Source organism: Cellulosimicrobium sp. E-16, assembly GCF_049913115.1.
Classification (GTDB): Bacteria; Actinomycetota; Actinomycetes; order Actinomycetales; family Cellulomonadaceae; genus Cellulosimicrobium.
Map to the genome: position 1 here is coordinate 622873 of NZ_CP183974.1, position 114096 is coordinate 736968.

Genomic DNA, 114096 nt, shown 5'->3' on the forward strand with positions numbered 1-114096 from the left:
TGGGGCATGAGCAACCAGGTGTCGCACCACATCCCGTGGCTGTACGACGCCGCGGGCGCGCCCTCGAAGGCCCAGGAGAAGGTCCGTGAGGTCACCCGCCGCCTGTTCGTCGGCAGCGAGATCGGCCAGGGCTACCCGGGCGACGAGGACAACGGCGAGATGTCGTCGTGGTGGATCTTCGCCTCGCTCGGCTTCTACCCGCTCCAGGTCGGCTCCGACCAGTACGCGGTCGGCTCGCCGCTCTTCGACAAGGCGACCGTGCACCTGCCGGACGGCGACCTCGTGGTCAACGCCGAGAACAACTCGGTGGACAACGTCTACGTGCAGTCCCTCGCGGTGGACGGCGAGGCCCGCACCTCGACGTCGCTCTCGCAGGCCGACCTCTCGGGCGGCGCGACGCTGGACTTCGTCATGGGTCCGGAGCCGTCTGCCTGGGGCACCGGCGAGGACGACGCCCCGCCGTCGCTCACGGAGGGCGACGAGCCCCCGGCGCCGGTCCAGGACGCGACGACGTCGGGCCTCGGCACGACGACCGTCGCGGACGGCGACGCGACCACGAGCGCCGCGGCGCTGACGGACAACACGTCCGGCACGCGCACGACGTTCGCCACGGCGACCCCGTCGATCACGTGGGCGGGCAACGGCATCCGGCCGACGGTCGGGTCGTACACGCTGACCTCCGGGGCGAGCGGGACGGCGTCGCCGTCCGCGTGGACCCTCGAGGGCTCGGACGACGGCGAGACCTGGACGACGCTCGACGAGCGGTCCGGCGAGCAGTTCCGCTGGGCGCTCCAGACGCGGCCGTTCACGGTCGCGGAGCCGACGGCGTTCGCGCGGTACCGCGTGACCGTCACCGCGACCGCCGGTTCGGGCGCGCTGTCGCTCGCCGAGGTCGAGCTCCTGGCCGACCCGAAGGCCTCGGGCGCCGAGGAGCTCACGCTCTCGGCGGCCCCGGACCGCGACACGGTCACCGGGCGCGAGGTCTCGGGCTCGTTCGCGACCCTCACCGGGGTCGAGGGCGACGCGTCGGCGCTCGACGTGCAGGTCGCGTTCGGCGACGGCTCCGAGCCGGTCGCGGGCTCGCTCCAGGCGGGCGCGTTCGGCGGGTACGCGGTGAACGCCGCGCACTCGTGGACCGACCCGGGCGTCTACCCGGTGACCGTCACGGTCTCGGGCGAGGGGATCGAGCCCGTCTCGACCTCCTCGTACGTCACGGTCTCGCTCCTGCGCGAGGGCTCGCTGCTCGGTGCGTACGACAACGTCTGCATCGGCGACCTCGGCACGACCGTCGGCTCGTGCGACGGCCAGGGCGTGTTCTTCGACCGGGCCCAGCTCGCGGCGAAGGGCTTCGTCCAGGGCGAGCGGGGGACGGTGCCCGGCACCGACCTCGCGTTCGACGTCCCGGCCGTCCCCGTCGGCCAGCCGGACAACGCGACCGGCGACGGCCAGACCATCGAGCTCGAGGTCCCCGCGGACGCCGAGCAGCTCTCGGTGATCGGTACGGGCACGGAGAAGAACCAGCAGGCCCAGGGCGTGCTGACCTTCGACGACGGCTCGTCGCAGCCCATCGACCTGAGCTTCGGCGACTGGTCGGGCGCGGCGCGCAACCCGGTGTTCGGGAACATCGCGGTCGCGGTGACGGACAACCGCCTGCGCGGCGGGAGCCCGCAGACCGGTACCCCCGCCGCGTTCTTCGCGACGGCGCCGATCACGCTCCCCGAGGGCAAGCGGGCCGTGAGCCTCACGCTCCCGGACCAGCCGGGCACGCTCGCGAGCGACGGCCGCATCCACGTGGTCGCGGTCGCGCACGACGGCACGTTCGCCGAGCACCCCGCGCTCGAGGTCACTGCCGCGGACGGCGTGACCCTCGCCGCGGGCCAGTCCACGGACGCGGCGCTCGCCCAGGTGACCGGCGGCCGTGAGGGCGCCGAGCTCCGCGCGGCGGTCACGTGGGGCGACGGGTCCGACGTCGCGGAGGGTACGGTGACCGACGGCTCGGTGACGGGCGCCCACGCCTACGCGGCCGCCGGCACCTACACGGCGTACGTCGTGGTCGACGACGGCTGGACCAGCCAGGTGGTCGAGGTCCCCGTGACCGTGACCGAGGGCCAGCCGACGCTCGCGATCGACGTCACGGTGAGCACGCGGTGCCTCGCCGGCAAGGCGTACGTCGCGGTCCGTGCGGAGAACGGCGAGGACGCGCCGGTCGCGATCCGGCTCGTCACGCCGTTCGGCACCAAGGAGTTCCCGGCCGTCGCGCCGGGGGCCAACGCCTACCAGTCGTTCGCGACGCGGGCGACGTCGGTCGAGGCCGGCACGGTCACCGTCGAGGCGACCCGAGGAGACCAGGGGGTGACGGCGTCGATCACGGCGGACTACGCGGCCGTGACCTGCGGCTGAACCCTGAGCCCACCTCGCGCCCCGGCCTCCGGGGCGTGAGGTGAGCATGCACCACCGGCGGTGCCCCGGGATGATCGTCCCGGGGCACCGCGCCGTACCGGCACCGCGCCCGGTGCGGCACCACGTTTCCCAGCACGAGAAGGACCGAGACATGACCGAGCACCCGTCCGAGCAGCCCTCGCCCGCAGCAGCCCCCCGGGTCGACCCCACGGCCGACCTCACGGCATGGCGGCGCGACCAGCTCGCCGACCTCCTGTACTTCGGCGCGGCCTCGCTGCGGTCGGACGGCGCCGCGCAGTGGCTCGACGACGACGACGTCCCCGACCTCGCGCGGCCGGTGCACACGTGGATCACGTCGCGCATGGCGCACGTCTACGCCTTCTCGTCCTTGCTGGGCGTCCCGGGCGCGGGCGAGCTCGCGGACAAGGCGCTGCAGGGCCTGCGGGGCGTGCTCGTCGACGCCGAGTACGGCGGCTGGGTGTCCTCGCGCGGTCCGGGCCCTCGTCCCGGCGACCTCGCCGCGACGGAGGAGGGGTCGGTCGACGGCACCAAGAGCGCGTACGCGCACGCGTTCGTGGTGCTCGCCGCGGCGTCGGGGACGATCGCGGGCCGCGACGGCGCGCGCGAGCTGCTCGACGCGGCGCTCGCCGTGCTCGACGAGCGGTTCTGGGAGCCCGGGCCCCGGATGCACGCGGACGAGTGGTCGCGAGACTGGACCACGCTCGACGAGTACCGCGGGGTCAACGCCAACATGCACTCCGTCGAGGCGCTGCTCGCGGCCCACGACGCGACGGGCGACGCCGAGTGGCTCGGCCGCGCCGCGTCGATCGCGGACCGCGTGATCGGCTGGGCGAGCGAGAACGACTGGCGCATCCCCGAGCACTTCGACGCGGACTGGAACCCGCTGCCCGACTACAACGCCGACCGCCCGCGCGACCCGTTCAAGCCGTACGGGTCGACGCCGGGGCACGGGCTCGAGTGGGCGCGTCTCCTCCTCCAGGTCGACATCGCGTCCGGCACGCCCGGCGCGCGCACCGAGGCCGCGGTCGCGCTGTTCGACCGCGCCGTCGCCGACGGCTGGGACGGCGAGCACGGCGGCGGGTTCGTGTACACCGTCGACTGGTCCGGCGTGCCCGTCGAACCGCGCCGCTACCACTGGGTCGCGGCCGAGGCCGTGGCCGCGGCCGACGTGCTCGGCCGGGTCACGGGGGAGTCGCGCTTCGCGGAGTCCGCCGCGGGCTGGTGGGCGTGGATCGACCGGTTCCTCGTCGACCCCGAGCGCGGCTCGTGGCACCACGAGCTCGACACGGCCAACCGGCCCGACGGCGTCACGTGGGTCGGCAAGCCCGACGTCTACCACGCCGCCCAGGCCGTGATCCTCCCGGACCTGCCTCTCACCGGCTCGCTCGCCGCATCGGCCAAGGCCGCGGGCAGCATCCTGGGCTGACGCCCACCCAGACCGCCGAGCCCGGGGTCGTTCCCCACGTCACCGTCGCCGTGAGGAGCGACCCCGGGCTCGGCGCTGTTCAGCGACACCCCCACGATCTTTACCGTTCTTCGTGGGGGTTCACCCTCGACCCGGATTCGGGTGAGACGGCGACGACACCCATCAGGCTGGATCGTGCTCGTCGCGGCCCGCTGTTCGGCGATGGCGACAGGTGACGGCGTCCAACGTGCGGATCTCCCCGACCGGCAGACCGTCCTCTGGACCTGCGGCATCGGTGTCAGACGTTGTCGACAGCCTGCTCGGACGTTGGTACATGACGCACCTTGATCGACCGGATCGTCGATCCCGTGCTGCGGAGCAGTATCGCCATGGAGGTCGCGGAGCTCGAGGCACGGCGGGCGTTCGGGCTGGTCGACGAGGAGCATCTGCCGGGTGCGGTCGGTCTCCCGCACGCCGTCGTCAGGCGGGGCTCGACGGTGATGTTCCGGGATACGGCCAGTGCCCACGTCTGGACGGTCCCCGAAGGCGGGATCGGCGAGCAGCTCGGGACGATCGCCCAGACGGGTGGTGGAGAGTCGGAGGTTCGAGCCTGTTTTCGCAGACCGGGTCTCACTTCTCTGAGCAGACGGGACTCCAGTACTCGCCTGACGTCAACACGCGTGCCGATCCGCAGGGACACAGTCGACCGGCGCGTGTTCATGCATGTACCGGTATGCTCGGTCCATGAGCACCGCAGGGACGATCAAGGCGTGCCGCGAGCGGGCCGGGATGAGCCAGTCCGAGCTCGCGGCACGGGCGGGCACGTCGCAGCCGGCGGTCTCCCGGTATGAGTCAGGGGCTAGCTCGCCGTCGGTCAAGACGCTGGAACGACTTCTTGCTGCTGCCGGAGCGCGCCTCGAGCTCGCTGCGGTGCCCGTCAAGCGTCGGTTCGACGCCCGCACGCCGCGCATGGCGCACCTCCGTGCGCACAGGCAGGAGATCCTCGCCGCGGCACGACGGTACGGGGCGACCGACGTCCGGATCTTCGGTTCGGTGGCGCGGGGTGAGGACGGTCCGGACTCCGACGTCGATGTCCTCGTGGACCTCGACGTCCGTCGCCTGGGGCTCCTGCCTGTCGCTCATCTCGCCGACGAGCTGTCCGACCTCCTCGACGAGCAGGTCGACGTCGTCCCTGTCGACGCGCTGGCGCCCCACGTGGCGGAGTCCGCGCTCGCTCAGGCGGTGTCGTTGTGAGTCGGGGGGATGCGGAAGGGCTCGACGACGTGCTCGCCGCCGTATCAGCGATCCGGCGGGCAGAACGGCTCGCGAAGGACGTCGGTTCCGACGCGTGCGACGAGGTGGTGGTCGCCGCTATCCAGTACTGGGTCTTCGTCATCGGCGAGGCCGTCAAGGCGCTCTCCACGGAGACGACGGCTCGGCAGCCCCAGGTACCGTGGTCAGACATCGCGCGAATGCGTGACCTGATCGGCCACCACTACTACAAGCTGGACGCGCAGATCGTCCGGGCCACGATCGGGGCACCACTCGCCCAGCTCGAGGCGGCGTGCGTCGAACTTCGCGAGGAGAACGGCGGAGGATCGCGCGCGTGAGCCGTCGTCGCGTGTCGGAAGACTCCTGGCACCGACGACGAGAGCCCCGCACCTGTTCGGTGCGGGGCTCTCGAGCGCTGAGCGGGTGACGGGAATCGAACCCGCGCTATCAGCTTGGGAAGCTGAAGTTCTACCATTGAACTACACCCGCGCGGCGCTGGTGGCGTCCGCCCCGGGCCCTCTGGGAGGATCCTCGGCGAACCAGCGCGCGCCCCGATCATAGCGGACGTCGCCGGTGATGCCAGAACCCGACCGCACGACGACCCGATCCGCGCCCGTGCGCGGCGCGCACCGAGGAGCAGCCTTGTCCGAGAACCCGTACCAGCAGCAGCCCGACCCCGCGCAGGGGAGCCCGGCCCCGGGCGACCCGGTCTACGGGGGCGGGGCGACGCCGTCGGGCGCGGCTCCCGCGGGTCAGCCCGAGCCGGGCCGGCAGACGTACGGCGAGCAGGGCTACGGCCAGCCGCAGGGCTACGGCGACGCCTACGGCCAGCAGCCGTACGGGACGCCCGGCGCGCAGGCGGGGTACGGCCAGCCGCAGGGGCAGGCCTACGGCGCCGACCCGCAGCAGGGCTACCCCCAGGGCTACCCGCAGCAGGGCTACGGCCAGCAGCCGGGGTACGCGCAGCCCGGCCCGTACGGACAGCCGGGCTTCGACCCTGCGTACGACCCCCAGGCCAAGTCCCGGCTCGCGGCGGGCCTGCTCGGCATCCTCGTCGGGAGCCTCGGCATCCACCGGTTCTACCTGGGCTACACGGGCATCGGCCTGACGATGCTGCTCGTGTCGGTGCTGTCGTTCGGCTTCGCCGCGCCGGTCATCGCGATCTGGGGCCTCGTCGAGGGCATCCTCTACCTGACGTCGAAGACGGGCTACTACTCGGTCGACTCGACCGGCCGCCCGCTGCGCGCCTGACACCTCGCCGAACCCTGGACCGCTCCCCACGGCGCACCGTGCCCGGGGAGCGATCCAGGGTTCGGCGCCCGGTCCGGGCACGCGCCGTCGTCGGCTAGCGTGGGCCCGTGCTGCTCTCCGACCGCGACATCCGGGCCGAGCTCGACGCCGGGCGCGTCCAGCTCGAGCCGTACGACCCGTCGATGCTCCAGCCGTCGAGCATCGACGTGCGCCTCGACCGGTTCTTCCGACTGTTCGACAACCACAAGTACCCGTTCATCGACCCGTCGCAGGACCAGCCGGACCTCACGCGCCTGGTCGAGGTCGACCCGGCCGAGCCGTTCGTGCTGCACCCGGGGGAGTTCGTGCTCGGGTCGACGTTCGAGACGGTGACGCTGCCCGACGACGTCGCGGCGCGCCTCGAGGGCAAGTCGAGCCTCGGGCGGCTGGGCCTCCTCACGCACTCGACGGCCGGCTTCATCGACCCAGGGTTCTCCGGGCACGTGACGCTCGAGCTGAGCAACGTCGCGACGCTGCCGATCACGCTGTGGCCGGGCATGAAGATCGGGCAGCTCTGCTTCTTCCGCCTGTCGTCGCCCGCCGAGAACCCGTACGGGTCGAGCGTCTACGGCTCCCGCTACCAGGGCCAGCGCGGCCCGACGGCCTCCCGCTCGTGGCAGAGCTTCCACCGCACCGACGTCTGAGCGCGGCACGCCGCGTCGGACGCCGTTCGACCCCGCAGGACCCGAGGACCGGAGGACCGCACCGCATGAGCCCGCTCCCGCCGCTTCCGCACCCCGACGGGCCCGGCGCCGCGCAGTCGTACCAGGCGCGGCACCTGCTCGGGCTCCCGGCCGACGTCGTCGTCGACGAGGTCGAGACGCTCGCGCTGTCGCGGTTCGCGGGCGCGCGCTGGGACGTCGCGCCGGAGGGCACCGAGCCGCTCGTGCCGCCCGCCCGCACGGCGGCGCCGGGGGCGCCGGGCGTGCTGCGCACGTCCCGCCACACGACGGTCACGGGCCCGTACGCGGGCCCCGGCTCCGGCCTGCCGCCGGGCACGACGCTCGTGTTCGACGTCGTGTGCCCGCGCGAGCGCGGCGACGTCCCCTACCCGGGCGGCGGGGACCGCGACGGGATCGGCCGCGCGTTCCCCGGCGGGCTGCCGGTGCGCGAGGAGGAACGGGTCGTGGCGTTCCTCGTCGCCGCGGCGCGCCGGCTCGGCGGGTCGGTGCGGACGGACGTCGGCAACCCGGCGGGCCCGGGCGTCGTCCTCACGCCCGACCCGGGCGTCGCGATCGACATGACGCTGTACTCGGACGTCTGGCTGGACCCCAACGCCGCGCTCGCGCTCGTCGCGCGGCTCAACCCGCGCACGCGGCTCGCGACCGAGGGCAAGTCGTACGAGGGCCCCCCGAAGGGCATCGCCGACCTGCCGCTGTACCCGGGCGAGAAGATGGACCCCGCGCTGCGCCGCGCGATCCACGCGGCGGCGGACGACGTCGACATCGAGGCGCTGACGACGCGCGCGGTCCTCGACGGGTACGGACTGATCGTCGACCTCGGCATGGACGGCCTCGTCGCGGTGGAGGTGGGCGGCGAGGAAGCGCTGCCGCTGCTGCTGCGCGGCCTGCCGTGGACGGCGGACGGCGCCGTGAGCTACCGCGTGCGGTGGGAGCCGCGGGACCTGGTCGAGTCGCAGCAGGAGCAGCCGTCGCTCGACCACCAGGTCGCACGCAAGCGGGCAGCAGAGGTCGTCGCGCAGGTCACGCGGACGCTGCACGACGCCGTCGGGGGCGAGATCGCGGACGAGGCGGAGTTCCTCGTGGACCCCGAGGATCTCTGACGGGAGACTGAGGAATCGGTCACGGTCGGGGCTGCGGGGACCGTGCAGGGCTGACGAGTCGGTAAAATGGTTCGCGGCACGGCATCGCCGTCGCCGTGAACTGTCGTGCCCTGCGACTCCCTTCCGCGGGTGCGACGATGACAAGTCCAGCAAGACCCCCGGCTCTGCCTGCCCACCCCGCCCCCGACCCGGACGGAGCGGCCCGTGCTCTACGTGCTCGTTGCCCATCTCGTGATGGCACTGGGCGCGCCCGCACTCGTCTCGCTCCTCGGCCGCCGGGCGTTCCTCGTCATGGCGCTCGCGCCGGCATCGGCGGCCGTCTACGCGCTCGCGTGGACCGACCGCGTGATGTCGGGCGAGCACCCGACGCAGGTCGTCGAGTGGGTCCCCGGCCTGGGCCTCGAGCTGGCCTTCCGCATGGACACGCTGTCGTGGCTCATGCTGCTGCTCGTCGGCGGGGTCGGCGCGCTCGTCCTCGTCTACTGCTCGGCCTACTTCTCGCCCACCGCGCAGGGCCTGCGGCGGTTCGGCGGCGTGCTCACGGCGTTCGCCGGAGCCATGGTCGGGCTCGTCACCGCGGACGACATGCTGCTCCTCTTCGTCTTCTGGGAGCTCACGACCGTCTTCTCCTACCTGCTCATCGGGCACTACGCCGACCGCAAGGCGAGCCGCCGGGCCGCGATGCAGGCGATCGTCGTGACGACGGCGGGCGGCCTCGCGATGCTCGTGGGCGTCGTGATCCTCGGCGTGCAGGGCGGGACCTTCCGGATGTCGGAGATCATCGCCGACCCGCCGACGGGCGGTGCGGTGACGGCCGCGATCGTGTGCCTCCTGATCGGCGCGGCGAGCAAGTCCGCGCTCATCCCGCTGCACTTCTGGCTGCCCGCGGCGATGGCCGCGCCGACCCCGGTGAGCGCCTACCTGCACGCCGCGGCGATGGTCAAGGCAGGCGTCTACCTCGTCGCGCGGTTCGCGCCCGCGTACTCCGACACGACCGTGTGGCGGTCGATGGTCATCGCGCTCGGCGCGGGCACGCTGCTCGTCGGCGGCTACCGCGCGCTGCGCCAGTACGACCTCAAGCTCGTCCTCGCGTTCGGCACGGTGAGCCAGCTCGGCCTCATCATCCTGCTCGTCGGCCTCGGCGCGCGCGGCGCCGCGCTCGCCGGGCTCGCGATGATCGGCGCGCACGCGATGTTCAAGGCGTCGCTGTTCCTGGTCGTCGGCGTGGTCGACGCCGCGACCGGGACGCGCGACCTGCGCCGCCTCACGGGCGTGGGCAAGGCCCTGCCCTGGACGGCGGTCGCGGGCGGGCTCGCGACCGCGTCGATGATCGGCCTGCCGCCGTTCGCGGGGTACGTCGCGAAGGAGGCGGCGCTCGAGTCGCTCCTGCACGGCGACGGGCCCGTCTGGGTCGACACGGTGGTCCTGTGGGCGGTCGTCGTCGGGTCGATGTTCACCGTCGCGTACGGGATCCGGTTCTGGTGGGGCGCGTTCGCGTCCAAGCCGCACCTCGGCACGTCTCCGTCCCGCGCGAACGAGCACGTGGGCCTGCGTCGGAGCGCCGCGCGCGGCCCCGCCGTCGCGGCGGACGAGCCGCCGATCGACCCCGCGCGCATCCATCGCCAGCCGTTCCTGCTCGTGAGCCCGGCCGTCGTGCTCGCGGTCCTCGGCCTCGCGACGGCGCTCGTGCCCCACTTCGGCGAGGATCTCCTCGCGCCCTACGCGGACACCTACCCCGTGGGCGAGCCCGGGCACCTCGTCCTGTGGGCGGGCTTCACCCCCGCGCTCGCGCTCACCGTCCTCGTCCTCGCGGTCGGCGTCGTGCTGTTCTGGCAGCGGGCGCGCGTCGAGCGCTTCCAGGCGTCGCTGTGGACCGGCCCCGAGGCCGACGTCACCTACCGCAAGGTCATGCGCAAGCTCGACGACCTCGCGGCGGACGTCACCGCCGTCACCCAGCGCGGCTCGCTGCCTTTCTACCTCGGCGCGATCCTCGTGGTCCTCGTCCTGGGGCCCGGGATCGTCATGGTCGCGCAGACGGCGTGGCCCGAGCAGCTCAAGGCGTGGGACCGTCCCGCGCAGCTCGTCGCGGTCGCCGCGATCTGCATCGCCTCGGTCCTCGCCGCCCGCTCGCGCCGCCGGCTCAAGGCCGTGATCCTCGTCGGCATCGCGGGGTACGGCAACGCCGTCCTCTTCCTCCTGCACGGCGCGCCCGACCTCGCGCTCACGCAGGTCCTCGTCGAGACGATCACGCTCGTCGTCATGGTGCTCGTGCTGCGCCGCCTGCCCGCGTACTTCTCGAACCGGCCGCTCGCCGCGAGCCGGTGGGTGCGCCTGGGCATCGGCCTGGCCGTCGCCGTCGTCATGATGGGCTTCGCGGTCGTGGCGCCGCTCGCGCGGGTCGCGACGCCGATCTCCGTCGACTTCCCGGCCGAGGCGTACGAGTTCGGGCACGGCAAGAACATCGTCAACGTGACGCTCGTCGACATCCGCGCGTGGGACACGATGGGCGAGATCTCGGTCCTCCTGGCCGCGGCGACGGGCGTCGCGTCCCTCGTCTTCCTGCGCACGCGCAGCGGCGAGATCCTGCGGGCGTCGGGGGCCCGGCCCGCCACGACCTCCTCGGGGTCGGGATCGGGCGTGTGGAGCGAGGGCGACGACCCCGGTGCCGCGCTCCGCCGGCGCGGGGTCACGGAGAAGGACCAGCCGCGCATGCTCGTGTGGCTCAGCGCGGGCCGCACGCTCGCGCCCCAGAGACGCTCGGTGATCTTCGAGGTCGTCACGCGCGTGCTGTTCCACGCGATGATCGTGTTCGCGCTCTTCCTGCTGTTCTCCGGGCACAACGCGCCGGGCGGCGGGTTCGCGGCCGGCCTCGTGGTCGGGATCGCGCTCATCGTGCGCTACCTCGCGGGCGGCCGGTACGAGCTCGGGGAGGCCGCGCCGGTGCACCCCGGTCTGCTGCTCGGCACGGGACTGTTCCTGTCCGCGGGCGTGGGGCTCGTCGCGTTCCTGCTCACCGGGAACGTGCTCGGCAGCGACGCGTACGACATCGCGCTGCCGCTCGTCGGTGAGATCCACCTCGTCACGTCGCTGTTCTTCGACGTCGGCGTGTTCCTCGTCGTCGTGGGCCTCGTCCTCGACATCCTGCGCACCCTGGGGGCGGAGATCGACCGCCACGCCGAGCGCGCCGCCGCCGGGCGCGAGCCCGGCGAGGACACCGGGCCGTTCGAGGCCATGGAGCCCGACTCGATCGGGGGTGGCCGGCGGTGAACGTCATCGACATGACCCCGAGCGTCGTCCTCGTGCTCGCGATCGGCGTGCTCTTCGCAGCGGGCGTCTACCTGCTCCTGGAGCGCAGCCTGACGCGCGTCCTGCTCGGCTTCATCCTCATGGGCAACGGCGCGAACCTGCTGTTCCTCGTCGCGGGCGGGCGCGCCGGCGGAGCGCCCCTCATCGGCACGACGCCCGAGGACGAGATGAGCGACCCGCTCGTCCAGGCGATGGTGCTCACCGCGATCGTCATCACGCTCGGCATCACGGCCTTCGTGCTCGCGATGGCCTACCGGTCGTGGCAGCTCCACGGCCACGACGAGGTGCAGGACGACCTCGAGGACCGCCGCGTCGCACGGCACGCCGCGCGCAACGCCCCCGCGTTCGAGGACGCGGACACGGAGGAGAGCGGCGCGAGCCTGGACGACGAGGCCGCCGAGGTCCGCGACGAGACCGACGGCGACGGCGACGGCATCACCGACGGTCAGGAACCGCCGTCGTCCCCGGCGCCGCCGGCCGCGGGGAGCGACGACACCCGGCACGACCGCCCGGACGACCCACGACCTGACGACCGCAGCGACGACAGGAAGGAGCCGCGATGAGCCTCACCGCCGCGGCGCTCGTGCCGCTGCCCGTCGTCCTCCCGCTCGTCGCGGCCGGCGCCGCGCTCGCGCTGTGGCGCCACCCGCGCGCGCAGCGGCTCATCACGGTCGCCGCCCTCGCGCTCGTCCTCGCCGCGTCGGTGGGGCTGCTCGTCGCGGCCGACTCCGGGCCGATCGTCGTCGACGTCGGCGGCTGGGCCGCCCCGGTCGGGATCGACCTCGTCGCGGACCGGCTCTCCTCGCTCATGCTCGTCGTGTCGAGCTTCGTCATGCTGTGCGTCCTGCTCTACTCGCTCGCGCAGGGCGTGGCGGACGGCGACGAGGAGGCGCCGGTCGCGATCTACCACCCGACGTTCATGGTGCTCGCGGCGGGCGTGTTCAACGCGTTCCTCTCGGGCGACCTGTTCAACCTCTACGTCGGGTTCGAGATCTTCCTCGCCGCGAGCTACGTGCTCCTCACGCTCGGCGGCACGGGCGAGCGCATCCGGGCGGGGTCGATCTACGTCGTCGTGGCGCTGCTGTCGTCGATCGTCTTCCTCGTCGCGATCGCGCTGACGTACGCGGCGACGGGAACGGTGAACCTCGCCCAGCTCTCCGAGCGCTACGCCGAGATCGACCCGGGCATGGCGCTGGCCATCCAGCTCCTCCTGCTGCTCGCGTTCGGCATCAAGGCCGCCATCTTCCCGCTCTCGGCGTGGCTGCCCGACTCCTACCCGACGGCGCCCGCGCCCGTCACGGCGGTGTTCGCCGGCCTGCTCACCAAGGTGGGCGTCTACGCGATCATCCGCACGCAGACGCTGCTGTTCCCCGAGGACAGCGTCGTCGACGACGTGCTCATGTGGCTCGCGCTGCTCACGATGGTCGTCGGGATCCTCGGCGCCGTCGCGCAGAACGACATCAAGCGACTCCTGTCGTTCACGCTCGTGAGCCACATCGGCTACATGATCTTCGGCATCGCGCTCGCGTCCGAGCCGGGCATGGCCGCCGCGATCTTCTACGTCGTGCACCACATCACCGTCCAGACGACGCTGTTCCTCGTCGTCGGGCTCGTGGAACGCCGCGGCGGGTCGACGTCGCTCGACCGGCTCGGCGGCCTGGCCAAGCTCGCGCCCGGCCTGGCCATCCTGTTCTTCATCCCCGCGATGAACCTGGCCGGGATCCCGCCCCTGTCGGGCTTCCTCGGCAAGGTCGGCCTGCTCGAGGAGGGCGTCGCGCAGGGCACGCCGCTCGCGTGGGCGCTCGTCGTCGGGTCGGTCGTCACGTCGCTGCTCACGCTCTACGCGATCGTCAAGGCGTGGAACAAGGCGTTCTGGCAGACGGCGCCCGTCGAGATCCCCGCGGACGCACGCCTCCCGCGCGGCATGGTCGGGCCCGCGACGGCGCTCGTCGCCTTCGGCCTCGCGCTCACCGTGGTGGCCGGACCGCTCTACTCGTACACCGAGCGCGCGGCCGCGACGCTGCTCGACGGCCACACGTACGTCGACGCCGTGTTCCCGGGCGACTCCGACCGCGGACAGGGCGAGTCGAACGAGGTCGCGACCGGCGAGACGGACGGCACGGAGCCGGCCACGACGACCGGGGGTGGGGACGGATGAGCCTGCACCGCCGTCGTCGCGCGCTCGCGTCCGGCTGGTTCGCGCGCGTCACCACGCAGTGGCGCACGATCCTGTGGCTGACGATCGTCTGGGTCATGCTCTGGGGCGACCTGTCGTGGGGCAACGTCCTCGCCGGCGTCATCCTCGGCTTCGCCGTCATCACGTTCTTCCCGCTGCCGTCGATCGCTGCGCGCGGGAAGCTCCGGCCGTGGCCGTTCACCGTGCTCGTCGCGCGCTTCGTCGCCGACCTCGTCGTCGCGTCGTTCCAGGTGAGCCTGCTCGCGCTCACGCCGCGGCACACGCCGCGCGGCGCCGTCGTCGGCGTGCGGCTGCGCAACCCGTCGGACATCTACCTGACGATCACGGCCGAGCTCTCCTCGCTCGTGCCCGGCTCGATCGTCGTCGAGGCGCACCGCCTCACCGGGATGCTCTACCTGCACGTGCTCGACGTCGAGGCGGCGGGCGGCGTGGAGAAGGTCCGCGCGGACACGCTCGCGCTGGAGGCGCGCGTGCTGCACGCGCTCGCGTCCAACGACGAGCTGCGCGCCGCGGGCCTGTACCGCGACCCGTCGACGCGAGAGGTGGCCGAGGCATGAGCGACACCGTCTACCTCGTCGTCGTGATCGCGAGCGCCGCGCTGCTCGCCGTCGGGGCGAGCCTCGCGATCGTCCGCGCCGAGCGTGGCCCGTCGATGCTCGACCGCACCATCGCGCTCGACGTCTTCACGACCACGCTCGTCGGGGCGATCGCGCTCGAGGCCGCGTTCTCGCGGCGCACGGACACCATCCCGATCCTCGTCGTGCTCTCGCTCGTCGGGTTCGTGGGCTCGGTGACGATCGCGCGGTTCGCGTCGGTCGAGCCCGAGGACGAGGGCCGCATCCGCACGGCCGACGAGGTCGCGGCGGAGGACGCCGCCCGCCGCGAGGCCGAGGATGCCGACCGCGAGGCCGCCGTCGATCCCGAGCACCATGGCGGGGCGCCCGAGGGGGAGGTGCGGTGATGGACCCGACGACCGCGTTCTGGGACACCGTGGCCGACGTCCTCTCGGCCGTCTTCCTGCTGTGCGGCGCGTTCCTCGCGTTCGCCGCCGGCGTCGGCGTCGTGCGCTTCCCCGACCTGCTCGCGCGCATGCACGCGGCCACGAAGCCGCAGGTGCTCGGGCTCATCCTCGTGCTCGCGGGGCTGAGCCTGCGGCTGCGCTCGTGGGGCGCCGTCGCGACGCTCTTCCTCGTCGTGATCTTCCAGCTCCTCACGTCGCCCGTCGCGGCGCACATGGTCGGCCGCGCCGGGTACCGGACCGGCAAGGTGCGTACCGACCTGCTCGTCGTCGACGAGCTCACGCGCGACCAGGACGCGGCCGAGCGCGAGGACGTCGGCGAGCACGAGGACGCCGGGGGTGCCGACCGGCCTGCGCCGCGCGAGGGCGCCGCGCCGGCGGTCCCGGGCGACGTGGACCTCGCCGACACCGCCGACACGGCCGCCGGCGACGTCGGTCCCTCGGGTTCCGAGACCTCGGAGCGCTGACGCGCCCGTCGGCGCGTGCCGCGCCGACGGCGAGCGGCTCCGAGGAGGAGACCGCCGCTCCGCGCGCGGGCCGTGAGCACGGCTGGTAGACCGGCAGCATGGCCGACGCCCCCACGCCCGCCCCGCCGCAGCCGGAGTCGCGCAACCCCCGGGTCGCCCGGCCGGAGGACGGGGGCGAGAGCACCGTCACCGTGATCGTCGCGTTCCTCGCCAACGCGCTCGTCGCCGGGGCGAAGACCGTCGCCGCGACGATCACGGGGTCGGCGTCGATGCTCGCCGAGGCCGTGCACTCGTGGGCGGACACCGGCAACGAGGTCTTCCTGCTCGTCGCCGACAAGCGCTCGCGGCGCCCCGCCGACGCCGAGCACCCGCTCGGGTTCGGCCGCGAGGCCTACGTGTGGTCGATGTTCGCCGCGATCGGGCTCTTCGCCGTGGGCGCCGGGGTCTCCATCACGCACGGCATCCAGGAGCTCGTGCACCCCGAGCCGGCGGACAACTACGTCGTGGCGTACGCCGTGCTGGCGCTCGCGTTCGTCCTCGAGGGCGTGTCGTTCCTCCGCGCCCGACGCCAGGCGCGGGACGAGGCGCGCGCCGCGGACCGGGACACGCTGCACCACGTCCTCGTGACCTCCGACCCCACGCTGCGCGCCGTGTACGCGGAGGACGCCGCCGCGCTGGTCGGCCTCGTCGTCGCGTTCGGCGGAGTGCTCGCGCACCAGCTCACCGGCTCTCCCGTCCCGGACGCGATCGGGTCGATCGTCGTCGGTCTCGTGCTCGCGGTGGTGTCCGTCGTGCTCATCGACCGCAACCGCCGTTTCCTCGTGGGCGAGGCCGCGATGCCCGCGACGCGCGCGGCCGTCCTGGAGGGCATCCGGGACCTGCCCGAGGTCGAGCGCGTGACCTACCTGCGCCTCGAGTACGTGGGCCCGCGCGCGCTGTACCTCGTGGCGAGCGTGGACCTGCGCGGCGACGAGTCGGAGACGTCGGTCGCGCGCCGCCTCGACGACCTCGAGCGCCGCGTGACGTCCGTGCCGCTCATCGCGGGCGCGGTGTTCACGGTCTCGGCGCCCGAGGAGCCGTCGATCGCCTGACCCCGACGGTGCCGAACCCGGGGTTGTTCCCCGGTTCGACGTCGAACCGGGGAACAACCCCGGGTTCGGCAGCGGGGGAGCAGCGGGCAGAACGGACGAAGCGGTACACATCCACGGCCGGGGTGGGTAGGGTCGAGCGATGGCCACCCAGCGCACGCCCCGGCACCGGGCCGGAGCGCCCGCGGAGCTGCCCCGCTCGCGACCGGCACCCGGGACCTCGCGGGCCGGGCGTCCGTCGTCCGCGGCTCCGGCGTCCGGGGCGGTCCGACGGCGGGGCGGCCCGTTCGCGCGCCACCTGCGGTCCGGTCCGCGGGTCGCCGTGACGTCGGGGGTCGCCGCGGCGCTGCTGCTCGGCCCGCCGCTGGGCGTCACGGTCGCGACGGCGACCGGCGAGCTCCGTCCGGAGCACGTCGGCCCCCTCGGTCCGGTGGTCGCGGCGCTGCCGTGGCAGGGGACCGGCCCGGAGTCCTGGCTCGACGGCCGGGACCCGCGCGACGACCGCTCGTCGCGGACGCTGGCAGACGGCCGCACGGCGGACGACCTGGACGACTCCTCGGACACCCCCGCGGTGCCAGGCGCGTCCGGTTCGGCCGGCGCGCCGGACACCCCGCCGGAGGGCGCCGAGCAGGCCGAGCCGGGCGGGGCCGACGCCGACGAGGAGCCGGCCCCGGCGCCGCCGGACCCGGCGGCGGGCGACGCCGAGGCCGGCTCGGCGCCGGGCGAGGTCACGGACCCCGCGCCGGGCGTGACGCCCGCCCCCGCCCCGGCGTCCGCTGCGGCGGTCCCGGCCGGGCCGGGCGTGATCACCGCGGAGGGCGCCGCCGTCGTCGAGCGGACCAACGCGGAGCGTGCCGCGGCGGGATGCGGCCCGCTCGTCGTCGACGAGCGGCTCACGGCCGCGGCGCAGCTCCACAGCGAGGACATGCTCGCCCAGGGCTACTTCGACCACACGAGCCTCGACGGCCGGTCCCCCTGGGACCGCGCGAAGGCCCAGGGTTACGCGAACCCGGGTGCGGAGAACATCGCGAAGGGACAGGCGACGGCCGAGGACGTGGTGCGCGCGTGGATGGATTCGCCCGGGCACCGGGCGAACATCCTCAACTGCGACCTGCGTGAGATCGGCGTCGGGCACGCCGACCGGGTGTGGACCCAGCTCTTCGGCTGGGGCTGAGGCCGCGGCGCGGCCGACCCGCCCTGCTCAGAGGAGAGACGGCGCCCCGGTCGCGCGTGCCTCCCGGTCGAGCAGGCTGCGCTTGACCTCGAGGCCGTAGCGGAACCCGCCGAGGCTGCCGTCCGTGCGCAGCACGCGGTGGCACGGCACGAACAGCGCGGCCGCGTTCATCGCGCACGCGCCCGCGGCGGCGCGCACGGCGGCGGGCCGTCCCGACAGCTCGGCGTACCGCGTGTAGGTGACGGGGTCGCCCGGCTCGACCGTGCGCAGCACGTCCCACGCGTGCGCGCGGTAGGGGCCCGAGACCTGGCGCACGGGGACGGCGTCGATCGCGTGCACGTCGCCCGCGTAGTACGCCCGGACGGCGGCGACGGCCGGGACGACGGCGGGTGCGTCGTCGGGCACGAGCGAGACGTCCGCGGGGCGCAGGTCGGGGTGGACGAGCGCGACGAGCGCCGCGGGCTCGGACGTCCAGCCGGAGGCGAGGACCGTGCCGTCGGGGTCGACGACGACCGTGAACGGGCCGTCGGGCGTGGCGACCGTCGTGGTGACGGCCGTTCCGGTGGTGGTCGTCGCGGGGGCGGTGGCTGCGGTGGTCACGGGGTCTCCTTCGTGGGGGCGGACGAGGGTCGGGGGGCCGCGGCGCGCCAGAGGTGCATCGCGGCGTACGAGCGCCACGGCGCCCAGCGCTCCGCGTGCGCGGTGAGCGTGCGCCGGTCGTCGGGCAGACCGAGCGCCGCAGCGCCCGCGCGGAGGGCGAGGTCGCCGTCGAGCAGGACGTCAGGGTCGTGCAGGACGCGCATCGCGACGTACCCGGACGTCCAGGGGCCGACGCCGGGCATCGCCTCGAGCGCCGCGCGCTGGGCGGCCGGGTCGTCGGCAGAGGAGAGCGCGAGCGACCCGTCGGCGAGGGCCCGGGCGACGCCGAGGATCGCGGCCGTCCGGCGCGCGGGCCCGCGCACGTGGTCGGCTCCGCCCTCGGCGAGCTGCGCGGGCGTCGGGAAGAGCAGGGTCGGCCCGAACCGGGACGCGAACGGCCTGCCGAGCGCGACGGCGAGCCGCGACAGGTGCGTCCGCGCGGCGGCGACGGAGATCTGCTGTCCCACGAGTGCGCGGACGAGGATCTCCGTCGCGTCCACCGCGCCCGGGACGCGGATACCGGGATCGGCGCGCACCGACGCGGCGAGCGCCGGGTCGGCCGCGAGGGCCGCGTCCACGGCCGTGGGGTCGGCGTCGAGGTCGAACAGGCGGCGGACCCGGGCGATCGCCGCGGGCAGGTCGGCCACGGACGTGAGCTCGAGCTCGACGTGGAACCGCGCCGTGCCGTGGGCGCGCCCCGGCGGCGGGCCGTACGTCGCGCGGAACGCTCCCGGGCCGTGCGGGAGCGCGAGCGTGCGCGCGTACGACAGGACGGGCCCGGCGAGGTCCGCGACCTCGACGCCGTCGACGGCGCGCGCCGCGAGGAACGCGAACACGCCGCGTGCGTCGAAGGGCTCGCGCAGGGGGAGCGTGAGGTCGAGCACGGCGGTGGTGCCGCCGTCGTCCCCGACGACGCCCGGGCCGTCGGGAACATGCCCGCCCGAGCCCCTGAGGGGAAGAGCCGGGCGGTCGCGCCGCGCCCGACGGCGCAGCTCGCCCGGCGTCGTGTCGAAGACCTCGGTGATCGTGTCGTTGAACTGCCGGACGCTGCCGAAGCCTGCGGCGAACGCGACGTCGGCGAGGCGGAGGTCGGTGCCCGTGAGCAGGGCGCGCGCGGTCTGGGCGCGCAGCGCGCGGGCGAGCGCGACCGGGCCGGCGCCCAGCTCCGCGACGAGCACGCGGTGCACGTGCCGGGGCGAGTACCCGAGGTGGGCGGCGAGGCCGTCGACGCCCTCGCGGTCCACGACGCCGTCGGCGACGAGACGCATCGCACGGGCGGAGAGGTCGTGCCCGAGGTCCCAGCTCGGCGTGCCGGGCACGGCCTCGGGGAGGCAGCGCTTGCACGCGCGGTAGCCGGCCTCGTGCGCGGCCGCGGAGGTCAGGTAGAACGTGACGTTCTCCGGCTTGGGCGTGCGCGCAGGGCACGACGGGCGGCAGTAGATGCCCGTGCTGCTCACCGCGGTGATGAACTGCCCGTCGAACCGCCGGTCGCGCGACGCGATGGCGCGGTAGCGCTCCGCGAACACGGGGTCCGTCGTCGCGCGGGGAGTCGCGAGGGTCGTCGTCATGACTCGATCCTCACCCGCGGGGCGACCCCTTGGCTAGCGGGATTCGGACACGACGGTGGCGCTCCCCGGCGCGAACCCGGGATCCCTCCTCAGCCTGGTCGGGTCCTGGGGGCGACCCCGGGTTCGGCAGTCGAGGGCGTGCGGTCGGGGCCGTCAGACCCGGGCGTCGAGCCAGTCGAGGACCTCTCGCAGGTAGGTCGACCGGGCGGGCTCGGGGGAGAGGGCGAGGTCGTGCGCGCCGCCCTCGACCGCGACGATCGTGACGTCGTCGCCCAGCCGCTCGGCGCGCGTCGTGATCTGCCCGACGTCGAGCACGCTGTCGGTCGTGAGCAGAGCGTCGTGCCAGCCCGACGCGGGGCCGCTGCGTGCGGACGCCAGCACGAGGACCGGGCAGTCGACGTGCAGGCCCCGCGCGACGCGCGCGTGCCCGCGCCGCACCGCCCGCAGGAACCCCGCTCGTACCGGGAAGCCCTCGATCGGCTTCCAGGCGAGGTCGAAGTCCCACTCGCCGCCCGTGCTCGCGTGCAGGGCCTCCGCCCAGTGCGGGTCGAGCCCGCCCACGACGAGCCGCGGCGCGACCCGGCCGACGACGTCGACCACCCACGTCACCGGCCCGCGGAACACCCACGGCCGGTTGAGGTCGAACCACGGGCTGTTGAGCACGAGCGCCGCGAGCCGCCCGGGACGCGCGTCGGCCCACAGGCTCGCGACGAGACCGCCCGTCGAGTGGCCCAGCACGACGAGCCGCTCGTGCCCCTCCGCGCGGATCGCGCGCGCGGCCGCGTCGAGGTCGTGGGCGTAGACGGCGAGGTCGGTGACGAAGTTCGGGTCGTCGTCGGGCCGCGACGGCGCCCCCGTGCCGCGGCCGATCGAGCGCCCGTAGCCCCGCAGGTCGAGCGCGTAGAACCGGTACCCGCGCGCCTCGACCGCCTCGGCGACGTGGGTCTGGAAGAAGTAGTCGATGAACCCGTGCACGTACAGCACCGCGGGCCGGTCGCCCGAGGGCGTCGGGGCGTCGCGCCGCACCAAGGTCGCGACCGCGCCGTCCGGCAGGTCGAGGTCGCGCGCGACCCAGTCCCCGCCCAGCACGTCCGTGCGCCACTCCGGCGTCTGCGTCTCGGCCATCCGCGTCTCCCGTCCTCGCCCCACCACCTGTCAGCAGATTCTCGCGCCTCGGCGCGATCGCTCGGCGACAACGCGCGGGTGCGGGGTAGCGTGGCGCGGATGACGAGCGAGATCATCGCCCGCGTCGACGACGGCGTCGGGCACCTCACCCTGGACCGTCCCCGCGCGCTCAACGCCCTCGGCTACGCCATGCTCGGCGAGATCGCCGACGTGCTGGAGGAGTGGCGCGTCGACCCGACCGTGCGCCTCGTGCTGCTCGACGGTGCGGGCGACCGCGGCCTGTGCGCGGGCGGCGACGTCCGGGAGCTGCGCGCGTCGATCGTGGCCGGGAAGCAGGCCGAGGCGCGCCGCTACTTCCGGCGCGAGTACGCGGTCGACGCCGCGCTCGCGGAGCTGCCCGTGCCCGTCGTGACGATCATGGACGGCATCACCATGGGCGGTGGGGTCGGGCTCGGCGCGCACGCGCCGGTCCGCGTCGTGACCGAGCGGTCGCGCGTCGCCATGCCGGAGACGCGGATCGGCTTCACGCCCGACGTCGGCGGCTCCTGGCTCCTGGCCCGCGCGCCCGGGCGGCTCGGGGAGCTGCTCGCGCTCGGCGCCGTGACGATGGACGCCGCCGACGCGATCTTCGCCGGGCTCGCCGACCACTACGTGCCGAGCGAGCGGCTGCCCGTGCTCGCCGCCGACCTCGCCGCGCTCGCGACCGCGGGGGTCGACCCGCTCGACGTCGAGGACGTGCGGGAGGTCGTGCGCCGCCACGCCCTGCCCGCACCCGTCTCGCGGCTCGTGGCGCGCCAGGCGGCGGTCGACGCCGCCTACGCGGCGGACACCGTGCCCGAGATCGTGGCGCGGCTGCGCGCTGGCGCCCGGGACGGGGACGAGCAGGCGGGCTCCGAGGCCGACGAGCTCGAGCGGCTCTCGCCCACCGCGGTCACCGTGGCGCTCGCGGCGGTGCGCAGCGCGCGCGGGCTCCCGGACCTGCGTGCCGCGCTGGAGCAGGAGTACGGGCTCGTCTCGTGGTTCGTCGACACGCAGCCGGACCTCGTCGAGGGTGTCCGCGCGCAGGTGGTCGACAAGGACCGCGACCCGTCGTGGCGCCCGGCGACGCTCGCCGAGGTCGACCCGGGCGTCGGGGCGGAGGCGCTGGCGTACGTGCCCGCGGAGGCGCTGTGGGACGACGCGCTGAGCCCGCGCCTGGCGCGCCGCGCGGTCGAGGCCGTGGTCCGGCGGTTCGGCGAGGACGTGCCGACGCCGGACGAGCTGGCGGAGGCGCGCGACGACCTCGTGGTCGAGCTCGTCGAGCGGCACGACGACGGCGGCACGGTCGTGCACCTCGCGGACTCGTGCGGGGAGCACTTCCTCGACGGGTACTGGCCCGCGGTGCGGTTCGACGCCGTGGGCGACGTCGTCGAGGTCACCGTCGAGTCCTGACGCGACCACGCCGTACGAGCCGACGACGCACGACGGCCCGCCCCGGGCTCCCGGGGCGGGCCGTCGATGCGTGGTGCTGCGAGTCACCCGCTTCGCACGGCGAGTGCCGCACGAGGCGTCGCTCGCGTCACTCGGGCGGCGGGCGGAGGCGCGTCGCGTCGTCGATCTCGTCGTCGGGCCCACCCGGGGCCGGGGGCCCGTCGGGTCCGGCGCCGGGCTGCGGCGGGAGCGGCTGGGTCGGGGCCGGCTGCTGGTACGGCGGCAGCGGCTGGGTCGCCCCCGGGGGGACGGGCGGCTGCGCGGGGAGCGGCGTCGTCGGCGACGACTGCGGGTGCGGCGCGCCGGGAGGGGCGTACGGGGCCGCGCCGGGGTAGCCGCCCTGCGGCTGCGGCGGGGCCGGCGGCTGGGCGCCGTACTGGCCCGGGGCCGGGGGCTGCGCCCCGTAGCCCTGCGGCGCGCCCGGCTGGCCGGGGTAGGCGCCCGGCTGCTGGCCCGGGTACGCGCCCGGCTGCTGGCCCGGGTACGCGCCCGGCTGCTGGCCCGGGTACGCGCCCGGCTGCTGGCCGGGGTAGCCGCCCTGCTGGCCCGGGTAGGCACCGGGCTGGCCGGGGTAGGCGCCCTGCTGACCCGGCTGCTGTCCCGGGTAGCCGCCCTGCTGACCCGGGTACTGGCCCTGGGGCTGGCCGGCGAACTGACCGGGCTGGCCCGGGTAGCCGCCCTGCTGGAAGCCGGCGGCCTGACCGTCCTGCGCGCCCGGCTTGGAGCGGAGCACGAGCCACAGCACGAGGCCGATGATGCCGAGCAGCACGAGGCCGCCGATGACGAACCAGAGCCAGGCCAGGGACCCGGAGTCCGAGGCGTCGGCCGCGCTGTCGCCGCCGTCGGGCGCGGTGGCACCGTCGGAGTCGGTCGCCTCGTCCGAGCCCTCGTCGCCGGTTCCCGCCGCGCCGCCCGCGACGGCCGAGCCGCGCGCCGTCATCTCGTTGACCTCGCCGACGACGGGCGTCCAGGTCACCGTGTTCCCGTCGATCTCGCCGTTGGACTCGGCGACCTCACCGGGGAACGTGATGGAGATCTTGATGTCGAGGCTGTCCATCATCTGCTGCGTCAGCTCGTCGCTCGTCGCGTCACCCGTGTCGGGGTTGAACTCCTCGCCGGTCATGTCCATCGACCCGCTCACGACGTACTCGTCACCCTCGCGCGTGACGGAGATCGAGTCGGCCCCGGCGGACGAGAGCTGCGAGATGGGCTGGTCCGCGTACGTGATCTTGGTGCCCGTGTACCCGTCCTGGGCGTACGGCTCCTGGGTCGCGCCCTCCGGGAGCTCGGACTCCATCTCGGAGCCCATCTGGTCCCACAGCTCCTGCGGGTCCGACCCCATGGACGTGGCGAGCTCGTCGCTGAACGCCATGACGACGCTGCCGTCGAACGTGTCGTCCTCGTTGAGGGTGAGGGCCATGTCCATCCTCATGCACCCCGCGAGGAACAGTGCGAGGGTGGCGAAGAGGGCGCCGAGGCCGAGTCGTCTGCGCAAGGGTGAGGAGTTCACCCGCCCAGCATGTCGCGGATCGTCGCCAGGGGCGAGGGTCGATGCCGATTTGAGACGGAATGCGGCCGGAGTTCATCCGCTCCGCAGGGACGCGCCACGGGGAGGTCGGTTGCGAGGGTGACGAACGAAGTTGAGCGGAATACACTCAACTTCGGAGTCGTTCCACTGGTCAGACCATCTTTTCGAGCACCACACCGGAGCACCTATGGAAACGAAGTTCACCACGATGTCGCAGCAGGCGATCGGCGAGGCGATCCAGACCGCGTCGGCCGCCGGCAACCCGCAGCTCGAGCCCACCCACCTCCTCGCCGCGCTGCTCACGCAGGAGGGCGGGGTCGCCGTCGGGCTGCTCGACGCCGTCGGCGCGGACAAGCAGGCCGTCGGCCAGAAGGTCCGTGCCGCGCTCGTCGCGCTGCCCACCGCGAGCGGTTCCGCCGTCGCGCAGCCGACGCCGTCGCGCGCGACGTCCACGGCGCTCGACAACGCCGCGAAGGAGGCGCAGGCCCTCGGCGACGAGTACGTCTCCACCGAGCACCTGCTGCTCGGCATCGCCGCGGGTTCGTCGCAGGCCGCGACGATCCTCCAGCAGGCCGGCGCGACCGCCGACGCGCTGCGCTCGGCGCTGCCCGCCGTGCGCGGGAGCGCGCGCGTGACGAGCCCCAACCCGGAGGGCACCTACAAGGCGCTCGAGCAGTACGGGACCGACCTCACGGCCGCGGCCGCCGAGGGCAAGCTCGACCCCGTGATCGGGCGCGACTCCGAGATCCGGCGCGTCGTGCAGGTGCTGAGCCGCCGCACCAAGAACAACCCCGTGCTCATCGGGGAGCCCGGCGTCGGCAAGACGGCCGTCGTCGAGGGCCTCGCGCAGCGCATCGTCGCGGGCGACGTCCCGACGTCGCTCCAGGGCAAGCGCCTCGTGTCGCTCGACCTCGCGAGCATGGTCGCGGGCGCGAAGTACCGCGGCGAGTTCGAGGAGCGGCTCAAGGCCGTCCTGGAGGAGATCCGGTCCTCCGACGGCGAGGTCGTCACGTTCATCGACGAGCTGCACACGGTCGTCGGGGCGGGCGCGGGCGGCGAGGGCGCCATGGATGCCGGCAACATGCTCAAGCCCATGCTCGCCCGCGGCGAGCTGCGCCTCGTGGGCGCGACCACGCTCGACGAGTACCGCGAGTACATCGAGAAGGACCCGGCGCTGGAGCGCCGGTTCCAGCAGGTGTTCGTCGGCGAGCCCTCGGTGGAGGACACGGTCGCGATCCTGCGCGGGCTCAAGGAGCGGTACGAGGCGCACCACAAGGTGACGATCGCCGACTCCGCGCTCGTCGCGGCGGCGTCGCTCTCCGACCGGTACATCACCGGGCGCCAGCTCCCGGACAAGGCGATCGACCTCGTCGACGAGGCGGCGTCGCGCCTGCGCATGGAGCTCGACTCCTCGCCGATCGAGATCGACGAGCTCCAGCGCGCGGTCACGCGCCTCGAGATGGAGGAGGTCGTGCTGTCCGAGTCGACCGACCCCGCGTCGCTCGAAAGGCTCGAGAAGCTGCGTGCCGACCTCGCGGACCGTCGCGAAGAGCTCGCCGCCCTCACCGCGCGGTGGGAGGCCGAGAAGGCGGGCCACAACCGCGTCGGCGACCTGCGCGCGAAGCTCGACGAACTGCGCGTCCAGGTCGAGCGCGCGATCCGCGAGGGCGACCTCGAGACCGCGGGCCGGCTCCAGTACGGCGAGATCCCGCAGGTGCAGCGCGAGCTCGACGAGGCCGAGGCGGCCGAGCAGGCCGACGACGCGTTCGCCGCGTCCGGCCCCGAGGCCGCGCCGATGATCGCGGACAAGGTGGGCGCCGACGAGATCGCGGAGGTCGTGTCCGCGTGGACGGGCATCCCCGCCGGCCGCATGCTCCAGGGCGAGAGCGAGAAGCTCCTGCACATGGAGGAGGTCATCGGGGAGCGCCTCATCGGCCAGCAGGCCGCCGTCCGCTCGGTGTCCGACGCCGTCCGTCGCTCGCGCGCGGGCGTCGCCGACCCGGACCGGCCCACGGGCTCGTTCCTCTTCCTGGGCCCGACGGGCGTCGGCAAGACTGAGCTCGCGAAGTCGCTCGCGGACTTCCTGTTCGACGACGAGCGCGCCATGGTGCGCATCGACATGTCCGAGTACTCCGAGAAGCACTCGGTGGCCCGCCTCGTCGGCGCGCCCCCGGGGTACGTCGGCTACGAGGAGGGCGGCCAGCTCACCGAGGCCGTGCGGCGCCGGCCGTACTCGGTCGTGCTGCTCGACGAGGTCGAGAAGGCGCACCCGGAGGTCTTCGACATCCTGCTCCAGGTGCTCGACGACGGCCGCCTCACCGACGGCCAGGGCCGCACGGTCGACTTCCGCAACGTGATCCTCGTGCTCACGTCGAACCTCGGCTCGCAGTTCCTTGTGGACCCGATGCTCGACGACGCGGCGAAGCGCGAGGCCGTGATGAGCACGGTGCGGGCGAGCTTCAAGCCGGAGTTCCTCAACCGCCTCGACGACGTCATCGTGTTCGAGCCGCTGACGATCGAGGAGCTGGGCCGGATCGTCGACATCCAGGTCGCCGCGCTCGGTCGGCGCCTCGCGGACCGGCGCATCACGCTCGACGTGACGACCGCCGCCCGTGAGTGGCTCGCGCTCGAGGGCTTCGATCCCGCCTACGGCGCGCGCCCGCTGCGCCGCCTCGTGCAGCGCGAGATCGGCGACAGCCTCGCGCGGATGCTGCTCTCGGGCGACGTCGCAGACGGCGACGTGGTGCGCGTCGACCGCGACCCCGAGGGCGAGGGGCTGACCCTCACGACGGAGATCCTCACGGCCTGACGTCCTGCCCGACGGACCCCGGGTCCTCTGCCGTCGTCGTGACCGACCGGCGCAGAGGACTCGGGGTCCCCGTGTCCGCGCGGACGGGGAGTGCCCCCGTACCGCGCGTCCTCACGGCCTCCGGGACATACTCGGTCCGTGCCGACCGACGAGACGACCGAGACCCAGAACACCGCTCCGCAACGCCCCGACGTCGGGCCCCACCGCTCGGCCGTGATCGTCAACCCGAACCGGGTCGAGGGGCTGGACGCGCTGCGCGACCTCATCGTCACGCGGCTCACCGAGGCGGGGTGGCCGGAGCCCGCGTGGCTCGAGACGACGGCCGAGGACCCGGGCACGGGCCAGGCGCGTCAGGCCGTGGCGGACGGCGCGGAGGTCGTCTTCGTGAGCGGTGGCGACGGGACGGTCCGCGCCGTCGTCGAGGGGCTGGCCGGGACGGACGCGGCGCTCGCCATCCTGCCGGGCGGCACGGGCAACCTGCTCGCCGCCAACCTGGGGGTCCCGACGGATGCGGAGGAGGGCATCCGGCTCGTGCTGCGGGGTGGGCGGCGCACGATCGACGTCGGGGTGGCCGACGGACAGACGTTCGCGATCATGGCGGGCATGGGGCTCGACGCCGCGATGATGCGGGACGCCCCGGCGGCGCTCAAGGCGCGGGCCGGCTCGGTCGCGTACGTCGTCTCCGCGCTCAAGCACCTCGCCGACGACGAGATGAACCTCGAGGTGACCGTCGACGGGCAGACGCGGCGACGCCGGGCGATGACCGTCCTGGTGGGGAACGTCGGACGCCTGCAGGCGGGGACCGACATCCTCCCTGACGCCGAGCCGGACAACGGGCAGCTGGAGGTCGCGATCATCGCGCCCCGCAACCTCAAGCACTGGGTCCAGCTCCTGTGGGGCGTGCTGCGGCGCCGCAGCCGCGTCCCGAGCCGCGAGATCGTGCGGGGCCGCGAGGTCTCGGTCGTGTCCGACCGGCTGCAGCCCCGCCAGCTCGACGGCGACGTCATCGACCCGGGCGAGCGCCTCGACGTCCGTGTGCGGCCGGACTCCCTGCACGTGTGCGTCTACCACCCTGAGGACTCCGAGGACGTCACGCGGGGCGCCCCCAGACGCCCGTGAGCCCGGCGCCGACCGTCGCAGCGCGCGGACGTCCCTGTCGCCGGACCCGGCGCTTCGGCAGGATGGACGCATGAGCGCTCCCCAGCCCGACCCCGAGACCTGGTCCGCACCCGCCCCGTCCCCCTACGGCTCGAGCTCGCCGGCCCTGGCGCCCGGTGCGCGACGCTCGACGCTCGCCGTCGTGGCCTTCGTCCTCGGGATCGCGACCGTCCTGGTCGGTGCGGTCGTCACGCTGGCCTTCCCGTTCGTGCTCTCGTCGTCGGACTACTCGCCGTCGTCGATCGGCGTGCTCCAGCTCGCCAACGGCATCCTCACGGGCGTGCTCGCGCTGGTCGCGACGGTCGCCGGCGCGGTCGCGCTCGTGCGCCGGATGCCGGGCACGGCGCTCGCTTCAGCCGGCACGGCCCTCGGCGCGGCGGCGCTCCTGGGGGTCGTCCTCAGCGTCGTGCAGGGTGCGCTCTACCAGGTCCTCTGACCTCCTCCGACCGCGACCCGCACCCGGCGACCGGGCTCGTGCGTCGCGGGTGCGAGCCGGCGCGCGGTGCTGCACCGTGGGCCCATGAGTCCCCGACATCCCCGGCTCCCGAGGATCGTCGTGACCGCGCAGCGCTGGGAGGCGCTGACGTTCCTCCACTGGCGCGCCGACCCTGCGGTCGTGCAGGGCTGGCTCCCGCCCGGCCTCACCGTGCAGGAGGTCGGCGGGGCGACGTGGCTCGGCGTGGTCCCGTTCGTCATGGCGGACGTCCGGGTCCCGCCCCTGCCCGCCCTCGGCGCGTGGTCGACGTTCCCCGAGCTCAACGTCCGCGTGTACGTGCGCGACCGCGCGGGCACCGAGGGCGTGTGGTTCCTCGGGCTGTGGGCCACGTCGCGCGCGTTCGTCGCCGCGACGCGCGCGGCGGGCGTCCCGTACCACCCGTCCGGCGCGGTGGTGCACGCGCGCGGCGACCGCGCCGGCCCGCCGTCGGCGGTGCGCTACCGGTTCCGCTCGGCGGGTCGAGGACCCCTGCACGTCCCGCACGAGCACCCAGGGCTGCGCGACCTCACCTTCTGCGCCGAGGTGCGGGCGCACGAGGAGGTCGACGCGTCGTCGGGCCTCGTGCAGTGGCTCACGGCACGGTGGAACGCGTACGGCGCGCGGGCCGGGCGGCTGTGGCGGTTCCCGGTCGTGCACGAGCCGTGGACGCTGCGGCGCGGCACGCTCGACGCGCTCGACACGGACGTGCTCGACCGCCTCGGGCTGCCGCCCGCCGACCCGGAGCTCGTGCACGTGGCCGCGCCGGTGCACGCACGGTTCGCGGTACCGCGCCCCGTCCGCTGAGCTCAGGGGGCCGGGTCGACGACCCCGTGCCGGAACGCCCAGACGACGAGCTGCACGCGGTCGCGCGCCCCGGTCTTGGTCATGGCGCGGCTCAGGTGCGACTTCACGGTGCTCGGCTCGAGGAACAGAGCCGTCGCGATCTCCGCGTTGGACGACCCGCGGCACAGCAGGTCGACGATGTCGAGCTCGCGCGGGGTGAGGAGCGCGGCCGCGTCGTCGTCCCGGGAGACGGGTGCGCGGCGGCGCGCGAACTCGCCGATGACCCGACGCGTGAGGGACTGGTCGACCAGGCCGTCGCCCGCCGCCACGCGGCGCACGGCGTCGACGAGCACGTCCGGCTCGGCGTCCTTGAGCAGGAACCCGCTCGCCCCGGCCTCCAGCGCCCCGAACACGTAGTCGTCGAGGTCGAACGTGCTCACCACGAGCACGGGCACCGGGTCGACGACGTCCGGCCCGGCGAGCGCTCGCGTCGCCGTGATCCCGTCGCCACCGGGCATGCGCACGTCCATGCACACGATGTCGGGTCGCTCGCGGCGCGCGACGCGCACGGCGTCGGCGCCGTTCGAGGCCTCGCCGACGACCTCGATCCCCTCGCTCTCGAGGATGACGGTGAACCCGGCGCGGACGACGGCCTGGTCGTCCACGAGCACGACGCGTGTCACGAGACCTCCTGGTCGGCGGTGCGGGAGTCGCGCGCGGGTGCGCGCGGCACGGCGAGGCGCACGAGCCACGCCCCGTCCGGGGCGCGCCGCGCGTCGAGCGTGCCGCCGAGCACGGCCGCCCGCTCGCGCATGCCGACGAGCCCGTGCCCGGTCTGCGGGTCGGCGACCCGCACCGTTCCCGCCGCCGGGTTGCGCACGGTGAGGACGAGGTCCGCGGCCGACCACGCGAACCGCACGGCCACGGGCCGTCCCGGCGCGTGCCGGCGGGCGTTGGCGAGCGCCTCCTGGAGCACGCGGTAGACGGCGAGCTGGGTGCTCGGCGTCGGCTCCCACGGGCGGCCGTCGGTCTCGACCGTGACGACGGCGCCCGCGGAGCGTGCCGTGTCGAGGAGGGCGGGGACCTCGGCGAGCGTCGGCTGCGGCGCCTCGCGCTCCGCGCCGTCCTCGTCGTCGCGGCCGCGCAGGATGCCGACCACGAGGCGGAGGTCGTCGAGCGTCTCGCGGCCCTGCACGCGGATCCACCGCACCGACTCCTTGGCGCGCTCCGGGTCGGCGTCGACGAGGCGCTCGGCCGCAGACGCCTGGACCACGATGCCCGAGAGGTGGTGGGCCGCGACGTCGTGCAGCTCGCGCGCCATGCGCGCCCGCTCCTCGAGGACCGCCTGGGCGGCCAGCGCCTCGCGCTCGCGCTCGGCACGGAGCACCCGGTCGCGCAGCTCGGTCACGAGCTCGCGGCGCGTCGCGACGTACGACCCGACGAGCGCCGCTCCGACGAACGTGAGCAGCGCCGAGAGCAGCGCGCCGCCCACCTGGAGCGCGTGCTGCGCGGGCCCCGCCCCGGCGGGGACGGCGAACCCCCCGAGCGCGAAGACGAGCACGACCTGCGCGACCGCCGCCGCCGCGGGTGCGGCCAGGCGCGTGCGACGCGGCGCGTACGCCCCGGCGGAGTAGGCGGCGACGAGGGTCGCCGGGGCCTGGAAGCCGACGTACGGGGGCAGGAGCACGGTGATGGCGACCTGGGCCGCCACGGCGAGCGCGAGGCAGGCGAGCGGCGCCCGACGGCGGACCGTGAGGGTCGCCGCCTGGAGCACGACGAGCGCGAGCACGGTCGCTCGCGCCCCCGGGGTGACGAGCGCGGCGCCCGGCCCCGCGCCGAACGTCGCGCCGACGTCCGTCGCGAGCACGCGCTCGATGCCGAGGAACAGCACGACGGTGGCTGCGGCGACGAACCCGGCGAGCACGGCGTCGCGGCCGGTGTCGGTGCGCACGCCGACCCGGTCGAGCGCACGGCGCAGGGCCTCGGTCACGATCTCCTCCAGACGGGACGACGGGTACGGTGCGGCGGGCACGAGCAACGGGTACGGACGGTCGGGCAACGGGCCTGCCCACCCTACGGGGGCGCATCGACCCGACCGCGAGGTAGAGGCGTGGTCCACCGAGGGAGAGGCGTGGTCTCCGGAACGGGTGACCACGCCTCTGCTCGCGATACCGGACCACTCCCTCGGCGGTCGTCAGACCAGGTCGCGGCGCTGCAGGGTCACGGCACCGCTCCCGAGGAGCACGGCGACCCACGCGACGAGCCCCGCGAGCGCGGCGAGCGTCCCCAGCGGTGCGGCACCGCCCAGGAGCGCCGCGCCGGACTGCCCCGTCGAGGCGAGCGCGCCCAGGCCCAGGGGCAGCCACTCCGCCGCGGCGGACTCGCCGCCCGACAGCAGGGTGACCGCACCACGCACGATGGGTTCGGCGAGCGCGAGCGCCGCGACGGTCACGACGGCGGCCACCTGGCCGCGCACGAGCGTCCCGATCCCCAGCCCGAACCAGGTGAGGAGGACGAGGACCGCGAGGCCGCGCGCCCACACGCCGAGGACCTCGCCGGGGCCGAGCGCGAGGGTCGCGCCCGGGGTCGTGACGATCGCGACGGTGAGGCCCAGGGCGCCGACCACGGCGAGCACGACGCCCACCGCGAGGGCGACGGTCGCGGTCGCGCCCGCCTTGGCCGCGAGGATGCGCAGCCGCGACGGCTGGACGAGCGCCGTCGGCACGATGCCGCCCGTGCGGAAGTCCGTCGTCACGGCGAGCACGCCGAGCAGGAGCATGCACATCGTCGCGACGCCGACCGAACCCGAGCCGTTCAGCCCGTTGCCGAGCAGGTCGAGCATGCCGCGCTGGAACGACGGCTGGGCGGCGTCGGTGAGCGCGCCGAGGTCGGGCGCCAGGTCCTCGAGCATCTCGGGCGACGCCTGGAACCCGACGGTCGAGCCGCCACCGAGCGCCTCGGTGCCCCGCAGGATCGTGGGCAGCAGGAGGGTGAAGGCCTGGACGACGAGCATCCCGGCGACGGCGACGGCCGCGACGACCCACGTCGCGCGGGTCGTGCGGAGCTTGAGCATCTCGGCGCGGTACATCAGCGCACCCCTTCGGTCGTGGCGGTCAGGTCGAGGTAGAAGTCCTCCAGGGACTCCCCGCGGAGCAGGTCGTCGAGGGGCCCGTCGGCGACGACGCGGCCCTGCCCGATGACGACGAGGTCGTCCGCGACCTGCCGCACCTCGGACAGCACGTGGCTCGCGAGGAGCACGGTGCCGCCGTCGTCGGCGAACGCGCGCACGAGGTCGCGCAGCCAGCGCATGCCCGCCGGGTCGAGGCCGTTGGCGGGCTCGTCGAGCACGAGCACCTCCGGGTCGCCGAGCAGCGCGGCGGCGATGCCGATGCGCTGCCGCATCCCGAGCGAGTAGGTGCGCACGCGACGGTCGGCGGCGGGCGTCATGCCGACGAGCGCGAGCACGTCGTCGACGCGCCCCGGCGGGATCCGGCCCGCGGCGGCGAGCACGCGCAGGTGGTCGCGGCCCGTGCGGCCGGGATGGAGCCCGCCGGCGTCGAGCAGGGCGCCGACGGTGCGGGCGGGGTGCGCCAGGTCCGCGAACGCGCGCCCGTCGAACGTCGCGCTCCCCGCGGTCGCCGCGGCCAGCCCCAGCAGGACGTGCAGCGTCGTCGACTTCCCCGCGCCGTTCGGCCCGAGCAGCCCGACGACGCGACCCGGCGCGGCCGTGAACGTCACGTCGTGCACGGCGTCGAACGCCCCGTAGGTCTTGCGCAGCCCGGAGACGTGGATGGTGGTCATGCCGGTCCCTTCCTCGATGCGTCCCGCACGGGCTCCCGTGCGGTGCCCCACCAGGCTGTCGCGCGGGCGGTACGCGGGTCTTGCGGCGCAGGGGGGAACCTGTGTTGCGACCTTCGTCGCAACCCGGTCGGTCGGGGCGTGGACCCGCGCCGTCGGGCGCGGCGTCGTCGCAGGTGAGGGCGCCGGGCGTGACATCCGGCCGGGCCATGGGGCAGGGTGGACGTCCACCCGACCGTTCTGGCGGGCAGCGCCACGCGTCGTCCGCCGGTCCTCGACCGCCCTGGAAGGAGGCGACGTGCGCCGACGTCAAGGCTCGACCGGCTCCCCGGAGGACGGCCGCGTCGCCCCGACGACGCCCGTCGAGCGCCGCGCGGCCACGCCGTGGGTCACGGTCGCCGCGGGCGCCGGCGCGGTGACCCTCGTCGTGGCAGTGGCCGGGATGGTGGGCGCCGCGACGGGAGGTGGCGAGGCCCTCGTCGTCGGCGCCTCGGCCGACGGCGGGACCACGGTCGAGGACGGCGTCCCGGCCGTCACGCCGCGCCCCGACGTCCCCCGCCCCGAGGTGACGCGCATCCCGCCGCCCGCCGCGGACCCGGCGGACGGCGCCGGCCCCGCGACGACGCCGGCGCCCCGGCCGTCGACCGGCGGGACGGACACGCCGCCCGCGTCGGCCGACCCCGCGCCGGCCACCGAGCCCTCCGCCGCCGCGCCGAGCGGCACCGCGCCGGAGCCCGCGCCGACGACCCCGGCACCCACGACCGAGCCCGACGCGGCGTCCGTCTCCTGGGTCCAGGAACGCCTCCGCGTGCACGGCGCGGACGTCGCGGTCACCGGCACGCTGGACGAGGCCACCCGGGCCGCGCTGCGCGCCTTCCAGGAGGCGAACGGCCTTCCCGGCGACGGTGCCGTGACCGCCGCGACGGCCGAGGCGCTCGCGGCCGCCCCGGGGGGCGGTGACGAGGAGTCCACGGACCCGGGCGGGACCGCTCCGACCGAGCCCGCGCCGCCGTCGTCCACGGACCGGCCGTCGGGCGCCGTGCCGGGGCCGACCCCGAGCACCGGGGACCAGGCCGAGGCCACGCTCGCGCCGGCGTCCTGAGCGCTGCGGGCCGGGCCGGGCGGGTGAAAGCCGGCGGACGGGCACCGGGGACCTGCCGCGGTCGGTAGGGTTTTCCCTCTCGGACGACGGACGGAGCAGGACCCATGACGAGCGCGGCCCTCGGAGCCGGCCACGACCGTGGCGCTCCCCGTCGTACCGCGAGCCCCGACCCCGGGCGCGGGTACGCGAAGGGCCGCGCCAAGCGCGAGGAGATCCTCCAGGCCGCCGTCGTGCTCTTCGGCGAGGTCGGCTTCCACGCCGCCTCGCTGCGCGAGCTGGCGTCGCGTGTGGGCATGTCCCACCCCGGCCTCCTCCACCACTTCCCGACGAAGGTCGCCCTCCTCGAGGCGGTGCTCGACTACCGCGACACCGTCGACGTGGCGGACCTGGACGAGGACCTCGCGCGCGGGACCGACTACTTCGACGCCCTCGTGCGCCTGGTCGAGCGCAACGCCCTCCGGCGGCACATCGTCGAGCTGTTCACGGCGCTCGCGGCGGAGGCGACGTCCCCGGACCACCCGGCGCACGAGTACTTCGTCCGGCGGTACGAGTGGGCGGTCGCTCGGGCGGTCGAGCAGCTCTCCCGCCGGGCGCGCGCGGGCGGTCTGCGGGCCGGGGTGGACCCGCACACCGCGGCGCGGCAGATCGTCGCGCTCATGGACGGGCTCCAGGTCCAGTGGCTGCTGTCGCTCGACCGGCCGCGCCCCGAGCGCGTCGACATGGCGGCCGACCTGCGCGCCTACCTCGACCTCATCCTCGCCGAGGAGGTCCCCTCGCGCTGAGCGCGAGGACCTCCTCGGCGCGCTCAGCCGAGCAGGTCGGCGGGGAGCGGGTCGGCCCCGGCGGCCAGGCACAGCCCCGTGCGGTCGCCGTCGCGCCAGGACGCCTCGGTCGGCGACCACACGACGAGCTCGACGTCCTCGGGCGCGTCGGCGCCCAGCACGTCGGGCGTGCACACGCGCGCGACGCGGCGGTCCACGGCCTGCTGACCGGGCCACACCTCGTCCGCGCCCAGGTCGGTCCGGGCGACGACCTGCGCCCGGTGCTCGTCCGCGCACGGCACGGCCCGCACCTGCGACACCTCGCCGTCCGGCGGCAGCTCGTCGAGGCAGGTTCCCAGCACGAGCTGGATCGCGTTGACCGTCTGCGGGGCGTCGACGTCGCCCGCGAGCGGCGTGCGCGCCTGCTCGCCCTGCCACCAGACGAGCGCGCCCGCGGTCCACGCGACCGTGACGACAGCGCCCACCACCATGCCGGCGACGGCGAGCCCGCGACCGCGCGTGCCCCGGGACCGCACGCGGGAGAGCCCCGCGGCACCGAGCCCGATCCCGACGGGCCCGAGCACGACGCCCGCGGGCACGCTCGCCACGGCGAGCGGCTCGACGCGCGGCGGCGCGGGCTGCCACCCGGTCGCGTAGTACGTCTCCGGTGCGAAGCCCGGTCCGACCGTGGCGGCCGAGGGCGGCACCGGGGCGCTCGGCGGCACCGAGGTGCCCGACGGCGCCGGGGCGCTCGGCCGGTCCGGGGTCGCCGCCGGCGGGACTGGGGCCGGGGGCCGGGGCGGGCCGGTCGGGCCGCCGGGCGGGGCGAAGAGGTCGTCGTCGGCCACGGCTACGAGTCGCTCAGGGTCGCGGCGAGCACGATGAGCATCGCGAACGCCGTGCAGACGGCGCCCACGACGATGCCGGTGACGGCGAACCCGCGCCCGCGCGTCCCGTCCCGCATCACCTGGTTGAGCGCGACGATCCCGAGGACGAGGCCGATGATGCCGGGGAAGCCCGCGCAGACCACGAGGCTCGCGATCGAGACGATCATCGACGCGAGCGCCAGCCCGTTCGTCCGCGGCGGCGCCGTGTACACGGACCCGTAGGGGGGCGGGTAGGCGCCGTAGCCGGCAGACCCGGGGTAGGCGGACGGGTCCGACGGCGGGTACCCGCCGCTCGGTGCGGAGCCGTAGGCAGAGGCGGTGCCCGGGCCGTAGGGCGACCCCTGCCCGACCGGAGCGGCGGGCGTGCCGTAGGGGGTTCCCGTCCCGGGCGCCGGTGCGCCCGGATACCCGCCGCCCGCCCCGGACGGTGCGACGAAGCCGCCCTGCTCCGGCGCCGGGGCGCCGGCGGTGGCGTCGGTCGGCGGGTTGTACGGGGTGAGCGGCGGCTGGTGCGGGCGCGGGGCGGCGTACGGGTCGACGGGGTCGTCGGGCGACCCGTACGGCGGGACGGGGGGCGTGGTCATGGACACACCGTAGCGACGGGCGCGGGACGGCGTCCGCCGTATGAACAGGCTCTTGTAAGCAACCGCAAATGTTGCTACATCTTGCAGCAACGGTACAGCCAGGGTGCGTCCTCCACGACGGCGGCACGCGGACCGGCGGCCGACGTCCCGGCACCGACGCCGGGACACGACACGGAGGATCACCGATGCGAACAACGAGGCTCGCAGGGTCACGGGCACGCCTGGCGGGGGCGCTGGCCCTCGCCGTCGCCCTGCCGGGGGCGGCCGGCCTGAGCGCCGTCGCGGCGCCGAGCGCGACGACGACCGCGACGACGGCCACCACGGCCACGACGACCGTCTACTACCCCGACCGCCCGGGCTGGACGGTGACGAACGTCCACCACGGCGTCGACGGCGCCGCGTGGACGGCGGTCCCCGGCGTCCCGATGGCGGACGCCTGCACCGGCTGGCTCACGGCCGAGATCGACCTCGGCGCGGCGTCGGGGGTGCAGCTCACGTTCAACGACGGCGCCGGGACCTGGGACAACAACCGAGGCGCCAACTACCGCGCGGGCGCGGGGACGGTCGTCGTGCGGGACGGCGTGCTCACCACGGGCACGTCGCCGTGCGGCGCCGGTCCCACGGACCCCACGGACCCCACCGACCCGACCGACCCGACCGACCCCGCGGACCCGACCGCGACGATCTACTACGCGACGTCGTGGGCCGCGCCGAAGATCCACTACCAGGTGGGTTCGGGCGCGTGGACGAGCGTCCCGGGCACGGCGATGACCGCCGCGTGCGCCGGCTGGTTCGCGCACACGATCGACCTGGGCGACGCGAGCGGCGGCCAGGTCGTCTTCAACGACGGCTCCGGGCGGTGGGACAACAACGGCGGAGCCAACTACCGCTACGCCGCGGGACTGCAGACGGTCTCGGGCGGCGTCGTGGCGCCCGTCGCGCAGAGCCCGTGCGGTCCCGACGTCCCCGAGGAGCCAGACACGCAGCCACCGAGCGTCCCTGCGGGGCTCGTCGCGACGGCCGACGGCGTCCGGGTCACGGTCTCGTGGGACGCCGCGACGGACGACACGGGCGTCACCGGGTACACCCTGACCCGCGCCGGGGGAGCGGGCACCGTGACGCGGGACGTCACGACCGCGTCGGCGACGGACGTCGGGCTGCTCGAGAGGACCGCGTACACCTACAGCGTGTCGGCCGTCGACGCCGCCGGGAACCGCTCGGCGGCGAGCGCGCCCGTCGTCGTCACGACGGGGACGAAGCCCGTCGTCGAGCCGGGCACGACGGGCGAGCCGCTCGGCGGGGACCCGCGCGAGGACGCGATCTACTTCGTCATGACCGCGCGCTTCAACGACGGCGTGAGCCAGAACAACCGCGGCGGGTCGCAGCACGTGAAGTCGGGCAACGCGGCGAACGACGACCCGATGTTCCGCGGCGACTTCCAGGGCCTCGTCGACAAGCTGGACTACGTCAAGGGCCTCGGCTTCTCGGCGATCTGGATCACGCCCGTCGTGCTCAACCGCTCCGACTACGACTTCCACGGCTACCACGGCTGGGACTTCTTCCGGGTGGACCCGCGGCTCGAGACGCCGGGTGCCTCGTACCAGGACCTCATCGACGCGGCGCACGCGAAGGGCATCAAGATCTACCAGGACGTCGTGTACAACCACTCGTCGCGCTGGGGCGCCAAGGGACTGTTCGTGCCGACCGTGTGGGGCGCGCGCGACGGCCAGTGGGACTGGATGTACTCGGCGAAGGAGGAGGGCCGCGAGTACGACCCCCTGGAGGAGAACGACGGGAACGACCCCACCCTCACCGCCGCGCAGAACGCGCTCGCCAAGGGCCGCACGTACAACGGCGACCTGTGGTCGACGACCGCCCCGGCGGGGAGCACGTGCTCCGGGTTCGGCACGCCCACGCAGCACAAGAGCCCGGAGGGCTTCCAGATCTACCACTGCCAGTGGCCGTCGCCGACGTCGGGCATGTTCCCGAAGAGCACGTACCACCAGTGCTGGATCGGGAACTGGGAGGGCAAGGACGCGCAGGACTGCTGGCTCCACGACGACCTGGCGGACTTCAACACCGAGAACGCCGAGGTGCAGCGGTACCTGATCGACGCCTACAACCGGTACATCGACATGGGTGTCGACGGCTTCCGCGTCGACACCGCCGTGCACGTCCCGCGCGTCCTGTGGAACCGGCACTTCCTGCCCGCGATCCAGGAGCACGCCGTCGCGACGCACGGCGAGAAGGGCAAGGACTTCTACGTCTTCGGCGAGGTCGCGGCGTTCGTCAACGACAAGTGGAACCGCGGCTCCGTGAACCACTCCGCGCAGTTCTACACGTGGAAGGAGCGCAAGGAGTACGCCCTGGACGACGTCGTGGCCGCCGCCGAGCAGTTCCAGTACGAGAACCTCCTGGGCACGGGCAACCAGCCGACGTCGGACAACGCGTTCCTCGGCGGCGCCGACGGCAACACCTACCATGCGCCCGACCACGCGAAGTTCTCGGGCATGAGCGTCATCGACATGCGCATGCACATGAACTTCGGGGACGCGGGCAACGCGTACCACAACGGCAAGGACTCGGACGACTCGTACAACGACGCGACGTACAACGTCGTGTACGTCGACTCGCACGACTACGGGCCCAACAAGTCGACCGTGCGCTACGCCGGCGGCACCGACGCGTGGGCGGAGAACATGAGCCTCATGTGGACGTTCCGGGGCATCCCGACGCTCTACTACGGCTCGGAGATCGAGTTCCAGGCGGGCAAGCCGATCGACTGCGGGCCGACGTGCCCCCTCGCGACCACCGGTCGCGCGTACTACGGCGACCACCTCGCGGGCGACGTCGTGGCGAGCGACTTCGGCGTCGTGGAGTCCGCGACGGGCGCGGTCGCGCAGACGCTCCAGAAGCCGCTCGTCCAGCACGTGCAGCGGCTCAACCAGATCCGTCGCTCCGTGCCGGCGCTCCAGAAGGGGCAGTACTCGACGGTCGGCGTGCAAGGGAACATGGCGTACAAGCGCCGGTTCACCGAGGGCGCCGTGGACAGCTTCGTGCTCGTCACGGTGACCGACGCCGCGACCTTCTCCCGCGTCCCGAACGGCACCTACGTGGACGCCGTGACGGGCGACCGGAAGGTCGTGACAACCGGGACCCTGACGGTCCCCGCACCGGGCAAGGGCAACCTGCGCGCCTACGTCCTCGACCTCCCGGGCAACCCCGCGCCGGGCAAGGTCGGGCAGGCGGGCCCGTACCTGAAGTAGCTCCGGAGAGCCTCGACCGTCCCGCCCGCGGCCGTGCGCCGCGGGCGGGACGGTCGCTCAGCCGTCGAGGTCGACGACGACCGGCACGTGGTCCGACGCGCCCTTGCCCTTGCGCTCGTCGCGGTCGATCGACACGCTCGTCACGCGAGCACGGGCGGCGGGGGAGAGGTAGGCGAAGTCGATCCGCATGCCCTCGTTCCGCGGGAAGCGGAGCCGCTGATAGTCCCAGTACGTGTAGGTGTGCTCGGCGGGGATCGCCTCGCGCGTGACCTCGGTGTACCCGGCGGCGCCGAACGCGGCGAACGCGTCCCGCTCCGCCGGCGTCACGTGCGTCTTGCCCGCGAAATACGCGACGTCCCACACGTCGGTGTCGAGCGGCGCGACGTTCCAGTCGCCCACCAGCGCGACCTGCGTCGCGGGGTCGTCCGCGAGCCATCCCTCGGCCCGGCCGCGCAGCTCGTCGAGCCAGCGCAGCTTGTACGCGTAGTGCGGGTCGCCGACCTCGCGGCCGTGCGGGACGTACAGGCTCCACACGCGCACGCCGCCGCACGTCGCGCCCAGCGCGCGCGCCTCGACCTTCTCGCCGAAGGCGGGCTGTCCCGGGAAGGAGGTCTCGACGTCGTCCAGGCCGACGCGCGAGACGACCGCGACGCCGTTCCACTGGTGCACGCCCACGTGCGCGACCTCGTACCCCGCCGCCTCGAACGGCGCGACGGGGAACTGGGCGTCGGCGCACTTGGTCTCCTGGAGCGCGAGGACGTCGGTCCCCGTCCGCTCGAGGAACGCGACCGCCCGGTCGACGCGGGCACGGACGGAGTTGATGTTCCAGGTCGCGAGGCGCACGGGCTCCACCGTACCGACGTCGGCGGCCGTGTGGCGGGCGGCATCCCGCTCCACCGCCCGTAGGCTGTGGCCATGGCGACAGCACTCATCACCGGCGCGAGCGCCGGCCTGGGCCTGGAGTTCGCGTGGCAGCTCGCCACGGCGCGGCACGACCTCGTGCTCGTCGCGCGCGACGCGGCGCGCCTCGAGGAGATCGCTGGCCAGATCCGGGCCGCCGCGGGCGTGCGCGTGCAGGTGCTGCCCGCCGACCTCTCGGTGGCCGACGACGTCGCGCGCGTCGCGGATCGGCTCGCCACGACGGGCGGCCCGGACGAGCGCCCGGTCGGGCTGCTCGTCAACAACGCGGGCTTCGCGACCCAGCAGCACTTCGTGGACGGCGACCTCGACGTCGAGCTGCGCGCGCTCGACGTCATGGTCCGTGCGGTCCTGGTCCTGTCGCACGCGGCCGCGGGCCAGATGACGGAGCGGGGTCGCGGCGCGATCCTCAACGTCGCGTCCGTCGCCGCCCTGACCGCCGGCGGCACGTACGCGGCGGCGAAGGCCTGGGTGCGCTCGTTCACGGAGGGCCTCGCGGTCGAGCTGCACGGGACCGGGGTCACCGCGACCGTCCTGTGCCCGGGCTTCACGCACACCGAGTTCCACGACCGCGCGGGCATCGACAAGTCCGTCCTGCCGGACCTCGCGTGGCTCGACGCCGACCGCGTGGTCGCGACGGCGCTCGCGGACGTGCGGCGCGGCGTCGTCATCTCGACCCCGTCGGTGCGCTACCGCGTCGCGTCGGCCGCGCTGCGGGCGATGCCGCGCTCGGCCGTCCGGGCGATCGGCAAGTACCGCTAGGGCGCGGCCCCGCCCGTCAGGAGGCGCTCGACCCCGGGGCGAGCTGCTCGATCAGCGCGGCGTAGCTCAGCTCCGACCGGCCGGCGGCGATCGCGCGGGCCACCACCGACCCGAACAGCCGCGGGAGCTCGGCGTCGACGCCCAGCTTCTCGCTCACCCTGACCAGGTGGGCGATCCCGCCCGCATGGGTGGCGAGCGTCGCGTCGTCGGGCGTGAAGGAGCCACGGTCGATCTGGGCGGCGTACCCGGGCAGCCACCTGACCGTCTCCTGTGCGACCTGCGCCGCGAACGGCGTGAAGGTGGACGCCTCGACGCCGGCGGTGCTCAGCAGCGCCACCCCCTGGAGCCAGGCGTTCAGGACGCCCCACATCACGCTGAGGCCGGCGACGTCGTACAGCGCCGACAGGCCGTGGTCGTCACCGAGGAAGGTCGCCTCTCCCAGTGCGCCGAGGAGGGGCTGGTGGGTCTCGAAGGCCGTCGCCGAACCGCTCAGCAGGATGATCGCGTCGGCGGTGCCGATGGTCGACGGCACCGCCATGATCGCGCCGTCGAGAGAGCGGGCGCCCGCCTGGTCGGTCCACCGGGCCAGCTCGCGGGCCTGCTCGGGATCGCCCGAGGTCAGGTTGACGAGGACGCGGCCGTCGAGCTCCTCGGAGACCGACGCGAACGCTTGCTGGAGCGACTCGTAGTCGGAGAGGCAGACGATGCTCACGGGGCTCGCGAGGACCGCGCTCTCGACCGAGCCGGCGAACCGCGCGCCTCGGGAGACGAGTCCCTCCGCCTTCGCGGCCGTGCGGTTCCACACCGTCACCCGGTGCCCCGCCGTCAGTACCGCGTCGGACAGTGCCCTACCCATCAGTCCCAGGCCGATGATGGTCACGTCGGTGCTGGTCTGGGTGCTCGTGTGGTGTGCCATGGCAGCATGGTCGACGTTCAGACCGGTCTGAAGGTCAAGGGGGCGTCGTGCACATCGGAGAGCTGAGCCGTCGGAGCGGGGTCAAGGCCCACCAGCTCCGGTACTACGAGGACCAGGGGCTGCTGAGTCCGGACCGTACCGCGGGCGGGTACCGCCGGTACGGCGAGGCCGACCTGGTCACGGTGCGGCAGATCCGCCACCTGCTCGACGCAGGGCTGTCGACCGAGGACATCGGCTACCTGCTGCCGTGCGCCACCGGGGAGGCTCCGGAGCTCGTGGGGTGCCCGGAGCTGCTGACCGCCCTGCGGGCGCGGCTGGATCGCGTGGACGACCAGATCGACACGCTGACCCGTTCCCGCGCGGCCCTGGTCCGCTACATCGACGACGCCGAGCGGGTGGGCGGCGCAGCGTACGGGCCGTTCGGCGCGAGCCCGGTGGAGCCGGTCCACGCGTGAGGGGCCGGGAGCTCCCGGGCGGTCCTGACGGGCGGCTCCCCGCCGACTACCCTGGCCGTCGTGACTAGTGATCTGGGCTCGACGCTCGCCGACACGCCCCGCGAGCAGCTGCTCGCCCTCATCCGCGAGCTCGCCGTCGTGCACGGCCGGGTGACGCTCTCCTCCGGCAAGGAGGCGGACTACTACGTGGACCTGCGGCGCGTGACGTTGCACCACCGCGCCGCGCCCCTCATCGGGCACCAGCTCCTCGACCTCCTCGAGGAGCGCGGGCTGGGGACGGCGGAGGTCGACGCCGTCGGCGGGCTGACCCTCGGGGCGGACCCCATCGCGACCGCGCTCCTGCACGCCGCGGCCTCGCGCGGGCAGGACCTCGACGCGTTCGTCGTGCGCAAGGCCGCCAAGGCGCACGGCATGCAGCGGCAGATCGAGGGCCCCGACGTCGCCGGCCGCAAGGTCGTCGTGGTCGAGGACACGACGACGACGGGCGGGTCGCCGATCACGGCGATCGAGGCCGTCCGCGCCGCGGGCGGGGAGGTCGTCGGTGTCGCGACGATCGTCGACCGCGCGACCGGCGCGGGCGAGAAGATCGAGGCGCTCGGCGTGCCTTACCACTTCCTGTTCAGCCTGGAGGACCTCGGCCTCGCCTGAGCCTGGCCCGATCCCGGCGCTCCCGCCTTCCTGACGACGCCCCGTGGCCGCGCCACGGGGCGTCGTCCTGCGAGCAGTCGCGCGAGGAGGCGCGCGTCACACCGAGATAGGTCAGGCTTACCTTGCTTTGGTGAGGCGAGCCTTATATGGTCCGTCACGACGGAGCGTCAGAACGCTCCGCGTCGTCGGTCCCGCTCCCGCCGGGACCTCGCCCGGACCAGCACGGGAGACCTTGTGCGCACTTCATCGTCGAGACGCGTCTGCCGCGGCCTCGCCTCCTTCCTCGCCGCGGCGCTCGCCGCAGGCCTGACCGTCGCGGGCGTGGGGGCCCCCGCGCAGGCGGCCCCGACCGACGTGACGGGCGGCTCGGCCACCTGGAACCTCGTCGACTCGTGGACCTCGTACGTCACCGGACCGATCGCGCAGGGCACGGTCACGCCGCCCCTGCAGGGTGGCCAGTCCTCCTACGGCCCGGCGTCCGGCACCTACGACGACGCGTCCGGCACCGGCTCCGTGCGGCTCGGTGGCTCGACCCGCTACCAGGGTCACCACGGCGCGCTCGACGTGACCGTCTCCGACCTGCGCCTCGACCTCACCGGCCCCACGACCGGCGTCCTCTACGCCGACTTCGCCGGCACGGTGAACGCCGGTGCCGGCGACGACGCCAAGGTCGCGGACGTCGCCGTGTCGGCGACGCGCGACGGCGACCAGGTGACGTTCGTGGCGAACGGGAACGTCGCGGCGTCGCTCGGCGACGTCTCCTCCTACTTCTCGTCGTACGCGGGCAAGCCGATCGCGACGCTGACCGCGCGCGTCGTGTCCCCCGAGCCGGCCGCGCCGGCCGAGGCGACCACGACGACGCTCGCCGTGGCGCCCGCGACCACGTCGGTCGCGGGCACGACCGTGACGCTCACCGCGACCGTCGCTCCCGCCGCCGCGGGCACGGTCGAGTTCCGTGACGGCGGCGCCGTGCTGGGCACCGCTGCGGTGGCCGACGGCGTCGCGCGCCTGGAGACGGCGAGCCTCGCCGCCGGCCCGCACGAGCTGAGCGCGACCTTCGAGCCGGCCGACCCGGCGGCCTTCGTCGCCTCGACGTCGGCCGGCGTCGTGCACTCCGTGACCGCCGCCGAGCCCGAGCCCGAGCCGGAGCCGGAGCCCGCGGTGGACCCGAGGGTCACCGTCTCGCCGTCCGACCCGGTGGACCCGGCGGTGGAGAACACGCTCACGGTCTCGGGCACCGGGTTCGCCGGCGACGGCGCGCGGTTCGGCGCGTACGTGGTGGTCGGCGAGAAGTCGATCTGGGACGGCTCGGGCCCCCTCGTCGCGACGGGGTGGCTCCAGCTCGGCTGGGTCATGCCGCAGCAGGTGGTCGACGGCGCGTTCACGACGACGCTGACCGTCCCCGCGGGCTCGTTCGACCCGTCGAAGGAGTACGTCGTCGCGACGTCGGCGGCGCACGGCCTCTCGGCGACCGACCGCAGCCTCGACACGTTCACGCCCGTCGCGGTGCAGGGCGGCACGACCCCGGAGCCCGTCTGGGAGCCGTCGGTCGAGCTCTTCGCCGCCGACGGCACCACCCCGCTCGGCGACGCCCCGGTGCGCCCGGACGACACGATCGTCGTCAAGGGCTCGGGCTTCGACCCGGAGGCGAACGTGGCTCCGGCCGGCAACCGGCCGCCGATCTCCGCGGGCATCCCGGCGGGCACCTACGTGGTGTTCGGCAAGTTCGCGCCGCAGTGGCGACCGTCGCAGGGCGTGGCGTCGTCCGCCCGCAAGGCTGGGTCGCAGCAGTGGGCGCTCGCGTCCGCGGCGCTCGACCAGGTCGACCCGCGCTACCAGGCGGCGATCCGCGGCCAGTGGACGGAGCTGTCCGGGGACGGCACGTTCACCGCCGAGCTCGTCGCGAGCGAGCTCGAGCTCGAGGGCGGCCGGTACGGCGTCTACACGTACGCCGCCGGGGGCACCGTCAACGCCGCCCAGGAGCTCTACGCGCCGGTCGCGTTCACGACCGAGCCCGCCGCGCCCGTCTGGGAGCCGGAGATCGCGGTCTTCGGCGCGGACGGCGTGACGCCGCTCGGCGACACCGAGGTCGCGGTGGGCGACACGGTCGTCGTCAAGGGCTCGGGGTTCGACCCCGCGGCGAACGTCGGCGGCCGCGGCGTCCCGATCCCGGCGACCCTGCCCCAGGGCACGTATGTCGTGTTCGGCAACTTCGCCGAGCAGTGGCGCCCGTCCGAGGGCGCTGCGGCGTCGACCCGCAAGGTCGGGTCCCAGGTGTGGGCCCTCGCCGAGCCGGTGCTCGACCAGGTCCCCGCGCAGTACCAGTCCGTGATCCGCGCGCAGTGGACGGACATCGCCCAGGACGGCACGTTCGAGGCGCGGCTCGTGGTGAAGGACCCGGGGCTGCTCGACGGCGGCCGCCACGGCATCTACACGTACGGCGCCGGCGGCGTGACCAACGCGGACCAGGAGCTCTTCGCTCCCGTCGCGTTCGACGCCCCCGGGTCGCTCACGGTGACGCCCGCGGCGACGACGGTCGAGGCCGGCGGCACCGTACGGCTCGCCGTGAGCGGCCTCGTCGCGGGCGACCAGGTCAAGGGCGTGACGTTCGGCGGCAAGCCCGCGACGTACACGCGAGACGGCGCGACGATCGTGCTCACCGTCCCGGCGGACACCGCAGCGGGCCCCGTCCCCGTCGTCGTGACGTCCGACCTCGGGGTGACCGGCAGCGCGACGCTCACCGTCACGGTCCCTGCCCCCGACCCCACGCCGACGGTGACGGTGTCGCCGTCGGGCGCGGTGGACCCGGCGGTGGAGAACACGTTCACGGTCTCCGGGACCGGGTTCGTGGGTGACGGTGCCCGGTTCGGGGCGTACGTGCTCGTCGGGGAGAAGTCGATCTGGGACGGCTCCGGCCCGCTCGTCGCCTCGGGGTGGCTCCAGCTCGGCTGGGTCATGCCGCAGCAGGTGGTCGACGGCGCGTTCACGACGACGCTGACCGTCCCGGCAGGCTCGTTCGACCCGTCGAAGGAGTACGTCGTCGCGACGTCGGCCGCGCACGGCCTGTCCGCGACCGACCGCAGCCTCGACACGTTCACCCCGGTCGCGGTGCGCCAGCCCGCGCCGGAGGCGCAGCCGACCACCACGACCCTCGCCTCCTCGGCGACCTCGGCCGTCGAGGGCACGGCGGTGACGCTGACGGCGACGGTCGCCCCGAAGGCGGCCGGCACGGTCCGCTTCACCGACGGCGACACGACCCTCGGCACGGCGGCCGTCACCGACGGCGCCGCGCCGCACCGGGCGACCGGCCTCGCCGTGGGGAAGCACGTCGTCACGGCGACGTTCGTGCCGGCGGACCCCGTCGCGTTCGTCGGCTCGGTCTCGGCTCCGGTCACGGTCACCGTCACGGCGAAGCCGACCGCTCCGACGACGGCGGGCGCCCTGACCTGGGGCGTCAAGGAGTCGTTCCGCAGCTACATCGTCGGACCGGTCGCGGGCGGCGGCGCGACGGCGACGAGCGGTGCGAGCGTCGTCGACGGTCTCTTCCGCTTCGGCCAGGCCGACGGCGGCACGTGGACCTCGGCGCCGGGCCGTGGCACGGCGAAGTACACCGGGACGGTCCGCTTCACGGGCCACTCCGGCGCGCTGGACCTCGCGCTGACGAACCCGGTCGTCGACGTCACGGGTCCCGGCACGGGTCGCCTGCTCGTGGACGCGCGCTCGACGGGGCTCGACGGCTCGACGTTCGACCGCACGGGCGTCGTCTTCGCGACGCTCGCGCTCGGTGCGCCGACGACGAGCGCGGACGGGGCCGTGACCTACACGAAGGCCGCGGCGACGCTCACGGCCGACGGCTCGCTCGCGTTCTCGGGCTTCTACCCCGCCGGGACCGTGCTCGACCCGCTGACGTTCACGATCGGGGCGAAGGCGACGGCGCCCGGTGACGGCGGCACGATCGGCACCCCGGGCGACGGGGCGACGGGCGGCTCCGTGGACCCGGCGAAGGCGACGCTCTCGGTGTCGCAGGCTCGCCCGGGTGACGAGGTCACGATCAGCGGCGTCGGGTTCGGCGCCGACGAGGCGGGGATCCGCACGGAGATCCGCTCGACGCCGCGCACGCTCGCGACGGGCGTCGCCGCGAACGCCGGCGGCGCCGCGACCTCGACGGTGACGATCCCGAGGGACGTCGCCCCGGGCGAGCACACGCTCCTGCTGATCGGCGCGGACCACACGGCGTCCGCCCCCATCACCATCGTCGGCACCGGGACCACGGGCACCGGCACGGGCAGCGCGGCGGAGCAGTGCTTCGCGCAGGGCGTCAACGGCGCGACCCTCTCGTGGGGCGTGAGCGACCGGTTCCGCGCATACGTCACCGGCCCGATCGCGAAGGGCTCCGTCTCGACGGACGGCGTCGGCGACACCGGCTCGGCGTTCACGTGGAGCGGTGGCAAGGGCTCGTTCAACACGGACCTCGGCAAGGGGCGTGCGAGCTTCGGCGGGTCGGTCTCGTTCTCCGGCCACGAGGGCATCCTCGACCTGCGGATCAGCAACCCGCGCGTCGTCGTGAACGGGTCGTCGGGCACGCTCGTGGTCGACGTCCGGAGCAGCGACATGGAGGGCAACACGTCCTCCTCGAGCGGCGTGGCGTTCGCGAACCTGGACCTGGCGGGCAAGAAGTCGACGTCGGGCTCCACGATCACGTGGAGCGGCGCTCCCGCAACCCTCACGGCCGCCGGGGCGAAGGCGTTCGCCGGGTTCTACGAGGCCGGCACGGCGCTCTCGCCCGTGACGTTCAGCTTCCCGATCGGCGGCGACGTCGAGTGCGACGCGTACTCCGGTGCGCTCGCCTCGACCGGGACGGACGCGGGCAGCCTCGCGCTCCTCGCCGGGACCCTGCTCCTCACGGGCGGGGCGATCCTGACCGTGCGGCGTCGTCGCGCGGGTCGCGTCCAGGCGGTCGCGACCGCCTGAGCCCCCGGCACCACGCACGACGGCGCCCGGTCACCTCGCGAGGTGACCGGGCGCCGTCGTGCGTGCGGGGTGCGGGAGGGCTCAGACCCGGTCGACGAGGTCCGCGACGGAGTCGACGACCTTGCTCGGCCGGAACGGGAACCGGTCGACGTCGGACATCTTCGTCGACCCCGTCATGACGAGGTACGTGTACAGCCCGGCCTCGATGCCCGCGACGACGTCGGTGTCCATCCGGTCGCCGATCATCGCCGTCTTCTCCGAGTGGGCGTCGATCCGGTTGAGCGCGGAGCGGAACATCATGGGGTTGGGCTTGCCGACGAAGTACGGCTTGCGCCCCGTCGCGGCGGTGATCATGGCCGCCACCGCGCCCGTCGCGGGGAGCGGGCCCTCCTGGGACGGGCCGGTCGTGTCCGGGTTGGTGCAGATGAACCGCGAGCCGCCGAGGATGAGGCGGATCGCCTTGGTGATCGCCTCGAACGAGTACGTGCGTGTCTCGCCCAGCACCACGTAGTCCGGGTCCGACTCGGTGAGCGTGTAGCCCGCCTCGTAGAGCGCCGTCGTCAGCCCCGCCTCGCCGACCGCGTACGCGCTGCCGTTCGGGATCTGGTCGCTGAGGAACTGGGCGGTCGCGAGCGCCGACGTCCAGATCGACTCCTCGGGGACGTCGATGCCCGACGTCGCGAGGCGCGCGCGCAGGTCTCGCGCCGTGAAGATCGAGTTGTTCGTGAGGATGAGGAACGGGCGGCCCTTGTCGCGCAGCGCCCGCACGAACTCCGGCGCACCGGGGATCGCGTGCCCCTCGTGGACGAGCACGCCGTCCATGTCCGTCAGCCAGCTCGTGATCTCTCGCGTCATCTCAGGCGTCCTTCCCGTCCTTCTCGTGCCCGACGGCGGTCGTGCCCTCGGTGACGGCGGGCTCGCCGCCGGTCCCTGCCGCGTCGGCCGCGACCTGCGCCTCGAGCGCCGCGGCGCGCTTCTCGGCGCGGCGCCCGCGCCAGACCTCCACGATCATCGGGACCACGGAGAGGAGCACGATGAGCAGGACGAGCGCCTCGATGTTGTCCTTGACGAACGTGATGTTCCCCAGCAGGTAGCCGAGCCACGTGAGGCCCACGGCCCACAGCAGCGCGCCGAGCGCGTTGAACCCCACGAAGTGCCGGTAGTGCATCTTGCCGACGCCCGCGGCGACCGGAGCGTAGGTGCGCACGATCGGGACGAAGCGGGCGATGACGATCGTCCGGCCGCCGTACTTCTCGAAGTAGGCGTTGGTCTGGTCGATGTACTTGCGCTTGAAGAACCGCGAGTCCGGCCGGTCGAACACCTTGGGCCCGACGGTCCGCCCGATGAGGTACGCGGTCTGGTCGCCGAGGAACGCCGCCGCGAAGAGCAGGGCGAGCAGCACGGGCAGGCTGATCTGGAGCGACTCCTGGGCGACGAGCGCGCCCGCGGTGAACAGCAGCGAGTCGCCCGGCAGGATCGGGAACAGCAGACCCGTCTCGATGAAGATCACGACGACGATGCCGACGAGCGCGGCGTCGCCGAAGCGCTCGATGAGCGTCATCGGGTCCATCCAGTCCGGACCCAGGGCGGCGACGGGCCCCGCGGCGCCGAGGCCCGCGGCGTGCGCGGCCCCGGGCAGGGCGGAGGCGAGCTCGGCGAGGGTGTTCACGGGTCACCAGCGTAGTGGGGCCCACCTGCCCGTCCGGGACGCCGCGTGCGCGCCCGTTCCGCGCTCCCGCGCGGACGGTCCGGGGCGGCGGGCACGGTGCCGGGCAGAATGTCCGGCATGGCGAGCATCGCGGTGGTGGGCGGGACCGGGGCGGCGGGTCGCGCCGTCGTGCGGGAGGCCGCCGCGCGCGGCCACGACGTGCGCGTGCTCTCGCGGCACGCGCCCGACGACGGCGCGCGGGTCCCCGGGACGGCGCACCACCGCGTCGACCTCCTCGGGTCCGACGACGGCGCGGTCGCGCTCGCGCTCGGCGCGGCGCTCGCCGGGGTCGACGCCGTGGTCGACGCGAGCAACGGGATGTCGCCCGGGGCGATGAAGGTCTTCACGGTCGGCGCGCGCCGCCTCGCCGGGGCCGCGCACCGCGCGGGGGCCGGCCGCGTGGTGGTGCTCTCCATCGTGAACGTCGACCAGGGCGACTACGGGTACTACCGCGCGAAGGCCGAGCAGGAGCGGATCCTGTCGTCGGGCGACGTCCCCGCCACGGTCGTGCGCGCGACCCAGTTCCACGAGTTCCTGGAGATCTTCCTCGGGCGCGACGGGCGGCTCGGCCGGTGGGCACGCCTCGGCCTGCTGCCCGTGCCGCGCGGGGTGCGGTTCCAGCCGATCGCGCTCGCCGACGTAGCGCGGGCGCTCGTCGACGCCGCGGAGGGGACGCCGCCCGGGGGCGGCGTGCCAGGGCCGGGCCCCTCCGCGACGACCGTGACGATCGGCGGCCCGGAGGTCCTCGACGCGCGTGACATGGCGCGCGCGTGGCGCACCGCGCACCGCTCCCGCCGCCCCGTCGTCGGGGTGCCGCTGCCCGGCCCGCTGGGCGAGTTCTTCCGCGCGGGCCACAACCTCGTGCCCGACCACCGCTACGGGACTCTCACCTACAGCGACTGGCTCCGGGAGCGCGCGTGATGCCGTCCGACGGTGTGCGCGAGGAGCGCGAGGTCGGGGTCGGGCCGTGGCCCGGCGGGCCGGACGCGTGGCCGCGCGTCCCGGACCCGGGAGGCCCGCCCGGGGCGACCCGACTCGACCCCCGCTACGACCCCGAGCTGCTCGCGCACGGCGACCGGCGCAACGTCGTCGACGCCTACCGCTACTGGACCGTCGAGGCGGTCGTCGCCGACCTCGACGCGCGCCGCGACCCGGCGCGCTCCCTGCACGTCGCGATCGAGAACTGGGCGCACGACCTCAACATCGGGTCCGTGGTGCGCACGGCGAACGCGTTCAACGCGGCGGGCGTGCACGTCGTCGGGCGGCGTCGATGGAACCGCAGGGGGGCGATGGTCACCGACCGCTACCTGCACGTGCACCACCACGCGTCCGTCGACGACCTCGCCGCCTGGTCCGCACGGGAGGATCTGCCGCTCCTGGGTGTCGACAACCTCCCGGGCTCGGTCCCCCTCGAGGGGTACGCGCTGCCCGCGTCGTGCGTGCTGCTCCTCGGCCAGGAGTCGACCGGGCTGACGCCCGAGGCGGTCGCCGCGTGCCGCGACGTCCTGCACATCACCCAGCACGGCTCGACCCGCTCGATCAACGCCGGGGCGGCGGGCGCGATCGCCCTGCATGCGTGGGCTGCGCAGCACCTGGCCCCGGGCGGCGGCGCGAGGTAGAGGCGTGGTCACCGGGCGACCACAGGTCGAACGGCCCTGACCCTGCGCTGTCATCCATGCCAGACTTTGACCCGACAGTCCACCCCGCACGACTCCACAGGAGCTTCGCATGCCCATCGCTACCCCCGAGGTCTACGCCGAGATGATCGACCGGGCGAAGGCAGGCTCGTTCGCCTACCCGGCCGTCAACATCACCTCGTCGCAGACCATCACCGCCGCGCTCCAGGGCTTTGCCGAGGCTGAGTCCGACGGCATCATCCAGGTCTCCGTGGGCGGCGCCGAGTACGGCTCGGGTTCGACGGTCAAGGACCGCATCGCCGGTTCGCTCGCGCTCGCGGCGTACGCGCGCGAGGTCGCGAACAGCTACCCCGTGCAGATCGCGATCCACACCGACCACTGCGTCAAGAAGAACCTCGACTCCTGGGTCCGCCCGCTCCTGGCCATCGAGGCCGAGCAGGTGAAGAACGGTGGCCTGCCGACCTTCCAGTCGCACATGTACGACGGCTCGGACGTCCCCCTGGACGAGAACCTCACCATCGCGGCCGAGCTGCTCGAGCTCTCGCAGGCGGCGCGCACGATCCTCGAGATCGAGGTCGGCGTCGTCGGTGGCGAGGAGGACGGCCACGAGGCCGAGATCAACGAGAAGCTCTACACGACGGTCGAGGACGGCCTCGCGACGATCGCGGCGCTCGGCACGGGCGAGAAGGGCCGCTACCTGACGGCCCTCACGTTCGGCAACGTGCACGGCGTGTACAAGCCGGGTGCGGTCAAGCTCCGCCCGGAGATCCTCAAGGAGATCCAGGAGGCCGTCGGCGCGAAGGTCGGCAAGGCGAACCCGTTCGACCTCGTCTTCCACGGCGGCTCCGGCTCCACGGCCGAGGAGATCTCGGCCGCGGTCGACTACGGCGTCATCAAGATGAACATCGACACGGACACGCAGTACGCGTTCACGCGTCCGGTCGTCGGCCACATGTTCTCGAACTACGACGGCGTCCTGAAGGTCGACGGCGAGGTGGGCAACAAGAAGGCCTACGACCCGCGCGCCTGGGGCAAGCTGGCCGAGGCCGGCATGGCCGCCCGCATCATCGAGGCGTCGCAGCAGCTGCGCTCGGCGGGCAACAAGATCCGCTGACGCCCGCAGGAGCCGGCTCGCCGCCGGCTCCGGGTGCACGAAGGCCCCCGGTCCGCGAGGACCGGGGGCCTTCGTCGTGGTGCGTGACGCTGGGCGCGGCCTGGGGTCGCGACGTGGGGTCGTGCCGGTAGGTCGTGACCGGTGGGTCGTGACCGTGCGGGGGCGGCGACCTCAGTCCGTCGCGTCGGAGCCGTTGCCCTTGCCCGCGGGCTCGTCGAGGTCGAAGCCGGGGTCGACGTCGACGATGTCGAGCAGCTCGCCGATGCGGGTCACCTCGAGGAGGAACCGGACCGTCGGCGGGGCGCGCAGGACGCGGACCCGGTGCGGGCCGCGCGAGGCGAGGCGTGCGAGGAACGCCACACCCGACGAGTCCATGAAGGTCACGTGGTGCGCGTCGATCTCGACCGGGAGACCGGAGTCCTCCGCCGCCGCGGTCGCCTCCTGGAGGTCGGCGCCGAGGTCGGCGTCGATCTCTCCCGACAGCACGATGCGGGCGCGCGTCGTCCCTACGATGACGTGCACGCTCGCGGGGTCGCCCGCCCCTGCGGGGTCGCCGGCGACGCCGACCGGACGGTCGGCGGCCGAGGGTGTACCTTCGCGCACCGGCGCTCCTCTCTGCGTGGTCCCGACCCGTTCCGGTCTCGGGAAGCACCAATCTACGGTTGAATGTCCAGTCGGGACAGTAACGCGACCGTGGCGTCCGTATCCAGACGATCGACGCACGGACCGTCGGAGGTGACGATGGGCAGCTCGCCGGGGCTCGGCACCGACCTGCCCGCGCACGTCCGCGAGCTGTGCACGCGGGCGATGGAGGGCGCCGGCGTCGCGATGTTCGTCACGGGCCCGCGCGCGGACGAGATGCCGATCGTGTGGGTCAACGCCGCGTTCGAGCGGCAGACCGGGTTCGCCGCCGCCGAGGTCCTCGGCCGCAGCCCCCACGTCCTCGAGTCCCTCCTCACCGAGCCGGTGGAGGCGCAGGAGCTGCGGACGGCGATCGCGGAGGAGCGCGAGGTGACGCACACCGTCCGCGCCCTGCGCCGCGACGGCTCCCCGGTGTGGACGCAGCTCTCGCTCGCGCCGCTCGCCGGCCCGGACGGCACCGTGACGCACTGGGTCGGGGTGCAGGTCGACGTCTCGGAGCACCTCGAGCGGTACGCGGCCCAGGTCGCGTCGCTGGCGCTCGAGCGGCGCGAGCGCGCGGTGCTCGACGTCGTCTCCCGCAGCTCGGACCTCCTCGCCGACCTCGACCAGCCCTACGCGCTCCGCGACATCACCGAGCTCCTCGCCGGGTACGTCGTCGACTGGGCCGGCTTCTACCTCAACGACGACGGGCTCCGGTACGCGGAGGGCGTCGACACCGCAGCGCCCCCGAGCGGGCGCGGGCAGCGGCACGGCCGCTACACGCCCGGGGCGTTCCCCGTCGCGCCCGGCCTGCACACGACCGACGCCCTCGGTGACTCCGCGGCCGTCACCGGCTCGGTGCCCCGGGTGCGCCTCGTGGACGTGCCGGACCGCGTCCAGGACGTCCTGGACGGGCGCATCGAGGGTCCTGTGACCCTCGACCTCTCCGCCACGTACCCGCAGTGGTCGGCGTCCGGCTGGCTCCAGCGCGACCTGCACCACCGGCTCTCGGGCCTGCCGCACCGGCCGGGCTCCGTGACGGTCACCGCCGTCCCGGGACGTCGGCGCATCCTCGGCCTGCTCGTCACGGGTGACGTCCCCGACGCGGCGCTCCACGGGCTGGGCACGGAGGACGAGGCGCGCGAGGGCGTGCGCACGCTCCTCCAGATCATCGCGCGCCGCGCCGGTACCGCGATCGACAACGTGCGGCTCTACGCGCGCGAGCACCGGCTCGCCGAGACGCTCCAGCGCGCGATGCTGCCCGAGCAGGCCGACGTGACCGGCCTCGACGTCTGGACCTACTACGCACCCAACTCGGAGCACGCCCAGGTGGGCGGCGACTGGTACGACGTGCTCCAGATCGCGCCCGACGTCGTCGGGCTCGTCATCGGCGACGTCGTGGGCCACGACGTCGAGGCGGCGGCCGCGATGGGCCAGCTCCGCTCGGTCGTGCGGTCGTACGCGTACGAGCTCACGACGCCCGGGCCGGTGCTCGAGCGCGTCGACCAGCTCGTCCAGGGCATGCGCATCCCGCGCTCCGCGAGCCTCGTGTACGCGGCGCTCACCCAGCCCGACGCCGAGCAGCCCGACGACGCGTGGCGCATCGAGTACTCGCGCGCCGGGCACCTGCCGCCGCTCCTGCTGCGCGACGGCACCGTGACGCAGCTCGACGACGCCGGGGGCGCGCTCGTCGGCTTCGGCGGTCGGAGCCGGTCGACGGGCGTCGCGGCGCTCGTCCCGGGCGACACCCTCGTCTTCTACACGGACGGCCTCATCGAGCGCCGCGACCGCGCGCTGCGGGTGGGGCTCGAGGCGCTCGTCGCCGCGTCCGAGGCCGTCACGGCCGTCGACGCCGCGGGCGTGGGCGAGGAGCTGCTGTCCCGCCTCGCGGACGCCCCCGAGGACGACGTCGCGCTCGTCGTCGTGCGCATCCCCGACCCGGTGCACGACGCGTCCGCGGTCGTGCTGAGCCCGCGCAGCCGTCGCTGGCTCCTGCCCAGCGAGCCCGCGTCGATCGGCCGCGCGCGGCACGCCGTCGTGCGCACGTGCCAGGCCTGGGGCGTGCGCGACAGCGCGAACGCGGAGCTCGTCGTCTCCGAGCTGGTGGCGAACGGCGTCCTGCACGGGTGGGGGCACCTCGCGCTGCGCCTCTTCGACACGGGCGACGGGATCCGCGTCGAGGTCGAGGACTCCAACCCGGCGCCGCCCGTCCCGACGGACGGGCACCCGAACCGCATGGGCGGGTTCGGCATGCAGATCGTCGAGCGGCTCGCGGACTGGGGCTGGCGCCCGACGGCGTCCGGCAAGCTCGTCTGGGCCACGCTGCGCCCCTCGGGGCGGTAGGACCGCCCGGGCCCGTCAGGCCGGGGGCTCGACCTTCGCGAACCCGGACGGCGGCGTCGCGGGCTCGCAGCGGTGGTCGGAGTCGATGCGGAACAGCTCGAGCGCCCCGCACACCTCCAGCACGAACAGGTCGCGGTCGTCGCAGCCGCGCAGCACCGTGGCGCCGCCCCGCTTGCGCCCCGAGTCCGCGAGCGAGATGAGGAACGCCGCGCCGGTGGAGTCCATGAACGTCACGCGGCACATGTCGATCACGAGGAGCTGGCGGCGCAGCCCGACGACGCGCGCGGCGATCTCCGGGAACTGGTCGCGCTCGGCGAGATCGAGGTCTCCGGCGATGACGAGGGTCGTCGTCGCGGGGGACGTGGCGATCTCGATCATGTCGTCGACTCTAGACGCCGCCCGGGTGGGTCGCGCGTCCACGGCCCTGCTCGGCGGTCGCGCGACCCGGGCTCGTCAGCGCAGGGCGCGGACCTCGTCGGCCGACGTGCCGGAGTCGCGCAGGAACTGCTCGCAGCGCTCGGCCTCCTCGACCTCGCCGAGGTACGCGGCGCACTCGGCGAGCGCGAGCAGCGCGCGCAGGAAGCCCTGGTTCGGGACGTGGTCGGCGGGGATCGGGCCCTGGCCGCGCCAGCCTGCACGTCGCAGGGAGTCGAGGCCGCGGTGGTACCCGGTGCGCGCGAACGCGTACGCCGTCACGGCGCCGCGGGACCCGTTCTCGTGGAGGAAGTCCTCCGCGAGGTACGCCCACGCGAGCGAGTTCGCCGGCGAGCGGCCCGCGATCTCGTACGGGTCGCCGTCGGCCGCGATGGCGTCGCGGACGTGCGCGAAGTCGTCGGGGAGGCGGACCGGCGCGGGGCCGTCGAGGAGGTTCGCGTGCGTGTCGCTCATGGGCCCATTCTGCCCGCCCGGGGCCCGCGCGGCACCGGAAGGTGCCGAACCCGGGGTCGCTCCCCACGCCGGCCGCGCGGTGAGGAGCGATCACGGGTTCGGCGGACGCGCCGTGGACGGCGGACGCCCCAAAGGTCAATGGCCGGTAAACTCGGCGCCGGTCCCCGGGTGACTGCCGCCCGGGTGACGCCTCGGGCCCGCGGGCCCAGCGCCGTCGGGCACGACCTGCCCGCTCCGCTCCGGACGCCGGTGCGCCCACGACCATGACCGGCCCGAGGAACAGGCAGTGCGAAAGTGGGGATTCCATGCCAGGCGTGGTGCTCGTCGGTGCCCAGTGGGGCGATGAGGGCAAGGGCAAGGCGACCGACCTGCTCGGCTCCCGGGTCGACTACGTGGTCAAGTTCAACGGCGGCAACAACGCCGGCCACACGGTCGTCATCGGGGACGAGAAGTACGCGCTCCACCTGCTGCCGTCGGGCATCCTGTCCCCGGGCGTCACGCCGGTCATCGCGAACGGCGTCGTCGTGGACATCGAGGTGCTGTTCCAGGAGCTCGACGACCTGATCGCGCGCGGCGTGGACGTGTCGAAGCTGCTCGTGTCGGGCTCGGCGCACGTCATCGCGGGGTACCACCGCACGATCGACAAGGTGAGCGAGCGGTTCCTCGGCAAGCGCCGCATCGGCACGACCGGCCGCGGGATCGGTCCGGCCTACGCGGACAAGATCAACCGCGTCGGCATCCGCATCTGGGACCTCTTCGACGAGAAGATCCTCGCGGAGAAGATCGAGGGCTCGCTCGACCAGAAGAACCACCTGCTGGTGAAGGTCTACAACCGCCGCGCCATCACGGTCGACGAGACCGTGGCCGAGCTGCTCCAGTACGCCGAGCGCCTCAAGCCGATGGTCGCGGACACCGCGCTCGAGCTGAACAAGGCGCTCGACGCCGGCAAGAACGTCCTCTTCGAGGGCGGCCAGGCGACGATGCTCGACGTCGACCACGGCACGTACCCGTTCGTCACGTCGTCCAACGCGACGGCGGGCGGCGCGCTCACCGGCTCGGGCGTCGGGCCGACGCGCATCAGCTCCGTCATCGGCGTCATCAAGGCGTACACGACGCGCGTGGGCGAGGGCCCGTTCCCCACCGAGCTGTTCGACGCGAACGGCGAGTACCTGCTCAAGCAGGGCGGCGAGTACGGCGTGACGACCGGCCGCGCGCGCCGCTGCGGCTGGTACGACTCGGTCATCGCGCGCTACGCGACCCGCGTCAACGGCATCACGGACATGGTGCTCACGAAGCTCGACATCCTCACCGGCTTCGAGAAGGTCCCGGTGTGCGTCGCGTACGACGTCGACGGCGTCCGCTACGACGAGATGCCGCTCGACCAGACGGCGTTCCACCACGCGAAGCCGATCTACGAGGAGCTCGACGGCTGGTGGGAGGACATCTCCGGCGCCCGCACGTTCGAGGACCTGCCGACGAACGCGCAGCGCTACGTGCTCGCGCTCGAGGAGATGTCGGGCACGCGGATCTCGGCCATCGGCGTCGGTCCCAGCCGCGACGCGATCATCCCGCGCCACGACCTCATCCACTGAGTCGACCACCGCACGCCGACCACGGCCCGGACGCCCCGCAGGGTGTCCGGGCCGTCTCGGTAGACTCGGCGCCCGTGAAGATCCTCGTCGTCGGGACCGGTGCCCGCGAGCACGCCATCGTCCACGCCCTCGCGCACGAGGCCGACCGCCCGGGCGCCGACCCGCACGAGCTGCACGCCGCCCCCGGGAACCCCGGCATCGGCGACCTCGCGACGCTGCACACGGTCGACCAGAACGACGGCGCCGCGGTGGCCGCGCTCGCGACGGACCTGGGCGTCGACCTCGTGGTCGTCGGACCGGAGGCGCCGCTCGTCGCGGGCGTCGGGGACGCGGTGCGCGCGGCGGGGGTCCCGGTGTTCGGACCGAGCGCCGAGGCGGCGCGCCTCGAGGGCTCGAAGGCGTTCGCCAAGGACGTCATGGCGGCGGCGTCCGTCCCGACGGCGCTCGCGCACGTGTGCACCGACGTCGACCAGGTCGCGGCCGCGGTGGACGCGTTCGGCGCCCCGTACGTCATCAAGGACGACGGCCTCGCCGCGGGCAAGGGCGTCGTCGTCACGGAGGACCGGCAGGCCGCGCTCGAGCACGCCGCCGCATGCTTCGCGACCCCGCGCCGCGCCGCGGACGGCACACCCGAGGACCCGCGCGTCGTCGTCGAGGAGTACCTCGACGGCCCGGAGGTCTCGCTCTTCTGCGTGAGCGACGGCGCGACCGTCGTCCCGCTCGCCCCTGCCCAGGACTTCAAGCGCGCGTTCGACGCCGACGCCGGCCCCAACACGGGCGGCATGGGCGCCTACAGCCCGCTGCCGTGGGCACCCGAGGGCCTGGTCGACGAGGTCGTCACGCGCGTCGCGCAGCCGACGATCGACGAGATGGCGCGGCGCGGCACCCCGTTCGTCGGCGTCCTGTACGTGGGGCTCGCGCTGACGAGCCGCGGCACGCGCGTCGTCGAGTTCAACGCGCGGTTCGGCGACCCGGAGACGCAGTCGGTGCTCACGCGCCTCGCGACGCCGCTGTCCGCCGTGATGCTCGCGGCGGCGCAGGGACGCCTCGCGGAGATCGGCGCACTGCGCTGGCACGACGACGCGTCGGTCACCGTCGTCGTCGCGGCGCACGGCTACCCGGGCGCGGTGCGCGGCGGCGACCCGATCACGGGCATCGACGCGGCCGAGGACGTCGAGGGAGTGCACGTGCTGCACGCGGGCACGTCGCGCGCGGACGACGGCGGCCTGGTCGCCTCGGGCGGCCGCGTGCTGTCGGTCGTGGCGCGCGGCGCGGACCTGGCCGAGGCACGCCGTCGGGCGTACGCCGCGGTCGACCGCATCGTGCTCCCGGGCTCGCACCACCGCACGGACATCGCGGCCAAGGCCGCCGCGGGCGAGGTCACGCTCGCGGGCTGACGCCCCGCCGTCGGGCCGCCCGGCCCGACCACGACACCCCACGCCGTCGAGCACGACATGACGGTCGCTGTCGCGCTGATGGCGACCGCCATGTCGTGCTCGGCGCCCTGGGGGTGGCTCAGGGGCGACGTGTCAGGCTCGGTGCCACTTCTGGGCGGCCGTGCCGTTGCACGTCCAGATCTGAAGCTGTGTGCCGTTGGTGCTGTTGCTGCTCGGCACGTCGACGCACTTGTTCGCCAGCACGGACACGAGGTCGCCCGCGCCGCTCAGGACGAACTGCTGGGCGGGGTTGCCGCTGCAGTTCGCGAGCTGCAGGGCGGTCCCGTCGGCCGTGGCGGCCCACGCGACGTCCATGCACTTGCCGCCCGCGCGGAGCGTGCCGTCCGCCTCGAACGTCCAGCGCTGCGCGTTCGTCCCGTTGCAGGTCCAGAGCTGAAGCCGCTTGCCGTCGCTGAAGTCCGAGCTCGGCACGTCGATGCACTTGCCCGCGAGCCCGACGAGCGCGCTGCCCGACCCGCCGCCCGTCGTGACGAGCGACAGCCCGTACGCCGAGAGGATCGGGTTCACGGGCTGGTAGATGAACTTGCCGCCGTTCGAGCAGTCGTTGATGCGGCCCGAGGTGACACCCTGCGCCTGGTTGCCCGAGATCACGGAGCCGCCGGAGTCGCCGCCCTCGGCGCACGCGCTGCCGCGCACGAGGCCGGGGATGTCGCCGTTGCCGTAGTTCACGGTGATGTTCTTCTGCTCGATGACGCCGCAGCGCCAGCCTGTCGTCGCGCCGGACCGGCAGACCGACGCGCCCACCGGCGCCTCGGCGGACCCGGCGACGTCGACCGTGCCGCCCGCGTAGTTGTTCACGCGGGGGACGGGGGAGAACCCGGCGTCGACGCGCACCCAGGCGTAGTCGTGGCCGGGGAACGACGCCGCCTGGACGGTGCCCATGCGCGCCCAGCCCCCCGTGAGGACCTCCTTGCCCGCGGCACCGCAGTGCCCGGCCGTGACGAAGCCGCCCTGCACGGCGAAGCCGATCGAGCACGCCGAGCCCGACGACGCGCCGGGGTCGCGTGTGATGTACCGGTCGCCGCCGCGCACGTCCGCCGTGAGCTCGTACGGCGCCTCGACGACCTCGGTCCGGACGGCTGCCGCGTCGACCCCCGACGCCGCGACGAACGCCTCCGCCGCGGCGGGGTCGAGCGACTCCACGACGACCTCGTTCGTCGTGACGTCGACGTACCAGGCCTGGACGGCGTCGGGCGTCGACGCCTGGTCCAGCTCGGCGGCGACGGCGTCGAGCTCGCCGAGGCCGCGCTCGACCACGACGGCCTCGGCGCCGGCCGCCTCGACCTCCGGGACGGCGGCCGGGTCGGTGACGGCGACGACGGGCGTCGCGGCGTCGGCGTCGACCCACGTACCGGCGTACGCCGAGCCCAGGCCGCCGCTCAGCGCCTGCTCGACGACACCGGTCGCGGCGTCGAGCGCGAGCCGCTCGGCGACACCGTCGGCGTCGAGGCCCAGGTCGCGCTCGAGCGCGCGGAGCTGGCCGGGGGACAGGTCGTCGGGCCCGGGGACGGGGCTGGTGAGCAGCGTCGGGGTCTCGGTCCCGATGGTCGACGGTGCGGCGAAGGGTGCGCTCGCGGTTGCCGACGTCGCGAGCCCGACGCTCGCGGCGATCACGCCGACTCCGGTTGCTAGCGCTGTCAGGCGATGGTGCATCGTGCCGTGGTGCATCGTTGCCTCCTCGGTGCGGATGTCGGCCCGCCGTCGTCGGCAGGGCCGGGACAGCGGTGCGGGCGCCCCCGAGGGGGGTCGCTCCGATGCAGGCCCCCCGACGGTGAGGGAGCGCTCCCACGACCGTCCTGTGGGCACAGTAGCGACTTCGGCGACATTCGTCGCGCCCAGGCTCGGCGGCGGTCGCGGTCGCGTGCCGTCGGGTGAGGCGTCACGGCGCTGCCCCCGAGGGGCCACCGGGTCGGGCCGCGGGCCGCCGGTACGGCATGTCGGGCCGGCAGGCCGGCCGACCGGTCGTCGGACACGGGTGCCGCGCCTGCGGAGGGCGGTGCGAGACTAGGGGCCGTGACCGACACCCCTCAGGACCCTGCCTCGGCCCTCTCGCTCGGCGAGGTGGACGCTCTCGACACCGCGGCGCTCGACCTGCCCGGCTGGACGCACGTGTACTCCGGCAAGGTGCGCGACCTCTACGCGCCGGACCTGCCCGCCGTCGGCGGCGTGCACCCCCTCGGTGACGTCGTGCTCGTCGTGGCGAGCGACCGGGTCAGCGCGTACGACCACGTGCTGTCGCCAGGGATCCCGGACAAGGGCGTCGTGCTCACCCAGCTCAGCCTGTGGTGGTTCGAGCAGCTCGCCGACCTCGTGCCGAACCACGTGGTGTCGACCGAGGTCTCGTCGGAGCCGGGCGACGGCCTCGTGCCCGACGTCGTCGCCGGACGCGCGATGATCTGCCGCCGCCTCGACATGTTCCCCGTCGAGTGCGTCGTGCGCGGATACCTCACCGGCTCGGGGCTCGTCGAGTACCGCGCCGGGGGAGAGGTCTGCGGCGTGCCGCTGCCGACCGGGCTGGTCGACGGCTCGCGCCTGCCCGAGCCGATCTTCACGCCTGCGACCAAGGCCGCCGTGGGCGAGCACGACGAGAACGTCTCGTTCGACGTGGTCGCCGAGCAGATCGGCCTCGACGACGCCACGCGCCTGCGGGACCTCACCCTCGCCGTCTACGCACGCGCGGAGCAGGTCGCGCGCGAGCGCGGCGTGATCCTCGCGGACACCAAGCTCGAGTTCGGCGTGGACCCGATCACCGGTCAGACCGTCCTCGGCGACGAGGTGCTCACGCCCGACTCGTCGCGGTTCTGGCCCGCCGACCAGTGGGAGCCGGGGCGCGCGCAGCCGAGCTACGACAAGCAGTTCGTGCGCGACTGGCTCGTGTCGCCCGCGTCCGGGTGGGACCGCGCGTCGGACACCCCGCCGCCGTCGATCCCCGCCGACGTCGTCACGCGCACCCGCGCCCGGTACCTCGAGGCGTACGAGCGGCTCACGGGCTCGACGCTCGGCTGAGCCTTCAGGCGGTCCGGGCGGCGCCCGGGCGCACGTAGGTGTGCCCGCTCGGCGCGGTCCACCGGACCGAGCCGTCGGCGAGCAGCGCGGGCCGCCAGCCGTCGCGTGCACGGACGACCCGGTGGTGCCGGCAGAGCGCGACGAGGTTGTCGGCCTCCTGCGCGGCGGCCGCGGCGTCGTCGTCCGCGCCCGGTCGCGGGGCCACGACGTGGTCGAGGTCGCAACGGAACGCCGGGACGCGGCAGCCGGGGAACACGCAGGTCTCGTCGCGCGTGAGGACGCGCGCGACCGTCTGCGGCGACGGTCGTGCCCTGCCGCGCTCCGCGGCGGGGGCGAGCGGTGCTGCCATGCGGACCTCCCTGCGTCGTGGAGCCGTGGTTCGTGCGAGGGCGGGGAAGGGGCAGGACCCCGCCCTCGCACCGTGCCCGAGCGTGCGTCTCGAACACGTGTTCGACTCTAGCGGCACCCTCTGACACGCGTCGAGGGCTGGCGTGATAGGTCGTCATCCGATATATATCGGTCATGGCACCGAGTCCTCCCGCGTTCCGCATGACCGAGCAGGCGTACCTCGTGCTGCTCTCGCTGAGCGCAGAGCCGCGGCACGGGTACGCGGTGATCCAGGCGGTGCGCGAGCTCTCCGACGGCCGCACCCGGCTCGGGGCCGGCACGCTCTACGGCAACCTCGACCGCCTCGTCGCCGCCGGGCTCGTCGAGCCGACCGGCGAGGAGGTCGTCGACGGCCGCCTGCGGCGTTACTACCGCGCCACCGACGACGGGCGCCGCGCGGCTCGGGCCGAGACCCTCCGCCTCGCCGAGCTCGCCGAGCGCGCACGGCGGTCCCTGGAGCGCCACGGCACGGCAGGCACCGCCGACGGCCTCGCGGGGAGTAGCGCGTGAGCGCGGGCGGCGCGGACCTGTACGAGCGGTCCGCCCGGTTCTGGCTCCGCGCCTACCCGCCGCGATGGCGCCGCCTGCACGGTGAGGAGGCTCTCGCGGTGCTGCTCGACCTCGCGCCCGCACCCGACGACACCGGGGCGCCGCACGGCATCGGCGCGCGCGAGGCGTGGGGGCTGGTGCGCGCGGGCTGGGGGCTGCGGTGGCGCGAGCACCCGCGGCTCGGCCGCTGGCTGCTGTACCGGCTGTTCGACGCTCGGCTGCCCGCACGCTACTGGTGGTGGGTGGCCGACGACATCCACGGGGCGCTCTACCCGTGGCGCGTGACCATGACGGGGCTCGGGACCGCTCTCGCGATCTTCTACGGCTGGCCGGTGCTGGCGCAGGTCCTGTTCTCGGACGACGTCACCAGGCCCGACCTGTGGCTGATCCTCCTGTGGTGCGGGACGTTCCTCGGCGGGGGGCTGCTCTTCCGCCGTTCGCACGTCGCGCGCGCGTGGCGCAAGCACGTGCTCGACGGCAACATCCCCGTGGACACCCCGACGGACCCGCCGCGCGCGGCCGGTGCCTGAGCCGGCGCCGCGCCGTCGGGCCAGGGTGCGGACGCCCGGCGGGACGGTCGTGCGGGCCCGGTAGACTGGCCGCGGAATCCCGCCGTCGGCTCCCGCTCGCCCCGTCCCACCGACCGTCCTCGACGGCCGTGACGTGGGCGGGATCCCGGAGCCCCGGCTCTCCCGAACTCTCTCGCCAAGGAGCCCCCGTGGGACGCGTCGTCGTCGAGGTCATGCCCAAGCCCGAGATCCTGGACCCGCAGGGCAAGGCCGTCGTCGGGGCGCTGCCGCGCCTCGGTTTCACCCAGTTCACGTCCGTGCGCCAGGGCAAGCGGTTCGAGCTCGAGGTCGACGGCCCGGTCACGCCGGAGATCCTTGCCGCCGCCGAGGAGGCCGCGGTCAAGGTCCTGTCGAACCCGGTCATCGAGGACGTCGTGCGCGTCGCGGACATCGAGGCGGACGCGGCCGCGACGATCACGTCCGAGGGGCTCGCCTGATGTCCGGCGCGACGCTCGCGACGGCGCGGATCGGCGTCGTCACGTTCCCCGGCACGCTCGACGACCGCGACGCGGCGCGCGCGGTGCGACTCGCGGGCGGTGAGGCCGTGTCGCTGTGGCACGCGGACGCCGACCTGCACGGTGTCGACGCCGTCGTCCTGCCCGGTGGCTTCTCCTACGGCGACTACCTGCGCGCGGGCGCGATCAGCCGCTTCGCGCCCGTCATGGAGTCGATCGTCGACGCGGCGGCGGGCGGCCTGCCCGTCCTGGGCATCTGCAACGGCTTCCAGGTCCTCACCGAGGCTCACCTGCTGCCCGGCTCGATGGTCAAGAACGACCACCTGCACTTCATCTGCCGCGAGCAGGTGCTCGTGGTCGAGAACGCGGACACGGCCTGGACGCGCGACTACACGGCCGGCCAGCGCATCACGATCCCGCTGAAGAACCAGGACGGCCAGTTCGTCGCGGACGACCGCACGCTCGACGAGCTCGAGGCGGAGGGCCGCGTCGTCTTCCGCTACGACGGCTGGAACCCGAACGGGTCGCGCCGGGGCATCGCGGGCATCACGAACGCCGCGGGCAACGTCGTCGGCCTCATGCCCCACCCCGAGCACGCCGTCGAGGCGGGCTTCGGCCCGGCGAACGAGGGGGGCCCGCGCGCGGGGACCGACGGGCTCGGCTTCTTCACGTCGGTCCTGGGCGCGCTCGTCCGCGCATGACGAGGTCGGCGTGACGGGCTCGCTCCCGCGCGTCCTGCCCGACGACGCCGCGCGCCTGGGCGCGCACGTCACCGTCGAGGCGGTGCCCGGGGACGACGCCGCGGCCGAGCTCCTGCGCACCCGTCAGCAGGCGGAGCTCGCCGTGCGCTATGGCGAGCCCGACGCGGGCACGTTCGTGCCCGACGCCGCGATCGCGAACGTCGTGGTCCGCTCGGCCGGAGAGCCCGTCGCGTTCGTCGCGCTGCGCGACGTGTCGGGCACGCCCGACGGCCGTGGCGGCACACACCCCTCGCGGACGGGCGAGGTGAAGCGGCTCTGGGTCGAGCCGGCCCACCGGGGCCGCGGGCACGCGCGCACGGCGATGCGGGCCGCGCACCGGCACGCGGTCGAGGCCGGGCTCGAGCGCCTGGTCCTGGAGACCGGGACCCTCCAGCCCGAGTCGATCGACCTGTACCTCTCGCTCGGCTACGTCCCGATCGAGTCGTACGGCCACTACGCGGGGCACCCGCTCTCGCGCTGCTTCGCGCTCGACCTGGGGACGGCGCGCGACGCGGGCGTCGGCACCGACGCCGTGGACGCGACGTCGGCGACGGGCGGCGGGCTCGGTGCGCGCGGCGTGCGGTCGACCGCGACCGTCCTGGCCAGTGGGGTCGTGGAGGTCCGCGCCGTCCCGTGGGACGACCCGGACGCGGCGGCGCTGCGGCGGGAGATGCACGAGACGTCCTCGGCGGTGCTCTACCCCGAGCTGTTCGCCGGGTTCGACGCCGCCGGAGGGTTCGACGCCGTCGACGCCCGCGTGGGTGCCGACGTCGTGGCGACCCTCGTCGCATACCGGGACGGCGAGGCCGTCGGGTGCGCGTCGCTGCGCCGCCCTGCACCCGGGGCGCCCGCGGACGCGCTCGAGGTGAAGAAGGTCTTCGTGCGCAAGCGCGCGCGTCGGACCGGGATCGCGCGCCGGCTGCTCGACGCCCTGGAGGTCGTCGCCCGCGAGCGCGGGGTGTCCACCCTGCTGCTGGAGACGGGCATCCGGCAGCCGGGCGCGATCGCGCTCTACCGCTCGCTCGGGTACCGCGCCGTCGCGCAGTTCCCGCCGTACGTCGGCGACAACCACGTGGCGCTCTGCTTCGCGAAGCCGCTGGTCTGAGGGCCGCGCCAGGGTCATCTCCGGGGTGTGCCGGATATGCCCGCGGTGTCCGGTCCCGCTAGGGTGTCTCCGTGATCCCCCTCGCGACCGGTGCCTATTCCGCGGCCTCCGTGATCCTCGAGCTTCTCGGCTGGGTCGCCGCGGTCGCGTCACGGGTGCCCGGCCGGGTCGGCGTGCTCGCGGGCGAGCTACGCGAGACGGCGCTCGAGTGGGGGCTCCCGGTCGGCGAGGTGTCCGACCTCTACGCCGCCTTCCCGGTGCGCCTCGCGCTCGCCGTCGGCGCCGTCGCGCTCGTGTGCGCCGTCGTCGCCCTGGTGCACGGGCTACGCGAGCGTCAGCGCACCGAGGGGTCCGCGGACGCCGTGCGCGTCAGCGGCCGCTGAGCAGCGGCGCGACCTCCCGTCCCAGGAAGCGGACGAACCCCTCGACGTCCGGCTCGTCCGCGGTCGGCTGGACCGCGACGGCCGTCGCACCGGCGTCGGCCAGCGCCTGGACGGCCGACGCGATCATCGCGGCGTCCCCGCCCGCGCCGATGCCCTGACCCGCCTCCTTGCCCCACAGCGGCACCTCGCGGTCCACGCGCTCCTGCGCGTCCGGCCCGGTCGCCGCGATGAGCGTCGCGTGGACGTCGAAGCCGTCACCCGTCGGGCTCACGTCCCCACCGGCGCGCGCCGCCCCGGCCGCGTCCCGCACGTCGTCCGCGGTGAGCGCGTTCGCCAGGATCAGGCCGTCGCCCAGCTCGCCCGCCAGCGCGAGCGACCGGGGGCCGACGCCGCCGAGCCACAGCGGGACGGGCTCCGCGGGAGGCCAGTCGAGCCGCACGGCGTCGAGCGTGACGTACCGACCCGCCGTCGTGACCTCCTCGCCCGCGAGCAGGCTCCGCAGCGCGGTGGTGTGCTCGCGCAGCAGCGTCAGCGGCGACGCGACACGGACCCCCGCCTGCCCCATCCACTCCTGCACGCCGTGGCCCACGCCCGCGACGAGCCGGCCGGGGAACATCCGAGCGAGCGTCGCGACCTCCATCGCCGTGACCGCCGTGCTGCGCAGCGGGGCGGGCATCAACCCGATGCCGACGCGCACGCGCTCGGTCCAGGCGAGCGCTGCGGCCGCCGACGCGAGGCCCGACTGCTTGAAGCAGTCCTCCCACACCCAGAGGTCGTCGAGGCCCGCCTCCTCCGCGGTCGTGGCGAGCCGCCGCAGGCTCTCCGGCGCGTGGGTCGGGACGAACGCGATACCGAGCCGTGGTGTCGTCATCCCCTCATCGTGCCGGGCGCCACCGACACTCAGCCGTCGTGCCGGCGCGCACGCGACCTCCCGCGGACAGGTCGCCGTGCCTCATCGTCGGCCCGCGCGAGGAACGCGAGCTGCGCCGCGACGGACTGGCGCGCCGCGCCGAGGACCGATGGGTCGACATCGGCGTAGACGCGCGCGACCACCCGCTCCACCGCGTCGTGCGCACCCGCGGTCAGCCCGAGCGCGTCGAGCGCCGCCCGGACCTGGGCGAGGCGGTCGAGCCGGTGCTCGCGGTACGCGCGCACCCGTCCCGCGAGGTCCTCGACGACCGGCCCGTGGCCCGGGAGCCCCGTCGCCGGGGCAGGGCCCGCGGAGGCGACGGCCTCGATCGCGTCGAGGCTCGCGAGGTACGCGCCGAGCGAGCCGTCGGGCTGCGCGATCACCGTCGTGCCGGTCCCGAGCACGGTGTCCCCGGTGAGGACGGTCGTGCCCGACGGCGCCCCCGCGCCGGCGGTCGCGGCGTCACCCGACCGGGTGTCGCCCGGAGTCCCGCCGCCGGAAGTCGCGCCGCCCGCGGTCCCGTCCCCGGAAGTGGCGTCGCCCGGGCGCGTGGCGCCCCCGGCGAGATCGCTGGTCGAGGCGACCGGGCCGTCGTCGGGCAGCACGAGGCAGACCGAGTCGGCGGTGTGGCCCGGGGCGGCGAGGACGACGACGCGCAGCCCCGCCGCCTCGATCACCTCGCCGTCGCGCAGCGGCTCGCCGCCGTGGCAGTGTGCCGGGTCCGCGGCGCGCACCGGCGCGCCGGTCCGCTCCTGCAGCCCGGGGGCGCCGGCCGTGTGGTCGGCGTGGCGGTGCGTGACGAGCACGAGCTCGACGTCACCGGCCGCAGCGAGCGCGTCGAGGTGTGCGGCGTCGTCGGGCCCCGGGTCCACGACCACGCACGTCGCCGAACCCGGCGCGCGGAGCACGTACGAGCGCGTGCCGTCGAGCGTCATCGGGCCCGGGTTGTCGGCGCGCAGCACCGCGGCGAGCCGGGTGACGGGTGTGGGCACGGTCATCGCGGGCCGGCTCAGGCGCGGTGCCGCAGGACCGTCGGGCGGCCCTCGTCGTCCCACTGGGAGAAGCGGGCGTCGATCAACGGGCCGACGAGGTCGTACGTCTCCCACGTGTCCGGCACGCGGTACACGTCCTCGGGCTCGCCGTCGTCGGGGCTCACCGCGTCGACGTAGTCCTCCAGGTAGAGGCCGCCGCCGTCCTCGTCCTCCTCGTCGCCCGCGTAGTACGCGCTCGCGAACGCCGCGGCGACGTCGTCGAGGTCCTCGTCGACGAGCCTGCCGTCGCAGGCGTCGAGCACGAACGCGCCGGGCGTCGCCGCCCGGTCGCGCAGCGCGGCGAGCTGGTCCGCGGCGTCCTCGGCGAGCGCCTCGGAGACGTGCCCGCCGAGCACCGCCCAGGCGAGGAACATGCCGATGTGCGTCGCGCCCGCCGCGGGGCCGGCCTCGGGCGGGTAGCCCTCGCCCTCGGAGTGCCAGGACGCGTCGTCATACGTCGTCGTCATGCGCGCGACGCTACCGCCTCCCGCCGACTACGTCGGCGGGGAGCGGCGGCAGGGCGGGCGTCAGGCGGCGAGGGCGTCCGCGAGGAGCTCGAGCGTGCGGGCGCGGCCCGGCGTGGAGTCCAGCGCCTCGTCGGCGCGCGACGCGGCGACGGGGACGACCATCACCTCGTCGACGCCGTGGCGCTCGGCGAGCCGGCGGACCTCGGCCGCGGCGTCGTCCGGCGTCCCGACGGCCCAGCGTCGCAGGCTGTCCTCGACCATCTGCCCGGCCGTGCCGTCGAGAGGCGCCGCCTGGGCCTCCTCGACGGTCTCCAGCGCGGTGAGCGCCTGGCCGGTGCGCAGCCGGGCCATCATGCGCGCCTGCGGGAGCGCGCGGGCACGCGCCTCCTCCTCCGTCTCGGCGACGACGGCGTTGAGCGTGAGGAACGTGCGCGGCTCGGGGAACGCCTCGCTCGGGCGGTAGCCCTCGCGATACAGGGCCAGGATCTCGTCGATGCCCTGGCCGGAGAAGTGGTTCGCGAACACGTACGGCAGCCCGAGCTCGGCCGCGAGGCGCGCGGAGTAGTCGCTCGACCCGAGGAGCCAGACGGTCGGTGCGGCGTCGGCGGCGGGCGTGGCGTGCACGTCGTAGACCTGGCCGCTCGTGAGGCGCAGCGTCGCGCCCTGCGGGCTCATGAGCGCGAGGATGTCGGTCACGTGCTGTGGGAAGCGGTCGACGTCGGCCGTCGGGCCGGTGATCCGCAGGAGCTGCGTGACGACGGGGTCGGAGCCCGGCGCGCGGCCGATCCCCAGGTCGACGCGCCCGGGCGCGATCGCCTCGAGCGCCGCGAACTGCTCCGCGACGACGAGCGGCGCGTGGTTGGGGAGCATGACCCCGCCCGACCCGACGCGGATGCGGTCCGTCACCGAGGCCGCCGCGGCGATCATCACGGGCGGCGTCGACGCCGCGACCGCCGGCATGTTGTGGTGCTCGGCGAACCAGTACCGCTCGTACCCGAGCCGGTCCGCGAGGCGGACCAGGTCGAGCGACGCCCGCACCGCCTGGGTGCTGGACTGGCCCGAGCGGACGGGCACGAGGTCGAGGACGGACAGGCGGGGGGTCTGGGTGCTCACCCTGGTGCCAACCGGCGACCCCCGAGCCTCATTCCCCCGGGAGACCGGGGCAGCCTGCCAGGATGGTCGTCATGGACGTCCCCTCGATGATCATTGGCGCCGCGATCGCGTCCGTCGCCTGGATCGTGTTCGTGCCCTGGACCCGAATGAAGGAGCTGCGGGCGAAGGATCAGGCGGAGCGCGCGGAGGACTGACCGCCGGGCAGCGGTGTGCGCAGCCCGCTCGCCCGGTGGACCGGGCTCCTCACCGCGGTGCGGACGGCGTCCTCGGAGCCGACGACGCGCACGAACGTCTGCGCGCGCGTCACCGCCGTGTAGAGCAGCTCGCGCGTGAGCAGCGGCGACGTGGCGGGCGGCAGGACGAGCGTGACACGGTCGAACTGGCTGCCCTGCGCGCGGTGGACCGTCATGGCGTGCACGGTCTCGACCGGCGGGAGGCGGTGGGTGCGCACCCGGAGCGGGGCGCGCGGGTCGCCGAACACGGCGACGACGCCGGCGCCCCCGGGTTCCGCGACGAGCACGCCGGTGTCGCCGTTGTAGAGACCCACCTCGGCGTCGTTCGTCGTGACGAGGAGCGGGCGGCCGGCGACCCACGGCGTGTCGGTCGCGTGGTGGCCCGTCGCCTCCTCGACCCACGCCTCGACCTGCGCCGCCCACCGGCCCCGACCCGCGGGGCCGCGCCGGTGCGCGACCATGACCCGGTGCCGGGCGAGGGCGTCCAGGGCCGCGGTGGCGTCGCCCGCGCGGGCCGCCTCGACGAGCGCCGTGCCCGCCGTGACGGCGTCGACGCGCACGGTGGCGAGCACCGCGTCGTCCGGGACGTCGTCGGGCGTCTCGAGGAACTCCACCGAGCCGTGGCCGGCGCGCAGGAGCGCGAGCGTCGCCTCCGCGTCCCCGGTCCTGATCGCGGCCGCGAGCGGCAGGATCTCGGAGTCGCGGTCCTGGCGGTGGACGGTGCGCAGCCGCACGACGCCGTTGCCCAGCACAGCGCGGTCGTCCACCTCGCCGTCGGCCGGCGGCGGGGACGCGGCGAGCGCGACGTCGGCCGTCGCGACCACGACGGCCGACGTCGCGGGCGGGGCGACCGGCTCCCGGTGCACGAGGTCTCCGAGCACAGCACCGGCCTCCACGGACGCGAGCTGGTCGGGGTCGCCGACGAGCACGAGCCGTGCGTCGGGCCGCAACGCCTCGAGCAGCCGCGCCATGAGCGGCAGCGCGACCATCGACGTCTCGTCCACGACCACCACGTCGTGCGGCAGGTGGTGGTGCGCGTCGTGCCGGAACCGGGTGCTGCTGCCCGGCCGGTAGCCGAGCAGGCGGTGCAGCGTCGTCGCGACGGGGGCGCCGACGCGCTCGCGGTCGGCCGGGTCCGGGAACCCGGCCACGACCTCGCGCACGGCCTCCTGCAGGCGCGCGGCCGCCTTGCCCGTGGGCGCGGCGAGCGCCACGCGCAGGCCGACGTCCCGCGTGAGCGACGCGTCCGGACCAGGCGTGGTGGCAGGGGCGGGCGACGCGGTGGCGGCGGCAGGCCGCGCGGCGTCGTGCAGGACGGCGAGCAGCCGCGCGACCGTCGTCGTCTTGCCCGTGCCCGGGCCACCCGTGAGCACGGTGAGCCGGCGCGTCGCGGCGTGCGCGGCAGCGAGCCGCTGCCGGGTGTCGTCCGCAGCGGGGAAGAGGCGGGACAGCGCGCCGTCGAGGCGGTCGGGGTCGGCGGGCAGGTCGTCCGCGGCGAGCCGGCCGTCGACGTCGTGCCGGACCGCGAGCTCGTCGCGCCAGTACCGGTCGAGGTAGAGAGCGCCTCCCACCCAGCGTGCGGGACGGTCGTCCGGCCCGTCGACGCCCGCCGCGACGAGGGGGCTGCGCGCGACCGCTGACGCCCACGCGGTCCGGTCCGGCCAGGGCAGGTCCGTGGCGTCGGTGCGCGCCGCCTCCTCGTCCTCGGGCAGCTCGAGCGAGCCGAGGTCGTCGAGGCGCACGCACACCGACCCGCTGCGCACCGCGCGAACGGCGAGCGCGACCGCGAGCAGCACCTGGTCGTCGTGCTCGCCCGTGAGCCGACCGAGCCGCAGCGCGACGCGGAGGTCGGCCGCGGAGACGACGCGCGCGGCGTTGAACGCGCCGAGCCGTGCAGGCACCCCGACGGCGAGGCGCGGGTCGCCCTCGTCCACGAGGGGAGTCGGCGGCGCAGCGGGCACGGTCGCGCCGAGAGGGGCCGTGGTCATGCGCGACCTCCGTCGAGCAGGGCGGACAGGGCGACGACGAGCCCTGGCGGCGGCGTCCAGGCGACGACGCCGTACGGCGCGCCGTCGGGACCGGTCGGGGTGTCGGGGCCGGCCATGCCGCGCACGAACAGGTAGGCGCCGCCCGCGAGGTCGCGGTCGGGGTCGTATCCGCGCACGCGCCAGCGCAGGTAGCGGTGCAGCGCGACGAGGTAGAGCACGAGCTGGAGGGGGTAGTGCGAGGCGAGCATCGCGTCGCGCGTCGCGTCCGGGTGGTAGTCGCCGACGGCGAGCGGCACGCCGGGCGGGCCGACGCGGTTCGTCTTGTAGTCGACGACGAGGTACCGCCGCCGGCCGGAGGGGTCGGGACGACCGTCGGGCCTCGCGACGGGCACGCGCAGCACCGCGTCGATCGACCCCGTGAGGTACCCGCGCAGCGGGACCCCGCCGGCACCGCCCGCCGTCCCGCTCTCGCTCTCGTCGGCCAGCGCCGCGAGCAGGTCGGGGTAGCGGGCGAACGCGTCGTCGGCGGGCAGGTGGGCGCGCAGGACGTCGGCGAGGTCGCGCAGCGTCGAGGGCCGGACGCCCTCGGTCTCGTCGCCGCCCGCGAGCGGGAGCTCGAACTCGAGCTCGGGCAGCCGGTCGCGCGGGTCGACGTCCGCGAGGGTGAGCCCACCCGCGATCGGTCCGAGCGGGGTGCGCAGCGACAGGCCCAGCGCCGCGGCGAGCGACACGGGCTCCACGCCGGGAACACGGACCGTCGCCGCCTGCGCGCAGCGGGCGCGGACCTCTGCGTCGAGGTCGTCGGCGGCCGTGTCGACGTACTCGAGGATCTCGTGCACCAGGGTGCCGAACGCGGTGCCGCCGGGCTGCCCCTCGTAGGGCGAGGGGACGTCGGCGCCAGGACGGATGGCCGGCGCTCCGGTCGGCACCCCGGCCGGCGCGGCACCGGTCACGTCGGCGTCCGGCGACTCCTCCGGCTCGTCCTGGATGCCCGGGTCCTCGGGCTCGCTCTCGATCCCGCCGACCGGCCCGTGGTGCGCCGCCGCCGTGAGCGCCGAGTACGACGCGCGGCGCCACTCGCGGTCCGGAAGGTGCGCGGTGGTCGCGAGCGCGAGGTCCGAGGCGGTGCGGCGCCCGGGAGACCAGCGGGCGCCCTTCGGCCGGCTCTCGACCTGCTCGACGACGACCGTCCCGCCCGAGCGCGCGGCGACCGCCTCGAACGCGGACCGGGCGGCGTCGTCGCGCATCGCGTCGGGCCGGGCGTGGCGGCCGGGCTCGCCGCCGAGCATCCGGTCCGCGAGGAGCAGCCGCGTGAGCGGCCCGGACCCGGTGCTGCGCTTGGTGGGGGTCCAGTGCACGACGACCTGGTGCCGGGCGCGCGTGAGCGCGACGTACAGCAGGCGCAGGTCCTCGCCCAGCTCCTCGTCGCGCCAGCGCGCCTTGGCGTCGACGAACCCGGGGGAGCCGACCCCGCCCAGGTGCAGGACGCGCTGCCCGTGGTCGTCGTGGAACGCGAACAGCTCCTGGTCGTCCGACTCGAACCGCTCCCAGCCGAACGGGACGTAGACGACGCCGAACTCCAGGCCCTTCGCGGCGTGGACGGTGACGACCTGCACGGCCGCGGCGTCCGTCTCGAGGCGGCGGGTCCGCTCGTCGGTGAACACCGCGCCGACCTCGGCGATCCGGGCGCGCAGCCACGCGGTGAGCGCGGCCGTGCCGAGGCCCTCGGTGACCGCGGCCTCGTGCAGGGCCTGCGTAACGTGCCGCAGGTCGGTGAGGTAGCGCTCGCCGTCGGCCCGGGCCATGACCCGCGCCGTCGCGCCCCGCCGGGCCGCGACCTCCGCGACGGCGGCGACGCCCCGGTCCGCGAGCAGGCGCGCCCAGGCGCGGACGGTGTCGCCGAGCTCGTCGTGGTCCGTGTCCCCGGCCGTCGCGAGCCGCTGCGCGTCCCAGCCCACGAACGGCGTGAGGGCGAGCGCCGTCGCGCGGCGGTGCAGGCCGGGCTGCTCCAGCGCGGCGAGCAGGGTGAGCCAGTCCTGGGCCGCTGCCGAGCCGAACACGCTCGACGGCCCCGACACCACGGCGGGGACGCCCAGCGCGACGAGCGCGGAGCGCACCGCCTCGGCCTGCGCGTTCGTCCGGGTGAGCACCGCGACGTCGCGCGGCTCGAGCGGCCGCCACCGTCCAGTGACGCCGCCCGCGTCGTCGCCCGCTGCCACGAGCCCGTCGTCGCGCACGCGGTCGCCGCCGCCGTCCGCAGTCCCAAGGCGGCCCGCGACGTCCGCCGCCACGTCCTGCGCGAGCAGGCTGCGCGCGTCGGGCGCCGACGGCGCCGACGACCCCCCGAGGCGGTAGGCGCGCCGCGTGACCTGTCGCAGCCGCACCGGCGCGCCGCCGGAGAAGCGCGGCTCGGGGTGGGCCGCGTCGACGGGCCGGACCACGATGCGCGGGTCGCCGAGCGCGGTCTCGCCCAGGAGCGCGTGCAGGCCCGTGAGGAGGGGGCCGTCGCTGCGCCAGCTCGTGCTGAGCGTCGCGGTGTCCGCCGCGTCCTCGACCGCGCGCAGGTACGTCACGACGTCCGCGCCGCGGAAGGCGTAGATCGCCTGCTTGGGATCGCCGATGAGCACCAGCGTGCGGCACTCCTCGGGATGCCCGTGGAACGCCGTGCGCAGGATCTCCCACTGCTCGGGGTCGGTGTCCTGGAACTCGTCCACCATGACGACGCGGAACCGCGACCGGACCCGCCGCGCCGCTGTCGCGCCGTGCTCCGGGTCCGTCAGCGCGCGGCGCAGCAGCACGAGCAGGTCGTCGTAGTCGAGCAGGTGCATCGCGCGCTTGCGCGCCTCGACCTCGCGGCGCGCGGCGACCGCGGCCTCGTACCGCGCCGCGGCCACCGACCCCTCGGCCGCGTCCGACGGCGCGACCACCGCCCCGTGGTCGCTCACCGCCGCCCGGGCGACGTCGCGCACGTCGCGCGGCGACAGGATCGGCTCCGGCTCGTCCGCGAACCTCCGCACGTACAGGTCGTCCGTGACCTCCTCGACGAGGTCGGCGACATCGGGAAGGAAGCTCGTCGCGAGGTCGACGTCCGCCGCCGTCCCCAGCGCGGTGAGCATCTGCTGGCAGAAGCCGTGCGTCGTCGTGATGGTCGCGGCGTCGAGCTGGGACAGCGCGACGCGCAGGCGCTCGCGGCGACGGGCGAGCTCGTCGTCGTCGACCGCGGCGAGGAACGCGACGAGGGGCTCCGGGTCGTCCGCGGGAGCTGGCCCGCGCAGCGCGCGCTCGGTCGCGACGAGGCGCTCGCGGACGCGGTCGCGCAGCTCCGACGTCGCGGCGCGGCCGAAGGTCACGAGCATGATCTCCGGGAGGGCGGCCACGCCCTCGGCGACGTACCTCGTCGTGAGGGTCGCGATCGTGTGGGTCTTGCCCGTGCCGGCGCTCGCCTCGAGCACGACCGTCCCGCTCGGCAGGTCGCCGAACGGGTCGAAGCGCCGAGGGGTGCTGCTCCTCGCCACGTCGCCGTGCGGGGCGGCACCGTCTGTCGCGGTCCGGGACGTCGCGCCGTTCACCGGGCACCTCGCAGCTCGTTCTCCAGCAGGGGCTCCCACACGCGGCGCGCGAGCGCACCGAGGCGGGTCGGGTCGTCGGGGAATCGGCCCAGGTCGGCCGTGGTGGCGAGCCCCGCGACGTCGGGGAGGGCGGGGTCCTGGCCCCACGCGAGGACGACGTACGGGTCCTTGCGCTCGAAGCCCTTGTTCCACGCCCAGCCGGCGCGCATCAGGGCGTCGCGCGCGTCGCTCGTGCTCCGTTCCTCGGTGTAGCGCAGCGACACCTCGGGGAGCACCGGCAGCGGCTCGCGCGCCGCCTCGTCGCGCAGCGCCACGAGGTCGGCGAGGACCCGCACCGCCGTGTCCCGGTCCGGCGGCGTGAGCGTCGACCAGGCGACGCCCGGCCCCCGGGACGAGCGACCGATCGCGACGGCGTCCCACGGGCGCCCCGGGTCGCTCGCCGTGAGCGCGAGCGCCTGGACCCACGCGCGCAGCCGGTGCTTTGGCCCGAGGCGGGAGTACTCGGTGCGGACGACGCGCGCGCCGTGCACGCCGGGGACGCTCCCGACGAGGGTGCGGCCGTCGGGCAGCGCGGCGCGGACGTCGACCGTCTCGGCCGAGCTCAGGACGTCCTGGCTCACCGGGCGCCCGGCGGCGAGGTCGGCCTCGCGCGCGGCCTCCACGGCGGTGACGCGCAGCGGGCCGACGGCCCGGACCACCTCCTGCAACGCCGAGCGCCCCAGCTCGCGCGGCGGGACCTGGCCCCGCCGCCACTCGGCCTGCATCGCCCGGTTCGGGTCGACGCCGGAGAGCGCGGCCCGCAGCACGCGGTCGCCCACGCCCCAGCCGGAGAGCCCGGTGAGCGCGAGCGGGAGGCGGTCCTCGACGTCGTCCTCCTCCAGCACGAGGCCGACGTCGAGCGTGTGCTGGGCGAACCAGCGGGGCGCGTTCTCCAGCAGTCGGACCAGGTCGTCGAGCTCGACGTCGGCCGGCGCGCCCGGCGACCCGGCGCCGCCTGCGGCATCCGCGGGGAGGTCGAGCGGTGCGCCGACGAGCGCCCCGACGGGCCGGCGCTCGCGGTGCAGGGCGCGGGCCCCGGCGAGCGCGGCGGCGTCGTGGCTGAACGGCCCGGGCACGCCCAGGGCGCCCGGGACGAAGTTGCGCTCGTCCACGGTCTGGAGCGGGTGCTGCACGACCACGTGCTCGCGCGCCGGGCGGCCGTCGACGGTCGTCGCCACGCGGTCGAGCGCGTCGAGCAGCTCCGCGACGGGGACAGCCGGCGTGCGGACGGCACCCGTGCGTTCGTCGGCACCCGTGTGCACGACGACGAGGTGGTCGCCCGCCGCGGCGACGGCGTCGAGGAAGATCTGCCGGTCCTCGCTGCGCGCGTCGCGCTCGCCGATCTCCGGGTGCCGCGCGAGCAGGTCGTCGCCCGCGGGCGCCGCGGTGCGGGGGAACACGCCGTCGTCGAGGCCCAGGAGGCACACGACCCGGTGCGGCACCGAGCGCATCGGCTCGAGCGAGCACACGGTGAGCGCGCCCGTGCGGAACCCGGCGCGGGTCGGCCGTCCCGCGAGGCGGTCGTCGAGCAGCGCGCGCACGTCCGCGAGCCGCAGCGCGACCCTGCCGTGCGCCGCGCCTGCCGCGCGCACGTCGCCCAGCACACGGCGGGCGGAGCCGATCTGCCACGCCTCCGTGGGCGGTGCCTCGGCGAGCAGCGTGAGCGCGCGGTCGAGCGCGTCGAGCCAGTGCGCGAGCGGGTGCACCCCGTCGAGCGCGCGCAGCGTCTCCGTCAGCCGCGCGACGAGTTCGGCGAGGCGGCCCGCGAGGTCCACGTCGGTCGAGCCGACGTCGTCGAGCGGCAGCGCCGGCCCGACGAACCGCGCGTCCTCGTCGGCCATCGCCGCGCCGAGCAGGAGGCGGTCGAGCGCCGCGTCCCACGTGCCCTGCCGCACGTGCCCGTCGATCCCGAACCGCGCGCGCCGCTCGCCGTCCTCGCCCCAGTGCACGCCCGCCTCGACGGCCCACTGGCGCAGGCGGTCCACGTCGTCGTCGGAGAACCGGAACCGGCGGCGGACCGGCGCGCTCGCGGCGAGGTCGAGCACCTCCGACGCCGTGACCCGGCCGTCGGCGAGGCGCAGCAGCGTGGCGAGCAGCGCGAGCACGGGGTTGGTCGTCCCGGCGCCGCGGTCGGCGAGGCTGACCCGCAGGCGCTGGCCCGGGTGCGCGTCCTCACCGAGCTCGGGGACCGCGCCGAACGTCGCCGTGACGAGCGGTGCGAACGTCTCGACGTCCGGGCACAGCACGATGACGTCGCGCGCCTGGAGCGTCGGGTCGGCCGAGAACAGCCCGACGAGCGTCTCCCGCAGCACCTCGACCTGCCGCGCCCGGCCGTGGCACGCGAGCACCTGGACCGACCGGTCGGCGGGGTCGACGACGTGGGTCCCGTCCGGCGTGTCCGTGCGGAGGGCGCCCTGCAGCGCGCCGAGCAGCGTCGGCGGCGTGGGCGCGGCCTCGTGGCGGGTCTCGTGCACCGCGCCGCCCCCGGCGAGCCGGAGCTGCAGCTCGACCGCGTCGCGACCAGTCGACGCGAGGAACGGGTGCCGGGCGAGCGTGGGCAGGTCCGCGCGACGTCGGGCGCCCGCGTCGTCAGGGGTGGCGTCGTCGGCGAGGTCGTCGCTCGTGGCGGGGCCGCCGTCGTACGCCGCGACCTTGTCCCACAGCGCGGGCGAGGGGTGCACGAGCCACAGGTGGACGTCGCGGTGCTCGGCGAGCGCACGCAGGACGCGGAGCTCGTCCTCGGGCAGCCGCGTCGGGCCGAACACGGACAGCCGCGGCGGGAGGTCCACGGCGGCGGGGTCCGCGCGCAGCGCGGTGACCGCCTCCTCCACGCGCCGTGCCGGGTCCGTGGCCGGGACGCGGTCGACGAGGCGCCGCCAGAGCTCGGGCTGCCACGCGAGGTCGTCCGGGGTGCCGTCGCTCTCGTCGACCGGCGACGTGGCCGACCACGCGAGCACGACCTCGGGACGCTGCCGCGCGTAGTCGACGAGCAGGTCCGCGAGCCGGCGCGCGAGCGTGAGCCGCCGGCCCCGGCGCACCTCGTCGCCCGGTTCACCGACGTACCGCGCGAGCGGCGCCGCCCACGGCTCGGTGAGGTGCGCGTCGAGCACCTCGAGCACGGACCAGGCGAGGCGCTCGGGCCGCCAGGGGTCGTCGTCGGGGTCGAGGTCGGTGAGGTCCGCGACGACCTGCTCCACGAGCCGGCGCGGCCCACGGAAGTCCACGTTCGCGCAGACGCCCGACGTCTCGCCCGCACCCAGGTGGTGCGAGAGCCGCTGCGCGAGCCACCGCTCGACACCGCGCGTCGGGACCGCCACGACGTCGGGCGTGAACGGGTCCTCCGGCGCCTCGGCGAGCACGGCGGCGAGCGGCGCCACGAGCGCCTCGGCACGCTCGGAGCGGTGCACGTGCAGCAAGAGGACCCCTGTCGGTGGTGGCGGACCGGTCGTCGCACCCTGCCGGTCGGCCGAGCGCTACGAGGAATCTACGAGGTGCGTCCCACACCGTCGAACCGCCGTCCACAGGTCGCCGGGGACTACGGTGTCCGCACCGCACGTGCGCAGAGGTCGCGTCGGTCCGATCGCCCGACGGAGGACGCCCCATGCCGCTGACAAGGACGACGGGTGTGTCGTGCACGATCGTCACCGGTGCCGCCCCGGTGACCGTCGAGGCCGTGTGCCGGGAGGCACTCGTCGTGCTGCGCGACCGGATCGTGACGCTCCAGGTCGACCTGAGCTCCGACGACCCATGGCCCTCGGACGTGGTCCAGGCCGTGCGGGCGATGGACGAGCTGCGGCACGCCCGGCGGGGCCGTCTCGCGCGGTGGCTCGGGAGCGGACCGTCGATCTCGCTCGACCTCGACCCGCGCGACGACCACGAGTTCGGCCTGGCCGTGGACGTCGCCCCGTACACGATCTGCGGGACCGGTCTCGACGAGCGGGGACGAGTGCTCTGGGACGTGAACGACACCGGGACGTCGGTGACGTTCTCGCTGCTGCCGCACGAGCTGGACGACCTTCGGGATCGCGTCGAGAGGTCGGGGGGACGCAGGGAAGAGGTCGTCGTCCTGGGCGAGCGCACCGACTGAGGCACACCCGGCCGCGGGGCGCACTCCGGAGTGCGCCCCTCGCCGGGGGGCGTGCGTCACTCGACGGCCGGCTCCGCGCGCCGTGCGACGAACACCCACTCGCGGCCCGGTCGGTCGGGCGCGTCGCGGACGTCGACCACCTCGAACCCGCAGGCGACGAGCGTCGCCTCGATTTCCTCGCGCTCGCGGAAGCGCAGCGTCGAGTCCGAGTGCAGCGCGGTGCCGTCGGGCAGCACGGTCGTGTCGTGGAAGGAGACGAACGGGAGCGACACGTCGGTGAGGTCGGTCCAGGACTCGACCGGCCCGACGTCGGGCACGTCCACGCGCGTGGCCGTCGCCTCGCGGGTCCACCCCTCCCACGCCCGGCGCGCGGGATCGCGCGTCTCGAACACGAGGTGGCCGCCCGGCACGAGGGCGGAGCCGATGCCCTGCAGGGTCGTGGCCCACGCGTCGTCGGTGAGGAACACCTGGGCGACGTTCGCCGTCATGGTCGCGAGGTCGACCCGGAGCGGCGGGAGGCTCGTCGCGTCGCCGTGCAGCCACCGCACGCGGTCGGCGCCCGGCTTGGTGCGGGCTACGTCGAGCGACGCGCCCGCGGGGTCGACGCCCACGACGTCGATCCCGCGCCGTGCCAGGAGGCACGCGAACGTCCCGGTGCCGCACCCGACGTCGAGCACCCGCCGCGCGCCGAGCTCGTCGACGATCGCCGTGTAGACGTCGAGGTCGGAGCGGTCCGGGTCGAGCGGGTCGTAGAGGGCGGCGAGTCGAGGGTCGTCGAAGATCGCGTCAGGCACCCTCCGACGCTAGGAGGGTCGGTGCGACCGGTCCACGCCTTTCCCACGCACACGGCACCGACCCCTGCACCCTCTGCCCGCCGACCATGCTGTTGTGGCCCGTCCCGGCGTCGGGACGGGCCACAACCACATGGTCGGCGCGAGGAGAGTCAGGCGTTGAGCGCCTGCTCCACGTCCTCGATGACGTCGAGCGGGTCTTCCAGGCCCACCGACAGGCGCACCGTCGTCTCCGCGATCCCGACGGCGGCGCGGCCCTCGGGGCCGAGCTTGCGGTGCGTGGTCGTGGCGGGATGGGTGACGAGCGACTTGGCGTCGCCGAGGTTGTTCGAGATGTCGACGACCTGGAGCGCGTCGAGGAACGTGAACGCGCGCTTCTTCGCGGTCTCGGGGTCGGTGCCCTCCGGGACGGCGAGGTCGAACGTCACGACCGTGCCGCCGCCGCTCTGCTGCGACTGCGCGAGCTCGCGCTGCGGGTGCGACGCGAGGAACGGGTAGCGCACGCGCCCGATCCCGGGAAGCTGCTCCAGCGCCTCGGCGACCTGCGCCGCCGCGGCGTTCTGCGCGGCGACGCGCACGGGCAGCGTCTCGAGCCCCTTGAGCAGGACCCACGCGTTGAACGCCGAGAGCGACGGCCCGGTGTTCCGGATGAACGTCTGCACGGGCCCGTTGACGTACTCCTCGGTCCCGAGGATCGCGCCGCCGAGCACCCGGCCCTGGCCGTCGATGTGCTTGGTCGCCGAGTACACGACGACGTCCGCCCCGAGCTCGAGCGGCTTCTGCAGCAGCGGGGTCGCGAACACGTTGTCGAGGACGACGACCGCGCCCGCGGCGTGCGCGAGCTCGCTCACGCGCCGGGCGTCGACGATGTCCTGCATGGGGTTGGACGGCGTCTCGAAGAACACGACGTCCGCCGGCGTGGACAGCGCCTCCTCCCACTGGGAGAGCACGTGCCCGTCGACGTAGTCGGTCCGCACGCCCCACTTGGCGAAGATCTCGTCGAAGATGACGATGCTCGACCCGAACAGCGCGCGGGCCGCGACGATCCGCGACCCGGAACCCACGAGCGCGGCGAGCGACGTGAACACCGCGGACATGCCGGACGCCGTCGCGTAGCAGGCCTCGGCGCCCTCGAGCAGGCGCAGTCGCTCCTCGAACGCGTGCACCGTCGGGTTGCCGTAGCGCGAGTAGACGAACCGGTCGAGCTCGCCCTTGAACGCGGCCTCGGCGTCTGCGGCGCGGTCGTAGGTGTAGCCCTGCGTGAGGAACAGCGCCTCGGAGGTCTCCTGGAACTCCGTGCGGTGGTGCCCGCCGCGCACGGCGAGCGTCGCGGGGCGCGCGCTCGCGGGCAGGGGCTTGCGGCCGGAGCCGCCCGGCACGCTCCCGGGCTGCGCGGCGCTCACCGGGCAGCCTCGTCGTAGGTCGTCGTGGGCAGGCCGCGGACCTTCCAGCCCTCGACGTCGCGCAGGCCCGAGAAGCCCTGGGCGCCCTCGAAGCCCTCGAGCACGTTGTACGACGGCCCGAGCCCGGCGGCCGTGGCAGCGCGCGCGGCGCCGATCGAGCGCTGGCCCGAGCGGCACAGGAACACGACGGGGCGCTCGTCGCCGGGGGTGAGGCCCGCCTCGACGAGCTGGTCCACGAAGCGCGGGTTGGGCCCGGCCGGGGTCACCCACTCGTCGAACACGACGTCGCGGTCGAGGTCCGTGGCGTCGGGCACGCCGATGGTGCGCCACTCGCCCTCGGTGCGGACGTCCACGAGCACGGCGCGCTCGTCGCTCGTCAGCAGGTCCCACGCCTGCTGGGGGGTGATGTCGCCGGCGTAGCCGACGGCGGGTCGCGCGTCGGGCGGTGCCGGCCGGGGTGCCGACTGCTGCTGGGACTGGTCGCTCATGAGTCCTCCTCCATCGATCGTGGCAGTAGCACCCTGCGCCCGGCCGCCTCGCGACGGACCGGGGGGTTGCTGCGGCGTCGACGTGCCACGTCACTCGGCCGCTCCGGATGGTTGCTCGGGATCGTACGCCACCCGTCCGACGTGCGGAACGCCCGTCTCGCCGAGCGGCCCCGGGCAGGGACGCCCGACGTCGGACGGTCGCGCTAGCGTGGCCGCGCGGCCGGGCGGGGGTCCCGGCCGGGCAGGGGGATCGATGCGGGTCGCACGGGGACGGGTGGTGGGCGCGACGGTGGTCGCCGGAGCGGTCGCGGCGGGGGTCGTCCTGCTGTGGACGGCACCCCAGGACGAGGAAGCCTCGCAGTCGGCGGCCGAGGTGCACCTCGTCGGGGACGACGTCCCCGCGCTGCCCACCGAGCGGCCGCGGGTCGTCCAGGTCGAACCCGACGAGGACCTCGCCTCACCCCGTCCCTCCGGTACGGCGCTCGGGGTGCGGGAGGGCGAGCCGATCGACCTCGCGGACCACGTCGTCGGAGGGTACGAGGGCTGGTGGAGCTCGGACGGCAACGGCGAGGCGTGCGACGCCTACGCCGACGCGCACCCCGAGGTCGTGCTGGCGAGCACACGCACCGGTGAGGTCGTCGAGGCCCACGCGAACGGCGCGCGGCTCCAGCGTCCTCCGCAGGCGCCACCGGGAGACCCGGCCGAGTGGCCGCCCGACTCCGTCGTCGTGCTCGACGCGCGCACCGGGGCTCTGCTCGAGTCGTTCGAGGTCGACGAGTCCGGGTGGCGCCTCGACCTACTCGTGGACTGCGTCCCGCCATCCGAGACGCCCTGACCACCGGTTGACACGGTGCACCCCCCGCGCACATCCTGGGACACAGGTCATGAGTGCCAGCGTGAAACCCCGGTTTGCTGGCCGGCAACCCTCCTCTCGCGGCGGGGTGCCCCGGGTGACGACCAGGCCGTACGCCGACCGGCGCGCGGCAAGCGCGGGGATCACCGTCCCCGGACCGCCCTCGGAGGACTGTGCCATGACTGCTCTCGCTGACGTCTCGTGTCCGACCGACCTCTCGACGACGCCTGACCTTTCGGCGATCGCCGACGCGCCTGCCCTCCTGCCCGTCGTCGGCGCGGACACGCTCGTGCCGCTCGCCGACGGCCGCAGCGTCCCGTACGCGAACCTCGACGTCGCGGCGTCGGCCCCGGCGCTGCGCTCGGTCGCGGACCGCGTCACCGAGGTCCTGCCGCTCTACGCGAGCGTGCACCGCGGCGCGGGCTACCTGTCGCAGGTCTCGACGGCGCTCTACGAGGCGTCGCGACGCACGATCGGCGCGTTCGTCGGCGCGCGCGAGGACGACGTCACGGTCGTCACGCGCAACACGACCGACTCGCTCAACCTGCTCGCAGGCTGCGTCCCGGCGAACGCGGACGGGACGCCCGGGCGCGTGCTCGTCCTCGACGTCGAGCACCACGCGAACCTGCTGCCGTGGCAGCGCGCGGGCGGTGCGACGGTCCTCGCCGGCGGTGCGTCCGTCGCGGAGACGCTGTCCGGCCTGCGCACCGAGCTCGCACGCTTCCCGTACGCCCTGGTCGCGGTGACCGGCGCGTCGAACGTCACGGGCGAGTCGCTGCCCGTCGCGGACGTCGTGCGGATCGCGCACGACGCCGGGGCGCGCGTCGTCCTCGACGGCGCCCAGCTCGTCCCGCACCGCGGGTTCTCGCTCGCCGACTCCGGCGTCGACTACGTCGCGTTCTCCGGCCACAAGACGTACGCGCCGTTCGGCGCGGGCGCGCTCGTGGGCCGTCGCGACTGGCTCGACGCGGGCACGCCCTACCTCGCCGGCGGCGGTGCGGTGCGGCAGGTATCCGTCACCGGCACGCAGTGGCAGACGGCGCCCGCGCGCCACGAGGCCGGGTCGCCCAACGTGGTGGGTGCCGCGGCGCTCGCGGCGGCGTGCGACGCGCTCGCGGCGCTCGACCCGGCCGACCTCCACGCGCACGAGGCGACGCTGCGCGCGGCGCTCGTCGCCGGGCTGGAGGCGGTCCCGGGCGTGCGCGTCGTGCGGGTCTGGGAGGACGCCGTCGACCCGGTCGGGGTCGTCACCTTCTCCGTCGAGGGCCACGACCCGGGCCTCGTCGCCGCCTACCTCTCCGCCGAGCACGGCATCGGCGTGCGCGACGGCCGCTTCTGCGCCCACCCGCTGCTCGCGCGCCTCGGGTACGACGCGGGCGCGATCCGCGCGTCCGTCGGCGTCGGGACGACGGGTGCGGACGTCGTCCGGCTCGTCGACGCCGTGCGGTCGTACGTGGAGCACGGTCCTGCGACGCGGTACGAGGTCGTCGACGGCTGCTGGGCCGTGGCCGACGACCCGCGCCCGGTGCCTGTGGGGTCCGGTCTCGAGGGACTCTTCGCGACCGCCGCGGCGGGCTTCCTCGCCAACGCCGCGGGGTGCGGCCCCGCCGTCTGACCCGGCGCCGGCGGGACCGCCGGGACAGCCGTTCACCGTGCCGTCGACGAGCGTTGTCCACGACGTCGCCGGACCCTCTTGGCGGCGTCGTCCGCGTGTGCTCTGATATGCGCTGTGCTGCACGACGTCGTCCTCTCGGGGCACGGATTCCGCCTGGAACCGTTGGCCCTGGAGCACGCTGAGACACTGGCCGGCCTCGTCGACGAGGCGATGTGGTCAGGCATGAGCATCCCCATGCCCTTCGGGGTCGCGGGGATGGCCGAGCTGGTGGCCGCGACGCGCGCCGCGCCCGACCTGACGGGCTTCGTCGTGCGCGCCGCCGGACCCGGCGGTTCCCCGGGCGACGTGCTCGGCAGCACGGCGTTCCGCGACCTGTCGCTCGTCGACCGCCGGGTCGAGGTCGGCCGGACGTTCTACGCCCGCTCCACGTGGGGGAGCCTCGTCAACCCCGTGACCAAGTGGCTGCTGCTGCGGCACGCGTTCGAGACGTGGGACGTGCACCGCGTCGGCTTCCGCGTCGACACGCGCAACACGCGCTCGCTCGGGGCCATGCGCCGGCTCGGGGCGTACGAGGAGGGAGTCATGCGCGGCCACCGCACCGCCCCCGACGGGACGCGCGCCGACTCCGTGATGTTCTCGATCCTCGCGCCCGAGTGGCCCACCGTCGAGGTCGGGTTGCTGGAGCGGATCAACGCCCCGCGCGTCGTGCCCGTGCTCGCCCCGCCGCTGCCGCGGGTGGACCTGCCGCTCGCCGCGTCCTGACCGGGGGCCGTCCGCGAGCAGACCCCGGCACGCCGCGAGGGCCCCGCCGCAGCGGAGCCCTCGCGAGCAGATCGGGGGGATGACTAGCGGTCGAACGCGTCCTTGACGTCGTCGCCCGCCTGCTTCACGTTCGCCTTGGCCTGGTCGGCCTGGCCCTCGGCCTCGAGCCGCTCGTTGTCCGTGAGCTTGCCCGCGCCCTCCTTGAGCTTGCCACCCGCCTCCTCGGCGGCGTGCTTGGCCTTGTCTCCGATGCCCATGAGTGCTCCTCTCGTCGGTACGTGAACGACCGTAGGCACGGGCCGGGTCACTCGCACGCGGTCGGGCACCCGGCGTGTGGTGGGATGTGCGGGTGCAGCACGACACCACCCTCGAAGGCTTCGGCGTCCGCCTCGTCCCGCTCGACGAGAGCCACGCCCCTGCGCTCGGCGCGCTCGTCGACGACGGCATCTGGGCCGGTATGTCGAGCCGCGTGCCCAGCGGCACGGACGCGATGGCCGGCTACGTCCGCGACGCCGTCGCCGCCCCCGGTCGGCTCGCGTTCGCCGTGGTCGGCCCCGGGCCGGACGGCGCGTCCCACGGCGACGACGTCGTGCGTGGGTCGACGTCCCTCTACGAGTGGGTGCCATCCCAGGGCCGCGTCGAGCTCGGCTCGACGTTCTACGGGCGTGAGTGGTGGGGCGGCGTGACGAACCCGGCGTGCAAGTACCTGCTGCTGCGCCATGCGTTCGAGGACCTCGGCGTCGCGCGCGTCGCGCTGCGTGCCGACGCGCGCAACAGCCGCTCCATCGGTGCGATCCGGCGCCTGGGCGCCGTGCCCGAGGGCGTGCTCCGCAGCCACCGCGTCGCGCCGGACGGGTCGCGCCAGGACACCGCCTACTTCTCGATCCTGCTCGACGAGTGGCCAGCCGTCCGCGACGGCCTGCTGGCCCGTCTGGCCTGATCGACCGGCTCGCCGAGAACGAGCCTGCGCGGCGTCGAACACGGGGTTGGTGTCGTGATCGAGCGGAGAGCGACACCAACCCTGTGTTCGGCAGCGGGGCGGGGACGGTCAGGGGCGGGGGGTGACCCGGCCCGCGAGGTGGAGGCGACCCTTGCCGTCCCACGCCTGGTAGGCGACGCCCGTCGTCGGGTCGCCCGCGCCGTCGGGCACGGCGGGGGCAACCTGCCCGACGGCGTCCCGCACCGCGGGGGGCACGTCGCCCGCGGGGCGCAGGGCCACGTCGACCGTGCTCGGCAGCAGGACCGGCTTCGCGAAGGACACCGTCCAGTCGTACGCGTCGCCGCGGCGGGGTCCCGCCTCGGCGAGCGCCCGCGCTGCGGTGTACATGCCGTGCGCGATGGCGCGCGGGAACCCGAACGCCTTGGCGCCGAGCCCCGACGTGTGGATGGGGTTCCGGTCGCCCGCGACGGCCGCGTACGCGCGACCGGTCCCCGAGCCGAGAGTCCAGCGTGCCGTCGGGAGCGGGGCGACGAACGCCTCCGTGCCCGACGCTGCCGTGGCGTCCCCGTCCGCCGGGCCTCCCGGGAGCGTGACGCCCTTCGCGAGGTAGGTCGACACGCCCCGGTACGCGAGCGTCGTCGCCGACAGACCGCTCCCGGACGCGCGCTCCTCGTCGGTGCGCTCGACAAAGATCTCCGTGACCAGGTCCACCTGGACCCCGCGCCGGTGCGGACGCAGCCCCTCGGCCCAGGCACGCACCTCGAGCGTGTCCCCGAGCCGCACCGGACGCAGCACGGACACCGAGTTCGCGAGGTGCACCATGCCGAGCAGCGGCAGCAGGAAGTCGGTCCGGACCATGACGGCCGTCGCGAGGGGGAAGCCGAGCACGTGCAGGTACCCGGCGGGCAGCACCTCCGACGGGGCCTCTCCCACGAGGCGCGCGTACCGCGCGAGGTGCGCGGCGCTGCCCACGTGGTCGGGCGCGGCGTCGTCGCCCGTCGGCACGCCTGCGACGCGGTACGTGACCTCGGGCAGCTCCAGGTCGCTTCGACCGCCGCCCGTGGGGAGGCGGTGCGCCGCCGCGATCCGGCCCGACGCCGCGAGCCCGCGCACGTACAGGCCGCCGAGCCCGGGGATCGCGGGCAGGGTCTCGACCCGGTCGGGCGCGGCCGACCGGGGTGCCGGCGCGGCGCCCTCGGGCGCCGTCACCGGCCCACCACGTTCTGCCCGCACACGCGCAGCACCTGACCGTTCACGCCGGCGGCACCCGGCGACGCGAGGAACGCGATCGCCTCGGCCACGTCCACGGGCTGGCCGCCCTGCTGGAGCGACGCGACCCGACGCGCGACCTCGCGCTGGACGAACGGGATCGACGCCGTCATGTCCGTCTCGATGAAGCCCGGCGCGACGGCGTTCGCCGTCCCGCCCGGACCACCCGGCGCCGCGAGCAGGCGCGCGAAGGCCCGCGTGTGCCCGATGACGCCGGCCTTCGAGAACGCGTAGTTCGCCTGGCCACGGTTGCCCGCGATGCCGCTCGTCGACGCGAGCGAGACGATGCGCGGCGCGGAGGAGAACCCGTTCGCGCCGAGCAGGTACTCCGTGATCCGCAGCTGCGCGGCGAGGTTCACCGCGACCACCGCGTCCCACTTGTCCGCGGACATGTTGGCGAGGAGCTTGTCGCGCAGGATGCCGGCGTTGTGCACGAGGACGTCCAGCCCGCCGTGCCGCGCGCGGGCGTGCTCGAGGATGCGCGCGCCCGCGTCGTCGGCGGTCACGTCGAGCTGGAGCGCCGTGCCCTTGATCTCGTTCGCGACCTTCGCGAGCGCCTCGCCCGCAGCGGGCACGTCGACCACGACGACCTTCGCGCCGTCGCGCGCGAGCGTCCGGGCGACCTGAGCCCCGATGCCGCGCGCCGCGCCCGTGACGACAGCGACCTTGCCGGCGAGCGGCTGGTCCCAGTACGTCCCCGTCACGCCGACGTCAGCGGCGGACGCGCCGACCCGCAGCACCTGACCGTCGACGAAGGCGGATCGGGCGGACAGGAGGAAGCGGAGCGCGGCGAGGACGCTCACGCTGTCGACCGGGGCGTCGTCGGTCACCTGGATGCCGTTGCCGGTCGCGCCGTAGCGCAGCTCCTTGGCGACGGAGCGCAGGAACCCGTCGACGCCCTCGCGGGCGGCGGCGAGCCCGGGGGCGTCGGTGTCGGCGGGGGCGCGCGAGATCGTCACGACGCGGCCGTTGGGCGCGAGGCGGCGCAGCGTGGCGGAGAGCGCCAGGACGGGCGCGGACGCGTCCTCCGGACGTTCGATCCCGCTGAGCACGACGACGACCGCGCCCCAGCGGGTCGTGTCGTCCGGGGTCTGGCGGACGTCGAGGTCCCAGGCGAGCAAGGCCTCGGCCACGCGGTCGGCGTCGTCGCGCACGCCGGGCGTCCCGCCGAGGACGAGCACGGGCCCGACGGTGAGCGGGTCGCCCGCGCGGAAGCGGCGCAGGACCGCGGGGCGCGGGAGGCCGAGCTTCTTGGCGAGCGTCTTCGTGAAGCCGGAGTTGACGGCCTGGACGTAGGAGTCGGTCACGGTGGTTCCTCTCGGGTCGTCGGGCCGTCAGGCGGGGGCGTCGGTCGCGGGGACGGACTCGAGGATCGCGGCGACGCCGAGGCCCCCCGCGGCGCACACGGAGATCAGCGCCCGCGCGGGGGCGCCGGTCTCGGCGGTCTTCGCGGCGAGGAGCTTCGCCGCCGTCGCGACGATGCGGCCGCCGGTCGCGGCGAACGGGTGGCCCGCGGCGAGCGAGGACCCGTTGACGTTGAGGCGCGAGCGGTCGATCGACCCGAGCGCGCCGTCGAGGCCCAGCTCGGTGCGGCAGTACTCGTCGTCCTCCCAGGCCTTGAGGGTCGTGAGCACGGTGGACGCGAACGCCTCGTGGATCTCGTAGAGGTCGAAGTCGCCGAGCGCGAGCCCGTTGCGCGCGAGCAGGCGCGGGACGGCGTGGGCCGGGGCCATGAGCAGGCCCTCGTGCCCGTGCACGAAGTCGACGGCCGCGGTCTCGGCGTCGACGACGCGCGCGAGCAGCGGGAGGTCGCGCTCGCGCGCCCACTCGGCGGACGCGAGCAGGACCGTGGACGCGCCGTCGGTCAGCGGGGTCGAGTTGCCCGCCGTCATGGTCGGCTCGGCGCCGTCGGCGCTGCCCGCGAGGCGCTTGCCGTACACCGGCCTGAGCGCGGCGAGCTTCTCGAGCGACGAGTCGGCGCGCAGGTTGTCGTCGCGCACGAGCCCGCGGAACGGGGTGACGAGGTCGTCGAAGAAGCCGGCGTCCCACGCGGCCGCGAGGTGCTCGTGGCTCGCGAGCGCGAGCTCGTCCTGCGCCTCGCGCGTGACGCCCCAGCGCGCCGTCGTGATCGCCTGGTGCTCGCCCATGGACAGGCCGGTGCGCGGCTCGTCCGTCGCGGGGGTCAGGGGCGCGAGGTCGGAGGGGCGCACCTTGGCGAACGCCTTGACGCGCTGGCCGAAGGTCTTGGCGTGGCTCGCCTCGAGCAGCGCCCGGCGCAGACCCTCGCTCACGGCGATCGGCGCGTCGGAGACGGTGTCGGAGCCGCCCGCGACGCCCGACTCGACCTGGCCGAGGCGGATCTTGTTCGCGACGGTGATCGTCGCCTCGAGGCCGGTCGCGCACGCCTGCTGGAGGTCATAGGCCGGGGTCTCGGGGGAGAGGGAGGAACCCAGCACGGACTCACGCACGAGGTTGAAGTCGCGCGAGTGCTTGAGCACCGCGCCACCGACGACCTCGCCGAGCCGCTCACCCTGGAGGCCGAAGCGCGCGACGAGTCCCTCGAGCGCGGCCGTGAACATCTCCTGGTTGCTCGCCGAGGAGTACTTCTTGCCCGCGCGGGCGAACGGGATGCGGTTCCCACCCACGACCCAGGCGTCGCGGGGGGCGCCGGGGGTGCTGGTCGTCGCCGCCTGCTCGGCGGCCTGTCCGGGGGACTGCTCCGGGGTCTGGCGGGGGCTGGTGCGGTTGGCCACTGTGCCTCACTTCCTGTCCGTGCTCGCTGCGCTGCGTCGGTCCCGGCCCGGGGAGTGAGCCCCCTGTGCGACGTCGTGCTCGACGGCGCGCGGAGGCGAGGGAGAGGGCCGGCTGGTGTCCAATACCAAGAGTACCTGATACTCTCGGTTTCGTGAGTCGGGTCACAGGGCCGTGCCCTGCCCCGACGCGGTGCCGGAGGACCAGGCACCGACGACATCGAGGTCGGGCGCAACGGAGGGCGACGTGAACACAGGTGCCGACGCGCGAGCGGCCACCCGAGGACGGGTGCAGCCGGGCGCGGCGGTGGACGGCCGGTCGACCCGCTGGGACGAGCACCGGGCGGCACGCCGCGCGGAGCTCATCCGGGCGGCCAGCAAGGCCGTGCACCGCGGAGGCCCCGGGGTCTCCATGGACGAGATCGCGGCGGCGTCGGGGACGTCGAAGTCGATCATCTACCGCTACTTCGACGACAAGACGGGCCTCCAGGTCGCGCTCGGCTCCGCCGTCGTGGGGCAGATGCACGACGCGCTGACCCAGGCGGCCGAGTCGGCCGAGACGCCCAAGCGCGCGCTGCGCGCGATGGTCGGCGTCTACCTCGAGATGATCGAGAGCTCGCCCAACGTCTACTACTTCGTCACCCGGACGAGCGCCGTCGCGGGGACGGAGGAGCCCGCCGCGCAGCTCGCCGCGAGCGGCGTCGCCAACGGGACCGCCGGCGCGAGCCGCGCGCCCCTCGCGGCGTTCCTCGACTCGGTGATCGAGCTCGTCGCCGAGCCGTTCGCGCGCGTCACCGACGTCTCTCCCGCCGACGCCGCGGCCTGGGCCGCGGGGGCCGTCGGGTTCGTGCGCGGCGCGGGGGAGTGGTGGCTCGGCCACCGCGACCGGGCCGACGTCCCGGACCGCGAGCAGCTCACCGAGCGCGTCGCCGCCTGGCTCTGGGCCGGGCCCGTCGGCGTGCTCTCCCACAACCCGGGCACCCCCCGCCCCCACGACGACCGGCGCACGGCGTCCGCGACCCGCCGCGACGGCGTCCGCCGCCCCGGCACCGACCGCCCTGAGCACCCGGCGACCGCCTCAGACCTCAAGGAGATCCCATGACCGCCACGTCCGACCGTCCCGCCCTCGCGCAGCGCGCGTCGACCCCGGGGGACGCGAGCGCGACGTCGCCGGGCGACGCCCGCGTCGACGTTGCCTCCCTCGAGAAGCTCCTGCTCGGCCGGTGGGCCGACCTGCGCGCGACGGCGCGCGCCACCGCGGGCGAGGAGGCGTTCCAGCGGGTCGAGGGCCTGACCCTGCGCGAGCACCGCGAGCGCGTGCTGGAGCAGATGCGCCTGCTCGTCGGCAAGGGGCAGGTCTGGCGCGGGTACCCCGAGCGCCTCGGCGGCGCGGACGACGCGGGCGGCAACCTCGCCGGGTTCGAGGAGCTGGTCGCGGCCGACCCGTCGCTCCAGATCAAGGCGGGCGTCCAGTGGGGCCTGTTCGGTGCGGCGATCCTGCACCTCGGCACCCCCGAGCAGCAGGACCGCCTCCTCCCGGGTGCCATGGACCTCTCCGTGCCGGGCGCGTTCGCGATGACGGAGATCGGCCACGGGTCCGACGTCGCGAGCATCGCCACCACGGCGACGTACGACCCGGAGACCGAGGAGTTCGTCATCCACACCCCGTTCCGCGGGGCGTGGAAGGACTACCTCGGGAACGCGGGCGTGCACGGCGTGGCCGCGGTCGTGTTCGCGCAGCTGATCACGAAGAACGTCAACCACGGCGTGCACGCGTTCTACGTGCCGATCCGCGACACGGAGGGCGAGCGCGACGAGCTCGGGCGCCTGCCGTTCCTGCCCGGCGTCGGTGGCGAGGACGACGGGCAGAAGGGCGGGCTCAACGGCATCGACAACGGCCGCCTGCACTTCGACCACGTGCGCGTCCCGCGCACCGACCTGCTCGCCCGCTACGGCTCGGTCGACGCGGACGGCACGTACTCCAGCCCGATCGAGAGCCCGGGGCGCCGGTTCTTCACGATGCTCGGCTCCCTCGTCCAGGGGCGCGTGTCGCTCGACGGCGCCGCGGTCACCGCGTCGAAGCTCGGCCTCGCCATCGCCGTGCGGTACGCGAACGAGCGCCGCCAGTTCACGGGCGCGAGCGCGACCGAGGAGGTCGTGCTCCTCGACTACGGCACGCACAAGCGCCGCCTCATCGTGCCGATCGCGGAGACGTACGCGGCCCACTTCGCGCACGACCGCCTGCTCGACCTGTTCCACTCCGTGTTCTCCGGCGAGGAGGACACCCCGGAGCAGCGCGAGGACCTCGAGACGACGGCTGCCGCGCTCAAGGCCACGAGCACGCGGTTCGCGCTCGACGTGCTCCAGGAGACGCGCGAGGCGTGCGGCGGGGCGGGGTTCATCACGGCCAACCGCATCACGAGCCTGCGCGCGGACCTCGACGTCTACGCGACGTTCGAGGGCGACAACACGGTCCTGCTCCAGCTCGTCGCGAAGCGTCTGCTCGCCGACTACGGCAAGCAGTTCAAGGGCATCACCCCGGGCCAGATGGCGCGCGTCGTCGTCGAGCGCGCGGGCGACATGGCGCTGCACCGCACGCCGCTCAAGCGCGCGGCGCAGGCGCTGGCCGACGTCGGCGACCCGCGCCGCGCCGCCGGCCACCTGCGCGACCCCGAGACGCAGCGCGCGCTGCTCACCGACCGGGTCGAGACGATGGTCGCCGACGTCGCGCAGGCCCTGCGCCCCGCGCAGAAGGCCGACCCCGAGACGGCGACGAACCTGTTCAACGCCCACCAGGTCGAGCTCGTCGAGGCCGCCCGAGCCCACGCGGAGCTCCTGCGCTGGGAGGCGTTCACGCAGGCCCTCGAGACGATCGAGGACGCGGGCACGCGCGAGGTCCTCACGACCGTGCGCGACCTGTTCGGCCTGAGCCTCGTCGAGCGCCACCTCGCGTGGTACCTGCTCAACGGCCGCCTCTCGGCGCAGCGCGCCCGGACGGTCACGAGCTACCTGGACCGCCTCATCGACCGGCTGCGCCCTCACGCGCAGGACCTCGTCGACGCGTGGGGCTACGGCCCGGAGCACCTGCGCGCGACGATCGCGACCGGCATCGAGAAGGAGCGCCAGGACGAGGCGCGCGACTACTACCGGCGCCTGCGCGCGAGCGGCGACGAGCCGCGGAGCGAGAAGTCGCTGCGCAAGGCCGCGAAGGGCGGCCCGCAGGCCCGCTGACCGGTTCGCGGCCGGTCGCTGACCGGCCCGTCCCTGGAACGTCCTCGGCGCAGCAGGCGGAGCGGTACCGCCGCCGAGGGTCAGGCCCGGGCGGCACGACGTCCACCAGCCGTCGTGCCGCCCGGGCCGTTGCTGTCCGGTCCTCGACCGCGAGCGACGTCGTGCTCGGCGTGAGCCGAGGCGCCGCCGGTCAGGTCGGGTTGCAGCGCGCCGCCATCGTGGCGAGCAGCCCGACGTCGGGCCGCCAGGGCTCGAGGTTCCACGTCGCCTTGTCCGGGGCGCCGACCGCGTGGCACACGAGCTGGTCGTGCATCGTCGGGGTGTCGACCTCCGGCTCGGCGTCGACGAGCTGCGCCCAGACGAGCTCCTGGCCCGCCTGCCCCGCGGCGCGGGCCCACGCGGTCGGGTCGACGGCGAGCGACCGCCCGCCCTCGCGCTCGCCCCAGTCGGTGCTCCGCAGCGCCTGCGTGCCGAGGGTCACGACGACGTCCCACGCCGCCGTCGGGCCCTCGCCGGACGATCCCGTCTCGCCCGCGTCGTCGCCCGGGGCGCTCGGGGTCCCGTCCGTCCCGTCGGTACCTGGCGTGGTGCCCGCCGTGGTGCCCGACGGCGCCCTCGGCGTGGGCACGAGCGTCACCTCCGCGTGGTGCGCGTCGACGAGCACGACCCGCACGCCGGGGGTGCTCGGCGTACCGCCGCCCACCGCTACGTCGTCGTCCGCGACGTCCCCGGTCGCGCCGTCGCCATGCCCCTCGCCGGACGGATCCTCGCCGGACGGATCCTCGCCGTGCGGACCCACGCCGTGCGGACCGACGCCGTGCGGACCGACGCCGTGCGCACCGAGGACGCGCGGGCTGTCGAGCCCGCCGACCGGGGTGCCGGCGTCGTCCAGGACGGTGAGCGTGCCGTCGGCGTGGCGCACGAGCGAGCCACCCTCGACCGAGATCCGCGCAGGGGCGTCGGCGAGGACGAGGGGGACGTCCGACGTCTCCTCGTCGCCGGCCGAGACCTCGACCGCCGGGTCGTCCTCGCCCGGCGTGCTGGAGGGCAGCGCGGGTGCCGCGATCTCGACGACGACGGGTCCCACGGGCACGCGCACGACGTCGGGCTCTGCGGTAGCGGCCCCACCCGGCTCCGCGGCGTCTCCGCCCGCGCCGGACGCGTCGTCCGCGGGCGTCGTCGTGGCCGCGTCGAGGCTCGGTGGGGCCACTCCGTCGCCGGGCGTGCAGCCGGCGAGGACTGCCGATGCCAGGGCTCCGGCGGCGAGCGTCAGCACGACGGCTCCGGGTCGCCGTCGCGCACCGGCGCGGCCGGACCGGGTCACGACGACACGGGGAGCAGCCCGGCCCAGCGTCGGCCGAGGTCCACGAGCCCCACGCGGTCGAGCGCGTCGACCTCGTCCGGCGTGAACCAGCCGACGTCGTCGGTCGACTCGTCCTCCTCGACGCGCAGCTCTCCGCCCACCACGTGCGCGCGGTAGACGATGCGGATGCCGTGCAGCGAGCGGTCGCGGTCCTCGACGCGCAACCGTGCGGCAGCGTCGACGACGATGCTGTCCACGCCGAGCAGGCCGTCGAGCACGACGTCGTAGCCGGTCTCCTCGCGGACCTCGCGGACGGCCGCGGCCTCCGGGTGCTCGCCGGGTTCGATGCCGCCGCCGGGCAGGGTCCAGCCGTCGTGGTCCCCCTCGCTCCAGTGGGGGAGGAGCATCCTCCCGTCCTCGCGGACGATCACGGCGTAGGCGGCGACGCGGATCTGCATGGACCCATCATGCGCGACGGCCGTCGTGGACCCCCGCGGTTCCGGCGAACATGCGGTTCTGGCGCGCCGATCGTGCGGATGCCGCCGTCCCGGCGCCCGGACGATCCACAACCCCAGGTTCGGCGCTCGCCAGGACAGCGTTCCTTGCGCAAGCAATCGGCATCGAATACTCTGAGTCAAGTATTCGGAGGTGAGCGATGTCCCGTCGTCCTGTGTCCAACCCGCTCGCGCTCGCCGTCCTCGCGAGCCTCGCCGAGCGACCCATGTACCCGTACGAGATCACGACGACCCTGCGCGAGCGGGGCAAGGACGACAGCATCCGGCTCAACTTCGGCTCGCTCTACTCCGTCATCAAGTCGCTCGAGAAGCACGGCTTCATCACGCCGTCGCACTCGGAGCGTGAGGGCAACCGGCCCGAACGCGTCGTCTACGAGATCACGGAGGCCGGCAAGGTCGAGGCGGCCGCGTGGCTGCGCGAGCTGTTGGCCGTGCCGTCCAAGGAGTACCCGGACGTCGAGGCGGGGCTGTCGCTCATCGCCATGCTCTCGCCCGAGGAGGTCGCGGCGCTCCTGCGCGCACGGCTCGCCTCGCTCGACTCGGAGATCCGCACGCGCGACGCCGGGCTCACCGGCGCTGCGGCGGCCGGCCTGCCGGAGATCTTCCTCGTCGAGGCCGACTACCGGCTGGCCATGCTGCGCGCGGAGCGTGCCTGGATCGACCGGTTCGCCGCACGCCTGGAGGCGGGCGAGGTCGGTGGCCAGGACGGCTGGGCCGAGATGGCGCGGCTGCGCGCCGCGGGCGCATCTCCCGAGGAGATCGAGGAGGTCGTGCGCCGCCACCTGCCCGCCGACCTCACCCCCTGAACCACCGGCGCGCGCCCGACCGGGTGCGCGCCGGACGGACAAAGAGTGGTGGCCCGGATGCGCCAACATCCGGACCACCGAGCCCGAGTCGTCCCGCCGGAACCGACAGAACGCTGCGTCAACAGTCACCCAGGGCCCTCCCATGCTAGCCGCGTGGGAGTGGCCACCCCCGGCGAGACGGCTCCCGACACAAGGAGCCTCATCGTGCCTTCCAGCACCCGCGCGCAGGAGACAGCGATCGACGCCGTCGACCTGCGCAAGACCTACCCGGGCGGCCGCGGCCGCCCGCCCGTGCACGCGCTCGACGGCCTGTCGTTCACCGTCCCCACGGGCACCGTGTTCGCGTTGCTCGGCCCCAACGGGGCGGGCAAGTCGACGACCGCCAAGATCCTCACGACGCTCAGCCGAGCCGACTCCGGCACGGCGACCGTCGCGGGGATCGACGTCGCGCGCCAGCCCGAGCGCGTGCGCCGCGCGATCGGCTACGTCGCGCAGAAGCCCGTGACCGACCCGATGGACAGCGGTCGCGAGAACCTCGTCCTCGCGGGCAGGCTCCAGGGCCTCGGCGCGCGGGACGCCCGCGCCCGTGCGACCGAGCTCCTCGAGCGGTTCTCCCTCACGGACGCGGCCGACCGTCTCGTGAAGACCTACAGCGGCGGCATGGCGCGCAAGCTCGACGTCGCGATGGGGATCGTGCACCGGCCCCGCGTCCTGTTCCTCGACGAGCCGACGACCGGGCTCGACCCGGAGGCGCGCGCCGAGATGTGGGCCGAGATCAAGCGCATGACGGCACGCGAGAGCATGACGATCCTCCTCACCACGCACTACCTCGAGGAGGCCGACCGCCTCGCCGCGAACCTCGCGATCGTCGACCACGGCCGCGTCGCGGTCGCGGGGACGCCCGACGCGCTGAAGGACGAGCTGCGCGGCGACGGGATCGTCGTCGAGCTCGCGGCCCCGACAGTCCCGGCGTCCGGGCTGCCCGACGGCGACGCCGCCCTCGCGGCCCGCGTCACCGCCGCGGTCGGCACGTGCGCGGGCGTCCGCGACGTGCACGTCGAGGGCCGGACCCTGCGTGCCCGCGCCGACTCGGGCGCCGTCGCGCTGCCCGCCGTCCTCACCGCGCTCGACGCCGCGGGGCTCCCCGTCGCGTCCGCGACGCTCGCCCGCCCGAGCCTCGACGACGTGTACCTGCGGCACACGGGCCGCACCTTCACGGCCGCGCAGTCCTCCGGAGCCGCGACATCCGGGAGCGGCCCGCGGGTCGATTCCGGCGCGACCGTCGAGGGGGTGGCCGCATGACCGCCGTCGTGCACACCGGGCTGCTCACCGCCCGGGCGCTGCGCCAGGGCGCGCGCATCCCCGTGTTCATGGTCATGAACCTCGTGCAGCCGATGATCTGGCTGCTGCTGTTCGGCCAGCTCTTCCGGTCGGTCGTGGAGATCCCGGGGTTCTCCACCGGTGGGACGTACCTCGAGTTCATCACGCCCGGCGTCGTCATGATGACGGCGATGTTCGGGGCGGCGTGGGCCGGGACGTCGTACGTGCAGGACATGGACCGCGGCGTCATGGACCGCTTCCTCACGTCGCCGGCGTCGCGCGGCGCGCTCATGGCGTCGACGATGATCTACCAGGCCGTCATCGCGGTGGGGCAGGCGCTGGTCGTGCTCGCGGTCGCGTGGCTGTGCGGGGCGCGGTTCGGCAGCACGCCCGGCGAGACGACGCTCGGCGTTCTCGCCCTGCTGCTGGCGGTCGTGCTGCTCACGGCCTTGTTCTCGGCGCTGAGCAACGCCATGGCCCTGCTCACCGGCCAGCAGGAGGCGCTCATCGGCATCTCGCAGCTCATCACGCTGCCGCTCATGTTCCTGTCCTCGGCCGTGATGGACACGAGCCTGTCCGCCGGCTGGGTGGCCGACGTCGCGCGGTTCAACCCGTTCGACTGGGCCGTCGTCGCGGGGCGCGAGGCGCTCGCCGCGTCGCCCGACTGGGGCGTGGTGTGGGGCCGGCTCGGGCTGCTCGCGCTCGCGGCCGTCGTCATGGGCTGGCTCGCGACGCAGGCGTTCCGCACCCGCCAGCGCTCGGCCTGACCCCGCGCACGACGTCCGCCCGAGGCCCACGGCCCGGGCGGACGTCGTCGCTCAGCGGGAGCGGCCGTCGTCGGAGTCGTCCTCGACCTCGTCCTCGAGGCGGGAGACGTCGGAGAAGGCGATCTGGCGGTGCCGCACCGAGCGGTTGTACAGCCACGTGACGAACGAGAGCACGATCCCCAGGCCCACGAGCGCGCCCGCGATGACGTACTGCTCCTGCTGCTCGGCGCTGCGCGCCCACGGCCCGGCGAGGTACGCGCACGTGAGGGCCCCGAGGACCGCGAGCCAGGTGCGGGTCCTGAAGTGCTGGTGGTCCACCGGGTCGCGGCGCAGCACGAGGAGCGCGACGTTGACGATCGTGAAGACGACGAGCAGGAGCAGCGACGTCGTGCCGCCGAGCAGCGCGATCGCGTTGGTGCCCGACTCGGTCCCCGACTGCCGCACGACGTACACGATGAGCGCGAACGCGATGGCCGTCGTGACGAGGATCGACACCCACGGCGTCCGCCGGAACGGGTGCACCTGGCCGAACGCGCGCGGCAGCACGCCCTGGTTGGACATGCCGTAGAGCAGGCGCGACGCCATGAGCATGTTGATGAGCGCCGAGTTCGCGACGGCGAACATGCCGATGAACGGGAAGATCGTGTCGAACGGCAGGTTCGGCGCTCCCGCCGCCACGACCTGCGTGAGCGCCGAGCCCTTCGAGTCGTCGACGAGGTCGCCGACGGGGACGAGCGCGACGGCGGTGATCGCGACGAGCACGTAGATCGCGCCCGTGATCGACAGCCCGGTGAGCATCATGCGCGGGAAGTCGCGCACCGGGTTCTTGCACTCCTCGGCCATGTTCACCGAGTCCTCGAACCCGACCATGGCGAAGAACGCGAGCGTCGTCGCGGCGGTCACGGCGAGGAACACGCTCTTGTCGTCCGCGCTCTCGAACACGACGACGCGGGAGAAGTCGGCCCTGCCCTGCGTCGTCGCCCACAGCCCGACGAAGATCACGAGCAGGAGGCCGGACAGCTCGACGAGCGACAGCACGACGTTCGCCCGGACGCTCTCGCCGACGCCGCGGAAGTTGACGAGCGCGACGAGGGCCATGAAGCCGAGCGCGATGAGGAGCCTGCCGTCGCCGCCCGTCGGGAGCTCGAGCCCGAACCCGTCGGAGACGAACCCCGCGAACGCGTTGGACGCCGTCGACGCCGACGTGATGCCCGAGCTCATGACCATGAACGCGACCACGAAGGTCAGCAGGTGGATGCCGAACGCCTTGTGCGTGTAGAGCGCGGCGCCGGCGGCGCTCGGGTACTTGGTGACGAGCTCGAGGTAGGAGAACGCGGTGATCGTGGCGACCACGAACGCGAGCAGGAACGGCAGCCACGCCGCCCCGCCGACCTCGCCCGCGACCTGGCCCGTGAGGGCGTACACGCCCGTGCCGAGGATGTCCCCGACGATGAACAGGAGCAGGAGCTTGGGCCCCATGACGCGCTTGAGCTCCGGCTGCTGCCGTTCTTCCGTGCGACCCGCGGTCTGGCTCATGAGAGGCTCCCTCGCGTCTCGGACGTCCCCGGACCTCCATGGAACCCCCGGACGCACGGTCCTGTCAGCGCGAACGTGCGCGTGTCGCCCCCGGGCTGCCGGACCCGGCCCTGTCGTCGCGCGGCTCGCCGAACCCGGGGTCGTCTCCGGACTCGGCCGCGCGGGGTGCGACGACCCCGGGTTCGGCGTCCGGCGCGTGGGGGGTGAGCTCCCCCCGCGGCGGACGCCGGCGCAGGACGCCGGTCGTCGTGGCGACGCCCAGCAGCAGGACGGCGCCGCCCGCCAGCTCGGCCGCGTTCGGCACCTCGTCGAGCACGACCCACGCGGCGAGCATCCCCACGGGCGGGACGAGCATCGTGAACGGCACCACCGCGGACGCCGGGTACCGGGCGAGCAGCGTGTTCCAGATCCCGTAGCCGACGAGGCTCGCGAGCCATGCCGTGTACAGGGTCGAGAGCACGGGCGCGAGCGTGAGGTGCGTGAGCGCGTGCCCGACGGCGTCCGGCCCGTCGAGCGCGAGGGACAGCCCGAGCATGGGGACGGGGACGACGAGCGCCGACCACACCGTCATCGACAACCCGTCGAGCCCGGGCCGCGAGGGAGAACTCCGGTCCGCCGAGGGAGAACCCTGGTCCGCCGAGGGAGAACCCTGGTCGCGACGGCCGGCCCGGCGCGCGACGACGTTGCCCACCGCCCACGACGCCGCGGCGGCGAGGGTCACGACGAACGCGAGCGCCGGCGTCGACGCGCTGCGTCCCACGCCGACGACGACGAGCCCGGCGGCCCCGACCAGCACGCCGAGGAGCTGGGCCCGCGTCGGGACCTCGCGCAGCGCCGCGGCGGCGAACAGCACGGTGAGGCCGACCTGCGCCTGGAGCACGAGGGACGCGAGCCCGGCGGGCATGCCGAGCGCGAGCGCGGTGTAGAGGAGGCCGAACTGGCCGAGGCTCATGAACGTGCCGACGAGCAGCACGTCCCGCCAGCGCGCGCGGGGCCGCGGGACGAGGAAGATCGCGGGGACGAGCACGACGAGGAAGCGCAGGGCGACGAACAGCGTCGGCGGCATGTCGCCGAGGCCGAGGTCGATGACGACGAAGTTCACGCCCCAGACGACGGCGACGAGGACGGCGAGGAGGGAGGAGCGCAGGGGCATGGGTACGAGGGTGCGCCTCGGGCATCGTGCACGTCCAGCGCACGGTCGTGCATGGTTCCCGGTAGCGCTGCTTCTCGATAGCCTGGGGTCATGATCGACCTCGCCGCCGTGGACGCGCTGCTCGCCGTCGAACGCACCGGGACCGTGCACGCCGCTGCGCGCGACCTCGGGTACACGCCGTCCGCCGTCTCGCAGCAGGTCAAGCGCCTGGAACGTGACCTCGGCGCGCGACTGCTCGACCGGGAGGGCCGCGGCGTCGTGCTCACGGCCGCCGGGCGGCGCGTGGTCGAGGAGGGGCGCGTGCTGCGCGAGCAGGTCGAGTCGTTGCGGGCCCGCCTGCACGACGCCGGCGCGCGCCCCACCGGGACCGTCCGGCTGGGGTCGTTCTCGACGGCGGTGCGCGGCGTCGTCGCACCGCTCGTCGCGCGGGTGCGCGAGGACGTCCCGGACCTGCGGCTCGTCGTCGAGGAGGCCGAGCCGTGGGACGCCGTCGCGGCGGTCGCGGCAGGCACGCTGGACCTCGCGCTCGTCCACCACTGGGAGGGCGTCGGCCTCGCGCTGCCCCCGAGCCTGCGCGCCGAGGAGCTCTTCCGCGACGAGGCCGACGTGCTCGTGCACGCGTCGAGCCCGCTCGCGAGCAGGCCCGCGCTCACGCCGCCCGACCTGCTCGACGAGACGTGGGTCTGCACCCCCGACGGCACGATCTGCTACGAGTGGTTCTGCCACATGTTCGCGCGCGAGCCGCGCGTGCCCCGCATCGACTTCCGGTGCCTCGAGTTCGCGTCGCAGGTCGAGGTCGTGGCGCAGGGCCTCGCCGTCGCGCTCGTGCCGCGGCTCGGTCGCGGCCCCCTGCCGTCCGACGTCGTCGCCGTCCCCGTGCGCGAGCCCGTCCCGACCCGCCCGGTGACGGTCGTGTGGCGCGCGACCATGACCGACGCCCCGGCGGTCCGCTACCTGCGCGAGCGGCTGCGCGACGCAGGAACTCGACGCGCGCCCGGGCCGTTGGGTACCGCGAGCGCACCCGCCACCGCACCGTCCGACGAAGGGGCACGATGACCGAGCACGAGCCGACCCGCAGGTCCGCCGACCCGCGCACCGTGGCGATCGCGGGCCTGATGACCGTCGCCTGGTACGCCGTGCCCGACGTCGTGCGGCCGCGCTGGGCGCGCGCGCTCGCCAAGACGGCGGTCGGGACCGCGGGGGTCGTGCTCACCCTGACCTCGACGGCCGAGGGGATCGAGGCGCGCGACGGCGTGCGGGCGCTGCGGGACGCGGCCCGGGCCGCGGGTCCGGACCACACCGAGCCTGCCGGCGCCCCGGCCGACCGCCCGGCAGACGCCGTGGGGGAGGACAACGCGTACGTCCCCGACCACGACGAGGCGACGCCCGTCCCGCCCGCGGTGGTCGCCGGAGGCGCCGTGGCCGGTCTCGCGCTCGCGACGACGCTCGTCGTGGCGGGAGAGAAGTGGGTCTACCGCCGGGGGGAGCGGCTGCGCGCCCGGGGCGTGCGTCTGCCGCACACGCGCGTCGGGCTCGTGCTCGGTGCGCTCGCCGTCGCGCTCGCGGCGGCCGAGCCCCATCTGTGGAACGCTGAGGACCGCTGAGGCAGAGACCCTCGCCGGTGCCGCCGGGGGGTCGTGCACCGTGCAGGCCTCCGCGACGGGAGGGGCGACGATGATCGGGATCGGGCTGGCGCTCGCGGGAGTCGCCGCGGCGATCCACGTGTACATCTTCGTCATGGAGTCGCTCACGTGGACGAGCGCGCGCACGCGCGCGACGTTCGGCACGTCGCGCGAGGAGGCCGAGGCGACCAAGGAGCTCGCGTTCAACCAGGGCTTCTACAACCTGTTCCTCGCGGTCCTCGTCGTCCTCGGCATCGTCCTGTACGCGGCGGACCGGGAGGACGTGGGCCTCACGCTCGTCGTCGCCGGGGCGGGGTCGATGGTCGCGGCCGGGCTCGTGCTGATCCTGTCGTCGCCGTCGAAGGCGCGCGCGGCGCTGGTGCAGCTCGTCCCACCGCTGCTCGGGGTGGTCGGCGTCGTCGTCGGTCTGGCCCTCTGAGACGCCGTGCCCGCGGCGTCAGGCGGACGCCGCGACCCGCATCGCGCTCAGCAGCCCGAGGCGGCTGAGGATGCGCTCGCGCTCCGCCTCCAGCTCGTCCCGGTAGCGGCCGCCGGCGGGCTCCACCGTCTCGAAGGCCTCGTGGCCCACGTACGACCCGGTCCGACGCGAGTACCCGGTGAGCTGGCGCTCCACGAGGGTGAGCTCGTGGCCGAGCCGCTCGAGGTGCGGGTCGAGCAGGTCTCCGGTCGAGGGCCGGGCGGGAGCGTCGGGGAGCGAGAAGGTCGTCGTCACCCTCCCCATCCGAACCCGAGTCCCGCCCGGCTGCATCTCGGGACGGTCCGAGCACCGGGCCGCCCGTCGTGCGAGGACGGCTCCCGGCGTCCCGGCCCTGAGACGCGCGGACGGCTGGCCCCGCTGCGCCGGTAGACTGGCCGTGCGCCGTCGTGCGCTCCCCGCTCAGCGCCCACCCGAGGGAAACGATGACCGCCCCCGCACCCCAGGCTTCCGCACGCTCCGACGCTCGTCCCGCCCCGGGGCCGACGCTGGACACCGTCGACAACGCCGCTGCCACCCCCGACGAGGTCCAGCCGTACGCCGAGCTCGGCCTCAAGCCCGACGAGTACCAGCGCATCCGCGACATCCTGGGGCGCCGCCCCACGGCCGCGGAGCTCGCGATGTACTCGGTCATGTGGTCCGAGCACTGCTCGTACAAGTCGTCCAAGGTGCACCTGTCGAAGTTCGGCACGGCCACCACGGACGAGATGAAGAAGCACCTGCTCGTCGGCATCGGCGAGAACGCGGGCGTCGTCGACATCGGCGACGGCTGGGCCGTGACGTTCAAGGTCGAGTCGCACAACCACCCGTCGTTCGTCGAGCCCTACCAGGGCGCCGCGACGGGTGTCGGCGGCATCGTGCGCGACATCATCTCGATGGGCGCGCGCCCCGTCGCGGTCATGGACCAGCTCCGCTTCGGCGCCGTCGACCACCCGGACACGGCGCGCGTCGTGCACGGCGTCGTGTCCGGCGTCGGCGGGTACGGCAACTCGCTCGGCCTGCCGAACATCGGCGGCGAGCTCGTGTTCGACGCCTCGTACCAGGGCAACCCGCTCGTCAACGCGCTGTGCCTCGGCGTGCTGCGCCACGAGGACATCCACCTCGCCAACGCGTCGGGCGTGGGCAACAAGGTCGTGCTGTTCGGCGCCCGCACGGGCGGCGACGGCATCGGCGGCGCCTCGATCCTCGCCTCCGAGACGTTCGAGGACGGCGTGCCCGCCAAGCGCCCGAGCGTCCAGGTGGGCGACCCCTTCATGGAGAAGGTCCTCATCGAGTGCTGCCTCGAGCTCTACGCGGCGAAGGTCGTCGAGGGCATCCAGGACCTCGGCGCCGCCGGCATCTCCTGCGCGACGTCGGAGCTCGCCTCCAACGGCGACGGCGGCATGCACGTGTGGCTCGACGACGTCCTGCTGCGCGACCCCACGCTCAACGCCGGCGAGATCCTCATGTCGGAGTCGCAGGAGCGCATGATGGCGGTCGTCGCGCCCGACAAGCTCGACGAGTTCCTCGCGATCACGAGCAAGTGGGACGTCGAGACCGCCGTCATCGGCGAGGTCAACGACTCCGGCCGCCTGACGATCGACCACCACGGCGAGCGCATCGTCGACGTCGACCCGCGGACCGTCGCGCACGAGGGCCCGGTCTACCACCGCCCGTACGCACGCCCGTCGTGGCAGGACGGGCTCAACGCCCGCACCGTCGAGGCCGACGCGCTCGCGCGCCCCGAGAGCGGCGACGACCTGCGTGCGACGGCGCTGCGCCTCCTCGCGTCGCCGAACCTCGCGTCGAAGGAGTGGGTGACGAACCAGTACGACCGGTTCGTCCAGGGCAACACCGCGCTCGCCCAGCCCGACGACTCGGGTGTGATCCGCGTCGACGAGAGCACCGGTCTCGGCGTCGCGCTCGCGACGGACGCGAACGGCCGCTACGGCAAGCTCGACCCGCGCACGGGCGCGCGCCTCGCGCTCGCCGAGGCGTACCGCAACGTCGCGACCACGGGCGCCCGCCCGCTCGCCGTGACCGACTGCCTCAACTTCGGCTCGCCCGAGGACCCCGACTCGATGTGGCAGCTCGTCGAGGCGATCGAGGGCCTCGCGGACGCGTGCCGCGAGCTCGGCGTCCCCGTGACCGGCGGCAACGTGTCGCTCTACAACGGCACCGGCGAGCCGGGCCAGATCGACTCCTCCATCCACCCGACCCCGGTCGTGGGTGTGCTCGGCGTGCTCGACGACGTCGCGCACGCCACCCCGTCGGGCTGGCGCGAGACGGGCGAGAGCATCTACCTGCTCGGCACGACGCGCCCCGAGCTCGACGGCTCGGCGTGGGCCGAGGTCGAGCACGGGCACCTCGGCGGCCTCCCGCCGCAGGTCGACCTCGCGGCGGAGAAGGCGCTCGCCGGCGTGCTCGTCAACGCGAGCCGCGACGACCTCGTGTCGGCCGCGCACGACCTGTCCGAGGGCGGCCTCGTCCAGGCGCTCCTCGAGGCGTCGCTGCGCTTCGGCGTCGGTGCCACGGTGTCGCTCGACGCGCTCGCCGAGCGCGACGGGGTCTCCCCGTTCGAGGCGCTGTTCTCCGAGTCGACGGCACGCGCGCTCGTCGCGGTGCCGCGTGGCGAGGAGTCCAAGCTCGTCGACGCGTGCGTCGCGCGCGGCGTCCCGGTGCTGAAGATCGGCGAGACGGGCACCGAGCCCGGCGCCGCCGCCGAGTCGGGCGAGGCGCTCGAGGTCACGGGCCTGTTCACCGTCCCGCTCACCGAGGCGGACGCGGCCTTCCGCGGCACGCTCCCGGCCATCTTCGGCTGACACCCGCTCCACCGACGCCCCGGTCGCCGCACAGGTGACCGGGGCGTCGTCGTCCGTCCTCGACCCGACGTCGTGCCCGGCGGGTGGGCGGGTTCCGTGGAGGTCGGCGGGCGGGGTGGTGCGGCGGGTCGCGGTGCGTGTCGCGACGGTGTCAGAGTCCGGGCATGACCTCGGCGACCACGAGCCTCCCGCCCGCGCGCGTCACTTCCCGACGGCGGGCCGGCGGCCCGGTGCTCACGGTGCTGCTCTCCATCGGGACTGCGGCGGTCGTCCTGCTCACGCTCGTCCGCGCCGTCCCGTACGACGCCGTGACGCCGCTCGCGCAGGTCGTCGGGTTCACGCCGTTCGTCGCGGCCGCGGTCGTCGTCGGTCTGGTGGTCACGCTCGTCGCGCGCCGGTGGGTCCTCGCGGCGCTGCTCGCGGTGTGCGTCGCCGCGCAGGCGGTGTGGCTGGTGCCGGCGTTCGTGCCCGGTCCGGCGCCGCCCGACGACGCGGCCTCCCTGCGCGTGCTGGGCGCCAACGCGTGGCTCGGGTCGGCGGACGCCGAGGCGCTGGTCGACCTCGTGCGCGAGCAGGACGTCCAGGTGCTCGCGGTGCTGGAGCTGACGACGGACCTGCGCGAGCGCCTCGTCGCGGCGGGCATCGAGGACGTGCTCCCGTACGGCGCCGACGCGAAGGTCGGGTCCGGGGCGCTCGGCAGCGGGCTGTGGAGCGTGTACCCGCTCCGCGACGTGGACGTCGAGCCGTTCTCCAACGACGCCATGCCGTCCGCGACGGTCGAGGTCGACGGCGTGCCGGTGCGGGTCACCGCGGTGCACCCGATCCCGCCCATCCCGGAGTACGTGCGGGTCTGGGGCGAGGAGACGGCCGCCCTCGCCGAGCGCGCGGCGGCGGACCCCCTCCCGCAGGTGCTGGTCGGCGACTTCAACGCGACCCACGACCACGCGACGTTCCGGCGGCTCCTCGGTGACCGGTTCCACGACGCGAGCCGCGCGTCGGGCGGCGGGCTCGACCTGTCGTGGTCGCCGCGGCCGGGCACCGTGCCGCCGGTCCTGAACCTCGACCACGTGGTGACGGACCGGGAGAACGTCGTGACCGACGTCGACTCCCTGCCCGTGCCCGGCAGCGACCACCGCGCGATCGTCGCCACGGTCCACGTGCCCCGCCCCTGACGCCGAACCCGGGTTTGTTCCCGGGCTCGGGTGCCGAACCCGGGAACAACCCCGGGTTCGGCACCTTGGGGGCGGGGTCAGCCGCGGGCGGGCTCCGGCTCGGCCGCGCCGGGGTCGGTGGCGGCGTGGTCCGGGTCCACGTCGGGGTGGTGCGGGTGGCGACGCTCCAGGGCGGCGCCCTCGACGTCGACGTCGGGCAGGATGCGGTCGAGCCAGCGCGGCAGCCACCACGCCTTGTCGCCCACGAGGTGCATGAGGGCCGGGACGAGCAGCATCCGTACGACGAACGCGTCGACCAGCACGCCGAACGCGAGCGCGAACCCGATGGGCCGGATCATCGCGCTGTGCGAGAAGACGAACCCGCCGAAGACGGAGATCATGATGATCGCCGCCGCGGTCACGACGGCCCGGCCCGCGCGCACGCCCTGGACGATCGCGACCCGCGCGGGAGCGCCGTGCGCGTACGCCTCGCGCATCCCCGAGCCGAGGAAGAGCTGGTAGTCCATCGCGAGGCCGAACAGGATGCCGACGAGGATCGTGGGCAGGAAGTTGAGGATCGGTCCCGGCGTCTCGACGCCGAACACCCCCGACAGCCAGCCCCACTGGTAGATCGCGACGACCCCGCCGAGCGCGGCGAAGTAGGACAGGATGAACCCGAGGGTCGCGACGACCGGCACGAAGATCGACCGGAACACCAGCACGAGGATGACGAGCGACAGCCCGACGACGACCGCGAGGTAGATCGGCAGCGCCTGCGCGAGCTTGTCGGAGATGTCGATGTTGCCGCTGGCCGAGCCGGCGACGCCCAGCGACGCCTTGCCGTCGGGGGCCTCGACGTCGCGCAGCGCGTGCACGAGCTCCTCGGTCGACTCGCTCGTGGGCCCCTCGGCGGGGATCACCTGGAACGCGGCGACGGTGCGGTCCTCGGACGTCCCGATCGGGGCGACCGCGACGACGTCGTCGAGCGCGAAGAGCGACCGGGCGACCTGCACCTGGTACTGCAGCGCCTCCGCCTCGGTGGGCTCGCCCGGGAGGTCGGCGACGACGAGCAGCGGGCCGTTGGTGCCCTCGCCGAACTGCTCGGCGATCGTCGAGTACGCGCGGTACTGCGTGGAGTCGTGCGCCTCGGACGACCCGTCGGGCAGGTTGGTCCGCAGGTCGAGCGCGGGGATCGCGATCACGGCGAGCGCGGCGATGCTCAGCAGCGCGGTGCCCACGGCCCGCAGGGTCGTCATCGGCCGGGCGGGTGCCTGGCCCGACGGCGCGGCGGAGCCCCCGGTGCCCGACGCGCCCTCGCCGGCGGTCGCCCCGGCGAGCGCGGCGCGCTCACGCTTGCTGAGGATGCGCGGTCCGATCATGCCGAGCAGCGCCGGCGTGAGGGTCACGGCGATGAGCACCGCGATCGCGACGCACAGCGCGCCGACGGTGCCCATGAGCCCGAGGAACGGGATACCGGTCACGTTGAGCGCGAGCAGCGCGACGAGCACCGTCGCACCCGCGAACACGACGGCGTTGCCCGACGTCCCGTTCGCGAGCCCGATGGACTCGTGCACGTCGTCGCCCTGCTTGAGCTGGCGGCGGTGCCGGTTGACGATGAACAGCGAGTAGTCGATCCCGACCGCGAGCCCGAGCATGAGGCCGAGGACGGGGGTCACGGACGACATCTCGACGACGCCGGAGAACGCCATCGCGGTCAGCGCGCCGATCCCGACCCCGACGAGGGCCGTGAGGATCGGCAGCCCGGCGCCGACGAGCGTGCCGAGCATGACGACGAGGACGATCGCCGCGACGACCAGGCCGACCGCCTCGCCGACACCGAAGACCTGGGGCACGCCCTGGGTGATGTCGGCCGAGAAGTCGGTCTGGACGCCGTCGACCGGGTCGTCGGCGAACACGGCGACGAGGTCGTCCTTGGTCTGCTGCTCGATGTCCATGTTGGGCTCGGTGAACGCGACGCTCGCGACCGCGGCGCTCCCGTCCTCGGAGACCATGCGGATCTCGGACGCCATCTCGAGCAGGGGCGCGGAGAGCTCGAGCTGGGCGGACTGCTCCTCGAGCGTCGCGCTCTGGTCCTCGAGCGCGGTCCGCTGCTGGGCGAGCGCCGCGGCCTGGGTGTCGAGCTCCTCCCGGCCGGCGTCGAGCTCCGCCTGCTGCGCGTCGAGCTGCGGTGCGGCCTGGGCGAGCGCACCGGCGGCCTCCGCCTGAGCGCGGGCCGCGTCGAGCTGTTCCTGGCCGGCGTCGAGCTGGGCGCGGGCGGCGTCGATCTGCGCCTGACCGGCGTCGAGCTGGGTGCGGCCGTCTTCGATCTGCGTCCGCCCCGCCTCGATCTGCGTGCGGCCGTCGTCGACCTGAGCGGCCTGGTCGGCGAGCTCGGCCTGCGTCGCGAACGGGTCGATCACCGTCTCGACGCCGTCGACCTCCTCGGCGTCCGCGATGCGGTCGGCGATCACGGCCTCCTGCTCGGAGGTGAACGCGGACCCGTCCTCGGTGGTGAAGACGATCGTGCCGCTCCCGCCGGACGCCTCGGGGAGGGCCGTCTGCAGCCGGTCGGTCACCTCCGCCGTCGGCGTCCCCGGGATCGAGAAGCTGGTGGCGAGCGTGCCGCCGAACGCGACGAACGCCGCGCCGGCGAGGACGAGGACCGCGAGCCATGCCGCGAGGACGGTCTTCGCCCGCCGCGCGCACGCGCGGCCGAGGCGGTACAGGAGTTCAGCCATGGGGGTCCTTCGGTGGGAGGTCCGGTGAGGTCCGGGTGCGTCGTGGAGCGGGTCGGGTGCGGGTCGGTCGGCGGTGCTCTCGGGCGTCAGGCGGTGGTGGCGTGGCCGGTGCGCGTTCGCGTGACCAGCTGGTCGAGCAGGTCGTCCCACGTGCGGCGTGACGCGTCGTCGTCGGCCGCGCCGGTGGCGGCCCACCAGCGTCGCTGGATCACGAGCACGCCCGCCATGAGCGCGGCGACGAGCATCTCGATCTCGAGCGGGTCGACGTCGGGGTGCCGGCGCGTCGTCTCGGCGACCAGGCGCTCGGCGAGGTGGGTGAACGTGCGCACGACCATCGTCGTGACGCGCGGGGTGGGCTCGGTCGCGGTGCCGCCGAGGGCGCGGGTGAGGTAGGCCATGGGACCGACGAGGTCGGTGCTGCGGAGCGCTGCGGTGAGGTCGTCGAGCGGGGTCGTGCGGTCGGTGCCGGGTTCCGCCGCGCTCGCCCCGAGCGCGTCGACCACCGTGCCCAGCACGTCCTCGCACACCTCGACCACCACGTCGTCGAGCGACGCGAAGTGGTTGAAGATCGTGCGCCGCGCGACGTCCGCGCGTGCGGCCAGCTCGTCGACGGTGAACCGGGCACCGCCGTTCTCCTCCATGAGCGACGCCGCCGCGTCGACGATCGCCCGGCGGTGCCGTGCGCGCAGCGCGGTACGGCGGTCGGTCGCGGGGCCGGTCACGAGGCCGGTCGTAGAGCTCGTCGCAGAGCCCGTCGCAGGGTCCGTCGCAGGGTCCGTCGCCGGGTCGGTCACGGGCGCGCCCGACGGCTCGGTCGCGGAGGGGAGGGGCACCTCTTGACACTAAGTGCATTGATGCACTCGGTGCAAATAGCGCCCTGGACGACTCAAAGTTGACCGATCAAGTCCAGTATGTGGGAAGGTCTCCTCGGTGCGTTGACACCCCGCGGTGGCCGCTCGTAAGTTCCCGCGCAACCGAGGTCGACGTACCTCGGTCACAGGACATGGTCATGAGCTCCGACATCAAGCCCCGGCTCGTCGGACGGCAACCCTCCCGCGCGGCGGGGTGCCCCGGGTGAGGACCAGGCCCCGCGTCGCGCGGACAGCGCGTGGTACGGGGCAACGACGCGGAGCCCGGCGACGGGCACGAAGGAGACGGACGATGGACCGGCGAGAGTCGAGCACCGCGGTGAGCACCGCGCACGCGTCGACGTGCCCCTGTCCGTTCGCGGGCGGCCCTGGCGCCCGCGCCCTCGGGACCGCGGGTCCCGCGCGCGTCGCCTGTTGTCGCTGACGACGACCCGTCCCTGACACCCCGCGCGAACAGCGCGCGGTCCGGGTCCCTCCCGGCTTCCCAGCCCCGTCCTGCCGCCGCGCGCGGCCGGACCGCCCCTGCCCACCCTCCGGCACCCTGCCGCGCCCTGAGCGCGCCGTCGGCTCAACTGAGAACGGATCCTCGCGATGTCCGACCCCCGCCCCGCCCGCACCCTCCACCTCGGCGTCGACCTCACCGACGCCGGCGCGCACCCCGCCGCCTGGCGGACCGTGGGCTCCCAGGCCCAGCGGCTCTTCGACGCCAAGCGCCTCGTCGAGCTCGTCGCCACCGCCCAGCGCGGCCTGCTCGACCTCGTCACGCTCGACGACGCGTTCACGCTCCAGCCTGGCCGCAACGGGTCCGTGCGGGGCCGGCTCGACGCCGCGCTCGTCGCGTCCCGCCTCGCGCCCCGCAGCGCGGGCATCGGTCTCGTCCCGACCGTGACGACCACGCACACCGAGCCGTTCCACGTGTCCAAGGCGATCGCGACGATCGACCACGTGAGCGCGGGCCGCGCGGGGTGGCAGGTCGGCTGGTCCACGACCCCGGCGGAGGCCGCGGCGTTCGGTCGCAAGGGCGCGCAGGACGAGCCCGACGCGGTCGCCGAGGCAGACGAGGCCGTCGAGGTCGTCACGCGGCTGTGGGACTCGTGGGAGGACGACGCGGAGATCCGCGACGTCGCGACGGGCCGGTTCGTGGACCGCGAGAAGCTCCACTACGTCGACCACGAGGGCATCCGCTTCGCCGTCAAGGGGCCGTCGATCACGCCGCGCCCGCCGCAGGGCCAGCCGCCCGTCGTGGTCCGGGCGGACACGCCCGCGTCGCTCGACCTCGCAGCCCGCCGGGCCGACGTCGTGCGGGTCCGCGCCGCGACGCGCGACGAGGCCATCGAGCTCCGGTCGCAGGTGCGCGACGCCGCCGCGAGCGCCGGACGCGACCCCGACGCGCTCCGGGTCCTCGTCGACGCCTACGCCGTCATCGGCGACACGCGCGCGAGCGCCCAGGCCCGCCTCGACCTGCTCGAGGACCTCGAGGGCGTCTCGTGGGACACCGACTCGCTCACGCACGTCGGCACGGCGCGCGATCTCGCGGTCACGGTCGAGGAGTGGGCGCACGCCGGCGCGGCCGACGGGTTCCTGCTGCGACCGTCGTCCCTGAGCACCGACCTCGACGCGATCGTCGACGGCGTCGTGCCGCTCCTCCAGGGCGCGGGCCTGTTCCGCACGGCCTACCCCGGGACGACGCTGCGCGACACGCTCGGCCTCCCGCTCCCCGCCAACCGCTACGCGGCGATCGCCTGAACCCGGACGGACCGACGACATGAGCACGCGCCCCCGCAAGCAGATCCACCTCGGCGCCCACTTCCCGGGCGTCAACAACACCACAGTCTGGAGCGACCCCCGCTCGCGCAGCCAGATCGACTTCGCCTCGTTCGAGCACCTCGCCCGCCGCGCCGAGGACGCGAAGCTCGACTTCTTCTTCCTCGCAGAGGGCCTGCGCCTGCGCGAGCACAAGGGCCGCATCCACGACCTCGACGTCGTGGGGCGCCCCGACACCCTGCCCGTGCTGGCCGCGCTCGCGGCGGTCACGGACCGCCTCGGCCTCGCGGGCACGATCAACACGACGTTCAACGAGCCGTGGGAGCTCGCGAAGCAGTTCGCGACGCTCGACCTGCTGTCCGAGGGCCGCGCGGCCTGGAACCTCGTGACGAGCCCCGACGCCTTCACGGGAGCCAACTTCCGCCGCGGCGGCTACCTCCCGTACCCGGAGCGCTACGCCCGGGCGGCCGAGGTCGTCGAGGTCGCGCGCGCCCTGTGGGACTCGTGGGACGACGACGCGGTGCTGGCCGACCGCATCGCGGGCGAGTTCCTGCGCCCTGGGTCGGTGCGGCCGGTCGCGCACCACGGGACGTACGCGGACGTCGTCGGGCTGTTCGAGACGCCGCGCGGGCCGCAGGGCCACCCGGTCCTGTTCCAGGCGGGCGACTCCGCCGACGGCCGCGACTTCGCCGCCCGGACCGCCGACGTCGTGTTCTCCGCGCACTCGACGTTCGACGCCGGGCGCGCGTTCTACGAGGACGTCAAGGGACGCCTCGCTGCCCACGGGCGGGACCGGGACTCCCTGAAGATCCTGCCCGCGACCGTCGTCGTGCTGGGCGACACGCCCGCCGAGGCGGAGGAGCGCGCGCGGGAGATCCGGCTCCAGCAGGTCTCGGGCCCGACGGCGATCGCGTTCCTCGAGCAGGTCTGGGGCCGCGACCTCGAGGCGTACGACCCCGAGGGGCCGCTGCCCGACGTCGAGCCCGACACGGAGAACCTGTCGATCACGCGGGGCCGCGTGCGGCACGCGAAGGACCCGGCGGCGGTCGCCGCGGCGTGGCGCGAGCAGGCCGAGGCGAACGGCTGGTCGATCCGCGAGCTCGTCCTCCAGGTGACGT

The 114096-nt window shown here is 74.7% G+C and carries 98 protein-coding genes, 1 tRNA gene and 2 riboswitches (2 of these 101 cut by a window edge); of the genes, 58 read left to right on the forward strand and 41 right to left on the reverse strand.

Translation table 11 applies throughout. From position 1 onward, the window contains the following. The 4 genes from ACN9MS_RS02765 to ACN9MS_RS02780 form a co-directional block, all read left to right on the forward strand. Window positions 1-2400 carry the 3' portion of a GH92 family glycosyl hydrolase gene (locus tag ACN9MS_RS02765; protein ID WP_426310619.1) on the forward strand. It extends 3021 nt beyond the left edge of the window, so 2400 of the gene's 5421 nt are visible here — the last part of the coding sequence; its start codon lies off the left edge, out of view; it ends in the stop codon at window positions 2398-2400. 151 nt (window positions 2401-2551) lie between these two features. Next, entirely contained in the window at window positions 2552-3847 is a 1296-nt protein-coding gene (locus ACN9MS_RS02770) for an AGE family epimerase/isomerase (RefSeq protein WP_426310620.1), read from the forward strand. 723 nt (window positions 3848-4570) lie between these two features. After that, window positions 4571-5080 carry a helix-turn-helix domain-containing protein gene (locus ACN9MS_RS02775; RefSeq protein WP_426310621.1) on the forward strand — a complete coding sequence of 170 codons (510 nt, stop codon included), beginning with the start codon at window positions 4571-4573 and terminating at the stop codon, window positions 5078-5080. Window positions 5081-5109: 29 nt separating this feature from the next. Next, window positions 5110-5436 carry a DUF86 domain-containing protein gene (locus tag ACN9MS_RS02780; RefSeq protein WP_426310622.1) on the forward strand — a complete coding sequence of 109 codons (327 nt, stop codon included), beginning with the start codon at window positions 5110-5112 and terminating at the stop codon, window positions 5434-5436. Window positions 5437-5516: 80 nt separating this feature from the next. Here the strand turns inward: ACN9MS_RS02780 and ACN9MS_RS02785 are convergent. Beyond that, window positions 5517-5587 (reverse strand) — tRNA-Gly (locus tag ACN9MS_RS02785). Window positions 5588-5740: 153 nt separating this feature from the next. On the opposite strand from ACN9MS_RS02785, the gene ACN9MS_RS02790 reads away from it, so the two are divergent. The 11 genes from ACN9MS_RS02790 to ACN9MS_RS02840 all read left to right on the forward strand — a co-directional run bounded on the left by ACN9MS_RS02790 (window position 5741) and on the right by ACN9MS_RS02840 (window position 17421). Beyond that, on the forward strand, window positions 5741-6349 hold the full coding sequence (locus ACN9MS_RS02790; RefSeq protein ID WP_426310623.1) for an NINE protein: 609 nt from the start codon (window positions 5741-5743) through the stop codon (window positions 6347-6349). Window positions 6350-6456: 107 nt separating this feature from the next. Next, window positions 6457-7032, forward strand: a complete 576-nt coding sequence (gene dcd, locus ACN9MS_RS02795; RefSeq protein WP_141390646.1) for a dCTP deaminase — start codon at window positions 6457-6459, stop codon at window positions 7030-7032. Window positions 7033-7097: 65 nt separating this feature from the next. Then, window positions 7098-8171 carry a hypothetical protein gene (locus ACN9MS_RS02800; RefSeq protein ID WP_426310624.1) on the forward strand — a complete coding sequence of 358 codons (1074 nt, stop codon included), beginning with the start codon at window positions 7098-7100 and terminating at the stop codon, window positions 8169-8171. 234 nt (window positions 8172-8405) lie between these two features. Continuing rightward, on the forward strand, window positions 8406-11438 hold the full coding sequence (locus ACN9MS_RS02805) for a Na+/H+ antiporter subunit A (RefSeq protein ID WP_426310625.1): 3033 nt from the start codon (window positions 8406-8408) through the stop codon (window positions 11436-11438). Window positions 11439-11449: 11 nt separating this feature from the next. Beyond that, window positions 11450-12040 (forward strand): Na(+)/H(+) antiporter subunit C, encoded by a 591-nt coding sequence (locus ACN9MS_RS02810; RefSeq protein WP_426310626.1) that lies wholly within the window; start codon window positions 11450-11452, stop codon window positions 12038-12040. After that, on the forward strand, window positions 12037-13635 hold the full coding sequence (locus tag ACN9MS_RS02815; RefSeq protein WP_426310627.1) for a Na+/H+ antiporter subunit D: 1599 nt from the start codon (window positions 12037-12039) through the stop codon (window positions 13633-13635). The genes ACN9MS_RS02810 and ACN9MS_RS02815 overlap by 4 nt, the downstream gene beginning before the upstream one ends. After that, the gene (locus tag ACN9MS_RS02820) at window positions 13632-14231 is read left to right on the forward strand and encodes a Na+/H+ antiporter subunit E (protein WP_426310628.1); all 600 of its coding nucleotides are present in this window, start codon (window positions 13632-13634) and stop codon (window positions 14229-14231) included. The genes ACN9MS_RS02815 and ACN9MS_RS02820 overlap by 4 nt, the downstream gene beginning before the upstream one ends. Beyond that, the gene (locus ACN9MS_RS02825; protein ID WP_426310629.1) at window positions 14228-14635 is read left to right on the forward strand and encodes a monovalent cation/H+ antiporter complex subunit F; all 408 of its coding nucleotides are present in this window, start codon (window positions 14228-14230) and stop codon (window positions 14633-14635) included. The genes ACN9MS_RS02820 and ACN9MS_RS02825 overlap by 4 nt, the downstream gene beginning before the upstream one ends. Next, complete coding sequence (gene mnhG, locus ACN9MS_RS02830) at window positions 14635-15159, forward strand: monovalent cation/H(+) antiporter subunit G (protein ID WP_426310630.1); 525 nt, start codon at window positions 14635-14637, stop codon at window positions 15157-15159. The genes ACN9MS_RS02825 and mnhG overlap by 1 nt, the downstream gene beginning before the upstream one ends. A gap of 98 nt (window positions 15160-15257) precedes the next feature. Further along, window positions 15258-16250 carry a cation diffusion facilitator family transporter gene (locus ACN9MS_RS02835; protein ID WP_426310631.1) on the forward strand — a complete coding sequence of 331 codons (993 nt, stop codon included), beginning with the start codon at window positions 15258-15260 and terminating at the stop codon, window positions 16248-16250. Window positions 16251-16389: 139 nt separating this feature from the next. After that, window positions 16390-17421 carry a CAP domain-containing protein gene (locus tag ACN9MS_RS02840; RefSeq protein ID WP_426310632.1) on the forward strand — a complete coding sequence of 344 codons (1032 nt, stop codon included), beginning with the start codon at window positions 16390-16392 and terminating at the stop codon, window positions 17419-17421. Between the two features lie 27 nt (window positions 17422-17448). On the opposite strand, the gene ACN9MS_RS02845 is transcribed toward ACN9MS_RS02840, so the two are convergent. From ACN9MS_RS02845 to ACN9MS_RS02855, 3 genes are all read right to left on the reverse strand, one after another. Continuing rightward, the gene (locus tag ACN9MS_RS02845; protein WP_426310633.1) at window positions 17449-18021 is read right to left on the reverse strand and encodes a methylated-DNA--[protein]-cysteine S-methyltransferase; all 573 of its coding nucleotides are present in this window, start codon (window positions 18019-18021) and stop codon (window positions 17449-17451) included. Then, complete coding sequence (locus ACN9MS_RS02850; RefSeq protein WP_426310634.1) at window positions 18018-19628, reverse strand: AlkA N-terminal domain-containing protein; 1611 nt, start codon at window positions 19626-19628, stop codon at window positions 18018-18020. Before ACN9MS_RS02850 ends, ACN9MS_RS02845 begins: the two co-directional genes overlap by 4 nt. 153 nt (window positions 19629-19781) lie before the next feature. Beyond that, complete coding sequence (locus tag ACN9MS_RS02855) at window positions 19782-20753, reverse strand: alpha/beta hydrolase (protein WP_426310635.1); 972 nt, start codon at window positions 20751-20753, stop codon at window positions 19782-19784. A 99-nt stretch (window positions 20754-20852) separates the two neighbouring features. On the opposite strand from ACN9MS_RS02855, the gene ACN9MS_RS02860 reads away from it, so the two are divergent. After that, window positions 20853-22184: an enoyl-CoA hydratase/isomerase family protein gene (locus ACN9MS_RS02860; RefSeq protein WP_426310636.1), complete on the forward strand. Its 1332-nt coding sequence runs from the start codon at window positions 20853-20855 to the stop codon at window positions 22182-22184. Between the two features lie 127 nt (window positions 22185-22311). On the opposite strand, the gene ACN9MS_RS02865 is transcribed toward ACN9MS_RS02860, so the two are convergent. Further along, window positions 22312-23643: an LppM family (lipo)protein gene (locus ACN9MS_RS02865; protein WP_426310637.1), complete on the reverse strand. Its 1332-nt coding sequence runs from the start codon at window positions 23641-23643 to the stop codon at window positions 22312-22314. A 295-nt stretch (window positions 23644-23938) separates the two neighbouring features. Between ACN9MS_RS02865 and clpB the strand changes: the two genes are divergently transcribed. From clpB to ACN9MS_RS02885, 4 genes are all read left to right on the forward strand, one after another. Continuing rightward, window positions 23939-26560: an ATP-dependent chaperone ClpB gene (gene clpB / locus ACN9MS_RS02870; protein WP_426310638.1), complete on the forward strand. Its 2622-nt coding sequence runs from the start codon at window positions 23939-23941 to the stop codon at window positions 26558-26560. 138 nt (window positions 26561-26698) lie between these two features. Further along, complete coding sequence (locus ACN9MS_RS02875; RefSeq protein ID WP_426310639.1) at window positions 26699-27679, forward strand: diacylglycerol/lipid kinase family protein; 981 nt, start codon at window positions 26699-26701, stop codon at window positions 27677-27679. A gap of 70 nt (window positions 27680-27749) precedes the next feature. Continuing rightward, a complete protein-coding gene (locus tag ACN9MS_RS02880) occupies window positions 27750-28154 on the forward strand; it encodes a hypothetical protein (RefSeq protein WP_426310640.1) in 405 nt (134 codons plus the stop codon). 120 nt (window positions 28155-28274) lie between these two features. After that, on the forward strand, window positions 28275-28997 hold the full coding sequence (locus tag ACN9MS_RS02885) for a YqjF family protein (protein ID WP_426310641.1): 723 nt from the start codon (window positions 28275-28277) through the stop codon (window positions 28995-28997). 2 nt (window positions 28998-28999) lie between these two features. Here ACN9MS_RS02885 and ACN9MS_RS02890 read toward each other — a convergent pair whose 3' ends face one another. From ACN9MS_RS02890 to ACN9MS_RS02905, 4 genes are all read right to left on the reverse strand, one after another. Beyond that, window positions 29000-29659, reverse strand: coding sequence for a response regulator (locus tag ACN9MS_RS02890; protein WP_426310642.1), 660 nt, complete (start codon window positions 29657-29659; stop codon window positions 29000-29002). Continuing rightward, window positions 29656-31008 (reverse strand): sensor histidine kinase, encoded by a 1353-nt coding sequence (locus ACN9MS_RS02895; RefSeq protein ID WP_426310643.1) that lies wholly within the window; start codon window positions 31006-31008, stop codon window positions 29656-29658. The genes ACN9MS_RS02890 and ACN9MS_RS02895 overlap by 4 nt, the downstream gene beginning before the upstream one ends. 162 nt (window positions 31009-31170) lie before the next feature. Further along, on the reverse strand, window positions 31171-32064 hold the full coding sequence (locus ACN9MS_RS02900; RefSeq protein WP_426310644.1) for a hypothetical protein: 894 nt from the start codon (window positions 32062-32064) through the stop codon (window positions 31171-31173). Beyond that, window positions 32064-32777, reverse strand: coding sequence for an ABC transporter ATP-binding protein (locus ACN9MS_RS02905; RefSeq protein ID WP_426310645.1), 714 nt, complete (start codon window positions 32775-32777; stop codon window positions 32064-32066). Before ACN9MS_RS02905 ends, ACN9MS_RS02900 begins: the two co-directional genes overlap by 1 nt. A gap of 295 nt (window positions 32778-33072) precedes the next feature. Between ACN9MS_RS02905 and ACN9MS_RS02910 the strand changes: the two genes are divergently transcribed. Further along, window positions 33073-33876, forward strand: a complete 804-nt coding sequence (locus ACN9MS_RS02910) for a peptidoglycan-binding domain-containing protein (RefSeq protein WP_426310646.1) — start codon at window positions 33073-33075, stop codon at window positions 33874-33876. A 104-nt stretch (window positions 33877-33980) separates the two neighbouring features. Continuing rightward, complete coding sequence (locus ACN9MS_RS02915) at window positions 33981-34658, forward strand: TetR/AcrR family transcriptional regulator (RefSeq protein ID WP_426310647.1); 678 nt, start codon at window positions 33981-33983, stop codon at window positions 34656-34658. Between the two features lie 23 nt (window positions 34659-34681). Here the strand turns inward: ACN9MS_RS02915 and ACN9MS_RS02920 are convergent, their stop codons facing one another. Then, window positions 34682-35485, reverse strand: a complete 804-nt coding sequence (locus tag ACN9MS_RS02920; RefSeq protein WP_426310648.1) for a septum formation family protein — start codon at window positions 35483-35485, stop codon at window positions 34682-34684. 2 nt (window positions 35486-35487) lie between these two features. Then, complete coding sequence (locus ACN9MS_RS02925; protein WP_426310649.1) at window positions 35488-36108, reverse strand: DUF4190 domain-containing protein; 621 nt, start codon at window positions 36106-36108, stop codon at window positions 35488-35490. A 185-nt stretch (window positions 36109-36293) separates the two neighbouring features. Here ACN9MS_RS02925 and ACN9MS_RS02930 point away from each other — a divergent pair, with 185 nt between their 5' ends. Beyond that, complete coding sequence (locus ACN9MS_RS02930) at window positions 36294-39374, forward strand: carbohydrate binding domain-containing protein (RefSeq protein WP_426310650.1); 3081 nt, start codon at window positions 36294-36296, stop codon at window positions 39372-39374. Between the two features lie 57 nt (window positions 39375-39431). Here ACN9MS_RS02930 and ACN9MS_RS02935 read toward each other — a convergent pair whose 3' ends face one another. Continuing rightward, window positions 39432-40217, reverse strand: a complete 786-nt coding sequence (locus ACN9MS_RS02935) for an exodeoxyribonuclease III (protein ID WP_426311808.1) — start codon at window positions 40215-40217, stop codon at window positions 39432-39434. A gap of 72 nt (window positions 40218-40289) precedes the next feature. Here ACN9MS_RS02935 and ACN9MS_RS02940 point away from each other — a divergent pair, with 72 nt between their 5' ends. Then, the gene (locus ACN9MS_RS02940) at window positions 40290-41054 is read left to right on the forward strand and encodes an SDR family NAD(P)-dependent oxidoreductase (protein ID WP_426310651.1); all 765 of its coding nucleotides are present in this window, start codon (window positions 40290-40292) and stop codon (window positions 41052-41054) included. 16 nt (window positions 41055-41070) lie between these two features. Here the strand turns inward: ACN9MS_RS02940 and ACN9MS_RS02945 are convergent, their stop codons facing one another. Beyond that, window positions 41071-41970, reverse strand: coding sequence for an NAD(P)-dependent oxidoreductase (locus ACN9MS_RS02945; RefSeq protein WP_426310652.1), 900 nt, complete (start codon window positions 41968-41970; stop codon window positions 41071-41073). Window positions 41971-42017: 47 nt separating this feature from the next. Between ACN9MS_RS02945 and ACN9MS_RS02950 the strand changes: the two genes are divergently transcribed. From ACN9MS_RS02950 to ACN9MS_RS02960, 3 genes are all read left to right on the forward strand, one after another. Next, entirely contained in the window at window positions 42018-42425 is a 408-nt protein-coding gene (locus ACN9MS_RS02950; RefSeq protein ID WP_426310653.1) for a MerR family transcriptional regulator, read from the forward strand. A gap of 60 nt (window positions 42426-42485) precedes the next feature. After that, window positions 42486-43073 carry an orotate phosphoribosyltransferase gene (gene pyrE, locus ACN9MS_RS02955; RefSeq protein ID WP_369799781.1) on the forward strand — a complete coding sequence of 196 codons (588 nt, stop codon included), beginning with the start codon at window positions 42486-42488 and terminating at the stop codon, window positions 43071-43073. A 234-nt stretch (window positions 43074-43307) separates the two neighbouring features. Continuing rightward, window positions 43308-48044 (forward strand): HtaA domain-containing protein, encoded by a 4737-nt coding sequence (locus ACN9MS_RS02960; protein ID WP_426310654.1) that lies wholly within the window; start codon window positions 43308-43310, stop codon window positions 48042-48044. A gap of 81 nt (window positions 48045-48125) precedes the next feature. Here ACN9MS_RS02960 and ACN9MS_RS02965 read toward each other — a convergent pair whose 3' ends face one another. Continuing rightward, a complete protein-coding gene (locus ACN9MS_RS02965) occupies window positions 48126-48899 on the reverse strand; it encodes an HAD-IIA family hydrolase (protein ID WP_426310655.1) in 774 nt (257 codons plus the stop codon). Window position 48900: 1 nt separating this feature from the next. Next, window positions 48901-49713, reverse strand: coding sequence for a VTT domain-containing protein (locus ACN9MS_RS02970; protein ID WP_426310656.1), 813 nt, complete (start codon window positions 49711-49713; stop codon window positions 48901-48903). Window positions 49714-49830: 117 nt separating this feature from the next. Between ACN9MS_RS02970 and ACN9MS_RS02975 the strand changes: the two genes are divergently transcribed. The 3 genes from ACN9MS_RS02975 to fbaA all read left to right on the forward strand — a co-directional run bounded on the left by ACN9MS_RS02975 (window position 49831) and on the right by fbaA (window position 52503). Next, the gene (locus ACN9MS_RS02975; protein ID WP_426310657.1) at window positions 49831-50673 is read left to right on the forward strand and encodes an SDR family oxidoreductase; all 843 of its coding nucleotides are present in this window, start codon (window positions 49831-49833) and stop codon (window positions 50671-50673) included. Next, entirely contained in the window at window positions 50673-51371 is a 699-nt protein-coding gene (locus ACN9MS_RS02980; RefSeq protein WP_426310658.1) for a TrmH family RNA methyltransferase, read from the forward strand. The genes ACN9MS_RS02975 and ACN9MS_RS02980 overlap by 1 nt, the downstream gene beginning before the upstream one ends. A 109-nt stretch (window positions 51372-51480) precedes the next feature. Then, entirely contained in the window at window positions 51481-52503 is a 1023-nt protein-coding gene (gene fbaA / locus ACN9MS_RS02985; protein WP_264029574.1) for a class II fructose-bisphosphate aldolase, read from the forward strand. Window positions 52504-52674: 171 nt separating this feature from the next. Here fbaA and ACN9MS_RS02990 read toward each other — a convergent pair whose 3' ends face one another. Next, complete coding sequence (locus ACN9MS_RS02990; protein ID WP_426310659.1) at window positions 52675-53106, reverse strand: STAS domain-containing protein; 432 nt, start codon at window positions 53104-53106, stop codon at window positions 52675-52677. A gap of 138 nt (window positions 53107-53244) precedes the next feature. Here ACN9MS_RS02990 and ACN9MS_RS02995 point away from each other — a divergent pair, with 138 nt between their 5' ends. Further along, the gene (locus ACN9MS_RS02995) at window positions 53245-55467 is read left to right on the forward strand and encodes a SpoIIE family protein phosphatase (RefSeq protein ID WP_426310660.1); all 2223 of its coding nucleotides are present in this window, start codon (window positions 53245-53247) and stop codon (window positions 55465-55467) included. Between the two features lie 15 nt (window positions 55468-55482). Here the strand turns inward: ACN9MS_RS02995 and ACN9MS_RS03000 are convergent, their stop codons facing one another. Continuing rightward, complete coding sequence (locus ACN9MS_RS03000; RefSeq protein ID WP_047233594.1) at window positions 55483-55845, reverse strand: STAS domain-containing protein; 363 nt, start codon at window positions 55843-55845, stop codon at window positions 55483-55485. Window positions 55846-55920: 75 nt separating this feature from the next. Further along, window positions 55921-56355, reverse strand: a complete 435-nt coding sequence (locus ACN9MS_RS03005; RefSeq protein ID WP_426310661.1) for a DUF3151 domain-containing protein — start codon at window positions 56353-56355, stop codon at window positions 55921-55923. Between the two features lie 305 nt (window positions 56356-56660). On the opposite strand from ACN9MS_RS03005, the gene ACN9MS_RS03010 reads away from it, so the two are divergent. Together ACN9MS_RS03010 and purD are read left to right on the forward strand one after the other, a co-directional pair. Continuing rightward, the gene (locus ACN9MS_RS03010) at window positions 56661-57947 is read left to right on the forward strand and encodes an adenylosuccinate synthase (protein ID WP_426310662.1); all 1287 of its coding nucleotides are present in this window, start codon (window positions 56661-56663) and stop codon (window positions 57945-57947) included. A 74-nt stretch (window positions 57948-58021) separates the two neighbouring features. Continuing rightward, on the forward strand, window positions 58022-59344 hold the full coding sequence (gene purD / locus ACN9MS_RS03015) for a phosphoribosylamine--glycine ligase (protein WP_426310663.1): 1323 nt from the start codon (window positions 58022-58024) through the stop codon (window positions 59342-59344). A gap of 132 nt (window positions 59345-59476) precedes the next feature. Here purD and ACN9MS_RS03020 read toward each other — a convergent pair whose 3' ends face one another. Beyond that, window positions 59477-61018 (reverse strand): ricin-type beta-trefoil lectin domain protein, encoded by a 1542-nt coding sequence (locus ACN9MS_RS03020; protein ID WP_426310664.1) that lies wholly within the window; start codon window positions 61016-61018, stop codon window positions 59477-59479. Between the two features lie 447 nt (window positions 61019-61465). Here ACN9MS_RS03020 and ACN9MS_RS03025 point away from each other — a divergent pair, with 447 nt between their 5' ends. After that, on the forward strand, window positions 61466-62410 hold the full coding sequence (locus ACN9MS_RS03025; RefSeq protein ID WP_426311809.1) for a phosphoribosylaminoimidazolesuccinocarboxamide synthase: 945 nt from the start codon (window positions 61466-61468) through the stop codon (window positions 62408-62410). A 4-nt stretch (window positions 62411-62414) separates the two neighbouring features. On the opposite strand, the gene ACN9MS_RS03030 is transcribed toward ACN9MS_RS03025, so the two are convergent. Continuing rightward, window positions 62415-62759, reverse strand: a complete 345-nt coding sequence (locus ACN9MS_RS03030) for an HNH endonuclease signature motif containing protein (RefSeq protein ID WP_237841534.1) — start codon at window positions 62757-62759, stop codon at window positions 62415-62417. Between the two features lie 173 nt (window positions 62760-62932). Here ACN9MS_RS03030 and ACN9MS_RS03035 point away from each other — a divergent pair, with 173 nt between their 5' ends. The 6 genes from ACN9MS_RS03035 (at window position 62933) to ACN9MS_RS03060 (ending at window position 66598) form a co-directional block, all read left to right on the forward strand. Continuing rightward, window positions 62933-63307 carry a PadR family transcriptional regulator gene (locus tag ACN9MS_RS03035; RefSeq protein WP_426310665.1) on the forward strand — a complete coding sequence of 125 codons (375 nt, stop codon included), beginning with the start codon at window positions 62933-62935 and terminating at the stop codon, window positions 63305-63307. Further along, window positions 63304-63876, forward strand: coding sequence for a hypothetical protein (locus ACN9MS_RS03040; RefSeq protein WP_426310666.1), 573 nt, complete (start codon window positions 63304-63306; stop codon window positions 63874-63876). Before ACN9MS_RS03035 ends, ACN9MS_RS03040 begins: the two co-directional genes overlap by 4 nt. A gap of 188 nt (window positions 63877-64064) precedes the next feature. Continuing rightward, the gene (purS, locus tag ACN9MS_RS03045) at window positions 64065-64352 is read left to right on the forward strand and encodes a phosphoribosylformylglycinamidine synthase subunit PurS (protein ID WP_087470936.1); all 288 of its coding nucleotides are present in this window, start codon (window positions 64065-64067) and stop codon (window positions 64350-64352) included. Continuing rightward, complete coding sequence (gene purQ, locus ACN9MS_RS03050; RefSeq protein WP_426310667.1) at window positions 64352-65071, forward strand: phosphoribosylformylglycinamidine synthase subunit PurQ; 720 nt, start codon at window positions 64352-64354, stop codon at window positions 65069-65071. The genes purS and purQ overlap by 1 nt, the downstream gene beginning before the upstream one ends. A 10-nt stretch (window positions 65072-65081) precedes the next feature. Then, the gene (locus ACN9MS_RS03055) at window positions 65082-66215 is read left to right on the forward strand and encodes a GNAT family N-acetyltransferase (RefSeq protein ID WP_426310668.1); all 1134 of its coding nucleotides are present in this window, start codon (window positions 65082-65084) and stop codon (window positions 66213-66215) included. A gap of 71 nt (window positions 66216-66286) precedes the next feature. After that, window positions 66287-66598 carry a hypothetical protein gene (locus ACN9MS_RS03060; RefSeq protein ID WP_426310669.1) on the forward strand — a complete coding sequence of 104 codons (312 nt, stop codon included), beginning with the start codon at window positions 66287-66289 and terminating at the stop codon, window positions 66596-66598. Here ACN9MS_RS03060 and ACN9MS_RS03065 read toward each other — a convergent pair. The 4 genes from ACN9MS_RS03065 to ACN9MS_RS03080 are packed head-to-tail and all read right to left on the reverse strand — an operon-like array spanning window position 66585 to window position 70119. Then, window positions 66585-67469, reverse strand: a complete 885-nt coding sequence (locus tag ACN9MS_RS03065; RefSeq protein ID WP_426310670.1) for an LLM class flavin-dependent oxidoreductase — start codon at window positions 67467-67469, stop codon at window positions 66585-66587. The genes ACN9MS_RS03060 and ACN9MS_RS03065 overlap by 14 nt on opposite strands. A 29-nt stretch (window positions 67470-67498) precedes the next feature. Then, entirely contained in the window at window positions 67499-68506 is a 1008-nt protein-coding gene (locus tag ACN9MS_RS03070) for an MBL fold metallo-hydrolase (RefSeq protein WP_426310671.1), read from the reverse strand. 11 nt (window positions 68507-68517) lie between these two features. Continuing rightward, window positions 68518-69006, reverse strand: coding sequence for a hypothetical protein (locus ACN9MS_RS03075; RefSeq protein WP_426310672.1), 489 nt, complete (start codon window positions 69004-69006; stop codon window positions 68518-68520). A gap of 60 nt (window positions 69007-69066) precedes the next feature. Then, window positions 69067-70119, reverse strand: a complete 1053-nt coding sequence (locus tag ACN9MS_RS03080; RefSeq protein WP_426310673.1) for an LLM class flavin-dependent oxidoreductase — start codon at window positions 70117-70119, stop codon at window positions 69067-69069. Between the two features lie 62 nt (window positions 70120-70181). Here ACN9MS_RS03080 and ACN9MS_RS03085 point away from each other — a divergent pair, with 62 nt between their 5' ends. Next, complete coding sequence (locus ACN9MS_RS03085; RefSeq protein ID WP_426310674.1) at window positions 70182-70313, forward strand: hypothetical protein; 132 nt, start codon at window positions 70182-70184, stop codon at window positions 70311-70313. Here the strand turns inward: ACN9MS_RS03085 and recD are convergent. From recD to recC, 3 genes are read right to left on the reverse strand one after another with little or no spacing between them, the layout of a single operon-like run. Then, window positions 70289-72340 (reverse strand): exodeoxyribonuclease V subunit alpha, encoded by a 2052-nt coding sequence (gene recD / locus ACN9MS_RS03090; protein ID WP_426310675.1) that lies wholly within the window; start codon window positions 72338-72340, stop codon window positions 70289-70291. The genes ACN9MS_RS03085 and recD overlap by 25 nt on opposite strands. Further along, the gene (locus ACN9MS_RS03095; RefSeq protein WP_426310676.1) at window positions 72337-75855 is read right to left on the reverse strand and encodes a UvrD-helicase domain-containing protein; all 3519 of its coding nucleotides are present in this window, start codon (window positions 75853-75855) and stop codon (window positions 72337-72339) included. The genes recD and ACN9MS_RS03095 overlap by 4 nt, the downstream gene beginning before the upstream one ends. Before the next feature lie 50 nt (window positions 75856-75905). Next, window positions 75906-79355: an exodeoxyribonuclease V subunit gamma gene (recC, locus tag ACN9MS_RS03100; protein ID WP_426311810.1), complete on the reverse strand. Its 3450-nt coding sequence runs from the start codon at window positions 79353-79355 to the stop codon at window positions 75906-75908. A gap of 194 nt (window positions 79356-79549) precedes the next feature. Between recC and ACN9MS_RS03105 the strand changes: the two genes are divergently transcribed. Continuing rightward, the gene (locus tag ACN9MS_RS03105; protein WP_426310677.1) at window positions 79550-80035 is read left to right on the forward strand and encodes a hypothetical protein; all 486 of its coding nucleotides are present in this window, start codon (window positions 79550-79552) and stop codon (window positions 80033-80035) included. A 56-nt stretch (window positions 80036-80091) separates the two neighbouring features. Here ACN9MS_RS03105 and ACN9MS_RS03110 read toward each other — a convergent pair whose 3' ends face one another. The 3 genes from ACN9MS_RS03110 to ACN9MS_RS03120 all read right to left on the reverse strand — a co-directional run bounded on the left by ACN9MS_RS03110 (window position 80092) and on the right by ACN9MS_RS03120 (window position 82717). Beyond that, window positions 80092-80829: a class I SAM-dependent methyltransferase gene (locus ACN9MS_RS03110; protein WP_426310678.1), complete on the reverse strand. Its 738-nt coding sequence runs from the start codon at window positions 80827-80829 to the stop codon at window positions 80092-80094. Between the two features lie 149 nt (window positions 80830-80978). After that, entirely contained in the window at window positions 80979-82229 is a 1251-nt protein-coding gene (locus ACN9MS_RS03115) for an O-succinylhomoserine sulfhydrylase (RefSeq protein ID WP_378216202.1), read from the reverse strand. Next, a complete protein-coding gene (locus ACN9MS_RS03120) occupies window positions 82226-82717 on the reverse strand; it encodes a rhodanese-like domain-containing protein (protein WP_426310679.1) in 492 nt (163 codons plus the stop codon). Before ACN9MS_RS03120 ends, ACN9MS_RS03115 begins: the two co-directional genes overlap by 4 nt. Before the next feature lie 253 nt (window positions 82718-82970). Here ACN9MS_RS03120 and ACN9MS_RS03125 point away from each other — a divergent pair, with 253 nt between their 5' ends. The 3 genes from ACN9MS_RS03125 (at window position 82971) to ACN9MS_RS03135 (ending at window position 85947) form a co-directional block, all read left to right on the forward strand. Beyond that, entirely contained in the window at window positions 82971-83552 is a 582-nt protein-coding gene (locus tag ACN9MS_RS03125) for a hypothetical protein (protein WP_426310680.1), read from the forward strand. Window positions 83553-83597: 45 nt separating this feature from the next. Further along, window positions 83598-83713, forward strand: a riboswitch (SAM riboswitch). Window positions 83714-83748: 35 nt separating this feature from the next. After that, window positions 83749-85185 (forward strand): aminotransferase class V-fold PLP-dependent enzyme, encoded by a 1437-nt coding sequence (locus ACN9MS_RS03130; RefSeq protein ID WP_426310681.1) that lies wholly within the window; start codon window positions 83749-83751, stop codon window positions 85183-85185. Between the two features lie 114 nt (window positions 85186-85299). Continuing rightward, window positions 85300-85947 carry a GNAT family N-acetyltransferase gene (locus ACN9MS_RS03135; RefSeq protein ID WP_426310682.1) on the forward strand — a complete coding sequence of 216 codons (648 nt, stop codon included), beginning with the start codon at window positions 85300-85302 and terminating at the stop codon, window positions 85945-85947. An 83-nt stretch (window positions 85948-86030) separates the two neighbouring features. Here ACN9MS_RS03135 and ACN9MS_RS03140 read toward each other — a convergent pair whose 3' ends face one another. Next, window positions 86031-86204, reverse strand: coding sequence for a CsbD family protein (locus ACN9MS_RS03140; RefSeq protein ID WP_141390223.1), 174 nt, complete (start codon window positions 86202-86204; stop codon window positions 86031-86033). Between the two features lie 92 nt (window positions 86205-86296). Here ACN9MS_RS03140 and ACN9MS_RS03145 point away from each other — a divergent pair, with 92 nt between their 5' ends. Next, on the forward strand, window positions 86297-86887 hold the full coding sequence (locus ACN9MS_RS03145; RefSeq protein WP_426310683.1) for a GNAT family N-acetyltransferase: 591 nt from the start codon (window positions 86297-86299) through the stop codon (window positions 86885-86887). A 108-nt stretch (window positions 86888-86995) separates the two neighbouring features. On the opposite strand, the gene ACN9MS_RS03150 is transcribed toward ACN9MS_RS03145, so the two are convergent. The 3 genes from ACN9MS_RS03150 to ACN9MS_RS03160 are packed head-to-tail and all read right to left on the reverse strand — an operon-like array spanning window position 86996 to window position 90909. Next, window positions 86996-88096, reverse strand: coding sequence for a MaoC/PaaZ C-terminal domain-containing protein (locus tag ACN9MS_RS03150; protein ID WP_426310684.1), 1101 nt, complete (start codon window positions 88094-88096; stop codon window positions 86996-86998). Further along, entirely contained in the window at window positions 88093-89463 is a 1371-nt protein-coding gene (locus ACN9MS_RS03155) for a 3-oxoacyl-ACP reductase (RefSeq protein WP_426310685.1), read from the reverse strand. The genes ACN9MS_RS03150 and ACN9MS_RS03155 overlap by 4 nt, the downstream gene beginning before the upstream one ends. 27 nt (window positions 89464-89490) lie before the next feature. After that, on the reverse strand, window positions 89491-90909 hold the full coding sequence (locus ACN9MS_RS03160; protein WP_426310686.1) for an acetyl-CoA C-acetyltransferase: 1419 nt from the start codon (window positions 90907-90909) through the stop codon (window positions 89491-89493). Window positions 90910-91153: 244 nt separating this feature from the next. Here ACN9MS_RS03160 and ACN9MS_RS03165 point away from each other — a divergent pair, with 244 nt between their 5' ends. Then, the gene (locus ACN9MS_RS03165) at window positions 91154-92008 is read left to right on the forward strand and encodes a TetR family transcriptional regulator (protein ID WP_426310687.1); all 855 of its coding nucleotides are present in this window, start codon (window positions 91154-91156) and stop codon (window positions 92006-92008) included. Then, the gene (locus ACN9MS_RS03170) at window positions 92005-94137 is read left to right on the forward strand and encodes an acyl-CoA dehydrogenase (protein ID WP_426310688.1); all 2133 of its coding nucleotides are present in this window, start codon (window positions 92005-92007) and stop codon (window positions 94135-94137) included. Before ACN9MS_RS03165 ends, ACN9MS_RS03170 begins: the two co-directional genes overlap by 4 nt. Window positions 94138-94327: 190 nt before the next feature. Here the strand turns inward: ACN9MS_RS03170 and ACN9MS_RS03175 are convergent, their stop codons facing one another. Next, window positions 94328-95413 (reverse strand): DUF2599 domain-containing protein, encoded by a 1086-nt coding sequence (locus ACN9MS_RS03175; RefSeq protein ID WP_426310689.1) that lies wholly within the window; start codon window positions 95411-95413, stop codon window positions 94328-94330. Window positions 95414-95457: 44 nt separating this feature from the next. Next, a complete protein-coding gene (locus ACN9MS_RS03180; protein ID WP_426310690.1) occupies window positions 95458-95898 on the reverse strand; it encodes an NUDIX hydrolase in 441 nt (146 codons plus the stop codon). Between the two features lie 197 nt (window positions 95899-96095). Between ACN9MS_RS03180 and ACN9MS_RS03185 the strand changes: the two genes are divergently transcribed. The 3 genes from ACN9MS_RS03185 (at window position 96096) to ACN9MS_RS03195 (ending at window position 98848) form a co-directional block, all read left to right on the forward strand. Then, window positions 96096-96761, forward strand: coding sequence for a PadR family transcriptional regulator (locus ACN9MS_RS03185; protein ID WP_426310691.1), 666 nt, complete (start codon window positions 96096-96098; stop codon window positions 96759-96761). 204 nt (window positions 96762-96965) lie between these two features. Beyond that, complete coding sequence (locus tag ACN9MS_RS03190) at window positions 96966-98063, forward strand: ATP-binding cassette domain-containing protein (RefSeq protein WP_426310692.1); 1098 nt, start codon at window positions 96966-96968, stop codon at window positions 98061-98063. Then, window positions 98060-98848, forward strand: a complete 789-nt coding sequence (locus ACN9MS_RS03195) for an ABC transporter permease (protein WP_426310693.1) — start codon at window positions 98060-98062, stop codon at window positions 98846-98848. Before ACN9MS_RS03190 ends, ACN9MS_RS03195 begins: the two co-directional genes overlap by 4 nt. 51 nt (window positions 98849-98899) lie before the next feature. Here ACN9MS_RS03195 and ACN9MS_RS03200 read toward each other — a convergent pair whose 3' ends face one another. Together ACN9MS_RS03200 and ACN9MS_RS03205 are read right to left on the reverse strand one after the other, a co-directional pair. Next, entirely contained in the window at window positions 98900-100384 is a 1485-nt protein-coding gene (locus ACN9MS_RS03200; RefSeq protein ID WP_426310694.1) for an APC family permease, read from the reverse strand. 64 nt (window positions 100385-100448) lie between these two features. Beyond that, window positions 100449-101537 (reverse strand): EamA family transporter, encoded by a 1089-nt coding sequence (locus ACN9MS_RS03205; RefSeq protein WP_426310695.1) that lies wholly within the window; start codon window positions 101535-101537, stop codon window positions 100449-100451. Between the two features lie 90 nt (window positions 101538-101627). Between ACN9MS_RS03205 and ACN9MS_RS03210 the strand changes: the two genes are divergently transcribed. From ACN9MS_RS03210 to ACN9MS_RS03220, 3 genes are all read left to right on the forward strand, one after another. Next, a complete protein-coding gene (locus tag ACN9MS_RS03210; RefSeq protein ID WP_426310696.1) occupies window positions 101628-102593 on the forward strand; it encodes a LysR family transcriptional regulator in 966 nt (321 codons plus the stop codon). Further along, window positions 102590-103141 (forward strand): hypothetical protein, encoded by a 552-nt coding sequence (locus ACN9MS_RS03215; RefSeq protein ID WP_426310697.1) that lies wholly within the window; start codon window positions 102590-102592, stop codon window positions 103139-103141. Before ACN9MS_RS03210 ends, ACN9MS_RS03215 begins: the two co-directional genes overlap by 4 nt. Before the next feature lie 70 nt (window positions 103142-103211). Further along, a complete protein-coding gene (locus ACN9MS_RS03220) occupies window positions 103212-103598 on the forward strand; it encodes a DUF1304 domain-containing protein (RefSeq protein WP_426310698.1) in 387 nt (128 codons plus the stop codon). 18 nt (window positions 103599-103616) lie between these two features. On the opposite strand, the gene ACN9MS_RS03225 is transcribed toward ACN9MS_RS03220, so the two are convergent. Then, window positions 103617-103892: a hypothetical protein gene (locus ACN9MS_RS03225; protein ID WP_426310699.1), complete on the reverse strand. Its 276-nt coding sequence runs from the start codon at window positions 103890-103892 to the stop codon at window positions 103617-103619. A 188-nt stretch (window positions 103893-104080) separates the two neighbouring features. Here ACN9MS_RS03225 and purL point away from each other — a divergent pair, with 188 nt between their 5' ends. Both purL and ACN9MS_RS03235 read left to right on the forward strand, forming a co-directional pair. Continuing rightward, window positions 104081-106456: a phosphoribosylformylglycinamidine synthase subunit PurL gene (purL, locus tag ACN9MS_RS03230; RefSeq protein ID WP_426310700.1), complete on the forward strand. Its 2376-nt coding sequence runs from the start codon at window positions 104081-104083 to the stop codon at window positions 106454-106456. Window positions 106457-106620: 164 nt separating this feature from the next. After that, complete coding sequence (locus ACN9MS_RS03235; RefSeq protein WP_426310701.1) at window positions 106621-107628, forward strand: endonuclease/exonuclease/phosphatase family protein; 1008 nt, start codon at window positions 106621-106623, stop codon at window positions 107626-107628. A gap of 77 nt (window positions 107629-107705) precedes the next feature. On the opposite strand, the gene ACN9MS_RS03240 is transcribed toward ACN9MS_RS03235, so the two are convergent. Together ACN9MS_RS03240 and ACN9MS_RS03245 are read right to left on the reverse strand one after the other, a co-directional pair. Beyond that, window positions 107706-110345 carry an MMPL family transporter gene (locus ACN9MS_RS03240; protein ID WP_426310702.1) on the reverse strand — a complete coding sequence of 880 codons (2640 nt, stop codon included), beginning with the start codon at window positions 110343-110345 and terminating at the stop codon, window positions 107706-107708. A gap of 86 nt (window positions 110346-110431) precedes the next feature. Beyond that, window positions 110432-111178 carry a TetR/AcrR family transcriptional regulator gene (locus tag ACN9MS_RS03245; protein ID WP_426310703.1) on the reverse strand — a complete coding sequence of 249 codons (747 nt, stop codon included), beginning with the start codon at window positions 111176-111178 and terminating at the stop codon, window positions 110432-110434. Between the two features lie 172 nt (window positions 111179-111350). Continuing rightward, a riboswitch (SAM riboswitch) is annotated at window positions 111351-111458 on the forward strand. Between the two features lie 347 nt (window positions 111459-111805). On the opposite strand from ACN9MS_RS03245, the gene ACN9MS_RS03250 reads away from it, so the two are divergent. Continuing rightward, entirely contained in the window at window positions 111806-112960 is a 1155-nt protein-coding gene (locus tag ACN9MS_RS03250; RefSeq protein ID WP_426310704.1) for an LLM class flavin-dependent oxidoreductase, read from the forward strand. Window positions 112961-112979: 19 nt separating this feature from the next. Next, on the forward strand, window positions 112980-114096 hold the 5' portion of the coding sequence (locus ACN9MS_RS03255) for an NtaA/DmoA family FMN-dependent monooxygenase (protein ID WP_426310705.1). It continues 278 nt past the right edge of the window; only the first 1117 of its 1395 coding nucleotides appear in the window; it begins with the start codon at window positions 112980-112982; the stop codon falls past the right edge of the window.

What these genes read in the sequence shown, in the direction of transcription:
- ACN9MS_RS03005 (WP_426310661.1), bottom strand. Translation starts at nt 56,355, where the DNA reads ATGAGCGACACGCACGCGAACCTCCTCGACGGCCCCGCGCCGGTCCGC.
- ACN9MS_RS03030 (WP_237841534.1), bottom strand. Translation starts at nt 62,759, where the DNA reads ATGGCAGCACCGCTCGCCCCCGCCGCGGAGCGCGGCAGGGCACGACCG.
- ACN9MS_RS02805 (WP_426310625.1), top strand. Translation starts at nt 8,406, where the DNA reads ATGGCACTGGGCGCGCCCGCACTCGTCTCGCTCCTCGGCCGCCGGGCG.
- ACN9MS_RS02835 (WP_426310631.1), top strand. Translation starts at nt 15,258, where the DNA reads ATGGCCGACGCCCCCACGCCCGCCCCGCCGCAGCCGGAGTCGCGCAAC.
- ACN9MS_RS02900 (WP_426310644.1), bottom strand. Translation starts at nt 32,064, where the DNA reads ATGTACCGCGCCGAGATGCTCAAGCTCCGCACGACCCGCGCGACGTGG.
- ACN9MS_RS02820 (WP_426310628.1), top strand. Translation starts at nt 13,632, where the DNA reads ATGAGCCTGCACCGCCGTCGTCGCGCGCTCGCGTCCGGCTGGTTCGCG.
- ACN9MS_RS03010 (WP_426310662.1), top strand. Translation starts at nt 56,661, where the DNA reads ATGCCAGGCGTGGTGCTCGTCGGTGCCCAGTGGGGCGATGAGGGCAAG.
- ACN9MS_RS03070 (WP_426310671.1), bottom strand. Translation starts at nt 68,506, where the DNA reads ATGACCGTGCCCACACCCGTCACCCGGCTCGCCGCGGTGCTGCGCGCC.
- ACN9MS_RS02815 (WP_426310627.1), top strand. Translation starts at nt 12,037, where the DNA reads ATGAGCCTCACCGCCGCGGCGCTCGTGCCGCTGCCCGTCGTCCTCCCG.
- ACN9MS_RS02930 (WP_426310650.1), top strand. Translation starts at nt 36,294, where the DNA reads ATGCGAACAACGAGGCTCGCAGGGTCACGGGCACGCCTGGCGGGGGCG.
- ACN9MS_RS03205 (WP_426310695.1), bottom strand. Translation starts at nt 101,537, where the DNA reads ATGCCCCTGCGCTCCTCCCTCCTCGCCGTCCTCGTCGCCGTCGTCTGG.
- ACN9MS_RS03130 (WP_426310681.1), top strand. Translation starts at nt 83,749, where the DNA reads ATGACTGCTCTCGCTGACGTCTCGTGTCCGACCGACCTCTCGACGACG.
- ACN9MS_RS02925 (WP_426310649.1), bottom strand. Translation starts at nt 36,108, where the DNA reads ATGACCACGCCCCCCGTCCCGCCGTACGGGTCGCCCGACGACCCCGTC.
- ACN9MS_RS02880 (WP_426310640.1), top strand. Translation starts at nt 27,750, where the DNA reads ATGAGCGCTCCCCAGCCCGACCCCGAGACCTGGTCCGCACCCGCCCCG.
- ACN9MS_RS02995 (WP_426310660.1), top strand. Translation starts at nt 53,245, where the DNA reads ATGGGCAGCTCGCCGGGGCTCGGCACCGACCTGCCCGCGCACGTCCGC.
- ACN9MS_RS02860 (WP_426310636.1), top strand. Translation starts at nt 20,853, where the DNA reads ATGACGAGCGAGATCATCGCCCGCGTCGACGACGGCGTCGGGCACCTC.
- purQ (WP_426310667.1), top strand. Translation starts at nt 64,352, where the DNA reads ATGTCCGGCGCGACGCTCGCGACGGCGCGGATCGGCGTCGTCACGTTC.
- ACN9MS_RS03140 (WP_141390223.1), bottom strand. Translation starts at nt 86,204, where the DNA reads ATGGGCATCGGAGACAAGGCCAAGCACGCCGCCGAGGAGGCGGGTGGC.
- ACN9MS_RS03235 (WP_426310701.1), top strand. Translation starts at nt 106,621, where the DNA reads ATGACCTCGGCGACCACGAGCCTCCCGCCCGCGCGCGTCACTTCCCGA.
- ACN9MS_RS03240 (WP_426310702.1), bottom strand. Translation starts at nt 110,345, where the DNA reads ATGGCTGAACTCCTGTACCGCCTCGGCCGCGCGTGCGCGCGGCGGGCG.
- ACN9MS_RS02800 (WP_426310624.1), top strand. Translation starts at nt 7,098, where the DNA reads ATGAGCCCGCTCCCGCCGCTTCCGCACCCCGACGGGCCCGGCGCCGCG.
- ACN9MS_RS02850 (WP_426310634.1), bottom strand. Translation starts at nt 19,628, where the DNA reads ATGACGACGACCCTCGCGACTCCCCGCGCGACGACGGACCCCGTGTTC.
- ACN9MS_RS02945 (WP_426310652.1), bottom strand. Translation starts at nt 41,970, where the DNA reads ATGGCACACCACACGAGCACCCAGACCAGCACCGACGTGACCATCATC.
- ACN9MS_RS03185 (WP_426310691.1), top strand. Translation starts at nt 96,096, where the DNA reads ATGTCCCGTCGTCCTGTGTCCAACCCGCTCGCGCTCGCCGTCCTCGCG.
- ACN9MS_RS03210 (WP_426310696.1), top strand. Translation starts at nt 101,628, where the DNA reads ATGATCGACCTCGCCGCCGTGGACGCGCTGCTCGCCGTCGAACGCACC.
- purL (WP_426310700.1), top strand. Translation starts at nt 104,081, where the DNA reads ATGACCGCCCCCGCACCCCAGGCTTCCGCACGCTCCGACGCTCGTCCC.
- ACN9MS_RS03250 (WP_426310704.1), top strand. Translation starts at nt 111,806, where the DNA reads ATGTCCGACCCCCGCCCCGCCCGCACCCTCCACCTCGGCGTCGACCTC.
- clpB (WP_426310638.1), top strand. Translation starts at nt 23,939, where the DNA reads ATGGAAACGAAGTTCACCACGATGTCGCAGCAGGCGATCGGCGAGGCG.
- ACN9MS_RS03035 (WP_426310665.1), top strand. Translation starts at nt 62,933, where the DNA reads ATGGCACCGAGTCCTCCCGCGTTCCGCATGACCGAGCAGGCGTACCTC.
- ACN9MS_RS02915 (WP_426310647.1), top strand. Translation starts at nt 33,981, where the DNA reads ATGACGAGCGCGGCCCTCGGAGCCGGCCACGACCGTGGCGCTCCCCGT.
- ACN9MS_RS02810 (WP_426310626.1), top strand. Translation starts at nt 11,450, where the DNA reads ATGACCCCGAGCGTCGTCCTCGTGCTCGCGATCGGCGTGCTCTTCGCA.
- ACN9MS_RS02965 (WP_426310655.1), bottom strand. Translation starts at nt 48,899, where the DNA reads ATGACGCGAGAGATCACGAGCTGGCTGACGGACATGGACGGCGTGCTC.
- ACN9MS_RS02840 (WP_426310632.1), top strand. Translation starts at nt 16,390, where the DNA reads ATGGCCACCCAGCGCACGCCCCGGCACCGGGCCGGAGCGCCCGCGGAG.
- ACN9MS_RS03220 (WP_426310698.1), top strand. Translation starts at nt 103,212, where the DNA reads ATGATCGGGATCGGGCTGGCGCTCGCGGGAGTCGCCGCGGCGATCCAC.
- ACN9MS_RS02975 (WP_426310657.1), top strand. Translation starts at nt 49,831, where the DNA reads ATGGCGAGCATCGCGGTGGTGGGCGGGACCGGGGCGGCGGGTCGCGCC.
- ACN9MS_RS03000 (WP_047233594.1), bottom strand. Translation starts at nt 55,845, where the DNA reads ATGATCGAGATCGCCACGTCCCCCGCGACGACGACCCTCGTCATCGCC.
- ACN9MS_RS03180 (WP_426310690.1), bottom strand. Translation starts at nt 95,898, where the DNA reads ATGCAGATCCGCGTCGCCGCCTACGCCGTGATCGTCCGCGAGGACGGG.
- ACN9MS_RS02825 (WP_426310629.1), top strand. Translation starts at nt 14,228, where the DNA reads ATGAGCGACACCGTCTACCTCGTCGTCGTGATCGCGAGCGCCGCGCTG.
- ACN9MS_RS02980 (WP_426310658.1), top strand. Translation starts at nt 50,673, where the DNA reads ATGCCGTCCGACGGTGTGCGCGAGGAGCGCGAGGTCGGGGTCGGGCCG.
- ACN9MS_RS03075 (WP_426310672.1), bottom strand. Translation starts at nt 69,006, where the DNA reads ATGACGACGACGTATGACGACGCGTCCTGGCACTCCGAGGGCGAGGGC.
- ACN9MS_RS02775 (WP_426310621.1), top strand. Translation starts at nt 4,571, where the DNA reads ATGAGCACCGCAGGGACGATCAAGGCGTGCCGCGAGCGGGCCGGGATG.
- ACN9MS_RS03125 (WP_426310680.1), top strand. Translation starts at nt 82,971, where the DNA reads ATGCGGGTCGCACGGGGACGGGTGGTGGGCGCGACGGTGGTCGCCGGA.
- ACN9MS_RS03065 (WP_426310670.1), bottom strand. Translation starts at nt 67,469, where the DNA reads ATGACGACACCACGGCTCGGTATCGCGTTCGTCCCGACCCACGCGCCG.
- ACN9MS_RS03105 (WP_426310677.1), top strand. Translation starts at nt 79,550, where the DNA reads ATGCCGCTGACAAGGACGACGGGTGTGTCGTGCACGATCGTCACCGGT.
- ACN9MS_RS02865 (WP_426310637.1), bottom strand. Translation starts at nt 23,643, where the DNA reads ATGGCCCTCACCCTCAACGAGGACGACACGTTCGACGGCAGCGTCGTC.
- ACN9MS_RS02940 (WP_426310651.1), top strand. Translation starts at nt 40,290, where the DNA reads ATGGCGACAGCACTCATCACCGGCGCGAGCGCCGGCCTGGGCCTGGAG.
- mnhG (WP_426310630.1), top strand. Translation starts at nt 14,635, where the DNA reads ATGGACCCGACGACCGCGTTCTGGGACACCGTGGCCGACGTCCTCTCG.
- ACN9MS_RS03170 (WP_426310688.1), top strand. Translation starts at nt 92,005, where the DNA reads ATGACCGCCACGTCCGACCGTCCCGCCCTCGCGCAGCGCGCGTCGACC.
- ACN9MS_RS03195 (WP_426310693.1), top strand. Translation starts at nt 98,060, where the DNA reads ATGACCGCCGTCGTGCACACCGGGCTGCTCACCGCCCGGGCGCTGCGC.
- recD (WP_426310675.1), bottom strand. Translation starts at nt 72,340, where the DNA reads ATGACCACGGCCCCTCTCGGCGCGACCGTGCCCGCTGCGCCGCCGACT.
- ACN9MS_RS02905 (WP_426310645.1), bottom strand. Translation starts at nt 32,777, where the DNA reads ATGACCACCATCCACGTCTCCGGGCTGCGCAAGACCTACGGGGCGTTC.
- ACN9MS_RS03085 (WP_426310674.1), top strand. Translation starts at nt 70,182, where the DNA reads ATGGTCGTCATGGACGTCCCCTCGATGATCATTGGCGCCGCGATCGCG.
- ACN9MS_RS02770 (WP_426310620.1), top strand. Translation starts at nt 2,552, where the DNA reads ATGACCGAGCACCCGTCCGAGCAGCCCTCGCCCGCAGCAGCCCCCCGG.
- fbaA (WP_264029574.1), top strand. Translation starts at nt 51,481, where the DNA reads ATGCCCATCGCTACCCCCGAGGTCTACGCCGAGATGATCGACCGGGCG.
- ACN9MS_RS03200 (WP_426310694.1), bottom strand. Translation starts at nt 100,384, where the DNA reads ATGAGCCAGACCGCGGGTCGCACGGAAGAACGGCAGCAGCCGGAGCTC.
- ACN9MS_RS02855 (WP_426310635.1), bottom strand. Translation starts at nt 20,753, where the DNA reads ATGGCCGAGACGCAGACGCCGGAGTGGCGCACGGACGTGCTGGGCGGG.
- ACN9MS_RS03120 (WP_426310679.1), bottom strand. Translation starts at nt 82,717, where the DNA reads ATGAGCGACCAGTCCCAGCAGCAGTCGGCACCCCGGCCGGCACCGCCC.
- ACN9MS_RS03215 (WP_426310697.1), top strand. Translation starts at nt 102,590, where the DNA reads ATGACCGAGCACGAGCCGACCCGCAGGTCCGCCGACCCGCGCACCGTG.